This window comes from Propionispora sp. 2/2-37 (assembly GCF_001298735.1).
Classification (GTDB): Bacteria; Bacillota; Negativicutes; order Propionisporales; family Propionisporaceae; genus Propionispora.
Genome location: NZ_CYSP01000004.1, coordinates 57,672 through 173,014, shown reverse-complemented (window position 1 = coordinate 173,014; position 115,343 = coordinate 57,672). Strand labels below are relative to the sequence as shown.

106 protein-coding genes and 2 riboswitches (2 of these 108 cut by a window edge) are annotated in these 115,343 nt (G+C 45.7%); of the genes, 82 read left to right on the top strand and 24 right to left on the bottom strand.

Features of this window, described 5'->3' with window-relative positions:
* From P22_RS05620 to P22_RS05610, 3 genes are all read left to right on the top strand, one after another.
* Positions 1-216: the 3' end of an ABC transporter permease gene (locus P22_RS05620; protein WP_054259242.1), read on the top strand. It extends 1,500 nt beyond the left edge of the window; only the last 216 of its 1,716 coding nucleotides appear in the window; its start codon lies off the left edge, out of view; its stop codon occupies positions 214-216.
* The gene (locus P22_RS05615) at positions 189-1,265 is read left to right on the top strand and encodes an ABC transporter ATP-binding protein (protein ID WP_216598030.1); all 1,077 of its coding nucleotides are present in this window, start codon (positions 189-191) and stop codon (positions 1,263-1,265) included. Before P22_RS05620 ends, P22_RS05615 begins: the two co-directional genes overlap by 28 nt.
* Before the next feature lie 201 nt (positions 1,266-1,466).
* Positions 1,467-2,501 carry a hypothetical protein gene (locus tag P22_RS05610; protein WP_054259241.1) on the top strand — a complete coding sequence of 345 codons (1,035 nt, stop codon included), beginning with the start codon at positions 1,467-1,469 and terminating at the stop codon, positions 2,499-2,501.
* Between the two features lie 61 nt (positions 2,502-2,562).
* Here P22_RS05610 and P22_RS05605 read toward each other — a convergent pair whose 3' ends face one another.
* From P22_RS05605 to bioB (P22_RS05595), 3 genes are read right to left on the bottom strand one after another with little or no spacing between them, the layout of a single operon-like run.
* Positions 2,563-3,123, bottom strand: a complete 561-nt coding sequence (locus P22_RS05605) for a biotin transporter BioY (protein ID WP_054259240.1) — start codon at positions 3,121-3,123, stop codon at positions 2,563-2,565.
* Between the two features lie 33 nt (positions 3,124-3,156).
* A complete protein-coding gene (bioB, locus tag P22_RS05600; protein WP_054259239.1) occupies positions 3,157-4,158 on the bottom strand; it encodes a biotin synthase BioB in 1,002 nt (333 codons plus the stop codon).
* Position 4,159: 1 nt separating this feature from the next.
* A complete protein-coding gene (bioB, locus tag P22_RS05595; RefSeq protein WP_054259238.1) occupies positions 4,160-5,152 on the bottom strand; it encodes a biotin synthase BioB in 993 nt (330 codons plus the stop codon).
* A 211-nt stretch (positions 5,153-5,363) separates the two neighbouring features.
* On the opposite strand from bioB (P22_RS05595), the gene elbB reads away from it, so the two are divergent.
* The 7 genes from elbB (at position 5,364) to P22_RS05560 (ending at position 13,899) form a co-directional block, all read left to right on the top strand.
* The gene (gene elbB / locus P22_RS05590) at positions 5,364-6,026 is read left to right on the top strand and encodes an isoprenoid biosynthesis glyoxalase ElbB (protein ID WP_054259237.1); all 663 of its coding nucleotides are present in this window, start codon (positions 5,364-5,366) and stop codon (positions 6,024-6,026) included.
* A 257-nt stretch (positions 6,027-6,283) separates the two neighbouring features.
* Entirely contained in the window at positions 6,284-7,387 is a 1,104-nt protein-coding gene (gene nspC, locus P22_RS05585) for a carboxynorspermidine decarboxylase (RefSeq protein ID WP_054259236.1), read from the top strand.
* A 32-nt stretch (positions 7,388-7,419) separates the two neighbouring features.
* Positions 7,420-8,682: a saccharopine dehydrogenase family protein gene (locus tag P22_RS05580; protein WP_054259235.1), complete on the top strand. Its 1,263-nt coding sequence runs from the start codon at positions 7,420-7,422 to the stop codon at positions 8,680-8,682.
* Between the two features lie 128 nt (positions 8,683-8,810).
* Entirely contained in the window at positions 8,811-10,031 is a 1,221-nt protein-coding gene (locus P22_RS05575) for a multidrug effflux MFS transporter (protein WP_054259234.1), read from the top strand.
* A gap of 130 nt (positions 10,032-10,161) precedes the next feature.
* The gene (locus P22_RS05570) at positions 10,162-11,100 is read left to right on the top strand and encodes a carbohydrate kinase family protein (RefSeq protein WP_054259233.1); all 939 of its coding nucleotides are present in this window, start codon (positions 10,162-10,164) and stop codon (positions 11,098-11,100) included.
* 151 nt (positions 11,101-11,251) lie between these two features.
* Positions 11,252-11,338: riboswitch (cyclic di-GMP riboswitch) on the top strand.
* 155 nt (positions 11,339-11,493) lie between these two features.
* Positions 11,494-13,182, top strand: coding sequence for a methyl-accepting chemotaxis protein (locus P22_RS05565; RefSeq protein WP_054259232.1), 1,689 nt, complete (start codon positions 11,494-11,496; stop codon positions 13,180-13,182).
* Positions 13,183-13,257: 75 nt separating this feature from the next.
* A complete protein-coding gene (locus P22_RS05560; RefSeq protein ID WP_235814560.1) occupies positions 13,258-13,899 on the top strand; it encodes an ATP-dependent Clp protease proteolytic subunit in 642 nt (213 codons plus the stop codon).
* Between the two features lie 39 nt (positions 13,900-13,938).
* On the opposite strand, the gene P22_RS20405 is transcribed toward P22_RS05560, so the two are convergent.
* The gene (locus tag P22_RS20405) at positions 13,939-14,091 is read right to left on the bottom strand and encodes a hypothetical protein (RefSeq protein ID WP_156318863.1); all 153 of its coding nucleotides are present in this window, start codon (positions 14,089-14,091) and stop codon (positions 13,939-13,941) included.
* A gap of 565 nt (positions 14,092-14,656) precedes the next feature.
* On the bottom strand, positions 14,657-14,818 hold the full coding sequence (locus P22_RS20400) for a hypothetical protein (protein WP_156318862.1): 162 nt from the start codon (positions 14,816-14,818) through the stop codon (positions 14,657-14,659).
* 161 nt (positions 14,819-14,979) lie between these two features.
* Between P22_RS20400 and P22_RS05550 the strand changes: the two genes are divergently transcribed.
* Positions 14,980-15,159 (top strand): hypothetical protein, encoded by a 180-nt coding sequence (locus P22_RS05550; RefSeq protein WP_054259230.1) that lies wholly within the window; start codon positions 14,980-14,982, stop codon positions 15,157-15,159.
* A 187-nt stretch (positions 15,160-15,346) separates the two neighbouring features.
* Positions 15,347-16,723 (top strand): aminotransferase class V-fold PLP-dependent enzyme, encoded by a 1,377-nt coding sequence (locus P22_RS05545; RefSeq protein ID WP_054259229.1) that lies wholly within the window; start codon positions 15,347-15,349, stop codon positions 16,721-16,723.
* Between the two features lie 61 nt (positions 16,724-16,784).
* On the opposite strand, the gene P22_RS05540 is transcribed toward P22_RS05545, so the two are convergent.
* The 4 genes from P22_RS05540 to P22_RS05525 all read right to left on the bottom strand — a co-directional run bounded on the left by P22_RS05540 (position 16,785) and on the right by P22_RS05525 (position 20,147).
* On the bottom strand, positions 16,785-17,087 hold the full coding sequence (locus P22_RS05540; RefSeq protein ID WP_054259228.1) for a hypothetical protein: 303 nt from the start codon (positions 17,085-17,087) through the stop codon (positions 16,785-16,787).
* Between the two features lie 45 nt (positions 17,088-17,132).
* Entirely contained in the window at positions 17,133-17,903 is a 771-nt protein-coding gene (locus tag P22_RS20985; protein ID WP_054259227.1) for a hypothetical protein, read from the bottom strand.
* Between the two features lie 85 nt (positions 17,904-17,988).
* Positions 17,989-19,485, bottom strand: a complete 1,497-nt coding sequence (locus P22_RS05530) for a HAMP domain-containing sensor histidine kinase (protein WP_054259226.1) — start codon at positions 19,483-19,485, stop codon at positions 17,989-17,991.
* On the bottom strand, positions 19,482-20,147 hold the full coding sequence (locus tag P22_RS05525; RefSeq protein WP_072169779.1) for a response regulator transcription factor: 666 nt from the start codon (positions 20,145-20,147) through the stop codon (positions 19,482-19,484). Before P22_RS05525 ends, P22_RS05530 begins: the two co-directional genes overlap by 4 nt.
* Positions 20,148-20,550: 403 nt before the next feature.
* Between P22_RS05525 and P22_RS05520 the strand changes: the two genes are divergently transcribed.
* A complete protein-coding gene (locus P22_RS05520; RefSeq protein WP_054259225.1) occupies positions 20,551-20,886 on the top strand; it encodes a L,D-transpeptidase in 336 nt (111 codons plus the stop codon).
* Between the two features lie 298 nt (positions 20,887-21,184).
* Complete coding sequence (locus P22_RS05515) at positions 21,185-21,379, top strand: hypothetical protein (RefSeq protein WP_054259224.1); 195 nt, start codon at positions 21,185-21,187, stop codon at positions 21,377-21,379.
* A 104-nt stretch (positions 21,380-21,483) separates the two neighbouring features.
* On the opposite strand, the gene P22_RS05510 is transcribed toward P22_RS05515, so the two are convergent.
* Positions 21,484-22,797, bottom strand: coding sequence for a hemolysin family protein (locus P22_RS05510; protein ID WP_054259223.1), 1,314 nt, complete (start codon positions 22,795-22,797; stop codon positions 21,484-21,486).
* A gap of 162 nt (positions 22,798-22,959) precedes the next feature.
* On the opposite strand from P22_RS05510, the gene P22_RS05505 reads away from it, so the two are divergent.
* From P22_RS05505 to P22_RS05495, 3 genes are all read left to right on the top strand, one after another.
* Positions 22,960-23,331 (top strand): FlxA-like family protein, encoded by a 372-nt coding sequence (locus P22_RS05505; RefSeq protein ID WP_054259222.1) that lies wholly within the window; start codon positions 22,960-22,962, stop codon positions 23,329-23,331.
* Between the two features lie 178 nt (positions 23,332-23,509).
* On the top strand, positions 23,510-24,322 hold the full coding sequence (locus P22_RS05500; protein ID WP_054259221.1) for a Cof-type HAD-IIB family hydrolase: 813 nt from the start codon (positions 23,510-23,512) through the stop codon (positions 24,320-24,322).
* A gap of 330 nt (positions 24,323-24,652) precedes the next feature.
* Positions 24,653-24,741: riboswitch (cyclic di-GMP riboswitch) on the top strand.
* 109 nt (positions 24,742-24,850) lie between these two features.
* Complete coding sequence (locus tag P22_RS05495) at positions 24,851-27,070, top strand: bifunctional diguanylate cyclase/phosphodiesterase (RefSeq protein ID WP_054259220.1); 2,220 nt, start codon at positions 24,851-24,853, stop codon at positions 27,068-27,070.
* 157 nt (positions 27,071-27,227) lie between these two features.
* Here the strand turns inward: P22_RS05495 and htpG are convergent, their stop codons facing one another.
* Both htpG and P22_RS05485 read right to left on the bottom strand, forming a co-directional pair.
* Entirely contained in the window at positions 27,228-29,192 is a 1,965-nt protein-coding gene (gene htpG / locus P22_RS05490) for a molecular chaperone HtpG (protein WP_054259219.1), read from the bottom strand.
* A gap of 382 nt (positions 29,193-29,574) precedes the next feature.
* Positions 29,575-30,441, bottom strand: coding sequence for an SDR family oxidoreductase (locus tag P22_RS05485; RefSeq protein ID WP_054259218.1), 867 nt, complete (start codon positions 30,439-30,441; stop codon positions 29,575-29,577).
* Between the two features lie 144 nt (positions 30,442-30,585).
* On the opposite strand from P22_RS05485, the gene P22_RS05480 reads away from it, so the two are divergent.
* The gene (locus P22_RS05480; protein ID WP_054259217.1) at positions 30,586-30,954 is read left to right on the top strand and encodes a prenylated flavin chaperone LpdD; all 369 of its coding nucleotides are present in this window, start codon (positions 30,586-30,588) and stop codon (positions 30,952-30,954) included.
* Between the two features lie 108 nt (positions 30,955-31,062).
* Here P22_RS05480 and P22_RS05475 read toward each other — a convergent pair whose 3' ends face one another.
* Positions 31,063-32,502 (bottom strand): aminotransferase-like domain-containing protein, encoded by a 1,440-nt coding sequence (locus tag P22_RS05475; RefSeq protein ID WP_054259216.1) that lies wholly within the window; start codon positions 32,500-32,502, stop codon positions 31,063-31,065.
* A 139-nt stretch (positions 32,503-32,641) separates the two neighbouring features.
* Here P22_RS05475 and P22_RS05470 point away from each other — a divergent pair, with 139 nt between their 5' ends.
* The 26 genes from P22_RS05470 to P22_RS05350 all read left to right on the top strand — a co-directional run bounded on the left by P22_RS05470 (position 32,642) and on the right by P22_RS05350 (position 63,546).
* Positions 32,642-33,283 carry a LysE/ArgO family amino acid transporter gene (locus P22_RS05470; protein ID WP_054259215.1) on the top strand — a complete coding sequence of 214 codons (642 nt, stop codon included), beginning with the start codon at positions 32,642-32,644 and terminating at the stop codon, positions 33,281-33,283.
* A gap of 144 nt (positions 33,284-33,427) precedes the next feature.
* On the top strand, positions 33,428-33,697 hold the full coding sequence (locus P22_RS05465) for a metal-sensitive transcriptional regulator (protein WP_054259214.1): 270 nt from the start codon (positions 33,428-33,430) through the stop codon (positions 33,695-33,697).
* A gap of 60 nt (positions 33,698-33,757) precedes the next feature.
* Entirely contained in the window at positions 33,758-36,175 is a 2,418-nt protein-coding gene (locus P22_RS05460) for a heavy metal translocating P-type ATPase (protein ID WP_054259213.1), read from the top strand.
* A gap of 324 nt (positions 36,176-36,499) precedes the next feature.
* A complete protein-coding gene (locus P22_RS05455; RefSeq protein ID WP_054259212.1) occupies positions 36,500-37,783 on the top strand; it encodes a DUF2157 domain-containing protein in 1,284 nt (427 codons plus the stop codon).
* Positions 37,780-38,316: a GDYXXLXY domain-containing protein gene (locus P22_RS05450; protein ID WP_054259211.1), complete on the top strand. Its 537-nt coding sequence runs from the start codon at positions 37,780-37,782 to the stop codon at positions 38,314-38,316. Before P22_RS05455 ends, P22_RS05450 begins: the two co-directional genes overlap by 4 nt.
* A 102-nt stretch (positions 38,317-38,418) precedes the next feature.
* Positions 38,419-39,453, top strand: a complete 1,035-nt coding sequence (locus tag P22_RS05445) for a glycosyltransferase family 9 protein (RefSeq protein WP_054259210.1) — start codon at positions 38,419-38,421, stop codon at positions 39,451-39,453.
* Between the two features lie 506 nt (positions 39,454-39,959).
* Positions 39,960-40,106: a hypothetical protein gene (locus tag P22_RS20390; RefSeq protein ID WP_156318861.1), complete on the top strand. Its 147-nt coding sequence runs from the start codon at positions 39,960-39,962 to the stop codon at positions 40,104-40,106.
* A 70-nt stretch (positions 40,107-40,176) separates the two neighbouring features.
* Positions 40,177-40,563 carry a hypothetical protein gene (locus P22_RS05440; protein WP_054259209.1) on the top strand — a complete coding sequence of 129 codons (387 nt, stop codon included), beginning with the start codon at positions 40,177-40,179 and terminating at the stop codon, positions 40,561-40,563.
* Positions 40,564-40,926: 363 nt separating this feature from the next.
* A complete protein-coding gene (locus tag P22_RS05435) occupies positions 40,927-42,228 on the top strand; it encodes a TolC family protein (protein WP_054259208.1) in 1,302 nt (433 codons plus the stop codon).
* Positions 42,229-42,256: 28 nt separating this feature from the next.
* Positions 42,257-43,531 (top strand): efflux RND transporter periplasmic adaptor subunit, encoded by a 1,275-nt coding sequence (locus P22_RS05430; protein WP_054259207.1) that lies wholly within the window; start codon positions 42,257-42,259, stop codon positions 43,529-43,531.
* 11 nt (positions 43,532-43,542) lie between these two features.
* Complete coding sequence (locus P22_RS05425; RefSeq protein ID WP_054259206.1) at positions 43,543-46,728, top strand: efflux RND transporter permease subunit; 3,186 nt, start codon at positions 43,543-43,545, stop codon at positions 46,726-46,728.
* A gap of 108 nt (positions 46,729-46,836) precedes the next feature.
* Positions 46,837-47,295 carry a hypothetical protein gene (locus P22_RS05420; RefSeq protein ID WP_054259205.1) on the top strand — a complete coding sequence of 153 codons (459 nt, stop codon included), beginning with the start codon at positions 46,837-46,839 and terminating at the stop codon, positions 47,293-47,295.
* 26 nt (positions 47,296-47,321) lie between these two features.
* Positions 47,322-47,873 (top strand): C40 family peptidase, encoded by a 552-nt coding sequence (locus P22_RS05415; protein ID WP_054259204.1) that lies wholly within the window; start codon positions 47,322-47,324, stop codon positions 47,871-47,873.
* 514 nt (positions 47,874-48,387) lie between these two features.
* Complete coding sequence (locus P22_RS05410) at positions 48,388-49,485, top strand: mechanosensitive ion channel family protein (RefSeq protein WP_054259203.1); 1,098 nt, start codon at positions 48,388-48,390, stop codon at positions 49,483-49,485.
* Positions 49,486-49,664: 179 nt separating this feature from the next.
* Complete coding sequence (locus P22_RS05405) at positions 49,665-49,907, top strand: hypothetical protein (protein ID WP_054259202.1); 243 nt, start codon at positions 49,665-49,667, stop codon at positions 49,905-49,907.
* 224 nt (positions 49,908-50,131) lie between these two features.
* Complete coding sequence (locus tag P22_RS05400) at positions 50,132-50,752, top strand: GntR family transcriptional regulator (protein WP_054259201.1); 621 nt, start codon at positions 50,132-50,134, stop codon at positions 50,750-50,752.
* A 147-nt stretch (positions 50,753-50,899) separates the two neighbouring features.
* The gene (gene dapB / locus P22_RS05395) at positions 50,900-51,739 is read left to right on the top strand and encodes a 4-hydroxy-tetrahydrodipicolinate reductase (protein ID WP_054259200.1); all 840 of its coding nucleotides are present in this window, start codon (positions 50,900-50,902) and stop codon (positions 51,737-51,739) included.
* Between the two features lie 318 nt (positions 51,740-52,057).
* Complete coding sequence (locus tag P22_RS05390) at positions 52,058-53,107, top strand: galactitol-1-phosphate 5-dehydrogenase (protein WP_054259199.1); 1,050 nt, start codon at positions 52,058-52,060, stop codon at positions 53,105-53,107.
* A gap of 113 nt (positions 53,108-53,220) precedes the next feature.
* Complete coding sequence (locus P22_RS05385; RefSeq protein WP_054259198.1) at positions 53,221-53,910, top strand: TVP38/TMEM64 family protein; 690 nt, start codon at positions 53,221-53,223, stop codon at positions 53,908-53,910.
* Between the two features lie 159 nt (positions 53,911-54,069).
* Positions 54,070-55,197, top strand: a complete 1,128-nt coding sequence (locus tag P22_RS05380) for a YibE/F family protein (protein ID WP_054259197.1) — start codon at positions 54,070-54,072, stop codon at positions 55,195-55,197.
* Positions 55,198-55,609: 412 nt separating this feature from the next.
* Positions 55,610-58,615 carry a sigma 54-interacting transcriptional regulator gene (locus P22_RS05375; protein ID WP_054259196.1) on the top strand — a complete coding sequence of 1,002 codons (3,006 nt, stop codon included), beginning with the start codon at positions 55,610-55,612 and terminating at the stop codon, positions 58,613-58,615.
* Entirely contained in the window at positions 58,578-59,057 is a 480-nt protein-coding gene (locus tag P22_RS05370; RefSeq protein ID WP_054259195.1) for a PTS sugar transporter subunit IIA, read from the top strand. Before P22_RS05375 ends, P22_RS05370 begins: the two co-directional genes overlap by 38 nt.
* Before the next feature lie 84 nt (positions 59,058-59,141).
* Positions 59,142-59,426 (top strand): PTS galactitol transporter subunit IIB, encoded by a 285-nt coding sequence (gene gatB / locus P22_RS05365; protein ID WP_054259194.1) that lies wholly within the window; start codon positions 59,142-59,144, stop codon positions 59,424-59,426.
* Positions 59,427-59,661: 235 nt separating this feature from the next.
* Complete coding sequence (locus P22_RS05360; protein WP_054259193.1) at positions 59,662-61,029, top strand: PTS galactitol transporter subunit IIC; 1,368 nt, start codon at positions 59,662-59,664, stop codon at positions 61,027-61,029.
* A 127-nt stretch (positions 61,030-61,156) separates the two neighbouring features.
* Positions 61,157-62,509, top strand: a complete 1,353-nt coding sequence (locus P22_RS05355; protein ID WP_054259192.1) for a class II D-tagatose-bisphosphate aldolase, non-catalytic subunit — start codon at positions 61,157-61,159, stop codon at positions 62,507-62,509.
* A complete protein-coding gene (locus P22_RS05350) occupies positions 62,506-63,546 on the top strand; it encodes a galactitol-1-phosphate 5-dehydrogenase (protein WP_216598029.1) in 1,041 nt (346 codons plus the stop codon). Before P22_RS05355 ends, P22_RS05350 begins: the two co-directional genes overlap by 4 nt.
* 156 nt (positions 63,547-63,702) lie before the next feature.
* Here the strand turns inward: P22_RS05350 and P22_RS05345 are convergent, their stop codons facing one another.
* Positions 63,703-64,470: a MurR/RpiR family transcriptional regulator gene (locus P22_RS05345; RefSeq protein WP_054259191.1), complete on the bottom strand. Its 768-nt coding sequence runs from the start codon at positions 64,468-64,470 to the stop codon at positions 63,703-63,705.
* Between the two features lie 236 nt (positions 64,471-64,706).
* On the opposite strand from P22_RS05345, the gene P22_RS05340 reads away from it, so the two are divergent.
* The 9 genes from P22_RS05340 to P22_RS05300 all read left to right on the top strand — a co-directional run bounded on the left by P22_RS05340 (position 64,707) and on the right by P22_RS05300 (position 74,380).
* Entirely contained in the window at positions 64,707-65,126 is a 420-nt protein-coding gene (locus P22_RS05340; RefSeq protein WP_054259327.1) for an RpiB/LacA/LacB family sugar-phosphate isomerase, read from the top strand.
* Between the two features lie 14 nt (positions 65,127-65,140).
* A complete protein-coding gene (lacB, locus tag P22_RS05335; RefSeq protein ID WP_054259190.1) occupies positions 65,141-65,656 on the top strand; it encodes a galactose-6-phosphate isomerase subunit LacB in 516 nt (171 codons plus the stop codon).
* Positions 65,657-65,683: 27 nt separating this feature from the next.
* Positions 65,684-66,538 (top strand): tagatose-bisphosphate aldolase subunit GatY, encoded by an 855-nt coding sequence (gene gatY, locus P22_RS05330; RefSeq protein ID WP_054259189.1) that lies wholly within the window; start codon positions 65,684-65,686, stop codon positions 66,536-66,538.
* A 2-nt stretch (positions 66,539-66,540) separates the two neighbouring features.
* Positions 66,541-67,512: a 1-phosphofructokinase family hexose kinase gene (locus tag P22_RS05325; RefSeq protein WP_054259188.1), complete on the top strand. Its 972-nt coding sequence runs from the start codon at positions 66,541-66,543 to the stop codon at positions 67,510-67,512.
* Positions 67,513-67,534: 22 nt separating this feature from the next.
* Complete coding sequence (locus P22_RS05320; protein WP_304437559.1) at positions 67,535-67,840, top strand: PTS sugar transporter subunit IIA; 306 nt, start codon at positions 67,535-67,537, stop codon at positions 67,838-67,840.
* 23 nt (positions 67,841-67,863) lie between these two features.
* Positions 67,864-69,540, top strand: a complete 1,677-nt coding sequence (locus P22_RS05315) for a PTS lactose transporter subunit IIBC (RefSeq protein WP_054259187.1) — start codon at positions 67,864-67,866, stop codon at positions 69,538-69,540.
* A gap of 14 nt (positions 69,541-69,554) precedes the next feature.
* Complete coding sequence (gene lacG / locus P22_RS05310) at positions 69,555-70,985, top strand: 6-phospho-beta-galactosidase (protein WP_054259186.1); 1,431 nt, start codon at positions 69,555-69,557, stop codon at positions 70,983-70,985.
* 55 nt (positions 70,986-71,040) lie between these two features.
* Entirely contained in the window at positions 71,041-72,405 is a 1,365-nt protein-coding gene (locus P22_RS05305; protein WP_069972761.1) for an S-layer homology domain-containing protein, read from the top strand.
* Positions 72,406-72,493: 88 nt separating this feature from the next.
* Entirely contained in the window at positions 72,494-74,380 is a 1,887-nt protein-coding gene (locus P22_RS05300) for a glycosyl hydrolase 53 family protein (protein WP_054259185.1), read from the top strand.
* A gap of 116 nt (positions 74,381-74,496) precedes the next feature.
* Here the strand turns inward: P22_RS05300 and P22_RS05295 are convergent, their stop codons facing one another.
* Positions 74,497-75,276, bottom strand: coding sequence for a TIGR03943 family putative permease subunit (locus P22_RS05295; RefSeq protein WP_054259184.1), 780 nt, complete (start codon positions 75,274-75,276; stop codon positions 74,497-74,499).
* A 12-nt stretch (positions 75,277-75,288) separates the two neighbouring features.
* The gene (locus tag P22_RS05290) at positions 75,289-76,293 is read right to left on the bottom strand and encodes a permease (RefSeq protein WP_082378409.1); all 1,005 of its coding nucleotides are present in this window, start codon (positions 76,291-76,293) and stop codon (positions 75,289-75,291) included.
* A gap of 128 nt (positions 76,294-76,421) precedes the next feature.
* Between P22_RS05290 and P22_RS05285 the strand changes: the two genes are divergently transcribed.
* The 8 genes from P22_RS05285 (at position 76,422) to P22_RS05250 (ending at position 86,089) form a co-directional block, all read left to right on the top strand.
* Positions 76,422-76,946, top strand: coding sequence for a hypothetical protein (locus P22_RS05285; protein WP_156318859.1), 525 nt, complete (start codon positions 76,422-76,424; stop codon positions 76,944-76,946).
* 122 nt (positions 76,947-77,068) lie between these two features.
* Positions 77,069-78,133 carry a histidinol-phosphate transaminase gene (gene hisC / locus P22_RS05280; RefSeq protein ID WP_054259182.1) on the top strand — a complete coding sequence of 355 codons (1,065 nt, stop codon included), beginning with the start codon at positions 77,069-77,071 and terminating at the stop codon, positions 78,131-78,133.
* Positions 78,134-78,273: 140 nt separating this feature from the next.
* Entirely contained in the window at positions 78,274-78,771 is a 498-nt protein-coding gene (gene msrA / locus P22_RS05275; RefSeq protein ID WP_054259181.1) for a peptide-methionine (S)-S-oxide reductase MsrA, read from the top strand.
* A gap of 32 nt (positions 78,772-78,803) precedes the next feature.
* Positions 78,804-79,994, top strand: coding sequence for an HD domain-containing protein (locus P22_RS05270; protein WP_054259180.1), 1,191 nt, complete (start codon positions 78,804-78,806; stop codon positions 79,992-79,994).
* A gap of 94 nt (positions 79,995-80,088) precedes the next feature.
* Complete coding sequence (locus P22_RS05265) at positions 80,089-80,673, top strand: TetR/AcrR family transcriptional regulator (RefSeq protein WP_054259179.1); 585 nt, start codon at positions 80,089-80,091, stop codon at positions 80,671-80,673.
* A gap of 119 nt (positions 80,674-80,792) precedes the next feature.
* Positions 80,793-81,887, top strand: a complete 1,095-nt coding sequence (locus P22_RS05260) for an efflux RND transporter periplasmic adaptor subunit (RefSeq protein WP_054259178.1) — start codon at positions 80,793-80,795, stop codon at positions 81,885-81,887.
* A gap of 14 nt (positions 81,888-81,901) precedes the next feature.
* Positions 81,902-85,000: an efflux RND transporter permease subunit gene (locus P22_RS05255; RefSeq protein ID WP_054259177.1), complete on the top strand. Its 3,099-nt coding sequence runs from the start codon at positions 81,902-81,904 to the stop codon at positions 84,998-85,000.
* Between the two features lie 393 nt (positions 85,001-85,393).
* Entirely contained in the window at positions 85,394-86,089 is a 696-nt protein-coding gene (locus P22_RS05250; RefSeq protein WP_054259176.1) for a polysaccharide deacetylase family protein, read from the top strand.
* Positions 86,090-86,185: 96 nt separating this feature from the next.
* On the opposite strand, the gene P22_RS20020 is transcribed toward P22_RS05250, so the two are convergent.
* Positions 86,186-86,341 (bottom strand): DUF1540 domain-containing protein, encoded by a 156-nt coding sequence (locus tag P22_RS20020; RefSeq protein WP_072169778.1) that lies wholly within the window; start codon positions 86,339-86,341, stop codon positions 86,186-86,188.
* Between the two features lie 320 nt (positions 86,342-86,661).
* Between P22_RS20020 and P22_RS05245 the strand changes: the two genes are divergently transcribed.
* Genes P22_RS05245 through P22_RS05225 form a run of 5 tightly spaced genes read left to right on the top strand, consistent with a single transcriptional unit; the run spans position 86,662 to position 92,455 of the window.
* Positions 86,662-87,846 (top strand): galactokinase, encoded by a 1,185-nt coding sequence (locus tag P22_RS05245; RefSeq protein ID WP_216598028.1) that lies wholly within the window; start codon positions 86,662-86,664, stop codon positions 87,844-87,846.
* The gene (gene galE / locus P22_RS05240) at positions 87,843-88,841 is read left to right on the top strand and encodes a UDP-glucose 4-epimerase GalE (RefSeq protein ID WP_054259175.1); all 999 of its coding nucleotides are present in this window, start codon (positions 87,843-87,845) and stop codon (positions 88,839-88,841) included. Before P22_RS05245 ends, galE begins: the two co-directional genes overlap by 4 nt.
* Positions 88,786-90,351, top strand: coding sequence for a UDP-glucose--hexose-1-phosphate uridylyltransferase (gene galT / locus P22_RS05235; protein WP_054259174.1), 1,566 nt, complete (start codon positions 88,786-88,788; stop codon positions 90,349-90,351). Before galE ends, galT begins: the two co-directional genes overlap by 56 nt.
* Before the next feature lie 34 nt (positions 90,352-90,385).
* Positions 90,386-91,456, top strand: a complete 1,071-nt coding sequence (locus P22_RS05230; RefSeq protein WP_054259173.1) for an aldose epimerase family protein — start codon at positions 90,386-90,388, stop codon at positions 91,454-91,456.
* Positions 91,457-91,471: 15 nt separating this feature from the next.
* On the top strand, positions 91,472-92,455 hold the full coding sequence (locus P22_RS05225; RefSeq protein WP_054259172.1) for a LacI family DNA-binding transcriptional regulator: 984 nt from the start codon (positions 91,472-91,474) through the stop codon (positions 92,453-92,455).
* A 58-nt stretch (positions 92,456-92,513) separates the two neighbouring features.
* Here P22_RS05225 and metA read toward each other — a convergent pair whose 3' ends face one another.
* Positions 92,514-93,428 (bottom strand): homoserine O-acetyltransferase MetA, encoded by a 915-nt coding sequence (gene metA / locus P22_RS05220; protein WP_054259171.1) that lies wholly within the window; start codon positions 93,426-93,428, stop codon positions 92,514-92,516.
* A gap of 239 nt (positions 93,429-93,667) precedes the next feature.
* Between metA and P22_RS05215 the strand changes: the two genes are divergently transcribed.
* The 12 genes from P22_RS05215 (at position 93,668) to pdxS (ending at position 106,295) form a co-directional block, all read left to right on the top strand.
* Entirely contained in the window at positions 93,668-93,868 is a 201-nt protein-coding gene (locus tag P22_RS05215) for a hypothetical protein (RefSeq protein ID WP_054259170.1), read from the top strand.
* Positions 93,869-94,089: 221 nt separating this feature from the next.
* Positions 94,090-95,367, top strand: a complete 1,278-nt coding sequence (locus P22_RS05210; protein WP_054259169.1) for a globin-coupled sensor protein — start codon at positions 94,090-94,092, stop codon at positions 95,365-95,367.
* A gap of 70 nt (positions 95,368-95,437) precedes the next feature.
* A complete protein-coding gene (locus P22_RS05205; RefSeq protein ID WP_054259168.1) occupies positions 95,438-97,012 on the top strand; it encodes a ClC family H(+)/Cl(-) exchange transporter in 1,575 nt (524 codons plus the stop codon).
* Positions 97,013-97,152: 140 nt separating this feature from the next.
* Positions 97,153-98,274, top strand: coding sequence for an ABC transporter ATP-binding protein (locus P22_RS05200; protein ID WP_054259167.1), 1,122 nt, complete (start codon positions 97,153-97,155; stop codon positions 98,272-98,274).
* Positions 98,275-98,299: 25 nt separating this feature from the next.
* Positions 98,300-98,938: an ABC transporter permease gene (locus P22_RS05195; protein WP_054259166.1), complete on the top strand. Its 639-nt coding sequence runs from the start codon at positions 98,300-98,302 to the stop codon at positions 98,936-98,938.
* Between the two features lie 22 nt (positions 98,939-98,960).
* Positions 98,961-99,857: an ABC transporter substrate-binding protein gene (locus P22_RS05190; protein WP_054259165.1), complete on the top strand. Its 897-nt coding sequence runs from the start codon at positions 98,961-98,963 to the stop codon at positions 99,855-99,857.
* A gap of 243 nt (positions 99,858-100,100) precedes the next feature.
* Positions 100,101-101,969 carry a spore germination protein gene (locus P22_RS05185; protein WP_054259164.1) on the top strand — a complete coding sequence of 623 codons (1,869 nt, stop codon included), beginning with the start codon at positions 100,101-100,103 and terminating at the stop codon, positions 101,967-101,969.
* A complete protein-coding gene (locus tag P22_RS05180; RefSeq protein ID WP_054259163.1) occupies positions 101,966-103,078 on the top strand; it encodes a GerAB/ArcD/ProY family transporter in 1,113 nt (370 codons plus the stop codon). Before P22_RS05185 ends, P22_RS05180 begins: the two co-directional genes overlap by 4 nt.
* Entirely contained in the window at positions 103,063-104,310 is a 1,248-nt protein-coding gene (locus tag P22_RS05175; RefSeq protein ID WP_054259162.1) for a Ger(x)C family spore germination protein, read from the top strand. The genes P22_RS05180 and P22_RS05175 overlap by 16 nt, the downstream gene beginning before the upstream one ends.
* Positions 104,311-104,326: 16 nt before the next feature.
* Positions 104,327-104,488, top strand: a complete 162-nt coding sequence (locus P22_RS20385) for a hypothetical protein (RefSeq protein WP_156318858.1) — start codon at positions 104,327-104,329, stop codon at positions 104,486-104,488.
* Between the two features lie 104 nt (positions 104,489-104,592).
* Entirely contained in the window at positions 104,593-105,291 is a 699-nt protein-coding gene (locus tag P22_RS05170) for an NAD(P)-binding domain-containing protein (RefSeq protein WP_054259161.1), read from the top strand.
* Positions 105,292-105,413: 122 nt separating this feature from the next.
* A complete protein-coding gene (gene pdxS / locus P22_RS05165; protein WP_054259160.1) occupies positions 105,414-106,295 on the top strand; it encodes a pyridoxal 5'-phosphate synthase lyase subunit PdxS in 882 nt (293 codons plus the stop codon).
* 163 nt (positions 106,296-106,458) lie between these two features.
* On the opposite strand, the gene P22_RS05160 is transcribed toward pdxS, so the two are convergent.
* Both P22_RS05160 and P22_RS05155 read right to left on the bottom strand, forming a co-directional pair.
* Complete coding sequence (locus P22_RS05160) at positions 106,459-107,787, bottom strand: hexokinase family protein (protein WP_054259159.1); 1,329 nt, start codon at positions 107,785-107,787, stop codon at positions 106,459-106,461.
* A gap of 54 nt (positions 107,788-107,841) precedes the next feature.
* Complete coding sequence (locus P22_RS05155) at positions 107,842-109,206, bottom strand: NAD(P)-dependent oxidoreductase (RefSeq protein WP_054259322.1); 1,365 nt, start codon at positions 109,204-109,206, stop codon at positions 107,842-107,844.
* Between the two features lie 200 nt (positions 109,207-109,406).
* Between P22_RS05155 and P22_RS05150 the strand changes: the two genes are divergently transcribed.
* Entirely contained in the window at positions 109,407-110,015 is a 609-nt protein-coding gene (locus P22_RS05150; protein ID WP_054259158.1) for a DedA family protein, read from the top strand.
* 122 nt (positions 110,016-110,137) lie between these two features.
* Here P22_RS05150 and P22_RS21530 read toward each other — a convergent pair whose 3' ends face one another.
* Positions 110,138-110,347, bottom strand: a complete 210-nt coding sequence (locus tag P22_RS21530; RefSeq protein ID WP_373432667.1) for a hypothetical protein — start codon at positions 110,345-110,347, stop codon at positions 110,138-110,140.
* A 25-nt stretch (positions 110,348-110,372) separates the two neighbouring features.
* Positions 110,373-110,546 (bottom strand): hypothetical protein, encoded by a 174-nt coding sequence (locus P22_RS20980; RefSeq protein ID WP_216598026.1) that lies wholly within the window; start codon positions 110,544-110,546, stop codon positions 110,373-110,375.
* A gap of 264 nt (positions 110,547-110,810) precedes the next feature.
* On the opposite strand from P22_RS20980, the gene P22_RS05145 reads away from it, so the two are divergent.
* Complete coding sequence (locus P22_RS05145) at positions 110,811-111,218, top strand: CBS domain-containing protein (RefSeq protein ID WP_054259157.1); 408 nt, start codon at positions 110,811-110,813, stop codon at positions 111,216-111,218.
* A gap of 54 nt (positions 111,219-111,272) precedes the next feature.
* Here P22_RS05145 and P22_RS05140 read toward each other — a convergent pair whose 3' ends face one another.
* A complete protein-coding gene (locus tag P22_RS05140) occupies positions 111,273-111,884 on the bottom strand; it encodes an HAD family hydrolase (protein WP_054259156.1) in 612 nt (203 codons plus the stop codon).
* Positions 111,885-111,907: 23 nt separating this feature from the next.
* Complete coding sequence (locus P22_RS05135; protein ID WP_054259155.1) at positions 111,908-113,290, bottom strand: SGNH/GDSL hydrolase family protein; 1,383 nt, start codon at positions 113,288-113,290, stop codon at positions 111,908-111,910.
* Between the two features lie 211 nt (positions 113,291-113,501).
* Here P22_RS05135 and P22_RS05130 point away from each other — a divergent pair, with 211 nt between their 5' ends.
* Both P22_RS05130 and P22_RS05125 read left to right on the top strand, forming a co-directional pair.
* Positions 113,502-114,539, top strand: a complete 1,038-nt coding sequence (locus P22_RS05130) for a zinc-dependent dehydrogenase (protein WP_054259154.1) — start codon at positions 113,502-113,504, stop codon at positions 114,537-114,539.
* Between the two features lie 14 nt (positions 114,540-114,553).
* On the top strand, positions 114,554-115,343 hold the 5' portion of the coding sequence (locus P22_RS05125; protein ID WP_054259153.1) for a class II fructose-bisphosphate aldolase. The gene runs 116 nt beyond the window's last position; only the first 790 of its 906 coding nucleotides appear in the window; it begins with the start codon at positions 114,554-114,556; the stop codon falls past the right edge of the window.

Genomic DNA, 115,343 nt, shown 5'->3' with positions numbered 1-115,343 from the left:
GTTATGCTGACCGCCTTTACCGAGCTTACCGTTTCTTCCCTGCTGTTCTCCAGCGGCTCGGAAACCGTTGGTGTGGTCATGTTTAATTTTGAACAGGCTGGCTATACGACCTATTCGGCAGCCTTATCAGGCGTTATCGTGGCTGGCATTTCGCTGGGCATGGCAACTTTATACGGGGTGGAAATTCTATGGCAAAGAAAGGGCGTGACCGCATGAGCACACAGATAATGCAGGTAAGCAAGCATTATGGCGATGTGAAGGCCCTGCAGTCGGTTGATCTATCCATCCGGAAGGGGGAATTTATCGCTGTTCTCGGGCCTTCCGGCTGCGGCAAGACAACTTTGTTGCGTTTGATTGCCGGCTTTGATTCGCCTTCTGACGGACAAATATGCATTGACGGACAGGTAGTAGGTACACCACGGGCGATTTTGCCGCCGGAACAAAGAAATATCGGAATGGTTTTTCAGTCTTTTGCGCTTTGGCCGCATATGAAAGTTAAAGAACAGGTCCTGTTTCCGCTGCAGTATCATAAGGCGGCAGCCCGGGAAGCGAATCTGAATAAAGAAAAACGGGTAAGGGAAGTATTGGAGATGGTTGGTTTGCAGCATCTGGCCGAACGGCTTCCCCGGGAGTTGTCGGGCGGGCAGAAACAGCGCGTCGCCATTGCCCGGGCCATCAGTGCCAACCCTTCCCTGTTGCTGATGGATGAACCGTTGAGCAGTCTGGACATAGAACTGCGGATGGACCTGCGGCGTGAAATTCAGGCGCTGCACCGGCGTACGCAGGCCAGTATCATTTATGTTACCCATGACCAAGGGGAGGCTTTGGCCATGGCTGACCGTATTGTAGTCATGAAGGACGGGAAAATCGAACAAACCGGTACGCCGGAAGAGATTTATGAAAAACCGGCAACGCTATTTGTCGCTACGTTTGTGGGCAAAACCAACCTGATCAGGGGCAAATGGGAAAAGGGGGTTTTTCAGCCGGACCTGGCAGTCGGTGCTGTACAATGGCCGGACCGCGATTTCCCGCTTTGCTTTAAGGAAAAACAGGTATTTCCGGTCAGGCCGGAACAATTGCGGATCGTTTTGGCCGGACCGGGGATTGCCGGCCGTATTATCAACCGTCAGTATCTGGGCAAAGAGATACATTATACGGTTGGCGTGGGGCCGGATATAGTCGGGGTGCATGCCGGAAATCACTGTTCCTTTGAGGTTGGACAGGAAGTCTATCTCCAACTGGGGTATTTACCGGTAACTATATAAATTAAAGTCTGGTTTGGCATTGGTTTCTGTAGCAGGTATTAATTTTATTTTCTAAAACTTGCCGTACCAAACAGCCATTTGCTAATATAGATGCCTGTCATTTCAGTAGACAGTACTTTTTTATTTATCTTAGTATAGGCAGGAGAAATCAGGCCCTTTGTTAAACAACAGGGAGAAGGGCCGCCTAATTGACGGTTTTTATTGACAGGAGGGATTGTTATTACCATTTCACTGCAGCAATGTCAACAAATGGGGCCGCTGGAGATGGCCGCAGGTTCACCCCTTGTGGCAGAGAGTTATTCTTTTCTACTGGAAAGCGCGAATGAAATTACGGATTCTTTGCTGCGGGAGAAAGTGCTGCAGGTATTGGAAAATCCGGCTCCGAGCTTTATGCAGCAGGCAAAAGATCCCGCTGCAGCCGCCTTGTTGTGGGAGCGAATTGCCGTCAGGGCAGATAAGCAAGCTTCTTCTTTAGAGGATTTATTTGCTCCTTGCTCTGATCCTGCCGTATCACCACAGCCTTTTTGGTCGGCACCGGGCAGCAACTATGACCGCCACCATGCCTATCCCGGCGGGTTAGCTGTGCATACAGCCATGAACCTGAAGGTATCTTTGGCTTTAGCCCGCAGTTACTATGATATTTATCGCTGCCGGGCCAGCCGCAATGTGGTTATAGCCGCGCAAATTTTACACGACTCGCAAAAGCCCTGGGTTTTACAGTGGAATCAGGACGGAAGCTGCCGGCAGCAAAAAAGTATTGCCGGAGAACGGGTTCATCATGTGGCCGGCCTGGCCGAATCCGTTTACCGGGGCATTCCTTGCGAAGTAGTATTGGCACAAGCCAGTGCGCATGTATATCCCGGTAATGAAAATAATAACCGTAAACTTGCTTATTGTCTGGAAACGGCCTGCCTGCTGGCCAATACCGATCCTGCTGATTACGGTGTAACCGGCCATAAGCTGTCTGCAGCCTGGGCAGGGGTGGAACCTTTAATCATTCATATGGGGGACAGCAATTGGGTATTGTCCCTGCAGGCTGCCATGGCTACGGTTACGGCATTGAAACAATATGCTCTCACAGAGTTTGCTATGAGTGAAGAAGAGCTGGCTTCACCAGTCTTTTATTCTTTACGCAATTATGTTTTTTCCATGTGTACCATGATCAAACTGTATGAAATTTTATCCGGGAAGGGATATGACGGATTTCGTGCGGCAGTGCGGGAAATCATCCATTGAGTTTGCCGCTGGCGGAAATGTTGACTATTTTTATGTAGCCGTTTACTTTATTTTAATCAGCTTAACCAGCACGGTTTATTTTTCGCAGGATGGGCACAAGTTTTATTCCGGTATAGGCAATGATGACCGATAACAGGATATCCGGGAAAATATAGGGAGTGAATCCTACGGCAATGGCTTCGGCAAGGACCATTTCTTTACCCAGGTATAGCTTGACAATGGCATATAAGTATGGCACTCCTACCAGATATACGCTAAATAACCCCAGTAGTACACTAAGCAGCAGCCTGGAAAAGGTCAGCTTCCCGGCAGCATTTTCCGTTAGTTTCCCTATTATATAGGCGCAGAAGGCAAAGCCCAGCAAGTAGCCAAAAGTTGGCTGGAGAATGTAGGTCAGCCCGCCGCCGTTGACAAACACCGGCACACCGATTAGGCCGAGACCGATATATAAACCCTGGGAATACAGCCCTTTCCTGGCACCTAATAAAATACCGGCATAGGCACAGAATAAAAACTGCAGGGTGTAAGGTACCAGGGGGGTGGGAATTTTAATGAAAGCCCCTACTGCTGTCAGGGCGGCAAAGATGGCAATAAGTATCATATCGTGCAATGAAAGTTTCATAATGCTGTCCTCCCGCAAACAGATGTAAAGGTATTAACCCGGTAGGTTGCTTTTTCCGATAGGAGCTAACCCTAACTGGGTAATGGTATTCAAATCGGTTTCAGCGCCGCGTCCGCTGGTGGTGAGATAATTACCGATCAGCATGCCGTTGATCCCGGATAAAAATCCTAAAGGAACAAGCTCACCCAGGTTGCGTTCCCGTCCACCGGCATAGCGGATAATTTTGCCCGGCAGGATAAACCGGAAAATAGCAAAGGTCTGCAAGATTTCCATTGGTTTTAGGGGTGGCATATTTTCCACCGGTGTTCCTTTTATGGGATTTAAGACATTGATCGGTACCGAATCGACATCCAGTTCTTTTAAGGCAAAAGCAAGTTCAAGACGGTGCTCCCACGATTCCCCCAGTCCGATAATGCCGCCGGAACAGACCTCCAAGCCGGCTGCTTTTACTTTTTTTATGGTAGCTACCCGGTTTTCATAGCTATGGGTGGAACAAATCCGGCCGAAGAAACTTTTGCCGGCCTCCAGGTTATGATGATAACGGGTAATGCCGGCCTGTTTTAGTTCCGCAACATGCTGTTCATCCAATATACCGAGAGAACAGCATCTTTGTAAAGCTGTTTCTTGGCCAATACGCCGGATGGTTTGCGTTATGGAAGGAAAGTCTGCATCGTTTTTCATGCCGCAGCCGGATGTGACAATACAGAAGCGATAGGCACCGTCTGCTTCTGCCTGCTTAGCTGCCGCTAACATGGCTTGTTCGGACATCAGTGGATATACAGCCAGTTGTGTCTGGTGATGAGCGGACTGGGCGCAAAATTTACAGTCTTCCGAACAGTTGCCGGAACGGGCGTTAATAATTTCGCAGGTATCGACAATGGAACCTGTAAAATGGATACGAATTTTATTAGCCAGGCTTAAGAGGACAGGAATGTCGTCTTCGGCAAGACGGGTTAATGCCAGGGCATCATCAAAGGAAAGTTCCTTTCCATCAAGTACTGCTTGTGCCATAGTGAACAAATCGCATAATTTCATCTTAATTCTCCTTTACATAATCGGCAGGGATCAGTCCTGCATCATGAACCATCATAAAATCATCAGCAGCATGCCGGCCTTTAAAGGTCAGATAATTGCCTATTATAAGCCCGTTGGCCCCTGCCAGCATGATCAGGCCCTGCAGGTCGCGCAAATTGATTTCACGGCCTCCGGCAGGACGGATGACGCGATCCGGCAGGAGAAAACGAAAAATGGCAAACGTTTTCACAATATCCAAAGGCCGCAGGGGCGGGCTTCCCTCAAGGGCGGTTCCTGCTATCGGGTTTAGTATATTGATCGGAATGGAAGCAACCTTTAGTTTTTGTAGTTCTAAAGCCAGCATAATACGATCTTCCCAGCTTTCCCCCAGTCCAATGATACCGCCGGTGCACAACTCCATGCCGGCGGCTTGTGCCGCCTGAATGGTATCCAGCCGGTCCAGGTAGGAGTGGGTGGTGCATATCTCCGGATAAAACCGCCGGCTTGTTTCCAGATTGTGGGCATAACGGCGGACACCGGCAGCCGCCAGACAACGGGCCTGCAGTGGTGTGATGCTTCCCAGGTTGGCACAGACGGACAGTCTGGTTTTGCTATGGATAGTATGGATGGCTTCCACAATACGTTCAAAATCAGAGTCACCTACCATACCCCTGCCGCTGGTAACCAGGCTGATACGGGTAGCTCCGCTGTCTTCCGCTTCCCGGGCTTTTTTGAGCAGTTCTTCGCTGTCCAGCAAAGGATAAACCGCTGTATTAGTATGATGATAGCAGGATTGTGCACAAAATTTGCAGTCTTCGGAGCAAAGGCCCGACCGGGCATTAATTACAGCGCACATATCAACGGTGTTCCCGGCATATTGTTCGCGGATTTTATTGGCATAGGCCGCCAATAACAAAATATCGGACCTTTCTATGTACGTAAGCTGCAATGCCTCAGCACGGGTTAATGTACTGCCGCCGAGAACTTTGTCAGCAAGATTTTTAATGATATTCACCGTGGTCCTCCTGATTGGCAATTGTCAACCTAATAATGTAATGATGTTGACGAATATATCATACAATTGATTGGAGCGGATGTAAAGTCTCTGTTTTGGCTGTAAGGTTATAAAATAACGGAAGAGTGGAATAAATAAACCGGCAATAGCAGGAATACCGATATTTGTCGAGAATAGCTATCACATATATCGCAGTTAAAGGGGTGTTGGGATGAAAAACATAGGGGTGATATTATCTGGTTGTGGTGTGTTCGATGGTTCTGAGATTCACGAAGCGGTTTTAACTCTGTTATATCTGAGTCAGGAGAATGCCAGCGTTCATTTTTTTGCTCCGGATAGTAGGCAGCTTCATGTGGTGAATCATAATACCCAGCAGGTAAGGGAAGGGGAAACACGCAATATTTTGGTTGAATCGGCGCGTATTGCCCGCGGTGAAGTAACGCCGCTCTGTAATTTGGATATAGACGCCCTGGATGCCATTATTTTTCCGGGGGGATTTGGCGCGGCAAAAAACTTGTGCACCTTTGCCGTGGATGGCGAAGAAAGTGTTCTCCTTCCTGATGTGGAGCGCGTGCTGAAAGAGGCTCATGCCAAAGGCAAAGTCATCGGCGCTGTGTGCATAGCCCCTGTTTTGGTGGCCCAGGCTTTTAAAAAAACGGGCGTGCATCCCAGGCTGACAATTGGTTCCGATGCGGAAGTCAATCGTGTTTTGACGAACTGGCAGGCTGAGCCGGTTTGCGCCGGAGTAGACGAAATTGTGGTTGATGAACAGAATAAGATTGTGACGACTCCCGCCTATATGCTGGGGCAAAATATCGGGCAAATTGCGGTGGGAATTGAAAAACTGGTCAGGGAAGTTTTACGAATGGTTTAGACGGCAGAACCTTAGCAGTGTATCAGCTTAAACATACCGAAAAAAGAGGCTTACCGTAAAAAAACGTAAGCCTCTTTTTTATGGTGTTATATTTAGGAAAATGCACCATTTCGACATTAAATCAATTTTAAGCTGAATTTTCGATTATTTTTAAAGAATATCGACAGATGCGCTGGTTTTTGTTATTATTAATTTCGTGAGTCAGTTTCGTGGGACTCATTATCAGAATTTCGCGTATAAACAGGAGTTTAGTGAAAATGAAAATTGCCACTCCCTATTATCTGATCGATGAAAAAAAATTGCTGCGCAATATGGAGATTATCAAAGAGGTGCGTCAGCTTTCCGGCGCCAGATCGGTATTGGCGCTGAAATGCTTTTCCACGTGGTGTGTGTTTGATTTGATGAAGCAGTATATGGACGGCACTACCTCCAGTTCACTGTTCGAAGCCCGCCTGGGTTTTGAAAAATTTGGCGGAGAGACACATGCCTATTGTGTAGGCTATTCACCGGAAGATATGGAGCACGTTGTCCGGTTTGCCGATAAGATTATTTTCAATTCCGTTTCCCAGTTGGAACGGTATTATGATAAGGTCAAAACGGTAAAACTGGGTTTGCGGGTTAATCCGGGTATCAGTTATTCTCATTTTGATCTGGCTGATCCGGCGCGCCGTTATTCCAGACTGGGCGTAACGGATAAAGCGGTTTTGAGAGCGCAGTTATCCCGTCTTAGTGGTTTGATGTTTCACTATAATTGTGAAAACGATGATGTTGATGCTTTCTCGGCACAGCTGGATGTGATCGGGCGGGAGTATGGAGACCTGCTTAAGCATTTACAATGGGTAAGTCTGGGCGGCGGTTTGTATTTTACCAAGGAAGGCTACCCGGTGAAACAGTTCAGTCAAAAACTGGCGGATTTTGCCGAGCGGTATGATGTACAGATTTATCTGGAACCGGGTGAAAGTGCCATTACCGGCTGTGCTGAACTGGTTACCTCTGTGGTTGATCTGATACACAATGAACGGGATATTGCCATTGTGGATGCATCGGTGGAACCGCATATGCTGGATTTGTTAATTTATCGGCTGGAGGCTAAAATGCAAACCGGGGGAACGGGGAAACATCAATATATGATTGCCGGCCGTTCCTGTCTGGCCGGTGATGTATTCGGCACTTTCCGCCTGGCAGATAAGCTGGAAATCGGCAGCGAAATCCGGTTCGCCGATGCAGCCGGTTATACGATGGTTAAAAAGAACTGGTTTAACGGGCTGCAAATGCCCAGCATTGCCGTAAAACGGCTGAATGGTTCGGTAGAGCTGATCCGAAAATTTGACTACACAGATTTCTTAACTAGTTTATCATAAATACAATGTTAGCAAGACATAGGAGGAGAGAAATGAAAAGAAACGTTTTAATTGTAGGTGCTGGGGGAGTGGCGCATGTCGTTGCCCACAAATGTGCCATGAACAACGATGTACTGGGAGATATCTGCATTGCATCGCGTACCCAGCGAAAATGTGAGGCCATTATTGACAGTGTTTTACGGAAAAATCATCTGAAAGACACGTCGAAAAAACTGTATGCGCGCCGGGTCGATGCCTTAAACATTCCGGAGATGGTCAAGCTAATCCGGGAAACCGAATCAGAGATTGTCATTAATGTAGGACAAGCTTATATTAATATGTCGGTTTTAGAGGCTTGTATTGAGGCCGGTGCGGTGTATATGGATACAGCCATTCATGAGGAACCCGACAAGGTTTGTGAGAATCCGCCTTGGTATGCCAACTATGAGTGGAAACGCAAGGACCGCTGCGCGGAAAAAGGGATAACGGCCATTTTAGGTATTGGTTTTGATCCCGGGGTGGTGAATGCGTGGTGCTCTCTGGCTCAAAAAGAGTATTTTGATACCATCGATACCATTGATATTCTGGATGTTAATGCCGGGAATCATGGCAAGTATTTTGCGACAAATTTTGACCCGGAGATAAACTTCCGTGAATTTAAAAAAGTCTGGACCTGGGTTGACCGCCAGTGGGTGTTGCAGAAGGTCCATTCGATACGTGTCGATTATGATTTTCCGGTGGTAGGGAAGTGTCCGGTATACTTGACCGGGCACGATGAATTGCATTCCCTTTCGAAACATATTGATGCCAATTCCATTCGTTTTTGGATGGGTTTTGGCGATCATTATCTGAATGTTTTTTCTGTCCTGAAGAATATCGGACTTCTTTCGGAAAAACCGGTAAAAATTACAGAGGACATTGAGATTGCACCTCTTAAGGTACTCAAGGCGCTGCTGCCCGACCCGGCTTCGCTGGCGCCCGGTTATACCGGCAAAACCTGCATTGGCAATTTTATTTCCGGGACCAAAGAGGATAAACCGCGGAAGCTGTTCATTTATAATGTTTGCGACCATGAGCAGTGTTATCAGGAAGTGGAATCTCAAGCCATTAGCTATACGGCAGGGGTACCTCCTGTTGCGGCGGCTATTTTGGTTGCCCGTGGCGATTGGGATGTAAAAAAGATGGTTAATGTGGAAGAACTGGACGCAGTACCTTTTATCAAGCTTCTAGATACCATGGGCTTGCCTACCGAGATAGCGGAAAACCCGGCAGTGTTTGAGGCACCGGCAATCGAATCGTTAGAGTCTGTTGAATAATAAAAAGGGCTGCTCTTTCGCCAGGAGTGGCCCTTTGTCATTGTATGAATCTAAAGCCGGCTTGCATGAACTCAATCTGTGACATAAAATAAGAAATATGGTCGAATACCGGAAAGGATAGCTGACTTATGAATCATACCATACAAGAAGATACAGTGGCTGCACCGGACAAAAACCGGGCGGCTGTTTTAGTAACGGCGGTTATATTGGGCTGGCTGTCGGCGTTTGGGCCGTTATCCATTGACATGTACTTGCCGGCTATGCCCAATATAGCCACAGAGCTAGCTACTACTACCTCGCTGGCACAGAGCAGTTTAACTGCCTGCTTGCTGGGAATTGCGCTGGGCCAGGTGCTTGTGGGACCGCTGAGTGATCAATATGGGCGGAGAATCCCGCTGCTGGCCGGTTTGCTTGTCTATATTGCGGCCTCCGCAATGTGTGTGATGGCCCCGACCATTGAGATTTTTTTAGTTATGCGTTTTGTTCAGGGACTGGCAGGGTCGGCCGGTGTTGTAATTTCAAGGGCTACTGTCCGGGATTTATATACCGGTCCGGCTATGACCCGCTTTTTTGCTTTGTTAATGTTGATTAACGGCTTTGCTCCGATTCTTGCCCCCATCTTAGGCGGACAAATTTTACAGGTTACCTCCTGGCGTGGCATCTTTGTGGTTTTATGCGGTGTCGGCATGGCCATGTTTGCTGCCGTTTTTTTTGGACTTAGGGAAACATTGCCGCTTAAGCGGCGCTCTAAAGGCGGAATTGGCAATGCGCTGCGGGCGTACCGCCAACTGATCGGCAACCGGATTTTTATGGGGTATGCTTTAGGACAGGGTTTTGTTTCGGCTGCCATGTTTGCTTATATCGCAGGGGCGCCTTTTGTGCTTCAGGACATTTTTGGCGTATCACCGCAAATGTTCAGCCTGTTTTTTGCTGCTAACGGGCTGGGGATTATTATCGCCGGGCAAATTACGGGCAGGCTGGCCGGACAGGTCAGTGAGACACGGCTGCTGGTTGCCGGGCTTTCGCTTGCTTTTGTGGCCGGAGTATGTTTACTGGCTGTGATCGTTATGGGAGGAGGGCTGTACGGTGTTTTGCTGCCGCTGTTTTTTGTTGTTTCCAGTGTAGGCATTGTCGGTACCAGCAGTTTTTCACTGGCTATGCAGGATCAGGCTAAGTCGGCAGGCAGTGCAGCGGCACTGATGGGACTGTTTAATTTCGTTTTTGGCGGTTGTATGGCTCCCCTCGTCGGTATTGCCGGCAGTCATACTGCCGTCCCGATGGGAATAACTATTGCGGCTGCTGAAACGGCCGCGATTCTGTGCTATATCTTTTTGGTGCGATGGCGGTAAGATAATTCGCAGGTGTACTATAACGGTCTGCCGGTTTTATCGTGAAGATGTCGCTGGTTTCCCGGTGAAAGTTTGCTATAATGAAGGTACAATATTATAGAAGACAACTGAAGGTGTAGGTGACGCATAGATGCGAATGACTTCCGGCAAGAACTTTGATGTTGTAGGACTGGGCGTATCGACGCTGGATATGTTTACCGTTGTTGAGAAATTTCCTGCTACCAGGGAAGTACAAAAAGCCGTCGATATGATTCTGGACGGCGGCGGTCCTGTCGCGACAGCGCTGGTAGCCCTGGCCAGGCTGGGCGCCCAGACGGCTATGCTTGACCGTTTGGGTGACGACTGGGTTGGAAGCTTGATCCTGCGTGATTTCCACAAGAATCATGTGGGAACGGACAGCATGGACGTAGTGACCGGACATTCCTCCTCCGTGGCCAATATACTGGTGGAAAAGGGAACGGGTAATAGAGCCATACTTTATCACCCCGGATCGGTTCCGGAAATTGCCGATATCATGCCTTATGCTCCGTTCATCCGGTCGGCAAAAATTCTTCATCTGAACGGACGGCACCGGGAAGCTGTTTTACCGGCTATTGCCATTGCCCGTCAAGCCGGTGTGAAGATTTCTTTTGATGGTGGTGCCAATCGTTATCATCCGGGCATGCGGGAGATTGTTCCGCAGGTGGATATTTGTATTGTTGCCAGGGATTTTGCAGTTCAGTATACCGGAAAAAGTTCGGTGGAACAGGCTGGTCCGATATTCTTAGAAAGCGGACCGGAATTGGTCGTCATTACTGACGGAATTCGCGGCAGCTGGGTTTGGCATAAAGACAGCGGCTGTTTTCATCAGCCTGCTTTTGTAGTGGAAACCGTTGATACTACCGGGTGCGGCGACAGCTATCACGGAGCTTTTCTATACGGCCTGATTCAGGAGTTGCCATTAAAAAAATCAGCAGAATTAGCCAGTGCGGTTTCCGCTATCAATGCGCAGACCCTGGGGGGCCGGAATGGGTTACCCTTGTTAGGGCAAGTGACAAGTTTTTTGGCAGAACGGTCATGTAACAAATAGCATTTTCCATTGAGAAAAAGCTTGACTATTATGATAGTGAAAAAAGTGGGAATAGCACAGCCGGTATTTTCCAGATAAAAATATATAAAATTCCTTTAATTGACAAATTGTGCATTTTGGTATTTAATATAAATAAGGTGGTCAGTAGAAAGTGAATATTGGGCAAACCTATTGAAAAGTAGGGACGCAAAGCTAAGGGTCTAAGGATAAGATTATCTATGATTGCCACGCCGCCGTAATTTTTTATGTTAAAAGAAGACAGGCTGCGTCTGTCTTTTTTTTTGTAGGAACATTGTATGTGTGAAGATAGTATGCCAGGGAAGGGAGTCAGATGAAACAGGAAGATACAAAGTAACTTATACAATGTAACGATAAAATGGGGGAGACATTCGGATGAAGGTAAGTATAGGAAAACAGATTATCGGAGCTTTTTTAATTATCATTGCGGCTATGGTGCTGATGAGTGGTTATACCTTTTATAAAATCGGCCAGATTAATGAAGAGTACCAGGCTACAACTACAGTTAATGTTGAAAAATTGATACTGGTGGAAGAACTGGCAAGCAATATGATTGAAGAGGCTGCCGTAGTCCGTAAATTCAATTTAACCGGTGATTTGGCAGCAAAAGAGAAATTTCAGGCTCTGCGGGAGTCGTCCAATCAAAAAATTGAACGTATGGAACAAATTTTTGTAACAGAAAAGGCCAAGCAGATTATTGCCGACATTAAGCCGGCCAAGGCCGAGTATGAAAACTTGTCGGAGCAGGCTATGCAGGCGGCGCAAATCAATGATAAGGCAGCTTTGCAGTTTGCTATTCAGCAGGGTAATGTTCCCTATAATACGGCACAAGCTAAAACCGAAGAACTGGTATCCATGATTAAGGATTTTGTGCAAACCGAGCAGGGGAAAATCAGTGATAAAGCCGGAACCAATCAGATTTTCCTGCTGACTATTAATTTCATTGTTATTATTCTTGCCGCTGCCGTTAGTTTCAAGCTCAGCCGTTCTATATCCAGTGTTGTTCACCAATTTGTGGATGTGGCAACACAAATTGCCGACGGGCGTATTACGACGGAACAAATTCCGTCGCAGTCAACAGAAGAAATGGAACAGCTGGCTGCTGCTTTTAATAAAATGAAAACCAATATGCGAACGATGATTCAACAAATCGCCAAAGCTTCAGAACAACTGGCTGCTTCCTCGCAGCAGTTGACGGCCAGTGCTAATCAGTCGGCGCAGGCCAGCACTCAGGTGGCTGACTCGGTTAGTAATATTGCCGATGCTGCATCCAGCCAGCTGCGGGAAGTCGATAGTACGGCCGGGGTTATCTCGCAGATGTCAATTGATGTGCAGGAGGCAGCGCAGAATGCCAGTGATATTAACGAAAGATCCGGTGAGGCGGCTGAAACTGCGGAAATTGGAGGAGAATCCATTAGCAATGCAATAGCCTTTATGTCGCAGATTGCTGAAAATGTGAATCTCTCCACGGAAGTGGTTACCAAACTGGGAGAAAGATCCAAGGAGATCGGTCAAATTATTGACACCATTTCCGGAATTGCCGGGCAAACCAATTTGCTGGCGTTAAACGCTGCTATTGAAGCTGCCCGTGCCGGTGAACAGGGACGGGGCTTTGCCGTGGTGGCGGAAGAGGTCCGCAAATTGGCTGAGCAGTCACAGGATGCGGCTAAGCAAATTGCCGGACTGATTGGCGAAATTCAGGAAGAAACCGACCGGGCCGTTGCGGTAATGAACGAAGGGCCGCGTCTGGTGCAGAGCGGTTCGGAAGTGGTCAATGCCGCCGGTCTGGCTTTTAAGGATATTACCGAGCTGGTTCAGAACATCCATAATCAAATGCAGGATATTTCTACTGCCTTGCAGCAAACGGCGGATAACAGCCAACAGATAGTGCTTTCTGTCAATGAGATTGATCAGTTGAGCAAGCAGTCTGCCGGCCAGACGCAAACGGTTTTGTCATCTTCCGAAGAACAGTCGGCTTCTATAGAAGAAATTGCCGCTTCCAGTCAGGCATTAGCTACAATGGCAGAAGAACTTAGAGCAGTCGTAGCCCAGTTTCATATATAAGAAAAAAATAAATTATTTTTATAAAAACAGCTAACGGCAATAGCCGTTGGCTGTTTTTTTGCAGGAGGCAGGGAGGTGGATAAAGAATTATTTATACTGTTTGCTGAGAACGTTGTTGATCAAACGGAAACCGGAAGGAGAAGGTCTATGGAACAGGTGGAAAAAAAACGTTCAGAAAAAATGCAGGAAAAATTAATGAAGACACGTTCTATTATCGTGTCCGGCGAGATTACCCAAACTTTGGCTGAAAAGGTAGCAGCCCAGCTGCTGGTTCTGCAGGAAATGGGCGATGAGCCGATCAAATTGTATATCAATAGCCAAGGCGGGCATGTGGAAGCAGGCGATACCATTCATGATATGATTCAGTTTGTAAAACCAAGGGTCTTGGTTATTGGAACAGGCTGGGTGGCCAGTGCCGGCATTACGATTTACCTGGCTGCCGCCAGAGAAGACCGTTACTCCCTGCCTAATACCCGGTACATGATTCATCAGCCCCTTGGCGGTGTGCGTGGCCAGGCTACCGACATCCGGATTGAAGCGGAGGAAATCGTTAAAGTACGCAGCCGGATTAATAAGCTGATTAGTGAAAGTACCGGCCAGCCGCTGGCCAAGGTGGAAAAAGATACGTTGCGAAATTTCTGGCTTGATGCCGGGGAAGCAAGGGAATACGGAATTGTGCACAGCATTATTTCGAAATATGAGGAACTACCTGTTTAGGGGGAACATATAACAGCGGCTGCATTGCAGCTGCTGTTATTACGTTTGGGAGGGAAAATCTTCTTCGTTATATACATTTTGTGATTCGGTGATTGCCGGATCTTCATTTAATTTTGTTTCCTTTTTTATATTATGCAGAACCAGTTCGGCTTCGGAGACGCTGGAAAATACACCGTTTATCAGTCTTTTCATCGCGATCCCTCCTGTTTTTGCATATAATATCCCACAATATGTAGTATATGCGGACGCTATGCAAATATACACGGTATATATTAACTTTTACTATTTTTGTTATAAAAAAGAGCGAAAGCCGACTGCGGGTGACAGGCGGCTTTCGCTCTTGGGAGAGAAGAAGTATGCAACTACAATGTAAGTTTTACCAATAAAGCCACGATTTATACATAAATCATGGCTTTATTGGTATTAATTTATCCGGCATAAAAACCAAATGAGCGCTATGGTTGCTAACGGAATGATCATCAATAGCAATATGTTGCAGAAGAGCTCCACCATCAAATTTACTCCCCCGGTACCATAGGTATGCGAGGAAAGGTAAGGACAGAACGATTATGTATTCACAAAAAAAGGTGGCAGCTGCCACCCGGATTATTCCTCTTTTTGATTGCGTTTTTCATCATTGGTGCTATTTTTAGCTGTTGTTCCGGTTTGGTTTTTTGCTTTGGCATTCTGACGGCTTTTAAACTGATCATATGTCTTTCCGCCCATTCTTTTTCACCTCCTGCCGACAGTAGTTTTATCAGGGGAGCAATTTGTCACCTGCTATTTCTTCCAGGACCAGGTTGTTTTGGTATGTCAGTGCAAGTGTGCTGGCCGCATCAAAATATGCGTCTTCATAACTGCCGGCTACGATAATTTTACCCGTATCCGTGCCGTCAAGAATGACCCGGTAATTTGGCATGAGTATCAACGCTCCTCTTGTGGTGGGATAAAAAGCAAATACAGGTAAGCAGTTCTAGTGTTGCCAAAGCAGGGCATTGCTATTCAGTCTTTAAACTATTGAAAGTTAGCAAAAACCACTTGATTTACATAAGATATAATAAAAAGTGGGAGATGCTTTCGATGCGAATAAATTTATCCGTCCGAAATAGAGCTGACTGGATTTGCCCTTATTGTCACCGGCCTTATCCGGTGCGTATGTTCTACGGTAATCATCCCCGTGTTCAAATTATTTTTTTCCCGGAACTGGTATTACCCACCTCTTTTGCCGCCATGTTCCCGGAACTTAGCTTTTATCCGTAACGAGGGGGACAAGGAAGTGATTTTCCAATAAAGACAAGAAGAGAAGAAAGGGCTCTGAAAAAGCAGCGTTCTTCTCTTCTTCTTGTTACTCTGCAATTGTAGTTCGTCAATGTAACCAATATAATTTGTAATGAATACAGTGTAAGGAAAGGCTTTTTGATAAAATAAACGGTAATGAGGGATCAAGATGGCAAAGGATGGATTAACAGCTCATTTCAGGCGGTTGATTGCCGGAGTCAATGTGAAAGTACCTTTACTGAATGGAGACTATGTTACTTCCATTAATTTTGATAATGCGGCAACCACGCCACCTTTCCATGCTGTAATCAAGGAAATTCAGGATTTTTCTCCATGGTATTCATCCGTTCACCGGGGAACTGGATATAAGTCGGTTGTGACTTCTGACATGTATGAAGAAGGGCGGGAACAAATTAAACAATTTGTTCATGCTGATGCAAAACGTGATTTGGTTATCTATACCAAAGGTACAACAGAAGCCATCAATTTGTTATCCTACATATTGCAACAACAGGAAGGGCAGGCAGTGATTCTTTCCAGTGAAATGGAACATTTGGCCAATGATCTTCCCTGGAGAAATAAATTCAAACTGGATTATGTGAAAATAAACCAGGCCGGGGAGTTATCACTGGAAGATTTAGCGTGTAAATTGGAACGATATGGCGGTAAAGTTAAACTGGTTGCCGTAACCGGAGCTTCCAACGTTACCGGCTTTATCCCTCCGGTACACAAGATAGCCGGACTGGCCCATCACTATGGAGCCCGGATTTTAGTAGACGGTGCGCAATTGGTGCCGCATAGTGCCATTGACATGAAGCCCCACAGCAGTAAAGAACATATTGACTATCTTGTTTTTTCGGCACATAAGATGTATGCTCCCTTTGGGACAGGGGTGCTGATCGGACCGCGTGATACGTTTGACGGGTATGAACCGATGCTTAAAGGGGGAGGTGCGGTAAAGCTGGTTTCGCGAGAATTTGTTGACTGGGATGACTCTCCCTACAAAGAGGAAGCGGGTACTCCCAATCCGCTGGGGGTGCTGGCCCTGCTGACGGCCATCCGCATCATACAGCAGATCGGTATCGAGGTCATTTATCAATATGAAAAAACAGTGATTGATTATTTAATTGCCGGGTTAGCCTGTATGCCGGGCGTCAGTTTATATTGCCATTCCTCACCGGACGAAGACAGGGTAAGTATTATATCAATTCGTGTTGAAGGCATTGAGCACCGTCTGCTGGCTAAAATGCTGTCCTATGAAGCGGGGATTGCGGTGCGGAGCGGTCTTTTTTGTGCCCACCCTTATGTGGAGAAATTGCTCGGTTTCAGTAAACAGGATATAGAGTACTACCATAAGCATCATGAAAAGACCGTCCCGGGTTTAGTAAGAATCAGCCTGGGATTATATAATACCATCCAGGAAGCCGATCTGTTCCTGGATCAATTATGGCAGATTATTAATAATAAAAAACATTATAAAGAAAAATACAATAACCTGGCAGTTGAGGAAGAATCAATATTTTCCGTTAAAAGGCAATTGCCTTGAACTTCAAATGAAAACAAAGTGAACTCCTGCTGGCTTTCCCCTCAGGAGTTCACTTCATTGTTTATCTCGCAGCCCCTATTTGGCGCAGTTCATCTTGATGACGCTGAATCTCTTGTTTCTGACGTTTTTCCCATTCCCTGTCGCTCTCGTTAGGTCGCCGTTTCATTTCACGTTGATGACGTTCGTTTTCCAGACGCTCCCGTTCCTGCTGATTCGTTCCCTGGGGAGCGGCCTGATAAGACTGCTGCTGATCCAAGCGATTTGTCAGATGAAGCGGGGAAGCTTCCGCCGCAGAAGCGGCAAGCCCTAATTGAAACAGGCCAAGCAGGGAAAATACAATAACTTTTTGTAATGGTTTTTTCATAGTATATGCCACCTTTTATATTTTAGCTAAGATTGAAGTTTTTACTTATTGATTTCCAGCCGGGCGGTTGCAGTCCGCATGATGCGGCCCGTGTGGCGGGTGAAGCGCAGCGGCTACTGCTCTAACCTGTTTATCGGAAAGGCCGGCCGCGTTTTTCAGATCGTTGATGAAGTCAGGCTGCTGCGGCATTTTTCCCTTGAGGAACGCCTGCCGTTCTTCCGGGGTCATGTCCCTGGTTTTTTCAAATTCCGCTTTATGTTCGGCAGCTTTTTCTTTAAAGAATTGTACCAGCTCATCGGCCTGCTCCTGAGTAATGGTTCCCTGCTGTACCAGCTGGGCCAGGGTAGTATCGATTTGCTGGAGACGTTCCTGGGGCGGAAATGGCCGCGGCGGACGCAGGGTTTCAGCAACTACTTGCGCCTGTTCCTGTGAAAGGCCGGCCGCGCTTTTCAGATCATTAATCAGGTCGGAATGCCGGGGCGATTTCTTTTTAAGATATGCCTGACGTTGTTCGGGCGTCATCTTTTTCATTTTTTCAAAGGCAGCCTGACGTTCGGCAGCTTTTTCTTTAAAGAAAGTCTGTATTTTGTCGGCTTGCTCTTGAGTAATGGTTCCTTCTGTCACTAATTTGGTTAAACTGTCCGACAGCTGTTTTTCCCCTCCGGGGTGATTAGAGGCCCGGCAAGTTGCCTCATTCTCCGCTTGGGGCGGTGGACAGGTCTTCATTTCATCGGCAAAAGCCAGACTTCCAAGAGAAAGAGCCAGACAACCGATGATCAGACCGCTGACTAGTTTCTTTCTTGTTGATAGGTTCATAATGGATTCTCCTTTATATGGTAATCTCTCGCTTTAGTCTTATTATGCAGGAGAAATGTTACAAAAATGTTACAATCTTGTGTAATTATGGTGCTGTTTTATTTACTTCAAACCAGAAAGAAACACCTTCCGGCGTATTTTGGACACCATAACGGTTACCATGAAGTTCTTGGATGGCACGAACGATAGAAAGGCCCAGTCCATAGCCGCCATGCTCTCTGGAGCGGGATTTATCAACTTTGTAAAAACTTGTCCAAAGTTTATCGAAACTTTCCTCAGGAATGGGTTTGCCGGAGTTGAAGACAAAAATTCTGACTTTATCGTCTACATCCTGAATGGATATTTTGACTTGTTTGTTTGCGTCCGTATGATCAATGGCATTAGTGAGGAGATTCGTGAGAACTTGTTCGATTCGTAAGGAATCACCATGTACAATTCGGCTGTCCGGTAGGTTCATTTCCAGCGTAATGTTTTTTTCTTGGAAAAGTGTTTGATATTTAGAGGCGAAGTCGTTCAGGAGTGCTGAGAGATCAAAGTCTGTTTGCGTTAATGGAAAGAAGCCGGATTCAATCTGAGAAAGATTTAGCAGATCTTTTACCAGTTTATCCATTTTTCCGGCTTCGTCAATAATGACCGAAGAGTAAAAATTCCTGCTGTCTTCATCCTTGGCGACATTTTCTTTCAGTCCCTCCGCATAGCCTAAGATCAATGCCAGCGGTGTTTTTAATTCATGGGAAACGCTGGAAACAAAGTCTTTGCGCATTTTGTCGAGTTTACGTTCTTTTTCCACATCGGCCATCAGCTGTAAATTTTTCTGGTACAGTTCGGATATGGCGGTATCCAACTGGGTGGACAGCTGGTTTATGCTGCTGCCGAGTTCGCCGATTTCATCACTGCGGTTTATGGTGCACTTTTGAGAAAAATTAAGTTTGCTCATGCTTTGAGCAATGCGATTGAGTTCCAATATCGGAGCTGTAAACTTTTTGGCAAAAAGAAATGTCCAGACCGAGCCAAGCAGCAGTGCCAGAATACCGGTAATGCCAAGAAACTGTGCAGCTACAGTGGCACTTTCCTGCATGGGTGCCAGCGGTTGGTGGATAAGGAGAGTGTCGCCGTTATTTAATTGCCGTTCCATTGTTAAAAAATCAATCTTTAGCACCTGGTCTTGCTGAACTTCCAGGACCGTACGGCTGTCAAAGGACTCTCTTTCCTTGGAAATAGACAGCGGCCTGGGGGGCTGAGGGACGGCACTGACTGCATTAGAAGGCGGAGCTGGCGGCAGTTCATGAAATTTTTCATTAATGATGCGCCCAAAGGAACTGTATTTCACATAACCGTCCCTGGAGATGATGATACGAGCACCCAGTGTGTTTCCCAGACGTTCTAAATCAAGCGAAAGATCTTCGGGGTTTCCGAGATATACACTGTCAATTGTTTCACCGGCAGTTACCAGGACGTTTTTCTTTTGCCAGAAATAATACTTTTCCAGTCCAAGCAAAGTCAGACAAAGGGAGAGAAAAACGAAAAAAAGCAATAATGCGGTTAGATTGGTAAATAATCTTGTTCTGATAGAAAGTTTCATTTTTCGGCCTCAAAACGGTAGCCGTAACCTCTGATGGTTTGGATGGCAGAATTTTTATCCCCTAATTTTGTCCGGAGGCGATTGATATGCGTGTCGACCGTCCGGAGATCGCCAAAGTATTCATAACTCCAGACATGATTGAGGATTTGCTGGCGGCTAAGTGCTTTCCCTTGATTTTCAGTCAGATAAACCAGCAATTCATATTCCTTGGGACTTAAATCAAGAATCTGCCCGTCCAGGGATACCTGGCGGGCAGCGGCGTCAATAGCCAGTCCGTTATAAGAAACGGTCTTTTCCCGTTCTATCCGGCGGAAAATGGAATTAACCCGTGCGGTTAAAATTTTGGGACTGAAAGGTTTGGTAATATACTCGTCGGCCCCGATTTCAAAAGCAAACAACTGGTCAACTTCTTCACTTCGGGCAGTAAGCATAATGACAGGGATATTATTATCTTTTCTGATTTCACGGCAAACCGTCCAGCCATCATGTTCGGGCATCATGACATCCAGAATAACCAGATCCACTGTTTCCTGTTCCAATACCTGCAGCGCCGCTTTGCCGTCAGCAGCCTCAAGAATAGTATAGCCTTCACGGCTCAGAAAATCCGATACCAGTTTTCGCATACGCTGCTCATCGTCAACAATTAAAATGCTCTTATTCACCCTTGGTAGTCTCCTTAATTATGATGTGATTTGCCTCTACAATAATATAGTAATAGAAAAAAAGTCAATAGTGTTTATCCGGTAAAAAAAAACAGCCGCAAGCATGTGGCTGTTTTCGCGATAACATTTCCGGCAGGTTAATTTAACAAGTCGAATTGCAATCGTTGTTGTCAAAGCAGCAAAACAGAAGAAGCAATATAATAATGATGATAATGATGAACCAACTGCCGCGTCCGCAGCCGCCGCCAAATCCAAAGCCCATAAATAACCATCTCCTATCAATAGATTTGACTTGTATTTCGCTATATCATATGATATTAGTCGCTGATTTGTCCGTCAAAGGAGAAGCTTTCCGGAGGGCTTTTTTTACTTGTGCTGCATAAGATGAAGCAGAGGTGAAAATATGGCTTATTCTATTACTGTGAACTTAACGACAAGACGCTTGTCATTATATCGAAACGGGCAGAGTGTTGCCACATATCCGGTCGGCGTAGGAAAAATGGTCACACCGACTCCGACCGGAACTTATAGGATTGTTACCAAAAATCCTAATCCGGGCGGACCTTTCGGTGCGATGTGGCTGGGACTTAGTGTTGCGCATTACGGCATACATGGGACAAACAATCCTTCTTCAATCGGTCACTATGTTTCACATGGCTGTATCCGTATGCACAATAGTCATGTCCTGAATCTGGCACGAATTGTACCCGTTGGGACCCCGGTGGCCATTGTCAGGTAAGCTGATTTGTTTTGCCATGAAGGCAGGAAAAGTGGTATAATAAAAAAGGTTTATAGTAACATGCTGTTGAAGGGAGGTGTAATGTATGCTTATTCATTTGCCGTGCAGAGGTCAGGTTATTTTTGAACATGGTATTGGAAAATGCTCCAGCTGTGGTAAAGAAATTAAGGTTAAGATATCAAATAAATAAAAACCGCTTACCCTAGGGTAAACGGTTTTTATTTATTTGATATCTTGTCATAGTTTTGCCATATATTTGTACCATAATCAGGGATATGATCATAAGAGGAGTGGTAGTATGCATAATCATGTTCCGTTAGGATTTGTTTTCTTTAGTGTGTTTCACACTTTGCTGGCAATTGGCGTTGTATACCTGCTTTATAATATTTCCAGATCACTGCAGCGTATTGCCAGAGGTATGGAAAAGAAAGAAATCAAATTACAATTGTTGGCAGAAGAAGGCTTGCTTGAATCCGACAAAATAGACGGATAGAAATAAAGACTAAAAGAGCGCAGGAATTAACAGCATTCTCTTTTGGCCTGAAAAGTGTTTTTATAGAACCTGCTTTGGCGGCTTTGGCTCCGTATCAAAGACTGCTAACCGTCAGGGAGAGTTAGCTTAGTGACAATTACCTTATCGATTCTTAATCTGTCCATATCCACAATTTCAAATTTTAAATAATTCCATTCGAAAGTATCCCCGGTTTTAGGCATGCTGCCCAGATAAGAGATGATAAATCCGCCAAGAGTCTGGTAATGATCTTTGTCCTCGCCGGGCATTTCACCGAGATCAAATAATTCTTTAAATTCATCAATGGACAGCAGCCCATCCAGTAACCAGGAATCATCATCCCGCTGTACGATTTCCTGTTCATCCTCTTCTTCCTGTGGTAATTCGCCCACAAGGTGCTCCAGTATGTCGTATAGAGTCACCAAGCCGATCATGCCGCCAAATTCATCCATAACCAGGGCGATATGCGTCCCGGTTTGCTGGAATTGTTCTAATAATTTAAAGGCGCGAAGACTGCGGGGGACAAACAGTGGCTCCCGTGTATTTTCGGCTATAGGCAGTGTGGACTGATTGCGCATGGCCAGGATATCTTTGGCGTAAATAACACCGACGATATCGTCCAGGCTTCCTTTGGCTACAGGTAAACGGGAATGGTGGCTTTCCATAATGTCGCTCCAGATTTGTTCATCAATATCTTCCAGATCAATCCAGTCAATTTGTGTTCTGGGGGTCATCAGTGCCGATACCCGCATATCACCCAGGCGGAAAACCCTGTCTACAATATCTCTCTCTGTTTCTTCGAAGGTTCCCACGGCGGTCCCCTCAGCAATCATCAGTTTAATTTCTTCCTCCGTGACACCGGAGTCCACAGGTTCTTTGATGTTTAACATTTTGAGAGCGAATTCGGTAGAATAACTTAGCAGCCGGACCAGCGGCAGGAACATTTTGGAGAAAATATTCATAGGGATTGCGATCCACGCGGCAACACGTTCCGGATTGTTTAAAGCTATTTTTTTAGGAACCAATTCGCCGACAATTAACGATATATAAGTAATCGAAGCAACTACAATTACCATGCTGACGGCAACGCTATACTCGCCAATAAGGGGGACCGGTTTAAGAAAAACGGCCAGTGGCTGTGCCAGAGTTGCGCCGCCGTAGGCGCCTGTGACTACCCCAATGATGCTGATGCCGATCTGGACGGTCGATAAAAGCTGGGTGGGATCATTGGCTAATTCTAATGCGGTTTTTGCCCTGGCGCTTCCTTCCAAAGCCTGTTTCTCTAGACGTGCCTTACGGGATGAAACGATGGCGATTTCCGTCATAGCAAAAATGCCGTTGGCGATAATCAGAACAAATATGATGAAAATTTCCAAACCTATAGATGGGTCACCTTCCAATTGAAGTGCCAACTCCTTTAAAGTTAAGTTTAAATTACATTATAACAATAGTTTTGCCAAATTAAAAGCAGTCGATTAGGACTTTCAGAAGATTTGCATTTGCAATCCCAGTAAATTCCTGATATTATATATATAATAGGCAGTTTTTGGAGGTGTATTGCTATGGGTATGGCAATTGCTTCAAGTCAACAAAGCCAATCTACTGGTAGTGCTGCTTCTTCCGGTACTGCGTCGTTGGAAAAGCAGAAAGAAAAACTGGAAAAACAGATTAAGGAACTGGAAACAGAAGATGCGGTAGCCAATCAGAAAACTATAGCCAGTTTGAAAATGCAGGTACAGCAGATTGAGTTGCAGATTCAACAACAGTCGCAATCACAAAGCGTAAGCGGTACGCCGCAAAATGCTGTGCAGTCGACAGCGGTAAGCCGGGGGACCGGACCTGCCTACAGGGTAGAGCTTGGACAGCCTGCTCAAACAACAACGGCAGATATACAAGAGGATAATCCGGCGTATATTTTGGATATTAGTGAATAAAACAGGGGTGCCTGCCTGTATAGTTTTTCAATTAAAATAGTGTTCTATGATAAAAACGCAAGTTCTCTGGAGAACTTGCGTTTTTATCATAGAATGAAAAGAAGGAGATTGCCATAGTATACAGTACTGTATACTATGAAGAGTAGTCCACACGGGTATTGGTGAAAGGCGGGATAACATGGAGATTAAATGGTGCGTTTGTGATGTGGATGGTACGTTGATTGACTCCCAACGGCGTTTAACCAAGAAAACGATTCAGGCGATTGAGGACATGAGGCAGGCCGGGATTGACCTGATTTTGTCCACAGGCCGAAGTCCGCTCTTTATCAGGGAATTGACTGCCAGTCTGAAAATCAAAGGTCCGGTTATTTGTTGTAATGGCGGAATGATTCAGCATGCAGGTTCAGGGAAAACATTGTTCAGTAAAACGATTCATAAAGAGTTGATTCACGCTTTGGCGAAGGGTTTCCTTGCCAATCAGATAGATGCCCTTATGTACTCCCATGATCATATTTATTATAATTATGGCAGCAGGCGGGCGCAGCTTTACCATGATTTTAACGAACAAGCACTGCCGGAATTTCGTGTGCCGTTGACTGAGATCAGGAAAGCGGAAGAGCTTCCGGATACCATTATGAAGTTTTTTGTTTGGGATGTTGATCAGGCTGCAGTGAAAAATTTAGAGAAAACCTATAGCCGGGAAGGGCAGTTATATTTGGTGTCGTCGATGCGCGGTTCCGTCGATATTATGTCCAACGGAGTATCAAAAGGAGAGGCTCTGCGGTTTCTGGCGGAAACCCAGGGGATTGATCTGACGAAGACGGCGGTATTTGGAGATAACTATAACGATGTCAGTATGTTTCAGTTTGCCGCTTTGCCGATTGCCATGGAAAATGGAGAGGAAGTTGCCAAGCAGGCTGCCAAATATGTAACACTCTCTAATGATGAGGACGGAGTTGCCTATGGTATTCGCCGCTATATTTTAAAATAAAAAAGGTTTTACAGACAGCTAACAGGATCTTAACATCATACGGTGTCCTTTATATTACGATATAAACAAAAAAGAAAAGGGGGACACATAGCGGATGATGGAAGATGCTAATATGACGCCGGATGAATTAGCTCAGCTGCTGATAGAATTGCCTGCCATTTTAGACGCCTTACAATCCGAATATGAATCTCAACTACAGCAAAAATAGTACTTTTTTAAGTCATTCCTTCGGGAATGGCTTATCGTTTTATTTTGAGGAAATAAGAAGTATTTATTGACGAAATTAGGGAGAATATGTAATATATGTAATAGAGTAGTATATACGGTAATTGAATATTGGGGTAAACTTATCGAAAGGTAAGGACACAAAGCCATGGGTCTAAGGATGCAACTGCATCTATGATTGCCAGGTTGCCTGTTTTTTACATAAAACTGTTTAGGCCAGGCGCTGTGGAGTCCTGGTTTTTTATTTTGTGTATACCGTGTAGCAACCGATCATCAATATAGAAAGAAAGTGAGTACCAGGGAATGAAATCTTTTATAAAAAGTATGAAAGAAAAGCAAACTTTACTAATACTTATCTTTCTTTATATTACTTTATTTATCTTTTGGGATTTTTTTTGGCAGGATGATGACTGGACCAGAGCTTTAGGAAGTGTTGCTTTGGCAGTAAGCAGTTCGTTAATTACTTTATATTTCTTATTTCGCACGTATAAGGAAACCAGTTCAGGAAAGCTATTTTGGCTTTTCTTGTTTTTTGGCATTCTTTCCCTAGCTGCTGCCAAAACGATAAGCGGATATTACCGGTTTATTCTGGATGTTCAGTCTTCTTTTTTGGGGTGGGATGATTTCTTTTACGTGCTTTATCCGATTTTCATCCTTTCCGCATTTATTTCCATCGTATGGCGACAAAGAGGGGCTTATAACTGTTTCAAATTAATATTTGATATCATACTCTTTATGATTGTCCTATTTAGTATAACCTGGCGGTATGTAGGCAATCATTTTGTTTTTGATTCTGCTGTGGAAGTTGTTATCTACAGGTACTATTCGATCTACCCGGTATTGGATTTCGGGTTATTGTGCGGCATTATCAAATTTTACTCCCGTTCGCAGTGGTTTGGCCAGTCTGTGCTAAATCTGTTGATCCTTTGCTGGAGTTTATTTTTTATTGCGGATACGGCTTACTTATATCAAAAATTGCAGGGAATCGTTTACCCTGATGTCTGGTTTCATGCATTATGGGGGATTGGCAAGTTGGTGCTTGCTTTGTCCGGCATTCTTCACCGGGAAGATATTGTAAAACACCATAAGAAGCCTACACTGGCAGGCAAGCTGCAATCTTATGATCTTCAACTATTTGTAACGTATTCATTGGTAGTTATCTCCCTGCTCCTGCTGTTTACTGAACTGGATGAGATTAACAGCTTGGCGATAGGCGTGTTATGCTGTGTGATTCTGATGAGTATCCGGCAGATTTTTTCTTTTTTGGACCATAAAGAACTATTAAAGACTTTAAAGGAGAAAAATAACAAGCTGGAAGATATGGTGTATACGGACTATTTAACCTCCATGCCCAATCGTTTCCGGCTGCTGCAGGATTTGCGCCACCTCAAAAAACCATGTGTGGTCATTATTAATATTGAAAACTTCCGGGCAATTAACGAATTCTATGGTTATCAGGCGGGAGATCAGGTACTGAAGGATTTTGCACAATGCGTTGTGCGGGAGGCGCTGCCTTACGGATACAGTGTGTACCGGCTATCCGGTGATGAGTATGCGCTACTGGCCGATGGTTTGGAGGAAGAGGATTGTCAAAAGCGAATCCTTGCCATTTATGAAGAGCTTGAGAAAACCGGATTTGAAATTCATGGACAGGAGCACCACCTTTTTGCAACCTTCGGTATAGCGATGACGGCAGATAAGCCGATGGAAAAGGCGCAAATGGCTTTGCGGTACGCACGGCAATGTAATTTTCGCGTGCAAATGTATCGTGATGAACTGCCGATAAAGAACAGTCATTATGATAATTTGCATTGGGTCAAGGAAGTTCAGGAGGCTGTTCAGGAGGATCGAATTACACTTTATTATCAGCCTATTATGGATTTAAATACCGGTAAGGTAACGAAATATGAAGCTTTGATGCGCATGGTTTCCCGGACGGGGGAAATCATTGCGCCGGGCTGTTTTTTGCCTATTATTAAAAAGACAAAAATTTATCCGCGTTTAACCGAGGTTGTCCTGAAAAAATCATTTGCTTTTTTTGCGGACAAGGATGTGGAATTTTCTATTAACCTCAGCGCAGCCGACATATCCGATGGGCAAGTAACTGCCTTAATCATGCAGTTGTTACAGGGATCCGGACTGGCGGAACGCGTGACTTTTGAATTTGTTGAATCGGAAGAGTTTGAAGATATCCGGGAACTGGCTTCGTTTATTCAAAGTGTGAAAGCGTATCGTGCTAAAATTGCGATTGATGATTTTGGCAGCGGTTATTCAAATTTTGCGCATATTTTGACCATGGATACCGATTATATCAAACTGGATGGGTCGTTGATTAAGGAGATTGCTACGAATCCTTCAGTTTTGGCGATTGTGGAAAGTATTGTGTACCTTGCCCGCAAGCTTAATATTAAAGTGATTGCGGAGTTTGTCAGTTCAGAAGCTATTTTTTCCACTGCACAGAAAATCGGTCTGGATGAGGTACAAGGCTATTTCATTGGAGCGCCGAAACCGGATTTATTATAATCCGGCGGTTTTCCAACCCTAGGCAGACGGCTGAAATGGTATTTTTTCCCGTTGAAAAATAGATAGCGGGTATATAAGGAGATTCCTATGTCCGCCGTAGCCCAAATATAAAGGAAGTGTCTACGGTTTTTACGTATTCCGAGACACTTCCTTTTGCTTAATTTTTTTCGTTGCCGGCCATTAGTTTGGCCACTTTGTTGGCAAATGCGATGGGATCCTCCGGCGGTAATCCTTCAATTAACAAGGCCTGCGTATATAATAAATCGCAATAATCAGTGAAGGCGTCGGAATCCGGCGCGGTTTCATGCAGTTTTTTCAATGCGGCAAAAACTTCGTGATGCGGGTTCAATTCCAGTATGCGTTTGGCTTTAAATGAAGCCCTGTTCATTTCTGTTAAAATATGTTCCATGGAAAGACTAATGCCATTGTCGTCGCTGACCAGGCAAACTGCACTTGTTTTTAAACGGCTGCTGATTTTAACCTCGGCAATTTTGTCGCCCAACCGGTCTTTTACCGCTTTTACCAGGCTTTCATTGTCTTTGGCAAGGTTTTCGGCGTCTTGTTTCTCAGTCTCTGATTCGAAATCATCCAGCTGCAGGTCGCCCCGGCTGATGGATTGGAATTTCTTTTCTTTGAATTCCTGCAGAGCGTCAATGGCAAATTCATCGACCCGATCCAATAAATACAATACCTCAATGCCTTTTTCTTTAAGCAGTTCCATTTGCGGCAGCCGCTCTACAGAAGCGCGGTCCTTACCGGCAGCATAATAAATTACTTTTTGCTTTTCCGGCATCCGGCCGGTGTATTCTTCCAGGGAAGTTAACCCATCAGGGGATTGTGATGAAGGAAAAAGCAGCAACCCTTTTAATTTATCACGGCTTTGATAGTCGGAATAAATGCCGATCTTAAGGGCTTGGCCAAATTCTTTCCAGAAGGTTTCATATTTCGGACGATCTTTGGTCAACAGGTTCTCCAGTGTTTTCAATATGCTTTTTTCCAGGTTCTTGCCAATTAATTTCAGTTGTTTGCTGTGTTGCAGCAATTCACGGGAAATATTGAGCGAGAAATCAGGAGAATCCACTAAGCCACGGACAAATTTCAGATACTCAGGAAGTATTTCCCGGCATTTATCCATAATAAAAATATGTTTAGAGTAAAGGCGGATACCTGCTGTAGTGTCGCGGTCATAAAAATCAAAGGGAGCGCGGGAAGGGAGAAATAACAGAGTGGTGTATTCGACGGTGCCTTCTGCCTTGGAATGAATAATTTCCAGAGGATCTTCCCAGTCATGAAAGAGATCTTTGTAGAAAGAGAAGTACTCTTCTTTGGTTATTTCATTTTTATTTTTGACCCATAACGGAGTCATGGAATTCAGCGTACGGACTTCAACTGTTTGCTTAGCCGGCGCATCTTCAATAATTTTACCTTCAGCATCCTTAGGTTTTTCTTCGCTAATAAAATTCATGCGAATAGGGTAGCGGATATAATCGGAATATTTTTTAATCAGTGATTGAAGGGTATAACGGTTTAAAAAGTTCTCTTCTCCGTGTTCGGCAGAACGGAATTCTTCCTTTAGGGCAAGGACAATGGTAGTGCCGCGTTTTTCTTTTTCAATTTCTTCAATCGTATAAGTACCGTCTCCGGTTGATTTCCACTTAACCCCTTTAGCCTGTCCGGGTGCCCGGGTGATTAAGGTCACCTTTTCGGCAACCATGAAGGCTGAATAGAACCCTACACCGAACTGACCGATTAATTCTTGATCCGTGCTGGTTTCTCTTTCTTTCAGCTTCTCTAAAAATGCCCTTGTTCCGGATTTGGCGATAGTCCCGATATTTTCAATAACTTCATCATAGGTCATGCCCATGCCGTTATCGGAGATTGTTAGTGTGCGGCTGTTTTCATCAGGAATGAGAAAAATTTCAAATTGATCATCGCCTTCCAGCAAATCATGGTTAGTAAGCGAGTTAAAGCGAACCTTATCGATCGCATCAGATGCATTGGAAATTAATTCTCTTAAAAAGATTTCCCGGTTGGTATAGATAGAATGCACCATCAAATCAAGCAATTGTTTGGTTTCCGCCTGAAATTCCCGCGTTTTCTTCATAGTAGCCTCTTGGGTCATAGGTTAGACTCTCCTTTTTCTTAAGTCATTTATAAGCAAACAATATTGTTAGCACTCAAGCTTCATGAGTGCTAACTTTTGTTTCTATGATAACCGGATTGTGCGTCAAAATCAATCATTTTTACGATAAGATTTACTTTTTCTTAGGATTTTATTGGCAATTATGTGTCATTATCGGCATGAAGTGCAGTATAATTCGTTTTTAACAACAGTTTTATATACTTCGGCTTACGTAAAAAATCCCTTTGTTCTAAGGAAACGATTATGGATTTTTAATAAGCCGGCTGTTTTTTAAGTCTTATGAAAACATGCAGTTTTTCAATCCATAGGAAAGGGATGCCTCAAAAGGCATTCAACCTTTTGGGGCATCCCTCTACAGTTGTTAACCGTTTACAACGGTTCCTCCGTTAACGTGAAGAATCTGACCGGACATATAGGCCGAGTCTGCGGAGGCTAAGAATACGTAACAAGGAGCTACTTCTGCCGGCTGGCCTGCCCGATTCATAGGGGTATTTTGCCCAAACTGGGTCACCTTCTGTTCGGAAAAAGAAGCCGGAATAAGTGGTGTCCAAATAGGACCGGGCGCTACACCATTAACGCGGATGCCCTGTGGAAGCAGTGAAAGTGACAGAGAGCGGGTAAAAGCTACAATAGCGCCCTTGGTTGCGGAATAATCGATTAACTGTTCGTTTCCCTCATAGGCGGTAACGGAGGCAGTGTTGATAATAACACTGCCGTTTTTGAGATGAGGAAGGGCCACTTTACTCAGATAAAAGCAAGAAAATATGTTGGTGCGGAACGTCCTTTCTAGCTGAGCCGCAGTAATGTTCTGCAAACTGGTTTGTACGTGTTGTTCAGCAGCGTTATTTACCAGTATGTCGAGCTGTCCAAACTCCTTAACGGTTTGCGAGACTACTTGCCGGCAAAAGGCTTCGTTGCCGATGTCGCCGGCAATGCTTAGGCAGCGCCTGCCGGTCTCTTCGATTAATTTTTTCGTTTCGGCCGCATCGTCATGTTCATTTAGGTAGGCAATGGCAACGTCGGCGCCCTCTTTGGCAAAAGCCAGGGCTACTGCCCTCCCAATACCGCTGTCACCGCCGCTGATTAAGGCGGTTTTATTGGCGAGTTTATTAGCCGGGAGATAATTGCTACCGGTAAAAACCGGTCGCGGATTCATTTGAGATTCAATACCCGGCTGTTGGTTTTGGTGCTGGGGAGGAAAGGACGGCTGGGTGTTTTTTTGATTCATTTTTCATACCTCTTTTCCAAGTGATTACGTACCTATTTTACCCCCGGTTCAATTTCTGATACAGTTCCGTTGCTTGGCAGGGTTCGAACGCCGGCAGGTAGAATAGGATATAGCAATGCATAAAGTGCGGTGGGAGGTAGTGGAATGAAGACGATTGAACTGACGAAAGGCAGCGGACGGACAAAAGTAACATTAATCTGCGACCGGATGGGAACCGGGCTGGTTGTGCGTATTTTCAACGAGGCGGAACATATTGGTGCTGTGGCGGTTGGTGAGTATGACCATGCCCATGAGCGGGCTTCCTGTTCATTAATCAACCGGCTTGGTCATAAAGATGATGTGATTGCCCTGCCGGTAGCTCACCGGATTGCCCGGAAAACAAAAAATCCGGTCTGTGTTATTGCCGGAGTTCATTTAGATAATATTACTCCCTCAGAAATTTCAGTGCTTACGTATGGTTATGAGAAACTGGTCGATGAAATGCTGGGAATGTTGGAAGCTGGAGTAATCTAAAGATTTAAGCTGCCGGGTTAGTCTTAGGATACCCGCGCAAAAACGGTCGCTTTGCAGTCATCAGCCTGTCCGTGCATTATAATATTAGCCACTGACTGGGACGTTTTATCAGAAAGAATGTTTGAGTAAAAACGAGAGCCTGGACAGGCCTTCGGCAAGATCGGTTTCGCCGGCATAGGCAAAAGATAAACGGAGATAGTGGCTGGTCTGTTTATCGTATAAATTCCCCGGATTAAGCAACAGGCCGTTTTTTAGTGCCGTATGAAACAAGGCGTTCATAGCCAGCGGTGTGTTTAGTCTGAGCCACACGTAAAAACCGCCGCTGGGCATCTGCCAGGTGGCCAGGCCGGTAAAATGCTCCTCCAATGCCCTGCGGCAAATTTCCCGGCGCCATTTTAGTTTATCGCGCACGTCCTCCAAGTGCCGGTAGAAGGAACCGGAGGAGAGCAGCTGGTGTACTGCCCATTGTGACAGAGAACTGGAACCATAGTCAATCTGATTTTTTATATCGGCTAAGCGGCTGATCACAGGCTTGGGACCGGCAATCCAGCCGATTCTAAGCCCCGGGCTTAACGCTTTGGAAAAGCTGCCGATGTACAGAACCAGGCCCTGGGAGTCCAAAGCTTTGATAGGATTGGGCGGAGGAGCATCCAGCCAAAGCTCCCGGTAGACGTCATCCTCGATAATGGGCAGGCGTTCCTTGGCACACCAGTTGTAGACGGTCTGCCGGCGCTCTGCCGCCATAGTGACGCCGGTGGGGTTTTGAAAACAGGGAATGGTGTAGAGGCAGCGGGAGGTGTTGCCGGCAGGCCGGAAAGAATCAAGGGATAATCCTTCATCATCCATGGGAATTCCGTGCAGGCGGACTCCGGCTGATTGAAATAGATTGAGGGAAAAAAGATAAGAGGGACGCTCCAGATATAAGGTGGAGGTCCGGTTAAGCAGCCCCAGTGAAATAAGCTGCAAAGCCTGTAAGGCTCCCGAAACGATTAAAAGGCAGTCCGGCGCCGTAACAACCTGCAGGCGTTTTAAATACCGGCACAGTTCTTTTCTGAGCGGATACAAGCCAAGGGGTTCGGCATAACCCAACTGGCTGATTTCTTCCGCCAGAGCGTGGAGGGCTGAGCCCATGAACTCTTTGGGATAGAAATCCGGTGATAATTCGCCGGTACCCAGACGGATTATGTTTTGGTCAAATTCGTAGGTATTTATTTTTTGAATAGTGGCCAGATTGGGCTGTTGTTGCCCCCGGTTGGTAAAATGATTCCACATGGCGGTGGAAGAAGCAAGCAGCGACCAGGAATTATTGGCAACTTTGGTGCCGCTGCCGACAGACGTTTCCAGCAGGCCGTCGGCAATGAGTTCGTTGACGGCAGTATTGATGGTACTGCGATTGACTCCCAGTATTTCGGACATGGTACGCTGTGAAGGGATTTTACTGCCGGGCGGCCAATCTCCGGAAGAAATTTTAATTTTTATTTGCTCAATCACTTGCTGATACAAGGGGATTTTTTTTGTTTTGTCCAAATGCCAGTCGATAATCAACATGTGAAATCCTCCGCCGTTCTTGTTGCAGTTTTATACATAGTATAGCAAAGTGGTTGGTTATTTTTCAATTGGAATGGCTGGTTACAAATCTTATCTTTCTTTTTAAAATTAAAGAAAAAAGAGATAAGAGGTTAGAAGAATGGTTGGGTATTTTATTCAGGGATTTTTAATGGGTATTGCCTATTTGGCACCGATTGGTATGCAGAATTTGTACGTAATCAATTCCGCACTCCGGACGAACCTCAGCAGGGCATATCAGGTGGCCCTGCTGGTTACTTTATTTGACATCTCCCTGTCGCTGGCGGCTTTTTGGGGAACAGGCATGGTTTTGGAAACCGTTCCACTGCTAAAATGGGGCTTTTATCTTATGGGCAGTATCCTTATTCTGGTTATCGGTATCGGACTTTTACGTCTGCCGCCGGCAAGTTCATTAGAAGTAGAAATGGAAGAATCTTTTTATCGAACGGTTGTGTTTACGTTTAGTGTAACCTGGTTAAATCCGCAGGCGTTACTGGATAGTACATTCCTACTGGGCGGATACCGTGCCTCGCTTGATTCCGTTGCCGGCCTATGTTTTTTTGTGGGAGTGGTTGGGGCGTCTTTTGTCTGGTTTTTCGGACTGGTAACGCTGGTTGTGCGCTTTCGCAGTCAACTGACGGCGGCAATCCTGCGCAGGGTGAATATTGTCTGCGGGGTAACCATCATTGTATTCGGGCTTAATCTGGGTTATCGATTTTTTCATGATGCCTTTGGTTTTAGCTGGGAAAGTGTGTTACGCTGACATAACTTTTATATTAATGAAGAGTTTTACTCCGGTAAAATTCTTTTTTTGTTTTTTGGGAGATACTATCGATACTATTGACGTTTATCATTAAAAAAAGTATTATATACTATACAGGGGTATAGTATATAAGGAGGGCGTTTCATGTTAAATGAGCATGAACAGGCTAATATTAAAACAAGACTAAGAAAAATCAGCGGTCAAATAAACGGAATTGAAAAAATGGTGGATGAAAAACGGTATTGTGTAGATGTATTACAACAGGTTATGGCTGCCCGATCGGCCCTTAACCAAGTGGCACTGATTATACTGGAAAGCCATACCAAAAGTTGTGTGGTCACTGCCATACAGGAGAACCGGACCGAGGAATCGGTTAAAGAATTGGTGGATGTATTAGCAAGGTTTACCAAGTAATTGTAGTTGGGTTTATCCGGCAGTTCTCATCAGAGAACAGCCGGCGAAAGGGGTGAGAAAATGACGGACAGCAGGGACAAGGGAAGTGTATCCACGATAAAAATCGGCGGCATGTCATGCGCTGCCTGTGCCAACCGTGTGGAAAGAGGACTGGCGGCTTTGCCGGGAGTAAACCGTGCTGCAGTTAACTTTGCGACCGAAAAGGCGGCGATTGATTACGATGCTGCACAGGTTAGCCTGCCGGAATTGGTAAAAAAAATTGAGGATTTGGGATATCAGGCTATCAAAGAAAAAATTGAACTCAATATTACCGGAATGAGTTGTGCGGCCTGCTCCGCCAGGATTGAAAAGGGGCTTAACAGGCTTGCCGGTGTGTACAGTGCGGTGGTTAATCTGGCTGCGGAGAAGGCGGTAGTTGAATTTAATCCGGGAGATATCAGCAGCAATGAGATAAAAGCTAAGATTGACAAGATGGGTTATGGTGCCCGGATTATCAATCATGCTGCTGACGGCGATCAGGAAAAAACGGCCTGGCAGGACGAAGTCAGAAGACAGAAGCTGCGCCTTTGGCTGGCAGCGATTTTTTCCCTGCCTTTATTGGCGGCCATGGTATTGCATATGACCGGCAGTATGGGAATGCTGGCCGGAATTTTAATGAACCCTTACCTGCAGTGGGGGTTGGCCACACCGGTGCAGTTTATTGCCGGCCGGCAGTTTTACCGGAGTGCTTTTCTGGCGCTGAAAAACGGCAGTGCCAATATGGATGTGCTGGTAGCACTCGGCACCTCTGCCGCTTATATCTATAGTGTGGTAAATGTACTGCGTCAGGCGCCGGACTTATATTTTGAAACCTCCGCTATTCTCATTACCTTGATTATACTTGGCAAATTGTTAGAGGCCGCTGCCAAGGGGCGGACATCGGAAGCCATTAAGGCATTGATGGGACTTCAGGCCAAGACAGCCAGAGTGTTGCGGGAAGGACAGGAAAAAGATATTCCGGTAGCGGAAGTTCTGGCCGGTGATATTGTCATTGTACGGCCTGGTGAAAAAATCCCTGTTGACGGGGTGATCATCGAAGGCGTATCGGCAGTCGATGAATCCATGCTGACAGGAGAAAGCCTGCCTGTTGATAAAAAAACCGGCGATGAAGTCACCGGTGCTACCCTCAACAAGCTGGGAGCATTTAAGTTTAAGGCGACAAAAGTAGGCAGGGATACCGCTTTAGCCCAGATTGTAAGGATAGTGGAAGAAGCCCAGGGTTCTAAAGCGCCTATTCAGCGTTTTGCCGATGTGGTCTCCGGATACTTTGTGCCGGCGGTAATCGGTATTGCGGTACTGACGTTTGCCGTATGGTATTTTGTTCTTGATGCCGGCAATTTTTCACGGGCGCTGGTCAACTTTACGGCGGTACTGGTCATCGCCTGCCCCTGTGCCTTAGGTCTGGCCACCCCTACCTCGATTATGGTCGGAACGGGAAAAGGGGCTGAAAATGGAATACTGATCAAAGGTGCCGAACACCTGGAGCATGCCCACCGCTTAACAACTATTGTATTGGATAAGACGGGAACCATCACCAAGGGGCAGCCGGAAGTTACCGATATGCTCGTATTGTCCGACATGCCGGAGGAAACGGTGCTTGCTGCTGCGATGCAGGCAGAAAAAAATTCCGAACATCCGCTGGCTCAGGCTGTTGTTGCCTATGGAAAAGCGAAGCATATTGCGGCTGGTGAGCCGGAACAGTTTACTGCTGTTCCGGGACATGGGGTTGTTATTGTTAGTTCCGGTAAGAAAATACTGGTGGGGACTAGAAAATTAATGGAAGAAAACGGTGTGGAGTATGAACTGCACATACCGGCAATTGAGGCGCTAGAACAGCAGGGAAAAACAGTCATGCTGCTGGCTGTCGAAAACACGCTGGCAGGCCTGTTTGCCGTGGCGGATACCATTAAAGAAACCTCTGCGGCTGCAGTGAGCGAGCTTACTCGTCTGGGCCTTGAAGTATGGATGATTACCGGCGATAATGAACGGACTGCCAGAGCCATAGCGCAACGTGTCGGCATTAGCCGTGTTATGGCGGAAGTGCTGCCCGAAAATAAGGCAAAGCAGATTGAGGCTCTTAAAAAGGCAGGCCAGGTGGTTGCCATGGTGGGAGACGGTATTAACGACGCCCCGGCACTGGCTACTGCCGATGTGGGATTTGCCATCGGGACCGGTACGGATGTAGCCATGGAGGCAGCCGATATTACCTTAATGAGAGGCGATTTGACCGGAATTGTAGCCGCCATTAAATTAAGTAAGGCCACGATGCGCAATATTAAACAGAACTTGTTCTGGGCGCTTATCTATAACTCGTTAGGCATTCCTTTTGCTGCTGCCGGATATCTTTCGCCGGTACTGGCCGGTGCAGCTATGGCGTTCAGTTCGGTTTCCGTTGTGACCAACGCGTTGCGATTAAAGCAGGTTGATCCTTATAAATGATGACTCTGTGCTGGTTGGTGCCCCCGTGGGATAAATCCAAGAGTCGGTAGGTTCGGTGGGCTTGCAGCTAACGGCTGCCAATAAGGTTTTGGTATTAAGAGGAGCTTCATCAAGGTGTCGCCATGCAGGAATTTAATTAGATATACAAGGGCCGAAGATTTAATGCTGCCACTAAATCTTCGGCCCTTTGTTTCTTATTTTGCAGGATGACTAGATCTGCGTAGTTTTATAGATAACTGCTATCAGCCAAGTTAGGCTCAGGAGGAAAATTTCATAGTTTGGTAGAATCCCTCATAGAGATCACATGTGTAAACTGGAGGAAAGATGAACGGTAGAGAACAAATTGAGTGGCTGTATAAAGAGCTGCCGAAATGGGTTGCAAGCGGGATAGTGACGGAACAAAGCGCGGAGCGTATTAAAGACTATTACGGTCCGGTTGCCGGGCTGCCCCGGCGCAGTTTAGCCGTCACGCTGATTAATGTCTTTGGCATTGTGCTGGTCGGACTGGGAATTATTCTGCTTATCGCCCATAACTGGGAGAATCTGAGCAGAGGCTACCGGATGATGATTGCCATAAGTATGCTGCTCATTGCTCAGCTTATTGTCGGGTTTGTTATTTGGCGTAAAAAAGAACAGGCATCCTGGCGGGAAGGGGCGGCGACACTTCTAACGCTCATGCTGGGAGCTTCTATTGCATTAGTTGGGCAAACTTATCATATTGCGGACGACACAGGCAGATTCCTATTGACTTGGATGCTTTTGTCGCTGTCGCTTGTCTACTTGCTGCACGTGACTGTTCCGGCCGTTTTTTATCTTATTGGGATTACGACATGGGTTCTGAACGAGCCGATAGCCAGGCAGTATGTCTGGGGTTTGCTGGCTCTGATTGTGCCGCATTACCGGATGCTTTTTCAACATAACCGTTATGCGAACCGGGTCGCATGGCTTGGCTGGGTGTTGACCGTCTGTTTATATGTATCTTTTGGAATTGTTGTTGGTGACCGTTTGGAGCATCTGAACAGGCTTGTCTATATGGCGTTATTTGCAGGTACGTTTTTTCTAGGGATACTATGTTTTCCGGGAACGGAAAGTGTCTGGCGCAATCCTTTCAAGACGGTTGGGCTGGCGGGAGGGGCCGCTTTATCCTTTTGGCTGACGTTTATAGATGGCTGGGGTATCATGCAGTTGCCTGCGTCCTTTAGTCAGGAAGAAATTGTGTTGACCGCCGTATTGTATATAGCCCTGGTTAGCTTGGGAACAGCCGTCTGGCGTAAAACGGGTTGCCGGCATCTTTGGTTTGGCATGGCACCGGCTGTTGCAGCAGTGGGATATGTTCTGCAGTATCATGGTTTTACTTATAGCAGTGCCATCCTGTTTAATCTGTATATTCTGTGTATTGGGGGGCATAGCATCGGGATGGGGATTCGACAGTTCGATCTGGCAAGGGTAAATGCCGGGATGGCGGCTGTTATTCTACTCACTGCGGCCCGTTTTATGGATGCGGATTTTAGTTTTGTAGCGCGTGGCGTGGTCTTCGTGTTGCTGGGGGTTGCCTTTTTAGCAACCAACCTGGTATTACTGCGTAAAAAGGAGCGGGGTGAATCGTGAAAACAAGGACCCTGTTATTGCTTTTTTTACTGCTTGGTGTGCTGCAACTGGCAGTTCCGGTGTCGATGGTTTGGCGCTGGGAGGATGTATTAAAGAACGGAGAGCGCTATTATTGGCTGGCAGAACCGGTTGATCCCTATGAATTGATGAAAGGGAGGTATATTGATTTGTATTTTAAAGACAGGCAGGCCCCTGTTATAGGCAATGATCAGCTGCTTTTGGGGCAGTCTGCCTTTGGACTAATCAATATTGATCAGGATGGTTATGCTTCGGTAAGCGGTGTAACGGCGGTGCGGCCGGAAGGTAGACCTTATATAAAAATTAAAATATCCGGCCTGTCGGCAAATACTGTTTACTTTTCGTTGCCGTTTAAACGGTATTACATACCGGAAAATACGGCGTTGCCCATAGAAGAGGCCTACAGGAAACATGCCGGTAGGGATTATAAAGTGGCTGTGCGAATAAAGGACGGCTATGGTGTGATTGAGGATATTTTTCTTGGTGCTCAGCCGATGAAGGAAGTGATCAAGTAAAACCGGCAAGTGCGGTAAGTTTTTGCCGGCAGAATGATGTGATACAGTAAGGGGAACTACTAGTAAAGGTTATTACCTTATCAAGATCAAGGCGGTAGGTTTGTGGAAAAAGAGATTTTAATAATCAGACTTAGTTCAATAGGAGATGTGATTCATTGTACGCCTGTGGCCAGGACATTGAAGGCTGCATGGCCGCACTGCAGAATCACGTGGATGGTAGGGGAAACAGCTGCTGATTTGCTCAAAAACAGTCCATATGTTGATGAAGTGATCATGTGGTCAAGAGAACGGTTTGAACGCCATATACGGAAACTGGAATTTACTAAAGCGCTGAGAATGTGGCGGGAATTACAAAAAATCCTGGCAAACAGGGAATTTGATGCAGTTCTTGATATTCACGGCCTTTTTCTCAGCGGAATGATCGCCAGGCAGGCTAAAGCCAAACGGCGCATCGGCTTAGCAGGGGCGAGGGAGCTAAATCCTTTGTTTATGACTGAAACCGCGTTGCCCCTGGGTAAACAGGTTACGGAAAAGTATCTTGGAGTAGTAAAGGCTTTGGGAATTAACGAGTTCGATTTCAGGATGCATCTTGCGCTAACAGCTGAAAACCGGGAGTTCGCGAAACAGTATTTGGCTAAAGAGGGCATTTTGCCCCAGGAACGTTTCGCTGTAATCATACCGGGAACCACCTGGCAGTCGAAGAATTGGCCGATTGATTTTTTTTGTAAAACAATTAAACGGCTCCGGCGCGATTTTAAAATTGTATTAGGCGGCGGCAAAGCGGAAGCTGCTTTAGGTATGGAAATAGAAAAAAGCTGTGCCCCGGGGATTAGTAATGCCATAGGGAAAACCGGGCTTTTAGATATGGCCGGAATTATAGAACAGGCGGCTATTGTCGTTACCGGTGATACCGGCCCGCTGCATATTGCCGCTGCACTGGGAGTCCCCACGGTGTCTGTTTTTGGCCCTACCGATCCGGAAGTCTACGCACCGGTGGGGGGAGACAATATCGTGCTTTTTCATAAGCTGGGCTGTTCATTTTGCCATAAGATGGTTTGTCCCGACGGACACAATATGTGTATGTACAGTGTTGCGCCGGAAGACGTGATTGAGGCGGTCTATCGGTTAACCCGTTGAAAAAAGGCTGAATATTTTTACAGGTGTGTAAAGTGTGCTCGCATTTTGCACACTTTTTTGTTCTGCATATACTGTGAATTTGTTAATTTATGATGGAATATGGATATTGGCGGAAAAATTATAAGGTACGGTCCGGAAATTAATATAGCGGCAGGGAGATAATGCCGTCAGAGAAGACAAGAGGGCTTTGCGTAACCGCAAAGCCCTCTTGTCTTCTCCCTGTCCGGCTGCTGCAAGGCTTCTCTATGTAACCAGGCCGTAAAGAAAGCCTGATTATGTATGGACGGAAGGTTAAATGCGGGTGTTGTGCCTGCTTACCAGAACCGGAATGTCCGTTGACGGGTCGGCATAAAGCGATGTTAGAACCGCGTTCAGCATGGATATACCGGCGATACCGCTATATCCGGGTATAAAAACAGAAGTTCTTCAAAAGTTCTTCATAGCTTCTTCATAAAAGATTGCTATGATTAAGGCAGACTCGATCCCGTATTGCTAAAGGAGGTAATATGATGGAACCGGACGGACCGGCTGATAGGCCGGAAGAAGGCGGAGCAATCTATACGCCCGGACAGCGGGTTGTATTACAAATTCTGCAGTGGGGAGCATGGACAGCGGCATTTTCGGCCATGTTGTATGTCATGCACGTCGGATAGGAGATGAACCGGGGTGAAATGCTGCAGCGGCAAACAGTAAGGGTAACTATATTATGAGGAGGATGTTACTATGAATAATACCATAAAAGGTTGGATGATTGGCAGTTTGGTGGCTGTGTCGGCATTAGGGATGACTTTCGGGTCGGCAGCCGCTCAGAGTACGGAGCTGGCGGCTCCGTCGCCGGGAGTGATGCAAAACGGACATATGACAAATATGGGCCCGGACATGATGAAAAATTCACCGGACATGCAAAAACAGTGCGAAGTCATGCTTAAGGAGCACGATTCGAAGCGCGAGGGGGCGGCCGCAGGAACTGCTGAGATGAACTCACCCGAAATGCAGCGGCAGTGCCGAGCCATGATGAAAGAAACCGAAGAAGCTATCACTGATAAAGCTCCGGCTAATGATAGCACCGCGTCAGGGACGGCTGATCACAACTCCCATCATTTGTCATAGAACTTTTGCCTCCTAGTCCCCGATAGGCGGACTGTTTTGCTTATCCAGGGCTTGACATAGTTTGGGAGGCCTGGTATCCGTACGGTGCCAGGCCTCCGGTGTTTATCAGTCAGCCCGTGTTATAGAAAAATACGCAGAAAGCTGGTGCCGGACGAGTTGCTGGAAGCCGGTTTGGAGACAGGTAGAATCTGTTTCAGTCTTGAATAAACGAAAATTTTTATTAAATAAAAATTCATGAGTCCCTCAAAAGCTATTCATACTTATTCACAGGAAGTTTGTATCGTTGGTAGCAAGATAATGATCGGCTATGCCCAAACAAGAATTTATCCGCTGAATTTCTGAATGCAGAGAAAAGGAGGCACTATGGACACACGAAATTGGGTAACAGGGAAGAAGAAGCTAGTACTGGTAACCCTCATGGCCGTACTGGCAAATACTCCGGATTTGGCGGCGGAATCGCAGGAAATATTAACACTGCAGCAAATGGTGGATACGGCTGTCAAGAACAACCCGTCTGTTATTGAAAGTCAAAAGCGCTGGGAAGAAAAACAAGCCCGCATTCCGCTGGCAACCGCCTGGCCTAATCCGCAGCTTGGCATTATGAAAGATGACATACCGAAAAACAGTTTAAATCCCTTTGATGCCATGATGACTGAATATACGCTTACCCAGGAGATCATGAATCCGGCTAAATTAAAAGCAATGGGCAGAATGGCCGGCAGTGATGCGGAGATGGCTGAAGCTAATTACCGGGATAAGCAAATGGAGGTTTACACGGCAGCCAAAACAGCGTATTATGACCTGCTTTATGCCGATAAAGCGCTGGAAATCGGCAAAGAAAACCAACAATTGATGGGCCAATTGGTCCAGATTGCCCAGGTGAATTATTCCACCGGAATGGTGCCGTTGCAAGATACGCTACGGGCCCAGACCGAGTTTTCAAAAATGACCACCGATCTATTGAATATGGCGTCTATGGTGGCGGTAGCGAAAGCCAAAGTCAATAGTGTTCTTGGTCGTTCAACCGATACACCGTTTACCGTGAGAGAAGAGTTCAGTGCACCGCCGCCGAATTTTGATTTGGCTGTTATGCAAAAAGAGGCACAATCCGGTAAACCTGCTGTTGTGAGTATGGAACGGCAAGTAGATATGGCGAAAAATGGTATGGAACTGGCTAAAAAACAAGGGTTGCCGGACTATCAGTTCAGCATTGGCTATAAAGACAGAAAACAAACGATGATGGATACACAGCCTGATACCTGGAAAATGGAATTTATGGTCATGCTACCCCTGTGGCAGGGTAAAAACAAAGCCGAAGCCAAGTCAACTGCGGCTAGTTTGGATGCAGCCCAGGCTTCATTAAACAATATGAAAAACATGACTGATCTCGACTTGCAAATGGCGTTGACCGAGGCTCAGTCAGCCTGGCGCCAGATTGATCTGTACAAAAACACGGTCATCCCGCAGGCCGAGCAAACCTATCAGGCCGGAGTGGTGAGCTATACCAATGGCAAAGTCGATTTTATGGCGGTTCTTGACAGCCTGAATGCCCTCCGCAATGCGAAGCTGGATTACTATAAAGCTCGCGTGGACTATGAAAAGGCGGCAGCCAACCTGGAAAAAGCAGTGGGAAAACCAATGTTTACCAGTGGAGTACAGCCATGATGGGCAAAGTGAAAAAGGAGGGGACAGCATGATCGAAAAGCTAAGGTCCAAAAAGAAAATCATCATTGGCGTAACTGTCGGCATATTGGTTATTGGTGGAGCCAGCTATTATTATACCGTACAGCACAATAAACCGGCGGCAACGGACCATGCGGGCCGTCAAATGTCCGGCCCGGTCATGGCCATGGGCGATACGGTAACATTAGATGCCAAAGCCCGTCAACTGGCCGGGCTGCAAACTGCACAGGCCATTGTTAAGTCACTGAACAAAGAGATTAAGACCACCGGTAAGATTGCTATGAATGAAGATGGCAAAACCTACATTACTTCCCGGATCGAGGGCCGGGTCGACGAACTTTATGTAACTGCTGAAGGGGAATATATTGCTCCCGGCCAGGCGATTGCAGCCGTCTACAGTCCAACCTATATCGCCGCACAGGAAGAATATTTGCTGACTTTGGAGAATGTACAGAAACTGCAGAATGCCGGTAAAGACGTCGTTCAGATCAACAATCGCTTACGGGATGCAGCACGGCGCAAATTGCAACTCCTAAATGTTGCGGATGATGATATCGCACACCTTGAACACACCCGTCAGACCAAGGACCATATGACTATTTATGCCCAGTTCGGCGGTACCGTATTGGAAAAACAACTGCTGCCGGGCGCGTACATTATGCCTGGCGATAAACTGTACAGTCTCTCGGACTTATCTACTGTCTGGCTGTATGCCGACATTTACGAAAAAGACATCGCCGGCATTACTCCCGGTGAACAGGTGGCGGTAAGCAGCGGGGCCTATCCGGGAGAGACCTTTACCGGGCAGGTGACCTTTATTAATCCGGTGCTGGATGACGCCACCCGGACCGTTAAGGTACGAATCGAAATGGCCAATCCTGCAGGAAAATTAAAACCCAATATGTTTGTAAATACCACTGTGCAAGTCCCATTAGGGGAAAGCCTGGTGATACCGGAATCGGCCATTTTGGATACTGGTAGTAAGACCATCGTTTTTGTGGCCCAAAGTGAAGATACCTTTGTCAAACGGGAAGTAGTTACCGGTCAGTCAGCGGATGGCTATGTTCAAATATTGTCCGGGCTGCAACCAGGTGAAACCGTAGTTACTGCTGCTACCTTTCTAATTGATTCCCAGACGAAACTGGGTAGTTTTGGCAGTCATGCCGGTCACGGCGGTGGGGGAGCCGCCAGTACACCTGCCGCAGCAGGTGGTCAAGGCAGCGGCAGCGCACCGGTTGCGCCACCGGCTGCCGGGGGCGAACACAGCGGCCATAGCGGTCATTAAGGAGGATCAGCATGCTCAATAAACTAATCGAGTTTTCTCTGAAAAACCGCGTAATTATTTTAGTTTTAACCGCCCTGGTCATTGTCTGGGGAGTTTTTACGGTACGTGATACTCCCATTGACGCGTTCCCCGACTTGAGCGAAAATCAGGTGCTTGTTTCGGCCGACTGGATGGGACGGGGCCCGCAGGAAATTCAGGACCAGGTTACCTATCCGCTGGAAACGGCATTGCGCGGGCTGCCCAACGTAAAAGAAGTACGCTCGGCTTCTTCGTTCGGGATGTCGCTCATTACGGTTATTTTTGAGGATGGAGTAGAACCTTATTTTGCCCGTCAGGTAGTGAATGAAAAAGTGCAGCAGGCCATTCCGCAATTACCGCGTGGCGTGCAGCCCGCTCTGGGACCAGTCAGCACTCCGATGGGTCAGGTATTCATGTATACGGTAGAAAGTGACCGCCACAACCTGGCCGACTTGCGCACGGTGGAGGATTTTACCATCAAGCAGCAGCTAAGTGCTGTGCCGGGAGTGGCCGAAGTGGCCAGCATTGGCGGCTATGTAATGCAGTATCAGGTCAATCTTGATCCGCAGCTTATGCAAAGCTACCGGGTTACGTTTAACCAGGTATTCGAGGCGCTCGGAGCTAATAACGCTAACATTGGAGCCAAGGTTGTGGAGCAAAACGGCCAGGAATTTATTATTCGCGGTCTGGGTTTGATTGAATCCATTGATGATATTAAGAACATTGTGATTACCCAAAACAATAACGTGCCTATTTATATCAAAGATGTGGCCAGTGTGGCGGCCGGACCGGATTTTCGCCGGGGGGTGCTGACTAAATCCGGTTATGAGGCGGCCGGCGGCATTGTCATTCAGCGCATGGGTGAAAATACCCTCAATGTTATCGATCAGGTAAAAGCCAAAATCGCTGAAATTCAGCCAACCTTACCGGAAGGCATGAAGATTGTTCCTTTTTATGACCAAACCGATCTGGTAAAAAAGGCGGTCAATACACTGACCCGGGCACTCGTTGAAGAGTTTATTCTGGTTTCTATCATTGTAGTTCTCTTTTTAGGCAATGTCCGGTCCAGTTTGATTGTGACCAGTGCTATCCCGATCGGTATTCTAATCGCGCTAATTGCCATGAAGCAAATCCATCTGTCGGCCAATTTGATGTCCCTTGGCGGGATTGCCATCGGCATCGGTGTGATGACCGATGCGGCCATCGTCATGGTGGAAAATATCTTCCGGCATTTGGCCGAGGACCGCGGCCGGCGCAGTATTGTTGATGTTACCCTGGAGGCAGGCAAGGAAGTGGCCGCGCCTATCTTCTTTTCCATCCTGATTATTATTGTCACTTTCCTGCCGGTCTTTACCATGACCGGTACTGAAGGTAAAATGTACACGCCGATGGCCTGGGCAAAGTCCTTTGCCATGAGCGGATCGCTGCTGCTGGCCTTTACGCTGGTGCCGGTATTGTGTACCTTGCTGCTCAGGGGCCGGATTCAGGAGAAGGATACCTGGATTGTTGCTAAAATGCATCAGTGGTATGTGCCAATTTTGAAATCCGTGATGAAGTATCATAAAACTACCATTATTGTTGCTATTGTTGTCATGATTGCCGGATTTTCTTTGCTGCCTTTCTTAGGAACTACCTTTATGCCCGCTTTGGATGAAGGAACATTCCTGGTAATGCCGACCATGCTGCCCAGTGTCTCCCTGACAGAAGCAGTGGAAGCAGCCAAAACAATGGATAAGGTCATCATGGAGATTCCGGAAGTTGACATGTCGGTGGGGAAAGTCGGCCGGGCCGAATCAGCTATGGACCCGGCTCCTGTCAGCATGATTGAGACCATTGTCACTTTAAAACCAAAAGACCAATGGCGGGCCGGTGTGACCAAAGACGCCATTGAACAGGAAATGATGATCAGACTTGCTAATATTCCCGGGCTTAATTTGGCCTTTACCCAGCCGATTGCCGGCCGATTATCCATGCTGACTACCGGAGTGCGTACCGAACTGGGAATTAAGCTTTACGGGGAAGATCTTGCCGTATTGCAGCAGAAAGCTTTTGATATTGAAAAAGCATTGGCAACGGTGCCGGGAGTCAGCGACCTTTTGGCTGAACGGGTTTTTGGCGCTTCCTATCTGGAAATTCAGGTCAACCGGGAAAAAGCGGCCCGTTATGGTTTAAACATTGCCGATGTCGAAGATGCCGTGGAATTGGCGGTCGGCGGCAAAAACGCCACCACTACCATTGAAGGACGCAAGCGTTTTAACGTTCTGGTGCGTTACAACCGGGAAAACCGCGAAAGTATTGATGCCATGCAAAATATCCTTATTCCGGTAACCGGTGGTGCTGCCGGAGCGACAAATGCCGGCGGCGGTATGGGCGGTATGGGCGGTGGCGGCACGGCAGTTGCAGCAAAGCCGGCTACCGGGGCCTATGTACCGCTGGGTGAGGTTGCTCAATTTCAGGTGGTCGACGGACCATCAATGATCAGCAGTGAAAACGGGGTCTACCGGATGATTGTGCAAATGAACACCCGGGGCCGGGACGTAGTTAGTTTTGTGGATGAAGCAAACAAGGTTATCAGGGAAAAGGTGGATTTGCCGCCCGGTTATTCCCTGAAATGGACCGGCCAGTATGAAAATCAGCAACGGGCCAAAGAACGGTTGGCAATCGTCGTTCCGGCAGTTGTTGTGCTTACCTTCTTCCTGCTTTATATGAGCTTTAAGTCGGTCAGCGACGCTTTCCTTATTTTAATAAACATTCCGTTCTCTTTAGTAGGCGGCATTGTGGCAATGTATATAACCAATACCTATCTGACGGTAGCGGCGGCAGTCGGCTTTATTGCCCTCTTTGGGATTGCGGTGCAAAACGGGGTGATTATGGTGACGTATATAAAACATCTGCGGGATCACCGGTCCCTGGAAGAAGCAATTTTAGAGGGTGCCTTTACCCGTTTGCGCCCGGTTATGATTACCGCGCTGGTCGCCAGTTTGGGCTTATTCCCGCTGATCTTTGCCACAGGAACCGGCGCTGAGGTGCAGCGGCCTATGGCTACGGTTGTTGTAGGTGGTCTGGTTACCTCCACGATTTTGACACTAATCGTATTGCCCTGTATCTATCTGGTCTGGCATCAGTGGCTTGAGCGCAAGAACCCACCTGTATCGAGAAACTCCCATACGGCAGAGTAAACCTGTCCAATAAAATCGAATATTGAAAAACTGTGGTGGAGATTTTATCCCACCACAAAAATGGAAACTTGGAAATAAAAACTTAAATCTATTGGAGGTTATTCCATTATGAAAAAAAGTAAAGTATTGTTTGGCATTGTGGCCATTGTCGCAGCGATGTCCCTAATCGCAGGCTGTGGTTCTAGTGAAAAACCGGCAGCCCAGGCTCCTGCCTCTCAGGAGCAGGCAACCAGCCATCAAGGCCATAGCGCGACAATGCCTAAGGAAGATCCCATGCCCATGATGAAAGATCTGGACAAAGCGCTGCAAGACGTAGTCAAGCAAGTGAAGGCGGGCCAAACGATGGACGCCCAAAAGAGCGCGGCTCAACTAGTGAGCACCGTGGATAAAGTTGTTCCGCATATGATGGATGAAGGTTTGAAAGATAATTTACGGAAAGCAGCGACAGATATTAAAGACAGTGTAAATTCGGGTAAAACAGACCCGAATGCCCTCGATGGTAAAGTCAAAGTCATGCAGGATATTATAAAACAGACTACTACTCACCTACAAGGTATGAATCATTAATTGGAGTCCGATAGGAGGAGCGGCTGATGAAAAAGTGGTTGACAATTCTATTTGCCGGGATGCTATTTAGCAGTACTTCTGGCGCTCAGGCCGCTCCGGCCTCTGGGTACAATCAGTTTATAGCGTCCCTGGATTCTATTTTGGGGGCGTCTATGCCGGTAGCTGATGAGCAGCTTATCGCTGCCCGGCTACCATCTCAACCCAGTGGGCAGGCATCCACGATTCTGGCAGTTGCTAGCAATATGCTGGGGCAACCGGTGGTATGGGGGGGAGCTTCACCGTCCCAGGGCTTTGACTGTTCCGGTTTGGTCCAGTATGTATACCGGCAGGCAGGTATCGACCTGCCCCGTACCGCCGATTTACAGTTTCTCGTTGGTCGGACGGTATCACCGGCAGCGCTGCAGCCGGGCGATCTGGTCTATTTTACAACCTATGAGCCGGGAGCATCGCATGTGGGAATTTATATCGGTGGGAGTAAATTTATTCATACATCCTTTTCTAACGGTGTAGTGGCTATCGGTGACATGCAGGATAATTATTTCGTCCAACGGTATTACGGGGCTAAACGGGTGTGGTAGCGAAAAGTAAGCTTGCCGGCGGCAGGAAAATAGCTGCTTGTGTTATCAAAAATCATTCTCATTAACAGTTTGTTCTTTTTATGGAAATATCCGCGGGAAAATTTAGAAATAGCCAGAATATAAGTAATTTTTTTAAACAAAGAAATGGTAATGCACTTTTTAACGACTGTTTTGGTTCCTATGAACAATTTATGGAAGCCGGGCAGAAAGCGCTGGAGCAGGCGAAGTAATAGAGAAACTGCAGAAAAATAGCGTTATTAAAAAAGAAATAGCCCGTTGATTGGGAGAACAGAGACTATCTTGTAAGCTTTATTGACCTCCAGGCCGCTGTGAAACAAACAGCAGGCCTGGAGGTTATGTTTATAGGTGAAAAGAAGATCAGAATGGAGAAAAAGGAACGGGCGCGTAAGGTTAAATGGAACATGTGATATTTTTAAAAGAATAAGCGGTTTGAGTAATTTGCGATATTCGGTTACACTGTTCATAATTAAGAGGGATACTGGAGGAAGGAATATTGGAAATAAACTTTTTACAGGTCGCGTTTCAGACAAGCCACGTGCTGCAATATCTGTTTAGTTATGCCCATCTCTACTTATTAACCACGTCGCTTGCTATTTTTCTGGTTTTTGTGGTTTTAAAGAAGATTTTTGCCGAATATGTTTTTAAATTTTTCATTACGCTTTGTAATGGCACGGAAGGAAATACGGACGAACTTATTTTACTGGCTTTTAAAAGGCCGTTAACTAATTTGATTAGTAGTTTTGGTATATATTTGGCTTTGATCAATTACCTGCCGGATACCTATGAACTTTTGCTTAAAAATGTATTCAGTTCGGCTGTCATTATGTTTGTTGCCATTGGTTTGTATCATTTGATTGGTTTGTATGCTGCCAATGAGCAGGCATTGGGGCGTCTGCTCAATCTCAAAATTGACCGGATTTTGATACCGTTTTTTTCGAAAATGCTCCGTTTTATTGTTGTGGCTTTAGCGTTTGTCGTGATAGCCAGCGGCTGGGGTTATGATGTTAACGGCTTTGTAGCCGGTTTAGGTCTGGGAGGCTTGGCTTTTGCTTTAGCGGCTAAAGATCTTCTGGCTAATATTTTTTCCGGTATTGTCATCATTGCCGATAAACCTTTTAACATTGGTGATTGGATCAAAACGGACGATGTCGAAGGGACGGTCGAGGATATTAATTTCCGCAGCACGAAAATCCGAACCTTTGAGCAGGCCATGGTCACGCTACCGAACTCGAATTTAGTCAATGCCCCTATTATCAACTACACCAAAAGAAAAATGCGGCGAATTACTTTTAATCTGCAGTTGCGATATGACACCAGCAGTGAAAAACTGAAGCATTGCCTTAGCGGTATAGAAGCCATGCTGAGAAATCACCCGGGTGTTGATAAAAACACTATTTTTGTAAAATTTGATTCGCTGGGAGATAGTTCCTTAACTGTATTTTTGTATTTTTTTACTAATGGTATTATTTGGGAAGAATATCTAAATATTAAACAGGATATTAATTTTAAAATCATGGAAATATTGGCGGAAGCCGGAGTAAAAGTTGCTTTTCCCGGTACTAGTCTGTATATTGAACCGCCCGACCGTTAAGGCCATGTTTTCTGATATATAACTCGGGGCCTGGTCTCAACAAAAAAGTGAAATAAAGCTCAAAAATCATTTTTAAAAATATTTTAAAAACTCTGAATTATTTGCAGGAATTTGTACTGGCCATGCTGAAATAAAATATAGTATTAAGACGAAATCACAGCGAAGAGGAGATGATACCTATGCAGGTTGAGGTCAAATCTACCGAAGAAAAGGTGATTGACAAGACAATTTTTGAAATGCTGTGCGTGGAAAATGACGTGAAAATAGTTTGTAAAAGCTGCAAAGGTGAAATGGGATTGGCACAGATGACGCCAAACAATAGTGAAATGCGTTGGTATAGATGTGCGCAGTGCGGTAAATTGCGGCTGATTGGCAAGGAATTTGAAACCCATGAATTATCAAAAAAAGTGATAATGCTATAATCTTGCGTTCGAACTTCAGGCTGCTAACAGTTATGTTGGCAGCCTTTACATTTAACATGTGATATAGGGATAATCAATTGCGCTTGGCAAAGTCTGTAAGCTTCTATCTTGCTGAAAGTTGGTGTTTTTTGTAAAATAATATTGACAAGATACAATTTTTGATATAATATTAAAATATTTTGATATATATTGTTTTTGTAATATTATTGTTGTGAGGTGTATCTGTGAAACCTTCTGTGGCATCCTATCAGTCAATCGCACTTGATATAGCTAAACGGATTATTAATGAAGAGTTTTCTGTAGGGGCAAAGATATCCGGACGAACGCTGCTGGCCAGTCAGTACAGTGTTTCACCGGAAACGATCCGTAAAGCCATTGCTATTTTAAAGGAAGCGAATATTGTCTCGGTATCGCAGGGAAAAGAGATTATTGTGCTGTCGGCTCAACAAGCTTACCACTTCATTGAACACCATAAGGAAATGGTGTCTGCATACTCCTTACGTCAGGAACTTGAATTTCTTTTAGAAGAAAAGGAGGAAAATGATAAGCAGTTTAGAAAAATTGTAAATGAGATTATGCGTTATTCCGACCGGTTAAAAAATCTTGTACCTTATAATCCGGTGGACATACGGGTGACCGGTGGCTCTCCGATTATCGGCAGGCCGCTGCAGGAGCTTAGGTTATGGCACAATACAGGAGCAACCATTGTGGCAATCCGGCGAGGAACGGAACTGGTTATCTCTCCTGGACCAAATGCTGTCTTACAAGCAGACGACCGTATTGTGGTGGTAGGTTCAGGCGATGTTCTGCAAAAAGTTACGGATTTTGTGAATCATGGTAAATAGTACTGAACGTGATAAAACGTTGCAAGACAGAGAGCAGCAGGAGCCTTTGTTTTGCAACGTTTTTTTATAGAAAGAAGAATATATTGACATCTAACAACTTATATATTAAAATAGAATTGTTAGTTAAAAATTAGGAGGTGCAGAAGGATGAAAGTGGCCCTTGTAGGATTAGGAAGAACGGGGAAGATTGTTGCCGAGTATCTTTTACGGCAGCAAGTATTGCAAATGGTTTTTTGCAGACCTAATGGCCCAAAGGCCAACCAGGACTTAGGAACTTTTTTACATGGCAAACCAACAGGGATCATGATTCATACCAGCGATAATTTAGAAGAAAAACTGTTTCAGTTTCGTCCCGATGTACTGATTGATTTTTCAGGACCTCAGTTTTTAAGAGAAAACATTCATATTTTAGATAAATGTGCAGTCAGTGTTGTGACGGCTGTTACACAGTATGAAACAGCCGATTTGGAAAAATTTATGAGAGTTGCGGAAAAGGGGAGTATCGGTATTGTGGTGGCTCCCAATATTACTTATGGAGTTAATATATTAATGCTAATGACAGAAATTGCTTCCGTTTTACTGGAAGGGTATGATTTTGAAATTTTGGAAGAACACCATCGTTATAAAAAAGACAGTCCGTCGGGTACTGCAAAAAAAATCGCAGATAAGATTCTTCAGAATCTGCCGGACATTCAAGAAATACCGACCCACGCCGTCCGGGCCGGCAGTGTTGTGGGTAAGCATACGGTAATGATGTATGGTGAATACGATCAACTGGAGATATCTCATCAATCGTACTCCCGTGAAGCTTTTGCCCAGGGAGCTTATAAGGCAGCTCAGTTTATTCAGGGAAAAACAGGATATTATGAGATGAGCGATGTGTTTGCGTATGAAAGAAAACGCAAACAAGAGGAACTTTTCATGCGAAGAGCATTGGCTGAAGAAACCTATATGAAGTATCCGGAACCTAATTCTTTATTGGGATAATAGTATGAGGACTAATTGCGGCCCAACGCTGCGATTAGTTTTTTTTATCATGGTTAAAATAAAGTAAATCAGTTTTAAAATATGTGAACAATTGTAAAGATAATTTTTTTGATTCATTGACAGAAGATAATCACGGTGATAAAATGAGAAAAACTAAAAAGCTGGTAACATAAAACAATTATCTCTATAATAGTTTGAAAATACGAAAATGTGCAAAAAATGTAAATGGATATTAAAAAAAGTAATTGTTTACCTGCTTTAACAGCCACCTAGTGCTGTTGGTATTAAATATAGTAAATGGAAGGAGCAAGTATCGTTATGAAAGCATTAAACTTATATGGTGCAAGAGATTTACGTTTTGAAAATGCCGACAAACCGGTATTGAACAAGGAGACCGATGTAATTATCAAGGTAAAGGTCGTGGGCATTTGCGGGTCGGATATTCACAGATATGCAAAATTGGGACCTTATATTCCCGGAATGACATGGGGACATGAGTTTTCCGGTGAAATTGCGGAAGTTGGCAAAGCAGTTACCAATGTAAAAGTAGGTGACCGTGTTACGGGTTGCCCCGCGCTTTATTGCGGTAAATGTGAATCCTGCCATAAGGGGGAGTTTGCCCGTTGTGAACATTTAACGGTAATTGGAGCGTTACATCCCGGTGCTTTTGCGGAATATGTCAAATTGCCCGCTGAAAATGTTGTTAAAATTCCTGATGAAGTTTCCTATGATGTGGCAAGTCTTGTAGAACCAACCAGTGTTGCCATCCATGGCCTTTATAAAACCGGTATTGAAGCCGGTGATGATGTAGCTGTTATCGGCTGCGGCACTATAGGCCTTTTAGCCATTCAGTGGGCGAAGATTTTCGGTGCAAGGCATGTCTATGCTCTGGATATTGATGATACAAAATTGGAATTGGCCAAAAAACTGGGGGCTGATTTCGGTGTGAATACTAAAGATATTGAACCGCACGAAAAGATTTTTGAGATGACAGGCGACCGGGGGGTAGACATTGCCGTTGAATCGGCAGGGAGCCCGATCACTTCCGCTCAAGTCTTCTCTCTGCCTCGTAAAGGCGGCAAAGTGGTGTTTATGGGTATCCCTTATGGTGATGTCATGGTAAAACGTTTCTATTTTGAAAGAATTGTACGTAACGAGCTGTCGGTCTATGGATCATGGAATGCCATTTCTGCACCGTTCCCCGGAAAAGAGTGGCATACGACAGTACACTTTATGAAAGAAGGCAGTCTGAAAATTGAACCGATGATTACTCATCGTCTCAGTTTGGCAGAGGGACCGGCAATTTTTGAAAGGATTGTTAACCGTGAGGGGAATTTTGGCAAGGTGCTGTTTTATCCGGAAAAATAAATTGACATGTTTGGCGAAAACCTCTGATCAGTGCACTGATCAGAGGTTTTTCGGCATATACTGTTGAATGTTAAGAAGTAGCAGTAATTACATTAGTTAAAGGAGATTCGAGCGTGCAGAAGCTGTGGAACTGGTTTTTTATTTTTGCAGTCATTGGTTTAGTTTATCTATGGCAGCCGGACCTTTTTCAATATTCCTACTATTTGCTGCAGCAGGGTGATATTCTTGCCCTGGCAGACTATTTACGGTCTTTCGGGCTGTGGTCATTAGGGATTACGCTGTTGCTTTTTGTCGTCATGACATTTACCATTGTATTTCCTTTTATGATCTTATCCGGTGCCGCCGGACTCATGTATGGATTGTTTTGGGGAACCGTCATTTCCTGGACCGGTGAAGTCATCGGGGCTGTTGTGATGTTTGTGGTAGTTCGCTATTTTTTTCGCCATACGGTTGACGGCTGGATAACAAAAAGCCGTTATCTGGTGCAATTGGATGAATATAGTGCGACTAATGGATTTAAAGCATTGCTGCTGGCCAGGCTGCTGCCCCTGGCTCCTTCCGGCATCATTACGGCAATTGCCGCCGTAAGCCGGATGAGTTTCCGGGACTTTTTCTGGGCAAGTTTTCTAGGGAAATTGCCTCCGGTGATAATTAAGGTTTTGCTGGGGCATGATCTGGCCTTGGCAAATGATAATATGGTTCGGCTGCTGGTTATAACCGGTTTGGTGATAGGGATTTATACCGCCATATGGTATCGAAACCGTAAAGGGCGTAAGGCAGAAAACGGTCGGGAGGAAGAATAATTTTATATGGATAGAGTCACTGATGCTGCCGCCGGCATAACCTGTTGCCGGCGACTTTTTTTGTAAAGTTATTTGCAGCGGAAAAGGACAATGGCAAACTTTGGGGAAATAAAATAGGTGCTTGTAAAAGAGTTGTTGGAAACTGGGAGGATTTTTTGTATGAAAGGATGTACGGCTGTTAGGATTATCTGTCTGGTGGTTATTGGGTATTTGCTGTTTGGGGGAGTCGTAGCGGCGGCAGCAACCGGGGCGCCGGTACAGAATATTCCACATATCGATTATGTACAGGGTGTTATAGTGGATATCCAGCCAATGGATCAAATTAGGAAGGCTCAAAGTATCGGCAGTGCAGAATTGGTAGATATCCAGCTGACCTCCGGCGTGGACAGCGGGAAAACAATTAAAACCATCAATTATAAAATGAACAGACCGGGCTTTGACATACATCCCCAGGTGGGAGACAGGGTTATTGTTGCCGTTTCGGACGAAGCAACAGGAAAAACCTATAATCTTGCAGACTATGACAGAATGCCTTATGTGTATCTCTTGCTGGCAGTTATGGTGGTTACACTCATTGCCGTGGGCGGACGGGTTGGTTTGAAATCACTTTTTGTTGTTTGTTTTGCTATTTTTATTATAGTACAGGGCATGATTCCTTTAATTCTTGAATATCATGTCAATTTAATATTGATTACCCTGCTTATTAGTGCTGTTATAGCCGTAGTGACCCAAGTGACCGTCAGCGGTTGGAATCCTAAAACCTGGGGTGCTATTTTGGGTACGGTTGGCGGAGTCGCTGTTGCCGGTAGTTTATCGCTTATTTCCATCAAGTATATGCATTTGACCGGCTTGGATAATGAAGAAGCTATCATGTTAAAAGTGACTTATCTGGCGGCAGTGGATTTTCAGGAAGTCCTGTTTGCCGGCATCGTTGTCGGTTCTTTGGGAGCGGTGATGGATGTCGCCATATCCATTGCCTCGGCACAGTATGAAATTAAAAAATCCTGTCCACAGTACGGTTTTAGAGAACTTTATAAAGCCGGTATTAATGTGGGGCGCGATGTCATGGGGACAATGTCCAATACGCTGGTCTTGGCTTACCTGGGAAGCGCGTTACCACTGGTACTGCTGCTTTCGGCACAAGATCATGTACCTATGCTCAGGATTATGAATTTGAATTTGATTGCTACGGAAATTGCCCGGACTATCACCGGCAGTATCGGTCTTATTTGTTCTATTCCTCTGGCAGCGGTGGCAACAGCGTTCTTTTTGCGCCGCAGGGAGTAATATGTGCCATTCGCCAGGCCGCGTTGCCGGGCAGAAGGAGAAGCTGTCATTTTAGTGTGGAGCCGTGGTTGCGGCTTCTTTTTGTTTTATATGGAAAAAAACAACAGAAAATTAAATTTGTTTTTTACGATGAGAAGGAAGAGGTACAGCAGGAATATTTGTCCTTATACCTCTTCTTTTTATCGTGCCGTAACAATATATCACAGTTTATATAACAGATGATTACGATCAATAAGCCGGAAAAAGTAGCGATAAATGGAATTTTTTGTGTGATATAATGTGTCCTGAGTACAGGCATTACCTGCATTCAAGCAATAAATTCAAAGGGAGGACGGCTAATTTTTTCATAATAACAGAATGGAATGGAGGTTGGCACGGTACTTGCAATATAACTATATGCGGAGGGGTTAGCTTGCTAAAACAACTGCTCTCATTAATCGAAAAGGAAGATAAAAAGAATCCGATGACGGACGAGGAATTGGCAAAACGTTTGGGGGTGGGAAGGGAGAAAGTCAATGAATTAAGGCAGGCCGCCGATATTCCCAACTATTTGACTCGGCGGGAAGCAAGTTTACTGGAAGCCCTTAAAGCAATTATAACCAATGAGCAAAATATTTCCCGGCGGAAGCTGGTTATTGAGTTAAATAAACGGGGTTTTCAAATTTCATCATTTGGACTGAACCGCTATAAACAGCACATTAGCGCGGGCAAGAACCAAACCGTAAAAAAGATCGAGACGGAAAAACCTGTAAATTTGCGGCAGCCCGTTAAGGCTGAAAGCAGTGAACCTGAATTGTTTTCGAATATCATCGGCTGTAACGGCAGTCTTAGCCAGACGATAAAGCTGGCTAAGGCAGCGATACTCTATCCGCAGTATGGTTTACACACGTTAATATCCGGCAGCACCGGAGTGGGTAAGAGCCAGTTGGTGGAAGAAATGCACCGGTTCGCGCAACAAGTGCGGAAGAAGAAACTGCCTTTCATTGTATTTAATTGCGCGGACTACGGGGATAATCCGCAGTTGCTGGTAGCGCAGCTGTTTGGCTATGTGAAGGGCAGCTTTACCGGTGCCGATGCCAATAAAGCGGGCCTGGTGGAAAAAGCCAATGGCGGGATATTGTTTCTGGATGAAATCCACCGTTTGCCGCCGAAGGGGCAGGAGATTTTATTCCGTATTATGGATAAGGGGGAATTTTCAAGGCTGGGTGAGACAGAACATATTCATAAAGTCAATCTTATGATTATCGGAGCCACCACGGAAAATGTGGAATCCAGTCTCCTTAATACGTTTCGTCGCCGCATTCCGGTAACCATTCAAATTCCTCCGCTGGAAGGACGGCCCAATTCGGAACGGTTTCAGTTGATTAAACTTTTTTTTACTGTTGAGGCATCCCGAGTCAGCAAACGGATACAAGTACCGAAGGAAATCATGAAGCTCCTGATCTTATACAAGTGTACGGGTAATGTCGGCCAATTGCGGTCCGATATTCAGGTTATTTGCGCCAAGGCCTATGTAAATGTATTATCCGGCGGGTCTGCCGCTATGAAAATTAACATGAACGATTTACCGGTTCATATTAAAAATCAGTTGATGGATATCGTGGAACAAAAAATTGAATTGGATATTTTCGTTGATGAAGAAGTAGAAATCACCCCTCAGTCCGGACCTGTTTTATTGCCGGGTAAACAGGAGTTTTTAAAGTACAATATTTATCAGTTTATTGAGAAACGGATGACTGAATTGCTTAAGGGCAATGCTTCACCGCTGGAGGCCAGGGAAGTACTGGCGGCGGAGCTGGAAGCTGAAATACGCAGTACCACATTAAGTATTGAACATCAATATGCGGGCATCTCCACTGCGCTATTGCAGGATATTGTCGGAGAAGAATTGATGCGCGTTGTGGAAGACATAAAACAAATACTGGCGTCGGAAATGGGCACACAGGACTTTTCCATTATAAAAATCCTGTGCCTTCATCTCAGTGCCGCGCTGGAAAGAGTGCGTACCGGCAAGCCGATCATCAACCCGCAATATGAAAATATTAAGAGCAGCTATAAGAGAGAGTTTCGAATTGCCGGAAAAATTATCAGAATGCTCAATTTAAAACTAGGGATGAATTTCCCGGAAGAAGAAGCCGGATTTATCGCATTATATCTGAACCATTTTTTTGTTAAAAAGCAAATAACCAAATTCAGAGAAAATAAAGTCGGTTTGCTTCTGGTGACTCACGGCGAGGTCGCGCAGGCTCTGCTGGATATTGCGCAGCTCATTGTGGGAATACGCCATGGCATGGCGATAACCATGGGAATGGATGAAAATATTGACGGAGTGTTTGGCAGGGTAAAAGAAGCGGCAAAACTGGTTAATCAGGGCAGCGGCGTGCTTTTGCTGGTGGATATGGGGTCGTTGATTACGTTTGGCGAATTGATTACCGAGGAACTGGGGATACCCACCCGGGTAATTGCACGGGTGGATACCCTGCTGGTGATGGAAGCCATCCGGAAATCGGTATTGCCCACGTCTACCTTATACGGTGTTTATGAATCCTTGATTGAACTGGGGGATATGTTTCCCCGGGTGCCTGCAAGAAAAAACGGCGACATAAGCAGAAAGTCGAAGAAAACCATTATTACCACCTGTTTTACCGGAAGGGGAACAGCATTAAAAATAAAGCAGGTGATTGAAGAAAAACTGAGTTTGCTAAAGAGTAACGTAGAAGTGATTCCTCTAGGGCTTATGCAAAGTGAAACTGATATGGCAAAGGAAATTGTATATTTGCAGCAGGCCAACCGGGAGATTATTTTGATTACAGGTTTGATTAATCCTTGCTGTAAAAATATCCCTTTTTTGCCTTTTGAAGAAATACTGAACAGCCAGAAGCTGGAGACATTAATTGCCAACCTAAAGTTAAGAGACGAACTGTCAGATACGGCCAGGGAGCCGGAAAGCAGCATGCCGGTAACGCTGGAGCGATTATTTGATGTACGCCTGATCAGGATATTTCATTCCCTGGCCTCCAAAGAGGAAATAATCAAAATCATGACCGGCGTTATGTGTAAAGAACGGTATGTCAATGAAGCTTTTTATAATGATGTCATGGAGAGGGAAGCCTGGGCCACTTCCTATATTGGCGACGGGGTGGTTATTCCCCATACGGCTACAACCGTCAATATTATAAAGCCGGGGATCGCTATCGCGGTTATTAAAAATAAAATGGATTGGGATGATGCTGAGGTACGAATTGTATTTGTTTTAGCATTAAAAACAGAACATAAGGATTTATTTTTGCGGCTGTATAACGTAATTAAAGAGACGGATATGGTCGAAAAAGTATGCGGTCTATCAGATTCGAAACTAATGATTGCGGAGGTTTTAAATTATGTCGGAGCAGCAAGAAGCAGTGTCCAGGATAGATGAAAAGCTGGTAAAAGTGGGTGTGCAGGTCCCCAGCCGTGAGGCTTTGATTACTGCGATGGGAACTATGCTGGTAGAGCAGGGGTTTGTCAAACCGTCGTATATACCGGCGCTGCTTGCCAGGGAAAAGGAATTTCCAACCGGAATCGCGGCGGCAGCCGGAGTGGGAGTGGCAATACCGCATTCGGATGCCGGTCATGTACTGAAAACAGCTGCTTCGGTCTGGGTACTTGATAAAAGTATACCTTTTCATGTTATGGGCGGCGGTCAAGAGGATATTCTTGAGGTTAATATCGTGTTTATGCTGGCGGTGCACAATCCGCAGGAGCATTTAATGTTTTTACAGAAACTGCTGGGATTATTTTCCAAAGAAGATGTCATGCTGAAGCTGCGGAACGCAGCAAATGCCACCTGTATTGCCGAGACCATTAATCTGGAACTGTGAACGGACAGGGCGGACCGGTTGCAACAGCCTGGCAAGCTGTTCAGTATAAATATTGTTTTTTGAGTACGAAAGGAGGTGAACCGCATGAAAAAAAAGAGAGTGATTGTGGCCTGCGGGGGAGCGGTAGCCACATCAACGGTAGCTGCCAACCGGATTGTGGAATTATGCCAAAAAGAAGGCATTGATGTTGAAATTGTGCAATGCCGCGTATCCGAAATCAGTGCCAAATGTCAGAATGTCGATTTGATCGTTACTACATCGCGGGTAACGAAAAATTACGGCATTCCGCTGGAAACGGGAATGCCGTTTGTGTCCGGTATCGGAGCTGAGGAAGCCGGAAGGAAAATTTTAGCGCATTTACGCAGTTGAAGATGGTGACAGTTTGCCTGGCATAAAAATACTCCCGGTGGCACTGTAGCGGCTAAACTGACAGCATAATAACCAGGAGAAAAGCAACTTACTTATGAGAATACAATAATTGGCTGGGAAAGTCCAGCGTTTTTGTGACAGTTTTTAAGACAGAAAAAGAATGTTTGTTACAAAAAACAATATTTCAACAACAGCCGGATTGTTTCAACAGACAATAATGAGGAGGTTTTTGAGGATGGAATTTATTCAGTATATATTGAAACTGGGCCCTTCGGTTATGTTGCCAATCGTCATCTTTATTTTTGCCATAGTTTTGGGACAAAAGCCAGGCCGTGCTTTTCGGTCCGGGGTCATGATCGGTATCGGATTTATCGGAATCGGCTTGGTCATAGGACTGATGTTAAATAACTTAGGACCTGCGGCCAAACTGATGGCAGAACGTTTTGGTGTTCAACTGACAGTGGTTGATGTTGGTTGGCCGGGATCTTCGCCTATGACCTGGGCTTCCCAGGTCGGCGGTTTATGTATACCTGTCGCGGTAGCCGTCAATATTGCCATGCTGGTGTTTGGCATGACTAAAGTTGTTAATGTCGATATTTGGAATATTTGGCATATGGCTTTTACCGGGGCTTTGCTGCATATTGCAACAGGCAATTTAATGATCGGCCTGGCCGGAGTGGCCCTACATGCTGCCTTTGTTTTTAAGCTGGGCGACTGGTTTAGTCCTGTTATCGAAAAATACTACGATCTTAAAGGCGTGGCCATTCCCCATGGAACCTCCGCTTATTGCGGCCCTGTTGCCGTTCCGATTGAATGGCTGCTGGACAGGATACCCGTAATAAAAGACATTAATTTTAATTCGGAAATTATTGAAGAAAAGTTTGGCGTTATCGGCGAACCGATGATAATTGGTTTGATTTTAGGGGCGGTAATTGGTGCTATGGCCGGATATAGCGCTGACCTGGTTATGCAACTGGGCATGCAAATGGCTGCGGTTATGGTCCTCATGCCCAAGGTGGTTAAATGCATTATGGAAGGCCTGTTGCCGGTAGCCGATTCGGCAAGGGAGATACTGGAAAAAAAGTTTTCGGGAAAGAAATTTTATATCGGGCTGGACCCGGCCCTGTTATTAGGCGATTCGCAGGTTGTGGCAGCCAGCTTGTTGTTTGTACCGTTAACGTTAATTATTGCGGCTGTCGTTCCGGGCAATAAAGTTCTTCCCTTTGGTGATCTGGCAACGATTGGTTTTTTTGTGGCAATGGCTGTCGGCGTTCATAAGGGAAATTTATTTAGAACACTCATTTCGGGTTTTGTTATTATGGCCGGAACACTCTGGATATCCACGCAAACCATTGACCTGCATACCATATTGGCGCAACAGGCCGGAACCCAATTGGCGGCAGGTGTTACCCATGTAGCTTCCATGGACCAGGGCGGCAGTCCGGTAACCTATATTCTCTTACAGTTGTTTAGACCGGATAATATTGCGGGATTGCTGATGGTCGGTATTATTTATATTGCCTCCGTGCTGGCCACCATTAAGTACTATAAGGATGAAAGTAAAGCGCTGGAGGAATATTCCGGTAAAACCACCCAGGTCTGAGAAGTTAAATAGGAGCTGGAGTAAGCAACCTGCGCTGGCTCTTCCTTTCACCGGTTGATCATGGTATTCGATTTAGCATAGGCCGGGAGAAATTTTAAAAATCATGTCTTGATTGGAAGTGAGTTTTATGAATGGCATGCAGCATCCTCTGCAAACGTTGGTAAATGGCAGAAAAACAAATCACTGGCAGGGTATATATTCCGTTTGCAGCGCTAACGAATATGTGATTGAAGCTGCGTTGCAGCGGGGGCTGACGGATGATCAGTATATATTGATCGAAGCGACTGCCAACCAGGTTAATCAATTTGGCGGTTATACAGGTATGAAGCCGGCCGATTTTCGTAATTTTGTATACCGGATTGCCGGTAAGACCGGATTTCCCCTGGCAAAACTTATTTTAGGCGGTGACCATCTGGGACCGCTTACCTGGAAAAACGAACCGGCCCGCTGTGCGCTGAAAAAATCCCGGGAACTTATACGGGAGTATGTGTTGGCCGGTTTCACTAAAATTCATATTGATACCAGCATGCAGATGGGAGACGATGATCACAGCAAAACCTTGGATACCGGCATTATTGCCGAACGGGGAGCCATACTCTGCCGGGAAGCGGAAGAGGCCTTTCTGGAGCTTAAGACATCTTATCCGGAAAGTATTCATCCGGTATATGTGATTGGCAGTGAAGTGCCGGTTCCCGGGGGAAGCCGGGATGAAAAGGATGAGTTGCAAGTCACGAAAGCCCTGGATTTTAAAAATACAGTCGAAACATTTAAACAAGCCTTTTCCCGGCATGAACTTAGCCCCATATGGCAGTATGTGATTGCGGTTGTGGTTCAGCCGGGTGTGGAGTTTGGCGATGAAGGTATTCATGAATATAACCGCAGTGCCGCCAAAGAGCTGACTGCAGCCCTGCAGCAGTATCCCGGCATGGTATTTGAAGGCCATTCAACCGACTACCAGACACCGGAGGCTTTAAAAGCAATGGTTGAAGACGGTATAGCCATTTTGAAAGTGGGGCCGGCGTTAACCTTTGCCATGCGGGAGGCATTATTTGCCTTAAGCCGGATGGAACAGGAAATACTGCGTTTTAAACCGGAACTGGAGCCGTCTAATTTTATGGAAATCCTGGACTGGTTTATGGTTCGCAATCCCCAGTACTGGATTCATCATTACCACGGCAGCCCGGCTAAAGTCCGGTACGCGCGCAAATACAGTTTTTCCGACCGCTGCCGGTATTATTTGCCGGTTGCCGAAGTAAAATATGCACTCGATACGCTAATCAATAACCTGAAGTCGGTCGCTATACCGGTAACGCTGATCAGTCAGTTTATGCCGGTTCAGTGCAGTAAGATCAGAAGAGGCGTATTGCAAAACGAGCCGGAAAGCCTGCTGAAGGACCGGATTATCAACTGTCTGGACGATTATGTGTATGCGATAAAAAGGCAAGATAAATTGGACGGTAATATAGAGGGGATACTATGAGGAAAATGAAGGCATTGATAGCTTATGGCTCCCAAGATTTACGTTTGGAGACCATGGATATTCCGGCCTATGAAGACGATGAAGTATTAATTCGGGTAAAAGCCTGCGGCATATGCGGTTCAGATTTGCCAAGGGCACTGCAGGGAACGGCTCATAGCTATCCGATTATTCTGGGGCATGAATTTTCCGGCTATGTGGCCGCAGTCGGAAGTTCAGTCACAAATATACAGGCCGGTCAACGGGTAACGGCTGCGCCGCTGCTACCCTGCGGCTCATGCCAGTATTGCAAAATTGGCCGGCCGGCCATGTGTGAGTCCTATAATTTTGTCGGTTCGCGCAGACCGGGAGCATTCGCGGAATACGTTGCCATCAAAGCTATAAATGTCGTGCCCCTTGCCGATGAGGTGGATTATCCGGCGGGAGCCATGATTGAACCCATTTCGGTTGCCTTACATGGTGTAGGCAGGGTTTCATTTAACGCCGGGGCAACAGCGGCTGTATTTGGTGCCGGAACAATCGGTTTATTAACTTTACAGTGTTTAAAAGCGCAAGGTGCCGGCAAGGTTTATGTTGTAGATGTTATCGGAACAAAACTCCGCCTGGCGCAACAACTGGGTGCCGATGCGGTCATTAATGCCCTTGAAGATGATCCGGTGGACTACATGAAGCAGCAGGGGCAGCCGGCAGTTGTATTCGAAACTGCCGGGTCTCCGCTAACCCAGCGTCAGAGCATTGAAGTGGTTAGTAAATTGGGCAAGGTGGTATTTGTGGGGACAGCAACAAAGGAACTTGGATTACCGCCGCACAGTTTTGAAAAAATCTTAAGAGGAGAGATTGAAGTAACGGGGTCATGGATGTCGTACAGTGCTCCTTATCCGGGATATGAATGGCCGGCGGTTGCCTTATACATCAAGGAGGGGAAAATCAAGACCGATCCGTTGATTACCCATAAGTTTAAACTTGAAGACGGGATTAACGCATTCAGGACAATGGTGGATAAAGATGCCGATGCTATAAAAGTCATGTTTGTTATGTAAAAGGGGAGCCGTGTTGAAACATAAGAGTTTCAGCACGGCTCTTTTAGTAGCGTAGACACTCGGAAATACGGTCCATGGGTTTAAAAAATAGAGAATAACAGATTTGAATTACGATTGTATATAACTTGAAGATCTTGAAAGGGGGATCTTCTTTTTTTATAAAGATATTTTCTTTGGTTTTTCTTTTTCTAGGATTAAGTAGTCGATAAGGATTCTAGATAAGATGTATAAAGGAAAACGGGAGGTAGCATCTACTTTTTTTATAGAAATATGTTGATGCTTATAACCAATGAAGGGAATAGTCGCCATTTTAACCAGCGGCGTATTTGCGTCGCAGGTACAAGTAATAAGCTTTGCACCACAGGATACGGCATTTTCAGCAGAAACGATTAATTCTTCCGTTTTACCGGATAAGGAAAAAATAAATACCAATTCATCACGTTTAACATCAGCAGTTACCTTCTGCATGATGGCGGCATCGGAGATGGAAAAAACATTATAACCGAGCAATTGCAGCTTTAGAGAAAACTCATTAGCAACAAGCTCGGTCAGCCCTCTGGATAAAATGTAAATTCTAGGTGCTTTTTGGATAAGACTAATTACTTTTAAAGTATCGTTTACGGATAAATGGTCAACAGTATTCGTTGCCTCTAAAACGGATTTTTTCAAGATTTCATTGACCTGAATCAGGTCGCCAGATTCGGTATTTTTGGTGGAAAGCAGATATCTTAACTCAGCAAAGCCGCTAATACCGCATTTCCGGACAGTTCTTGAGACCGTTGCTGAAGAGGAAAAAGTCTCTTCGGCGACGGTGCTAATGGACATGTTAGATATTCTGCTTGCGTTTTCGTTAATGAAAGTAATGATCTGCTGCTCTGTCTCTGTTAATTTCCTATAAAAAGATTGGTCAATTTTAATTAACATTAGATTGCCCCCAGTTCAACAAAAAACACAATTCAATATTTAGTATATTTTCACTAAAAAAATAGTAATTTGTCAAGTTGAAAAAGAGAAAAAATTAATAATACTCTGCCTTTTGTATGAAAATGCTTTCAAAAAAAGAAAACAAAACCAATTTTCAACGCAGTATAATGGGTACAAGTTCACAGACAGAACTTAGCAAAAGAAGTTTTAATTTGATGATAAGTGAGGTTATGCAAATGAAATTGGCAATTGCCGCAGATAAAAGCGGCGAAAAACTTAAAGTGAAAATCGAAAAAATTATGGAAAACCATAATTATAGTGTTCAAGATGTTTCTGAGTCCGATATATTTGAGGCTACGATGAATGTTGTAAAAGCAATCGAAGATAAAGCGGCGGATAGGGGGATTGTTATCGACGCATACGGTGTGGCACCATTTATGATTGCCAATAAAAATTCAGAAATCATATGTGCGCCGGTTTACGAAGACTATACATCGAAAATGACCAGGATGCATAATCGTACGCAAATCATTACACTGGGTGCTAATATAACGGCGGAAGAGCTTTCCTGCTGCTTGGCTTTGAATTTTGCTACAGCGGAGTACGACGGCGGACGGCATCAAGTCCGTATTGATATGTTAAACAGGATGCTATAAGAGAGGGATAAGAAATGAAAATAGCTATTGGTTGTGATCATATTGTTACAGATATCAAAGATAAAGTGGTTGTGTTTTTGAAAAATAAAGGACATGAGGTGATGGACTGCGGCACTTATGATTGTGTTCGCACGCACTATCCGATTTATGGAAGAAAGGTGGGTGTTGCAGTCGCTAAAAATAAAGTGGATTTTGGAGTTTGTATTTGCGGTACCGGTGTTGGCATCAATGTAGCCGCCCAGAAAGTAAAAGGCGTCCGCGGTGCATTGGTTACAGACGTACAAAGCGCAGTTTACGCCAAAGAACAATTGAATGCCAACCTCATTGGCATGGGTGGCAGAGTGGTGGGAATCGGTACGATTGAATACATTCTGGAAGCATTTATTCAGGCTAAATACCAGCCGACACCGGAAAATAAGGAGCTAATCAAAAAAATTGATGCGATGATTGGTGAAAATGACACCATTACCAATGACCATATCTTTGACGAATTTCGAAAAAAGTGGGATGAAGGCTTCTATCACGACTAAAAATTCCGAAATGATGGAGTGAATGACATGAAACTGATGAATACCAGAAAACTGATATTAGAAGCACAAGACAAAGGATATGCTGTTCCGGCATTCAATATTCATAACCTTGAAACCATTCAGACGGTCTTAGAAACCTGTGAACGGCTGAAGTCACCGGTTATTCTAGCGGCAACGCCTTCTACTGTAAAATATGCGGATAAGGAATATTTGATTGCCATTATGGAAGCGGCAATGGAAAAAGTAACCATTCCATTTGCCTTTCATTTAGATCATTTTGAAAATGTTCGTGATATCAAGACCATTATTTCGGCAGGATGCCGTTCCGTTATGCTTGATGCTTCCAAACGTCCTTTTGAAGAAAATGTTGCCATTGTAAAAGAGGTAGTTGATTTTGCACATGCCTGCGGCGCTACCGTGGAAGCTGAGTTGGGGAAATTAGGTGGTCAGGAAGATGATTTGGTCGTTTGCGATGAAGATGCATGTTTCACTGATCCTGAAGAAGCCGTTGAATTTGTTACACGAACAGGGATTGACACGCTGGCTGTAGCGATTGGGACAGCGCACGGCTTGTATAAGAGGAACCCCGAACTTGATTTTGAGCGATTAGACCGAATCCGTAAAGTGGTTAATGTGCCTTTGGTGCTGCACGGTGCTTCCGGTGTTCCGGTTGAAGTCGTGCAAAAAGCAATTGATTTGGGTATTAGCAAAGTCAACATTGCAACCGAACTTAAAATCCCCTTCTCATCAGCAATCAGACAATATTTCAGCGAGCATCCGGATGCTTCCGACCCAAGGCAATATTTAGTTCCGGCCAAAGAACAAATGGCAAAAGTAGTTGAAGAAAAAGTCAAAATGTGCAAGAGCAGTCAGAGGGCTTAAGTATGATTACCGTACTTACATTAAATCCTTCGGTTGACAGGTCGTATGTACTGGAGGATTTTGCTTTAGGTAAAGTTCAGCGCGCAAAGAGTGTGACTGCAACGGCGGGAGGCAAAGGTCTTAATGTTTCGCGAGTAATCAGCACACTTGGCGGTACGGTTAGTTGTCTTGGCTTTCTGGGTGGATTTACCGGCGGTTTTATTAAGCAGGAACTAGCTGCCTGCAATCTAATCGATTGTTTTACCCCGATTCATGGGACCACTCGAATTTGCATGAATTTTCGGGATGATAAGGGGCTTTCGACTGAAGTCCTGGAAAGCGGGCCGGATATTTTACCGGAAGAACTGGAACGTTTTGAGCAGCAATTGCGGAGAAACATAAAAAGAACAAAGATTCTGGTTGGCTCGGGCAGTCTTGCAAAAGGTATCCCAACCGACTATTACGGGAAAATTGCCAGAATATGCAAAGCAGCCGAAGTGAGATTTATTTTAGATTCTTCGGGAGAAAGCCTGCGTATGGCGATTAAAGAACAGCCCTTTCTAGTCAAGCCTAATGAAGAGGAACTGGAATATATTACCGGAATGAAGATTAAGACGGTGGACGATGCGTTTACGAGTTCATCCTTGCTGTTGCAACTGGGAGCGGAAAATGTGTGTGTATCGATGGGGAGAAGCGGGATGATACTCAACGGTAGTTTGGGGCAGTTTGTTGTTCGGGTTCCCAATATCGCAGTAACCAATACGGTAGGCTGCGGTGATTCGTTAGTCAGCGGGCTGGCTTATGCTTTGTATAAAAATTATAAGGTTGCAGAAGTGCTGAAGTTTGCAAATGCTTGTGCTCTTTCTAATGCGGTGCATTCGGGAGTCGGACAGGTAAATGCTGAACAGGTTAAAAGGTTTACAAAAGAAGTCCATGTTCAGGCTTATGTTTCAAAAAAAACTAATCGAATTATGGTACAATGCCCACTCAAATAATAAACTCAGGGGGATCAGAATTGTGGATGAAGAATTGCAAATGATTACAGTGGAAATTGTGGCTTATGCGGGGGATGCCCGATCAAAGTATATGGAAGCTTTGGAAGCGGCAAGCCGGGGGGAGTATGGCAAGGTAGAAAGCTTGATTCAGGAGGGGAATGATTTGATTACCCAAGCTCATAATACCCAGACGGCTATGTTGCAGAAAGAAGCCGCGGGTGAAAAATTAGACATGAGCTTTTTGATGGTGCATGCCCAGGATCATTTAATGACGGTGATGCTGTTGAGAGACCTTGTTAAAAGCCTGGTTAATTTGTACAAAAAATGATAAAGAAAGAGAGTTGAAGTGACATGGAAAAAATAATTCAGTTGATCGAAACAATGAAGCCATTTTTTGAGCAGGTTTCAAATAATCCTTATTTAAGGGCGGTCAGGGATGGTTTTGTTAGTTGTATACCGGTTGTTTTATTTTCCAGCATGTTTATCCTGGTGGCCTGTGTACCGGATATTTTCGGTTACGTTTGGCCAGATCATATCAGTGCCGTACTGTGGCGGGCTTACAATTATTCCATGGGGATATTATCGGTTTTAATGGTTGCGACGATTGCCAAGAGCCTGACGGACAAATTTAATAATCTTTTACCGAAGTTGAGACAGATCAATCCGGTTTCGGTCATGATTGTAGCTATTTGTTGTTTCTTATTGTTGAGCGTTGATTCCATTAAGGGCGGATTTTCGAGCGAATACATGGGAACCAAGGGGTTGTTATCGGCCTTTTTTGTTGCTTTCATTATTCCGAATATTTATAAGTTTTGTGTAAAAAAGAATATTACGATTAAAATGCCGGAAGAAGTTCCGCATAACATATCGCAGACTTTTGCCGATTTGATTCCCCTGGCGGTTTCGGTTTTATTTTTCTGGCTGTTCAGCATTGTATTTAAAGGTATTACGGGAATGGTTTTCAGTGCTTGGATTCTAGAAATTTTCAAACCGTTGTTTACTGCCGCCGATGGGTATATTGGTTTAGCCGTTATATATGGTGCTATGGCTATGTTCTGGTTTACTGGTATCCATGGCCCATCTATTGTAGAGCCTGCTGTGACGGCAATTTATATTGCGAATATTGAAGCGAATTTGAAATTATTTCAAGCCGGCGAACATGCGTCCTATGCACTAACCCATGGGACCTCTTATTTCGTAGCAACGTTAGGCGGTACGGGTGCCACCTTAATGTTTGCAGCTATGTGCGCCTTTATGGCCAAGTCAAAACAGTTGAAAGCGGTGGGCAAGACTTCGATCGTACCGGTTACTTTTGCCGTCAATGAGCCCATTCTCTTTGGCGCTCCCATTGTGTTAAACCCGGTATTTTTTGTACCGTTCATTTTGACTCCGGTATTAAATGTGTGGTTGTTTAAATTTTTTATCGACAACTTAGGTATGAATGGTTTTGTTTACATTCTCCCGTGGACGACCCCCGGCACAATCGGCTTAATCTTAGGTACTGGTTTTGCCAAACTGTCGTTTGTATTGGCGCCGCTTTTACTGATTGTCGATGCAATCGTATATTATCCGTTTTTCAAAGTATACGACAGGCAACTAATAGCAAGAGAACTGGAATTGCATGATGAAGCAGTGCCGGCTGTCACTATTAAACAAGCCATTTTTGAAGAAGCAGTTGCAAACAAAGTAGAATTAGTAAAGCATGAAGGTAAGGAATTGTCGGTGCTGGTACTTTGTGCGAGCGGAGCCACCAGTAGTATGCTGGCAAAATCCATAACAAAAGGTGCAAAAGAAAAAAATGTGAACTTAGACTCGATTGCTATGGCCTACGGGCAGCATAAAGAGAAAATGACAGATTTTGATCTAATTGTATTGGCGCCGCAGATGGCATCCATGTATGAAGAGCTAAAACGTGACTGTGACGCGAAAGGGGTAAAATCTGCAACAACTTCCGGGGCGGAATATGTTAAATTGACGCGAGATCCGGAAGCCGCATTACATTTCGTTTTAAATTCAATCCATAATTAGAAAGGAAGCCGATCATGAAAAAGTTTGCCGATGATTTCATATTTGGAGGAGCGACAGCCGCTTATCAGGTGGAAGGAGGAGCGAAAGAGGATGGCCGTGGGCCTTGCTGCTGGGATGAATATCTCAGTCGGCCGGGCAGCAGATTTAACGGTGATGTTGCCAGTGATTTTTATCATAAATATAAAGACGATCTGCATGTAGCGAATCAGTTTGGTGTAAACGGTATTAGAATTTCGATTTCCTGGAGCAGAGTGATTTCCGATGGCAGTGGAGAGGTGAATCATCAGGGGCTTGCTTATTATAACGGTTTGATCGACGAGTGCTTGGCAAATGGTGTAGATCCATTTGTCACTTTACATCATTTTGATACGCCGCAGAGTTTATTTCAAAATGGAGATTGGCTAAATCGCGAAAATATTGACCATTTCGTTAGATATGCAAAAGTTTGCTTTGACCATTTTGGTGATCGCGTAAAGAAATGGGCCACCTTTAATGAACCTTGGGCTGTTGCCCAGAATGGCTATATTATCGGAAATTTCCCGCCAAGCATTCAATACGACATCCCGAAAGCAGTACAAATCATGCATAATATGATGATTGCCCATGCAAGAGTACTGTTGCTTTATAAAAGTATGAACCTGCCCGGGGAAATCGGCATTGTCCATACGTTGGAAGGAAAATGCCCCATCAGCGATAAGCCTGAGGACCAGCGTGCAGCTTATTTGGACGATATGCTGGCCAATCGTTTCATGCTCGACGCATGTTTTAAAGGCGGATATGAAGCCGAAACACTGGCGACGGTGCAGGATATATTAATGCAGAATCGTGGTTCATTCACGATGGAAAATGGTGATATGCAGATCCTCCGGGAAGCTGCGCAAAAGATTGATTTTCTTGGCATGAATTATTATTCCAGCCATTTTTTGCAAGCCTATGAAGGCGAAAGCCGCATTTATCATAACGGCACAGGTGAAAAAGGAACAAGCGTATTCGGGTTAAAAGGAATCGGCGCCCGTGTTGGCAATCCGGAAGTGGAAACAACGGATTGGGACTGGCCTATTTATCCGCAAGGTATGTATAACATGCTTCACCGGATCAAACGAGAATATCCGAACTATAAAAAAATCTATATTACAGAGAACGGCATGGGGTATAAAGACGATTTTATTGACGGGAAAATTGATGATACGCCGCGGATCGAATACATTTATAAACACCTGGAGGTGCTTTTGAAAGCGATTCAAGAGGGGGTAGTTGTTAAAGGGTATTATGTATGGTCGTTGCTGGATATGCTTTCCTGGTCAAATGGGTTTAATAAACGCTACGGTTTGTTTTATGTGGATTTTGCAACACAACAGCGTTATCCTAAAAAAAGTGCCTTTTGGTATAAAAAAATGTCGCAAACAAAGCGTCTGCTGAAAGGAGATGAAATTCAAGAATTCTAACTTCATCATAAACAAATCGTCCAGAAAAATTATATTGAGAGGAAGTTCGATTGCGATGAAAGCGAGAAGGAAGTTTCTTGCCGTTACTCTTGTTTTTAGTATTTTTAGTTTTTCAGGTATCGCGTTTGCTGCTACCAATCCGTTTTCCAGTGTGCCCAAAGATCATTGGGCCTATCCGGCGGTTGAAAAGTTAGTGCATGAAGGGCTGATTGACGGATATGGGGATGAGGATTTCCGCGGTGAAAAAGCAATCACCCGTTACGAAATGGCCGAGCTTGTAGCTAAGGCAATGTCGAATGAGGAAAAAGCAGACGCTGAAGATAAGGCGGCACTGGAGAAACTGGCGAATGAATTTTCGGACGAACTGAAAAACCTAGGTGTTCGTCTGACTAATGTGGAAAATAACATGTCCTCTTTTAAATGGTATGGTGACGCCAGGTTCCGTTATCAAAAAAATTATAATAATGATATAAGAGATGACAGTAAGTATGGAAATTCCAAGAGAATTCAGCAAAGGGTTCGTCTGGGCTTTTATGGAACCCCCGCAGAGAATGTCAGTGTCATCGGGCGGGTTAAAATGGAAAATACGACGAATCAGGATACCGGCTGGGGTGAGTATCATAATGCGCAAGGTCAGCACAATAGTGCCTATCTTGATTTGCTGGGCTTGAATTGGAATCATGATAATTTAAACGTGGCCGCCGGTCGAATTGCTGTCAGCCTGGGGCAGGGGGTTATCTGGTGGGACAACCCGGTTGACGGTATTTATGCGACTTATGATTTGGGCAAGGCCCAAATATCTGCAGGCTGGGGTGATTTGACGGCGGAAAACTGGCGGGACTATTCCATGAATGCCTTTTTAGCTAATATCAGCGTACCGGTCAATGACCGTACCACAGCCACGCTTGCCTATTTGAAAACCAGCAATTCGGATAATACGGTAAACCTTAACCGGGATGATTACGGCAATGGTACCTGGAAAGCACCGTTTATGTTAAAGCAATATGCTTACGGCTTTAAAACGCAATTGAGTGATAAATTAAATCTACTTGCTGAAGGTGTTACGAACCGGGCCGCCGGACTGCCGGATAATGCGCAAAAAAATGGCTGGTGGAGCCGGCTGACTTGGGGAAATCAGCAATGGAACAAAGCAAATACATATAATGTGTATTTAGAATACCTGAAGTTTGGCAATTGGGCAATAGACTCGACGGGCTGGGGGCATATATTAAATATAAGCGGAGGCGACGGACTGGGTAATGACGGTCAGAAGGGCTGGGGGGTTGGCGTAAGCTATATGCTGGCAGCCAATACCAATTTAGAAATTAACTATTATAAGCTTAAACCCTATGATTCAGGCCGTGCCGGGTTTGATTCTTATAAACCTTCATATAACGCATCTTTATCGTTTAGTTTCTAAATGCAGTAAAAACATATGTAATCGTGTCTTGAGGTCATAATGTAATGATAAAAGTACTTTGACAAGGAGAAAGTAAAGGAGTGAGAATATGAAAAGAAAAATTTTGCCTTCTCTAGTTTTAGCGGCCTTGGTATTTGGTTATACAATGTTATGCACTTTGAACGCTGCGGCAGAGAGTATTCAGGTTAATCCGATTGTTGGAATCAGTCCGGATTTCATTAAAGGTGCGGATATTTCCATGCTCAAACAACTTGAAATGACCGGAAGTAAATTTTATGATGATAACGGTGTCGCAAGAGATTGCATGGAGATACTAAAAGAGCACGGAATTAACTGGGTTCGCCTGAGAATCTGGAATAATCCTGAAGTCAACGGCTTGGAAGTTGGCGGCGGCAACACCGATGAGGCGAAAGCCCTGGAAATGGCGGCTCGTGCCAAAAAACTAGGTATGAAAGTCTTGATTGACTTCCATTATAGCGACTGGTGGGCAGATCCCGGTAAACAAAATAAACCGGCTGCATGGGCCAATCATAGCGGTAAACAGCTTGAAAAGGATGTTTATGAATTTACCAAAAAAGTAATGCAGGATTTTAAAGCCCGGGGAATTATGCCGGAAATGGTGCAGATTGGTAATGAACTGAATAACGGTATGCTCTGGCCTGAAGGTCAACTTACAGGCTCCAATGCCGGTGGCTACAAAGTTTTTGCCGGATTGGTGAAAGCCGGGTTAAGGGCAGTTAGAGATGTGGACAGTGAACACTATACCAAGCTCATGATTCATCTCGCCAACGGCGGCGATAACGGACTTTACCGCAGCTTTTTCGATGAAATGACGAAAAATCAAAAAGTTAATGACTTTGATATTATCGGCTTGTCGTATTATCCTGTTTGGCACGGTACGCTGGAACAACTGCAAAATAATATGAACGATATCAGTGCCCGTTACAATAAAGACGTTATTGTCGTGGAAACCGCCTATGGCTTTACGCTGGACAATGCGGATACACAAAAAAATGCTTTTGGTGCGCCGGAAGAAAAACTGAGCGGCTATAAAGCAAGCGTGCAGGGACAGGCAACCTGTATCCGTAATGTGATGGAGGCGGTAGTTAAAGTACCGGGCAAAAAGGGATTAGGGATTTTTTATTGGGAGCCTGACTGGATTCCGAATCCCCAAGCCCCATGGAAAACCGGGGAAGGCAATGAATGGGAAAACCAGGCCATGTTTGATTTCGACGGCAAGGTTTTGGAATCCATGGATGTATTTAACCGCGCAGCTGATCCGAACGGACGTTATGTGGAAGCGGTAATGGAAGAGGCATACCCGGTTGAGGTTAAAGCCAGTGTTAACCAGTCTTTGGATATGCCGAAAGTCGTCAGCGTACGTTATAGCGACGATTCAGTCAAAGCTGTTCCGGTTAGCTGGAATAACCCCGGCACCGTCTATGATAAAGTCGGTCACTACACTTTATACGGAACAGTCGCGAGGACTCCGCTAACTGCAACTGCCCGGATCACAGTAGATAATAAAGTCAATTTAGTTAGAAATTCGGGGTTTGAAATCAATAACTTTGATAACTGGGCAATCGAGGGTGATACCGGTGCTGTAAATATAAGCAGTTCATCTGGGGATGTCCGTGATAAATACGCGCTTCACTACTGGGCGGATAAAACGTTTAAATTCACAGTAAAGCAGACGATCACCGGTTTAAAGAAGGGCAAATATACTTTATCCGGTTGGACACAAGGCGGTGGCGGCGAAAAAAGCATGCAGTTGTTTGCCGCTGATTATGGCGGAGAAAAATTAACAGCGGAAATAAAAAACGACGGCTGGAACAAATGGCATCAGTGGACGATTAAAGGTATCCCTGTGACCAGCGGCAAAATTACTATCGGAATGTACAACGAAGCGAATGCTGGAAACTGGGGTTCACTGGATGATGTTACGTTGTATATTCAAGAAAACGCCATAGAATAACTTTCGTGGGTTGCCTTGGCATACCCTATTAAGCAGTGATATAATGTTTTCCCGGATGGCCTGAAGGTTAAGCAGATTGCAAACCCTTCAGGCCATCCGGTTTTGAATGAATTCTATTAATCATCATAGGGAAAGACGTACGGCTTTTCCGGCTCTTTTATTACCTGTATGGATGTCAATTTTAACACAGGGGTTGTTTGTCCTTTATAGTGACTCATTTCCAGGGTACCTTTCCCGGTCAACCAGGTACCGTCCGGATATTGTTTGGCATCATCTGTCTCGCACATAACGCCGTAAGGCAATGCATCGGCCACGCAGCAGACAATGACATAACGGACCAGCGACAACTGGTTTTCAGCCAGACCGGGACTGCGAAAAACAAAGCCGGTCAATGTCACCTGCTTGCCGGTATAGTCCTGGGGAAATTCATTGATTTCACTCATTACTTCCGTATAATTGCGGTCGGTAACCCGGATGAGCTCCGCCTGTTGCAGTTCTTGCTTGAGGGGACGGGGCATTTCAGTTTTAGGAGAAGCAGTATTCAGTACGGCTTTTTGCTGGTTTAGGCCCTTGCTGCTGACCAGAGAGGCATTTAACGTATTGTCAGGCAGGCAAACGGCCAATGTTAATATAATACAAAAAGGAATATACCTGCTGCAGCCGGACGGACGGATCCGGTCGTCCGGCAACAGCAAGTCAAAAAACTGAACCACAAGCAGAGGGAGCAGCAGCCAATAGGAATATTGGACCAATGTAATAAAGCGGGGATTGATATACAGGGAAAATTGTTCTGTCATATCCAACCAGACAAAGAGGCTAATGAACCCTAACAGCAGTGAAAAACGCAGCAGAGCATCGGCAGGGGAATTGCTTTTTTTGTGTTTCCTTGGTTCCAATTTAAGCTCCTCCTATAAGATATTAATTAGGTAGGATAATCCGGCACACAATACGGCTGCAACGGCAGTTAGGGTGACTACAAAGCGGGGCCGAAAAGCATGCAGCAGCATCAGGAGATTCTTGGCATCAATCATCGGTCCGAAAACCATAAAAGCAATAAGGGACCCTAGAGAAAAACTGTTGCTGAAGGAAGCGGCGATAAAGGCATCCGCGGAGGAACAGACGGAACTGCCAAAAGCAAACAGCATCATAAAAGCGATGGAAAATAGTGGATGGCTGCCTAAAGGCAGTAAGACTTCGCGGGGCAGCAGAATTTGAAATAAAGCACTTAACATGGCACCGAGAAGAAGATATTTTCCCATTTCAAAAAATTCGTCTCCGGCGTCGCGCAGTGTCTGGATCAGTTTGCCGGTAATGGAAAGACGCCTGCTTGCAGGCAGGGAATGACAACCGCAATGGCCAGGGTTGTCGGATGCATGATCCCCTTGCCTTAAGGCGTTCCGGCCCCAAAAACTGCCCAGCAAAATTCCTGTCAGGCAGGCGGTGAAAAAAGCGGCAGCTAGCCGGTATATAACAACGGTACTGTTACCGTTAAAAGCAAAACCTGTGGCTGCGCCCACGACCGGGTTGATAATGGGCACGGCCAGCATAAAAGTTACGGCGAAATAAAGAGGGACTCCTTTGGCAATTAAACGGCGCACAATGGGAACCATTCCGCAATCGCACACGGGGAAAAAGATGCCGATACCGGAAGCCAAGAAGAGGCCCAGCAGTTTGTTTTTTGGTGTGAATCGTTGCAGGATATCCTCGGATACAAAGTTATTGATCAGGGCGGATAGCAGCACACTAAGCAGAATGAACGGAAAGGCTTCGATGAGGATGCTGAACAGTATTATTTTAAAGTTGATCAGCTTACTCCAGTCTATGGAGTGCAGATAGTATGATGTAAAAAAGAACAAGTCATCCAGTGCGGTTCCCCTCCTGTAAAAAAGTGAACTAAATAAGGCTACTAGCATGTGTATGCGGCAGTATACGGAAATATGCCAAAAGGGAACAACGTGGGGAAAAGGAGGGTTTTTGGTGAATTTTGGTGAATAATATGCTGTAAGATACTATGTTATGATAAAGGACGGTGTGTGATGCAATGAGATGGAATAAACGGATGAGTCAGGTGGGGTTGCTGGCATTTGCTTTTTTGTTGTGCCTGCCTTTCTTCACAGCAGCTCAGACGACTGGCCGATTTGAGGATATACAGTCGGATGGGGCGACGATAGCCCAGTTTGATACGGAAACCATAAGCTATGAAAAAGATCCTTACAGCCGGGAAGTATGGATTAGTGTCTGGATTAAAACTTCTCCTGATGATTATGACCAGTCCTATAGCCTGAATCATTATCTCCTGCGTAAAGATAAACGGGAAATCCTGGTACTGGACAGGATTGGTTATACCGGCAGCGGACGGATACTTTACCAGACGGCTAATGTTTATGAACCGTCCCTGTGGGATCCGGTTATACCGGAAACGACCAATGAATATTACTATACAGCCGTTCTCCGATATGCGAAAGCCAATGATAAAAAGCTGCTTCAGGCCTATAATAAAGATAAGCCTCAAAATAAGCTGATTACGACAGCCCGGACTATCGGCGATTTCTTGCGCGTGTATTAATCCCCGGAATTTTTGAGATATTTCTCTGTCTATTTCCGGCAAGATCGTTGCGTCCTGCGGGGAATGTGATACAATAAGCTTACAATATGGGTATTATATCTGGCAGAGGAGACTGGAGTTTTATGAGCAAATATTGGAGCAAAGTGGTTCGGACTTTGGAGCCGTATGTGCCGGGCGAGCAGCCCCAAGATAAGCAATATATCAAGTTAAATACCAATGAAAATCCCTATCCGCCTTCACCAAAGGCTATGCTGGCCATGAAAGCGGCAGCTGGCGAAGATTTACGATTATATCCTACGCCAACTTGTGATGACCTCAGGCAATGCATCGCCAATTATCATGGGTTGACGAAAGAGCAGGTTTTTGTCGGCAATGGCTCGGATGAAGTACTGGCTTTTTGCTTCTTGGCTTATTTCAATCCCGGAGAACCGATCCTGTTTCCGGATATTACATACAGTTTTTACCCGGTTTACGCTTCGTTGTTTCATATTGATTACCGGACGGTTTCGTTAAACGACGATTTTTCCATCCCGGCAGAAAAGTTCTTGCAGAATAATGGCGGCATTATTTTTCCCAATCCCAATGCTCCTACGGGCCGCTACTTAGAATTGGAAGCCGTGGAGAAAATAATCCGGGAAAATAGCGAGCGTGTGGTCATTGTCGATGAAGCTTATATCGACTTCGGCGGAGAGTCGGCCGTACGTTTAATCAATCAATACGCTAATCTGCTCGTTGTTCAGACTTTTTCCAAATCCCGTTCACTGGCCGGTCTGCGCATAGGGTTTGCTCTCGGTCAGGGGGCGTTGATTGAGGCTTTGGACCGGGTAAAAAATTCCATCAACTCCTATACATTGGACCGGGTTGCTCTGGCCGGTGCCAGGGAATCTTTTCAGGACGAAGCTTATTTTCAAACAACCCGGGGAAAAATCATGGCGACCAGAGAGCGGGTAGTTGCCGTGTTACAGTCTGCCGGTTTTACCGTTGTGCCTTCTGCTGCCAATTTTATCTTTATCAGCCATCCTGAGATGGCCGCCGAAGTTATTTTTAGGCAGCTTCGGGATTATGGCGTTTTAGTGAGATACTTTAACAAGCCACGGATTAATAATTATTTACGGGTTAGTATTGGTTCTGATGAGGAGATGGATCAATTTGTAGCGGTGCTGCAGAAAATCGTACATAAATCTTGATTTGCCGTATTTGTAGTTATTTTGTGCCCTATAATTGCTGTACCAATGAATATAAAATGAATTTGTAGCTGCTATCAGCCTGTCACTTCTGTAGCGTTACGTTTTAATGCAACTTACCAATTACAAAGAAGGTGTCTGACATGAAGAAGCTTTGGCTGGCCGGGGGATGTTTCTGGGGTGTTGAGGCGTATTTTCAGCAGTTGAGAGGCGTACTGGATACAACGGTAGGCTATGGGCAGGGGCAGGCGGTCAACCCCAGTTACGAGCAGGTATGCTCCGGCACTACCGGACATGCTGAAATCTGTGAACTGACATATGATGAAAAAACGTTACCATTAACCAAAGTACTGGAACATTTTTTTCGAATTATTGATCCTACCAGTCTGAATTGTCAGGGAGCCGATTGTGGTACACAGTACCGTACCGGTATTTATTTTTTAGATAAGCAGGATAAACCGGTTATTGAAGAGTTTATCAAAACCAGGCAGACCGCGTATGAAGCACCGATTGTAGTGGAAATAGAGCCGCTTGCTTGTTTTTATCGGGCGGAAGATTATCACCAGGATTATCTAAAAAATACCCCGGGCGGTTATTGCCATGTTGACCTGACTAAAGCCATACCGGAAGAGAGAAGATAATCCGGCTTGGATTGTTGAGGGGAGGGGATAGTATGATTCGTAAGACGTTGCTGGAGTTTATTCATGAAAGTGCCCATATTCAACGCTGGAATGATCATATTCGGCCCAAGGGATTTACGGAACTGGACAAGCAGGCGCAGAAAATGGTTATTGCCTATTGCTTAGCCCGCTTTGAAGAAGGGGCGCGTGATGCAAGAATAAATTGGCGGGGAATTATAGAAGGCGGCTTTTTTGAGTTTTTGCACCGTATTGTTCTTACGGATATTAAACCGCCGGTTTACCATGAACTGATGGCCAGTCATGGCAAACAGCTCAATACCTGGGTGCTTGCCGAACTTGAGCCGCGTATTGAGTGCCTGGGGCAGGAATTTCGTGATCGTTTTGCCCAATATCTTACCGACCCCAATTGCTGGAGGCTGGAAAAGAAAATATTAAAAGCTGCGCATTATCTGGCGACTCACTGGGAGTTTCAAATTATTCGCAATCTAAATTCCAATATATACGGCCTGGATGAGACGCAAGCCAGAATTGAAAATGAAATTGAGGAACATTACGACCTGATTGGAGTGCAAAAAGTCAGTCTGGGGAAAAAAACCAATCATTTTATCAACTTAGTCGGCCAACTCCGGTTTCAGCAGCGCTGGGCACAGTCACCCAGGGTGCCGGAAACTTCGGTTATGGGCCATATGCTGATTGTGGCTATAATGTCCTACTTAATTTCACTGGAAGTAAAGGCCTGTGACCAAAGGGCTGTTAACAATTATTTTGCCGGGCTGTTTCATGATTTGCCGGAGGTTTTAACGCGCGATATAGTTTCACCGGTAAAAAGAGCGGTAGCCGGACTGGATGAACTGATTAAGCAGATTGAAAATCGTCAGGTACAGGAAAAAATATTTCCCTTAGTACCGGCTTCGTGGCAGAGTGAACTGAATTATTTTCTGCAAAATGAATTTACCAGTAAGATTATACTGAATGGCCAGGTAAAAGTGGTCAGTTCCGCAGATATTGGCCGGTTGTATAATCAGAACCGGTATTCGCCGATTGACGGGGAATTTATAAAAGCCTGTGACCATTTGGCGGCCTATATGGAAGCCAATTTGTCCAAAGCGCATGGCATTATGTCGCGCCATTTGCAGGACGGCATAGAGACGCTGTATCAGCTTTATCAGAACAAAGTAATTGCCGATGTTGATTTTGGACAACTATTTGATTATTTTAAGTAATTGTCATAAAATGGTAATTGACAGTGGGGCAAAGATATATGATAATAATTACATACCATCCGGTAGGTATGGCGGCTTAGGGGGAGCGATTTTTGTGACCAAAGATAACATAACCAGTATGGCGCTGCGCTTGTTTTTGCTGCGGGGGTACAAGTATGTTTCACTGGCTGATGTGGCTAAAGCCGCAGGCATGACCAAGGGAGCCATTTATCATTATTTCTCCGGCAAGGAGGAACTTTTAGCGGCTGCAGTATACTACTTATTTGACCGGATGGAGGAAAAGTGCCTTAGGCTATTTCAAAGTCCCGTGCCTTTAAAAGATACGCTATACGCCATTTTGGTGGAACAGGAGCTTGCGGTGTATGCCCGTCAGCTTCTTACACTTGGCGAGGGGGATTATCGTACTAACCATGCTAGTTTTATATTGGAAGTCATGAGTCATTATCCGAAATTGCAGGAAAGAATTGATCGCAACCATCTTACCGTCTGTTCTGCGATTGAGCAGAAACTGGAGCGGGCAATAGCGCAGGGAGAAATCCGCAAAGAGGCGAATACCCGTGCTTTAGCGGTTATGATTCTGGCTGTGATTAACGGGCAGGTCTCACTGGGGGAGAAACTGAACAGTTTAGCCATTCGCCGGCAGATGGCGGATAATTTTTGGAAGTTAATCAGTGCATAAAGGATCATATTACGTTGTGGTAGTGCGGGGGATACATACCTACCGGTAGGTATGTATCCCCGGGGAAATGTATGCGGTGAAACTGGTATCCGAATTAGATAAGGGAGGACATTCCGTAAATGAAGGGGTTTAGATTTAAATTTTGGATGATACCGGTTTTGTTGTTTATTATCCTGATGCTGATTTTTCGCAGCGGGGTATTTTCTGAAAAAAAATTACAAACACAAGAGGATAGCGGGGTAGCCGTACGCGTGGCAGCGGCACAGTATCAGGAGGTTGTGCCGGGTTTAGAGCTTAGCGGCACGATTGAAGGAAAAACCTCGGCGACCATTAGTGCTAAAATTTCCGGCAGGGTTGATGCGGTGCTGGTAGAGGAAGGACAACAGGTGAAAATCGGTGATCCGCTGGTTTCGCTGGAAAGCGTGGAACTAAAGAATGCGGTGCGTACTGCTCAGGATGCGGTAACGAAAGCGCAGGTAAATTATGATTTAGCGCTTGCCGATTATAACCGCTATCAAAAATTGTTCAGCCAGGGGGCTGTTTCTAAGCAGCAATTGGATACGGCAGAGGCAAAACGGAAAAGTGCGGAAGCTGATTTATCCAGTGCGGCCGCCAGCCTTAATAATGCAAAACAGCAATTAGGCTACGGGGTCGTAACGTCGCCGGTGGACGGAGTGGTGGCCAATAAAGCGGTTACTGTCGGTCAGGTTGTTTCGCCGGGGGCAGCCTTAATGGTAGTACAGGATATTAGTCAGATTCACGCTGTTGTTAATATTGAACAAAAAGATATCGGCCGGGTTAAAGTTGGTCAAACTGCTAAAGTGCGGGTTGACGCTTATGCCGATAAGGTGTTTGCCGGAACTGTGGAGGGCATGAATCCGGAGGCCGGATCGGGCAATCGGATGTTCCGCACTAAGATAAAAGTGGATAATGCTGACGGTGCGCTAAGGTCAGGCATGTTTGCCAAAATCCGGCTGGATACAGGCGATCCGGTACAAGTGCTGAGTATTCCGCAGGCAGCGGTTCTGCAAAAACAGGGTTTATATTATGTGTTTAGTGTGGAAGAAGGAAAAGCGGTCCGTCACCAAGTGGAAATTGGTGATGTGACTGACGATATGATTCAAATCAAAGATGGTCTGCAGGCGGGCGATCAGGTGATAATAAGTGGTGTTAACCAAATGAAAGACGGACAAATTGTCAAAGTAACGCCTTAAAGAAGGAGAAGGACATGAAAATTACTGATATAAGCTTAAAGCGTCCGGTATTTGCAACCGTTGTCATTCTTGCTCTTGTCGTTTTAGGCTTATTCAGCTATATCTCACTAGATGTAGATGAATACCCTGATGTGGAGATTCCGGTGGTTGCGGTAACCGTAAGTTATCCGGGGGCTTCACCAGAGCAAGTAAAGTCCAAGGTTACGCAAAAAGTGGAAGAAACGGTCAGCGTGGTCCCGGGAATTGACCATATCACATCTACCGTTCGTGAAGGAAATTCTACCACCGTTATCCAGTTTACTATGGAGACTTCGGCGGCCACGGCTGCTCAGGATGTACGCGATAAAGTGGGACGCCTGCAGGGAATTTTGCCGGATGATGCCGATGCGCCTATTGTGACTCGCTATGACCCGTCGGAAAGTCCGGTCGCATCCATAGCCTTAACCGGCAATGCCAGTCTCCGGGAATTGACTATCATTGCTCAGGATACGTTGCAGGAACGGCTGGAAGCCATCAACGGGGTTGCCGCAGTGAATGTGCAAGGTGGAGTGGACCGTGAGATTCAGATTTATATGGATAAGGATAAAGTGGCAGCCTATGGGCTGACCATTCCAGAGGTGATTAACAGCCTGCGCAATGAAAATATAGAGACCCCGGGCGGGAAGGTTACCGACGGTTCAAGAGAAACCACTTTACGGACTATGGGCAGTCTTAGTTCCCCTAAGGAAATTCTCGACCTTCCTATTGTGCGCCGGGACGGTGTGCAGCTATTTGTACACAATGTTGCTCAGGTTGAAGACACTACAAAAAGCATAACATCCATTACTACGGTAAACGGCAATCCGGCCGTCGGGTTGGATATTATGAAACAATCCGGCAGCAATACCGTTCAGGTTGTTGAGAAGGTGAAAAAAGAACTGGAGCAACTGAAAAAAGATTTGCCTGCCGGTGTTTCGATAGAGATGGTCAGGGATAATTCCAAAAACATTAGCGATTCCATTCATGATGTGTTATTTAACCTGATTTTTGGGGGAATTCTGGCCGTCGCAATTGTCTTTCTTTTCCTGGGGAATTGGCGGAGTACGATGATTTCCGCAATTGCGATTCCCACTTCGATTATTACCTCTTTTTTGGCGATGAAAGCCCTGGATTTTACATTGAACACCATGTCGCTGCTGGCGCTGTCATTGGCCGTTGGGTTATTGATTGATGATGCGATTGTCGTTATTGAAAACATCGTCCGGCATCTGGAGATGGGAAAAGATAAATATACGGCGGCTTCCGAAGGAACGGCGGAAATTGGACTGGCTGTTACAGCCACCACCTTGACCTTGGTAGCGGTATTTCTGCCGGTTGGTATGATGACTGGGATCGTCGGACAATTCTTCAAACAGTTTGGCATTACCGTGGCGGTCAGTGTGCTGGTATCACTGTTTGTTGCCTTCACCTTGACACCGCTTCTGTCGGCGAAATATCTGAATGAGGACCGTAAAGCGGCCGCAAACGGGCGTCTGGCGCGGCTTTGGGAAAAGTGGAACCAGAAATTCGACCATTGGACCGAACGGTATGGTGAATTTTTGAAATACGCTTTAGGTCACCGGGGGAAGGTAATGATGATTGCCGGGGTACTCTTCATTGGAAGCTTAGGTTTGATGCCGTTTTTAGGCTCGACCTTTATACCGGATTCAGACAGCGGAGAGATTACCGTGAGTGCCGAAGTGGACCCGGGCATGAGCCCGCAGGCAGTGGGGGCGATTGCTGACACCATGTCGGAAATGATTCGTACCCTGCCGGAAGTAACCATGACCTATAGTACTTCGGATGTGAATGGTATAACAATTTTTACCAAACTACAGGACAAGGCAGACCGGAAACTCAGCGATAACGATGTCGTTGTTAAGTTACGGCAAAAATTTGCCGATATGCCGGATGCCCGGGTAAGTGTTTCCAAAAAATCCGGTATGTCCGGCGGAAAACCGGTTTCGTTGGTTGTTCAGGGGCCTTCCCTGGATGTTTTGGCCGGAATTGCTGAGCAGGTAGAGCAAGTGGTGGCAAGCACACCGGGAGCCGTTGATGTTACCTCCAGTTATGAGGCCGGTAAACCGGATGTGCAGATCATTGTCGACCGTGACAAAGCATCGGACTTGGGGGTTTCTACCGCCAATGTTTCCAGTACGCTGCAAACCATGTTCAACGGTACGGTCGTTACTCAATACAAGGAAGCGGACGATGCTTATGACGTGCGTTTGATTCTGGCTCCGGACGACCGGAAAAGTCTGACCGATCTGGGCAATATCTATCTGTCAGGCAGCAGCCGGGACAGTACCGGACAAACAGTAATGGTCCCTTTATCACAGGTTACCGAAACAGTGTATTCCACCAGTCCCACGCAAATCAAACGTTATGACCGGCAGGATCAGGTAACCATCAGCGCCAATCTGCTGGACATGACGCTGGGTGATTTTAACACCGAGCTCAATAAACGGCTGGCACAAGTCGAACTGCCTGAGGGTTACCAGTTTGTAACTACCGGACAGTCGCAGCAGATGGCGGATGCTTTTACAGGCATCGTAATGGCTCTTTCTCTGGCCGTGCTTTTCATCTTTTTTGTTCTCGCCGCTCAGTTTGAAAGTTATATCGACCCATTGGCGATCATGCTGGCCTTGCCGCTGGCCATTATCGGAGCCGTGCTGGGGCTGCTGGTTGCCAGCAGTACAATTAGCATGATGTCACTGATCGGGGTGATCATGCTGATGGGGCTGGTTACTAAAAATGCCATTTTGCTGATTGACTTCGCCAAACAGTCTATGGAAAAAGGAACAGATCGCAATCAAGCGTTAGTTGACGCTGCTATTGTACGGATGCGTCCCATCATGATGACCACCCTGGCGATGATTTTCGGAATGCTTCCGCTGGCTCTGGGCATTGGGCCGGGGGCCGAAGTGCGGGCGCCAATGGCCCATGCCATTATCGGCGGGTTAATTACTTCGACCATTCTGACCCTGGTAGTGGTTCCGGTGGTATATACGCTTTTGGATGATGTGAAAAAAAGAAAAGTTCACATAAGGCTGCGGTGGCTCTGGAGGGGAAAAAGCGGGATGCAAAAAACGTAAATGCATAATCAAAACAAGGTGCAGCATGCGAAGGGCAGGTTGCACCTTGTTTTTGATTTTACTGCAGTAAAAAAGAGATGATAATGATTCTGGGGAAAGGTTTACCAACGTTAGCCTCTTAGCAGGTGGTATCTACGCAATCATTATCCCAGAAACAGAATAATAACAGAATAATAATGATAATCCATATCCAGCCACCATTATGACCGCCACAGCCAAAACCCATAATAAACCCTCCTTAAATCTAAAATGGATACCCATATATCCTATGTAGCGGCGAAAACTTTGGTGTGGCATATTCTTCTTTTTCCAACATATATACAGTAATGATAGCAAAAACAAATAATAAGTGGAGCTATTTGATATTGTAGTTTCGAATTACAGGGGGACGTCATGATTATCTTTCGTTGCTTTCAGGTAAGATGGCTGGCCTTTTTTCTTTGTGCCGGAATAGCAATGTTGGCATTGGCAGAAATGGTGCCGGGAGATAGCCAGCCAATAAAAAAGGTGATAACCGGGCAAAGGGTAATGGCACTTACTTTTGACGACGGGCCTGATCTGTCAACAACACAGGAATTGCTTAAGGTGCTTCGGGATAAAGATGTTAAGGCAACTTTTTTTATTTTAGGCTCCCAAGCAGAAAGGTATCCCCCCCTGCTGGCTGCAATCGTAGCTGAGGGACATGAAATCGGCAACCACGGTTATAGTCATGTTTTTTTACAGAAAGCGGGATCTGCGAATTTCCTGGATGACGTCCGGAGGGCAGGAAATATTATCGCGCCTATTGCCGGGCAGCCGGTTTTATTTCGTCCGCCCGGTGGAGGATATAATGATGCCTTGGTTAGCGATTTAAGCCGGCTGGGGTATACCACTATATTATGGTCGATCGATCCTCGCGACTGGGAGGGGAGGCCGGCGGACAGGACTGCGTCCATTGTTGCCAGGAGGGCTGCGCCCGGCAGCATTGTGTTGTTACATGAAGGAGGGAGAGCTACTCCGCAGGCAGTTGCCGCTATAATTGACCGCCTGCGGATGGATGGCTATTCTTTTGTTACAGTGGGGGAATTGCTGCAGCTGGGAGGAAAGTGAAGTTTGGATTGCGGATGTGGCCGCCCGGGAAAACAATTTCATTATGTCTGCCTCCCAAATGAAAACTCCGGGGTATTTCCCGGAGTTTTCATTTGATTATTTAGCTTGAAAGGTATGACAGTTTGTTTCTTTGGTATAATTAGCTTTTTGGCCACCGCCATCTACGTTCACTTCAATAGCTGAGGCCGCACATTCCCGCCCTTCACTCCAAAACTTGCAATTTTCCACCGTGCATTTTACATCACGTGCCATGTTTATCACCTCCCAGCAATATTATTACCAAAAGACTTTTGAATAATAGTGCTTGGTGCAAGGAAATATTGTTATTCAGAAAATTGATAAAAGTAGATGCGGTTTTAGTAAAAAAACATTTTTTTAATATTTTTTTTACTAAAAGGATACTGTTATCTTGACAAGTGGAAATAAGATATGTAGGCTATAAATAATAGGATTTCTTTTTGAGAATAGATTTTATTGAATAAACATAAAACGTATTTTTAGTAAAAAATTAAGAAAGTATTTTACTAAAAATACGTTGGAGTTACATAAAAAATTGGGGGAGGTACGATGTAATGAAGAAACTGGAAGAATGTATGAAGGTTTTCCGGGAGATGTTTCAGCAGACAGACGGCAGGGTATTTTTTGCTCCCGGACGAATTAATCTTATTGGTGAGCATACCGACTATAATGGTGGTCATGTATTTCCCTGTGCGTTAACCTTCGGAACGTATGCTGTTGCCTGCAAACGGGAAGACAATGCCATCCGGATGTATTCCATGAATTTTCCCGACAAGGGAATGGTTGCATTTTCCCTGCAGGAACTGGAGTATAGTAAAGAACATGATTGGGGCAACTACCCGAAAGGAATGATTGCCTATATGAAAGAAGCCGGCTATCCGATTGATCATGGCATGGATATCGCTTTTTATGGTGAAATACCTAATGGCGCAGGATTATCTTCCTCGGCTTCCATCGAAATGGTTACAGGTGTTCTGCTGGAAGGATTATTTGCATTGACTATTGACCGTATTGCCATGGTTGAGCTGGGGAAAAAGGTGGAAAACCAGTTTATTGGCGTCAACAGCGGTATTATGGACCAGTTTGCCATCGGCATGGGAAAAAACGGCTGCGGTATTTTGCTGGATTGTGAGTCGTTGGAATACTCGTATGCTCCGCTTGAACTTAAGGATTATCATATTATTGTTATGAATACCAATAAACGGCGGGAACTGACCGATTCTAAATACAATGAACGCCGGACTGAGTGTGAGGCAGGGCTGGCCAAGCTGAATGAAACCATCCCGGTCAAATCCTGGGGAGCGCTGTCCGAGGCGGAATTTGAACAGTACAAGCACAGGCTGGGCAATGAGATCTGGATTAAGCGGGCCAGGCATGCCGTATATGAAAATGCACGTACCGTCCATGCTTTGGAAGCTTTGAAAAGAGGCGATATACAGGAGTTTGGTGAACTGATGAATCAGTCGCATATTTCATTGCGCGATAATTATGAAGTAACGGGTAAGGAACTGGATACGCTGGTGCAAACCGCCTGGAAGCTTCCCGGAGTGATTGGAGCGCGGATGACCGGTGCCGGTTTTGGCGGCTGTGCAATTGCCATCGTGGCAAAGGACCGGACAGAAATGTTCATCAGGGAAGTTGGCAGGGAGTATAAAACAACCATCGGTTATGAGGCGTCTTTTTATGTTGCCAATATCGGTGACGGAGCACGGGAGATTACCAGGGAGGAACAATTATGAAAATAGTAGTATTGGGCGGTGCGGGCTATATTGGTTCTCACGCCGTATATCAGTTGATTGGCCGGGGATATGAAGTGGTTGTTATTGATAATTTGCAAACCGGTCATGCCGGAGCAGTGCCGGAAGGGGCGGTATTTTATCAGGGCGATATCCGCGATAAAGCGTTTTTGCAGCAGGTATTTGCCAAAGAGTCTGTCGATGCCGTTATGCATTTTGCTGCGCATTCAATTGTAGGGCAGTCGATGGTCGAGCCGCTCCGGTATTTTGACAATAATGTTTATGGAACACAGGTATTGCTGGAGGTAATGAATGAGTACGGTGTAAAGTGGATTGTATTTTCCTCTACGGCGGCCACTTACGGCGAACCGGAGCAGATCCCGATTACCGAGGACATGGCGACATGTCCAACCAATGCTTACGGCGAAACTAAACTGACGATGGAAAAAATGATGAAGTGGTGCGACCTTGCCTATGGCATAAAATATGTATCGCTTCGTTATTTCAATGTTGCCGGGGCACGTAAAACAGCAGAGATCGGTGAAGATCATGCAGCAGAGACGCATCTTATTCCCATCGTGCTGCAGGTAGCGCTGGGCAAACGGGAGCACATTACTATTTTTGGTGAAGATTATGACACCGATGACGGTACTTGTATCCGGGATTATATTCATGTGGAAGATTTAATCGAAGCCCATATCCTGGCGGTTCATTACTTACAGCAGGGGGGAGACAGCGAAATTTTTAATTTGGGCAGCAATCAGGGCTTTTCCGTCAGACAAATTATTGAGGCCGCCCGAAAAGTGACAGGGCATCCGATCCCGGTTCGGGCAGGGGGACGGCGGGCAGGCGATCCGAGCAAACTGGTTGCAGCCTCGGCCAAAGCCAAAGCCGTGCTGGGCTGGCAGCCACGGCATATCGATATTGTTGAGATTATAACCGATGCCTGGAACTGGCACCGTCAACATCCGCAAGGCTATCATGATCAAAGGGGATGAAAGCATGGGGGTCTATGAAGTGGTGCAGCAATTGATAAATGAAGCTTTGGCTGTCAAATTGCTGACGGCGGAAGATGAAATCTATGTGCGCAACCAAATCCTAACATTGCTTGGCATTAATGATTTTGTGCCGGCTGCGGGCAGTTCGGGCAAATCAGAGATTCCCCTTTTGCTGGAGCAGCTGACGGCATATGCATGTGAACAGGGAATTATTGAAGACGCCTTTGACGAGAAGGAAAAACTGTCAAGCCGCATTATGAATTGTTTTATTCCTCTTCCATCGGTTGTTAACGCCTGCTTTTATGAAAAATATACCCGGAATCCCCGGGAGGCTACCGATTATTTTTATGCGCTCAGCCGGAACAGCAACTATATTCAAACGCAGCGGATAGCAAAAAATATCAGCTATAAAGCTGCCACTGGTTATGGAGAACTGGATATTACCATCAATTTGTCCAAACCGGAGAAGAATCCCCGGGATATTGCCCGGGAAAAGCTCATCAAAAGCACGCATTATCCCCCCTGTTTACTGTGTGTGGAGAATGAAGGATATGCCGGCCGGCCGGGGCATCCTGCCCGTTCCAATCACCGGCTAATCCGTCTGAATTTATTGGGTGAACCCTGGTATTTACAATATTCACCCTATGTATACTATAATGAACATTGTATCATTCTCTCAGGAGAGCACCGGGAGATGAAAATTGATCGCAAAACGCTGGAGCGTTTACTGGCATTTGTTGAGTGCATGCCGCATTATTTTGTCGGATCAAATGCCGACCTGCCCATTGTCGGCGGTTCTATCCTGTCGCATGACCATTATCAGGGGGGACGTTATGAATTTGCCATGGCGCGGGCTAAAGATGAGTATTCCTTTGTTATGGGGGAGTACCCTGAAGTCCTGGGTACTATGTTAAAATGGCCGATGGCGGTCATCCGTCTGCGCAGTTCGGATACGGCGAAGCTGGTTGCAGCAGGGGATTATCTTGTAAGCAAGTGGCGGAAATACAGTGATCCGGCAGCCGGTATTTTGGCGTATACCGGGGCTGTCCCTCACAATACCGTTACCCCTATCGCCCGGCAATATCAGGGACTGAAGGAACTGGATCTGGTGCTGAGAAATAACCGTACCAGTGACGAACATCCTTTGGGAATTTTTCACCCCCATGCGGATGTGCAGCATATTAAAAAAGAAAATATCGGCTTGATTGAGGTGATGGGGCTGGCTGTATTGCCGGAGCGGCTGAAAACGGAATTGCAGGAAGTGGAAGCGTTCCTGCTCAACAATACCGTCAGCGTTGCTGATTACCATCTGGAGTGGGCGCGGGCTCTTCAAGAAAAATATAAATCGGAAATCACCGCGCAAAATGTCCGGGACATTGTCCGTAAAGAAACAGCTGCCAAGTTCCTGCGGGTTTTAGAAGATGCCGGTGTTTTTAAACGTGATGAAGCGGGGGTACAGGCTTTTCACCGGTTTATAGAATATGCCGGGGGTATTGTCCGGGCTTTGTGATATATACTTGTTGCGGGAAAGGAAGGTGCGGTAGATGGCAATACGTATGCAGCCATATGGTATGGTCGATGGCCAGGCGGTTTATGAATACACGCTTACCAACAAAAACGGTTTGGAAATAGCCTGCCTGAATTATGGATGCGCTGTCAGACGCGTGCTGACCCCGGACAGAGAGGGAAACTATGCCAATGTTGTGCTGGGATTTCCTGAACTTACACACTATCGGAGCAATCCGGTCTATTGTGGCGTTGTGGTTGGACGGGTGGCAGGCAGAATAAAAGATGCCTGCTTTGAATTGGGTGGAACGACCTATAGACTGGATAAAAATAACGGGAGACATCATTTGCATGGCGGTGTGCAGGGATTCAGCCATGCGGTCTGGCAGGCGGAAATGATTGACAGGGATACAGTCTGCGGCGTTCGTTTTTTCCACGTCAGCCCGGATGGGGAAGGCGGGTATCCCGGTGAAGTACAGACACAGATTACCTATACGCTTAATGAGAGTAATGAATTCTTGATACAATACCAGGCTCATTCGGAAGCGCCTACGCTGTTTTCACCAACCAACCATATGTACTTTAACTTGAGCGGGGGCTTGCAGCGGGATATTTTGCAGCATACGCTGAAAATAGACAGCGACAGGTTTCTGGAACTGGATGCGGATTTAATACCTACCGGCAAAATTCTGGATGTCGAAGGCACGGCTTTTGATTTTCGCTCCGGACGCAGCATCCATGACGGCGTTATTTCTGAACATCCGCAAAATCAACTGGTTAGGGGGTATGATCATGCATTTCTCCTTAATCACCATTATGCCGGTGAGATAGAACTTTATGATGAACTGAGCGGCCGGCATTTAATGGTAGAAACGGATGCTCCGGGAGTCGTATTATATACAGGAAATCAGTTGCCGGATGACCTGGATTTCGTTGGCGGCAGATCGCGCCGCTATTTAGGTTTATGTCTGGAAACCCAGGGGCTGCCGGATGCCGTTCACCATTCCCACTTTTTCTCCTGTATATTACAACGGGGAGCATGGTTCACTTCGGCAACCAAATATTCGTTTAACATCATGGCGGCGGGAAGCTCAAAAGGAAGAGGGTAGGTTGGTACGGCAACGATTAAAGATATAGCAGACAGGGCCGGAGTGTCAATAGCAACGGTTTCACGGGTGCTGAATTATGATGCGACACTATCAGTCAGTGACGAAACAAAAAGAAAAGTGTTTGAAGCGGCGGAAGATTTGGCTTATGAAAAACGTACGCCCCGTAAAAACGGAGGGACTCGGATTGCCCTGCTGCACTGGTATACGGAAGAAGAGGAACTGGACGATGTATACTATATGTCGATACGCCTGGGAATTGAACGGCGCTGCAAGCAATACAATCTGACACTGGTCAGGCTTTTACAAAATAATACGGCACAGTTGGCGAGAGAGAACATTCAGGGTATGATTGCGGTCGGCAAGTTTAGTCAACACGAAATTGCTTTATTGAAAGAAAAAACATCAAATCTTGTTTTTGTTGACTATCTGCCGGACGATGATTACTTTGATTCGGTTACGGTAGACTTTGTAAAAGCAACTCGCAAAGTGCTGGACTATTTTATCAGTCAGGGTCATCAAATGATTGGATATATTGGAGGAAGAGAAGTGTTTCGCGATGGAACCTCGGAAATACAAGACCCGCGGGAAGCCACCTTCAAGGCATATCTTAAGGAGAAAAAAATCTATCAGGAAAAGTATGTCTATGGCGGGAAATTTTCAGTAGACGACGGATACCGGCTGATGAAACAGGCGATTGCGGAGCATGGTGCAGCGTCATTGCCAACAGCTTTTTTTGTTGCCAATGATCCTATGGCTATTGGCTGCCTTAAAGCGCTGGAAGGGGCGGAAATTGCTGTTCCGGAGCGGGTTGGCATTATCGGTGTTAATGATATTTCGCTGGCGCAATATGTATCGCCCTCGCTAAGTACCGTGCGGATCGATACTGAATTAATGGGAGAAACGGCAGTGGATTTGCTGCTGGAACGGCTAAGCGGACGGCGGACATCAAAGCAGGTGACTCTATCAACCGAACTGATTCTTCGGCAGAGCAGCAAATAGAGAATTACATAAAAGTGGCCGGGGTACATTGTACCCCCGGCCACTTTTATGTAATTCTCTATTCCAGTGCGGATAAATCAAATGGAGTCTCTTGGTAAACATAATAATTCAGCCAGTTTGAAAATAAAAGATGCGCGGCACTGCGCCAAAGAACTATGGGCACTTGTGCCGGATCGTTATTTGGATAATAATTTAGTGGAATCTTGATCGGCAGCCCTTGGGAAATGTCGCGGTCATATTCTCCCTTAAGCGTTAGAGGGTCATACTCGGAATGACCGGTGATGAAGAACTGGCGCCCTTTTTGATCGCTTACGGCATAAATGCCGGAAATGTCCGACTCGGAGAGAATACGAAGTCCGGCAACTTTTTCGATGTCTTCCCTTCTGGATTCAGTGTGGCGCGAATGGGGGACATAAAAAATATCGTCAAACCCACGGAATAATTTATCCGAAATCACTTTCTTATGTGGAAAGACACCAAACATTTTTTCTGCTAAAGGATATTTGGGGATACCGTAGTGATAATATAAACCGGCCTGCGCTCCCCAACAGATATGCAAAGTGGAGTAGACGTGCGTTTTACTCCATTCCATAATTTTACACAATTCATCCCAGTAGGCCACTTCTTCAAAGGGAAGCTGCTCAATAGGGGCACCGGTAATAATCATTCCGTCGTATTTGCGGGTTTTGACGTCCTCAAAAGTTTCATAAAATTTAATTAGATGTTCCTGAGGCGTATTTTTGGGTTCATAGGTAGCCGTATAAATAAAGTCAATATCAACCTGCAGCGGTGAGTTTCCCAAAAGTCGCAGTAATTGGGTTTCAGTGACAATTTTGGTAGGCATTAAGTTTAGCAAAAGTATTTTTAAAGGGCGAATATCTTGTTGATAAGCGCGATTTTCATGCATGACAAACACGTTTTCACTTTCAAGAATACCGGTTGCCGGTAAATTGTTAGGAATTTTAATTGGCATGACCTGATTCCTCCACATTATGATTCAGATGAATAATTATTATAAACCATTTATCCGGACTGCGCAACGTACTGGTTCGAAATGAATCAAAAAATATCGAATGTACTCTATAAATTATTTTTACAAAATTTACTGTCTGATACATTTTTATAAAGGAATTTCTTTGTATTGGTAGGATTTGTAATTAAAGGATATAAAAAGCAGAAAATGATAAAAAAGACCGGGTAAGGGGGGCCTTTATGAGAAGGTTATCGGACGAAGCAGTTAATGAAATTCTCTGGATTTGCGAACGGATGGATAGTGCAGACATTCAGCCTGACGAAAGGGAACGTCTTTTTCAACGGCTGGAAACCATTTATGATCAATTTTTTAATGAAGCTTCAAATAATAAAGTGTTCCCGTCTAAGAAACCATATCGTTATTGTTGCGTTTCTGACTGAACAAACCTGCGATTTTGCTCATATCATTTGTATATAGAATGGTCGGTGCAACTATTCATTAGAAATATTATCTTTTTAGCCTCCTTCACAGGGGATTTCTTGTGCGGAAGACAGGACTTGCCGTTTCTTTATAGAATATGGAAGTATACGGGGAATTTTGTAGTTAAATCCATCACTTATGTAGATTCGAATGAGGTATATTGATACTAGGGGGAGAGAATATGTTCGGTAAAGGTAAAAAATTTTCCCAACCGACGGCCGGTTCCATTGAGGCTGAGGTACAAGTGGCCCGCTGTTTTTTGGCAATGGATAATCAATCCATTGCCTATTTAGGAAGTCTTAACCCGATTGTCGAAAAATACGGAGACACCATTACTACCAATTTTTATGCACGGCTGACCAAAATACCGGAAGTGGAACAGTTTATCCGGCAGCACTCCACTGTAGAACAACTGAAAAAAACCTTCCGGCAGTTTTTAAATTCACTCTGTGTAACCAGGATTGATGAGGCTTATCTGCTGGAAAAAGAACGGATCGGTCAGATCCATAATAAAATAAAATTGCCGGCAGAGTGGTTTATACTGGCAATGGGAGCCTTAAAGCAGGAATTGATTCCGTATATTTTTCGTGAATATGCCGCCGATCAGGAGCATTTGCAAAAAGTTCTGGTTGCTTTACTGCAGATTTTACAATTGGTTGAGGCGCGAACCAATCAGGCTTTTATTGCAGACTTTGCCAAAGAGGTTGACCGCAGGGAAGTTTTGAAAATGCTGATGGCAGAACAGACTGCGCTGGTTTCTCAGGTGCAGGAATCCAGCCAGACCCTGGCGGCAACAGCGGAAGAGACATCTGCTTCTGCGGCGCAAATGGCCCATGCTGCCGATAGTATTAAAGATGCTTCAGCCGTGGCTAAGGAAGAAGCGGAATCAGCCAAGGGGACAGCCGAAGAAGGGGAGACAGCGACCCGCGATATGTTGCATCAGGTTGCCGCCATGATCCGGACGAATCAGGAGGCCCAGACGAGAGTCAGATCGCTGGAAACCACCTCGGATTCGGTGGCTCAGATCGTTGAGACCATTACCGGCATAGCCAGTCAAACTAATCTTTTGGCTTTAAATGCCGCCATTGAAGCGGCCCGGGCCGGTGAAGCCGGGCGGGGATTTGCCGTAGTGGCCGATGAGGTGCGGAAGCTGGCTGAGCAAAGCCGGGCTGCCGCTAATGAGATTGTGCAGCTTATCAGCGATAATACAACTTCCACCAAAGAAGTGGTTATCAGTATGGATGAGCAGGCGGCTGTCTTAGATGCGGTAAGTAAGGCGGTCGAAGAAACTTCGTCACGCATGACGGTAATTTTAGAGGCGATTACCAGCAACTTTGAACAAGTTGACCATATTGCCGAAGCAGTAAGGAGCCTGGCGCTTACTTCGCAGGAGATTGAAAAAGCTTCCAATGAGGTTGCCCGCTCGGCTACCGATTTGTCGGCCATGGTGGAAAAATAGAAAGGATATAACGCTTCTACGAGTATAGAAGCGTTATTTTTATGTTTAATGAAGCACTGGGGAGATTTTGATGGAAAAACAAAAATTGAGCAAGGTATATTATTCGCTGCTGCATTGGCACGACTTTCGTATGAAGTTATTTGTCGAGGGAATTCTTAGCGGACTGTTTGCCGGAATCATTATTGTTGCATTTCGCTTTTTACTGGAAAAGGCGGAAAGTTTACGTGCTTTTGTTTACCTTTCCTTTCAGGCAGGAAAGGGCGAGTTGATGATCCTGTGGTTTCTTGGCCTTATGAGTGTAGCATATATCCTGCACTGGATCGTAACGATAGAGCCTATGGCCGGTGGCAGCGGTATCCCACAAGTCAAAGGTGCTATTTTAGGTATGATGAAGATGCAGTGGTTAAGGATTTTGGCAGCTAAATTCTTTGGCGGTGTACTGGCAATCGGGGCAGGATTATCTTTGGGAAGAGAGGGGCCTTCTATTCAATTGGGCGCCATGGTGGGACAGGGGATCAGCCGCCTTCTTGGCAGAACGAAGATGGAAGAGCGTTATTTGCTGACCAGCGGTGCCAGTGCAGGATTATCCGCTGCTTTTAATGCGCCGTTGTCTGGGGTCATTTTTTCATTAGAAGAATTACATAAAAATTTTTCCCCGGCCGTTTTAATGTCGGCGATTACAGCGGCAGTAACGGCTGATGTCGTTACGCAGCAATTCTTTGGTTATGCGCCGGTCTTCCGGTTTGCCAAACTGCCTGACTTGCCTGCGTATTATTTTGTTATCGTTTTGATGGTCGGTTTGACTATGGGGATTTTAGGTGCTGTGTTTAATGTGGGGTTGTTGAAAACGTTAAGTTTATATGAGAAACAGCAGAACTGGCTGAAGGGGCCGCGTAAAGCAGCACTGCCATTGTTTACTGCCGGGCTGATCGGTTTTGTTTTGCCGGATATTCTCGGCGGCGGGAATGATTTGGTTAATCAACTGGCCGGAACACAATTTAATTTTACAATTTTAGTTGTGCTGCTGTTGGGGAAGTTCTTCTTTACCATGCTAAGTTATGGCTCAGGTGTTCCGGGAGGCATCTTCCTGCCCATGCTTGTCTTAGGAGCCCTAGGAGGCGGCTTGTTTAGCCAGATAATGGTTTATTTTGGTCAGATGGATGCTATGTACATGATGAACATGATTGTTCTGTCCATGGCGGCTTGCTTTGCAGCTGTGGTCAAAGCACCGGTTACAGGCAGTGTGTTAATCATGGAGATGACCGGATCTTTTAATCATTTATTACCGTTGATTCTGGTATCCATGATTGCTTATCTTGTGGCCGATATCGGCAAAGTCAAACCTGTTTACGAAGCCCTTTTGAACCGATCCCTGCGTGCACAGGGGAAAGCCTATACCGGACTTAATCCTGGTAAACGGCAGGTGATTGAACTGGTTGTTTGCATGGGATCACAACTGGATAAAAAGAAGGTAAAGCAAATAAACTGGCCCCACCAGGCGCTGCTAATCAGTATAAAACGGGGAGAAGAGGAATTACTTCCCAGGGGTGATACCCGTTTGGCCACCGGGGATTATTTATATATTCTGGCGGAAGAAAATCAGCTGCAGGCACTGCGTGAATTAGCAGCCGAAGGACAATGGTAATTAGGTTAATTAAGAAAACAGCGACACCCTGTATATAATCTGCAGGGTGTCGCTGTTTTCTTAAGACTTTACAAACTTACTAACAATTTGTATAATATTATTAAGTTGTTAGTAAGTAAATGGAATAAAGGAGGAATAAGATGATCGAATTTAATGGGGTTGCTAAGACCTATGATACCGGGCAGCAGGTGCTGCATGACGTCAACCTGCAAATTCATCAGGGTGAACTCATTGTATTAATCGGTCCCAGCGGTTGTGGGAAAACGACCACAATGAAAATGATCAACCGGCTGGTTACGCCTACAAAAGGTACAATATATATCGATAATCAGGATATTAGCCAAAAAGATCCGGTAACACTTCGCCGCAATATCGGCTATGTTATACAAAATATAGGGCTTTTGCCGCATATGACTATCGAAGAAAATGTAGCCCTGGTACCGAAGCTGAAAAAGTGGGATGCGGACCGGTACCGCAGGCGGGTTCGTGACCTCATGCAGATGGTAAACCTTGATCCTGATCAGTACGCTCAACGTTATCCGGCAGAGCTAAGCGGCGGGCAGCAGCAGCGCATTGGTGTAATTCGCGCCATGGCAGCCGATCCGCCGATCATTTTAATGGATGAACCGTTTAGTGCCTTGGACCCGATTAGCCGGGAACAATTGCAGGATGAACTGGTGCGTTTGCAGGAAACGATCCGCAAAACCATTGTATTTGTTACTCATGATATTGATGAGGCCATCAAGATTGGCAATCGTATTTGTATCATGAATGAAGGCAGAATTATTCAATTTGATACGCCGGAACAGATTTTACGGCATCCGGTTAATGAATTTGTTCGCGGCTTTATCGGCGAAAATCGCTTACAGCTTACGGACAGCTATCCGGATATTGCCGACATTATGGTGAAGCCTATTATATCCGGACCGGATAGAGGATTGGCGGCCGCTATCCGGGTGATGCGCATGAAAAAAGTAGATACGCTGCTTATTGTTGACAGTGAAGGCAGGCTATTGGGAAAAGCGAGTGTCTGGGATATCCATAAGCATTATCAAGATGAAAATATCACGTTACAGGATGTGCTGCAACCGGCGAACTGCGTTGTGGAGGTGGCTCAGCCGCTAGCTGAGGCCATCCGGTTAATCAGCCAGCACAAGATCGCTTATTTACCGGTTGTGGATAAAGAGCGCAAATTGCTGGGCGTCATTACGCGTGCCAGTTTAGTAGATATTATGGCAGAGAATTTTGCTGAAGATGCATAAGTGGTTTTGAGAGGGGGAGGATGGTATGCTGGAAAATTTTTGGTTTATTTTGCAAGACCGGTGGCAGGATATTTTACTGGCGACAACACAGCATGTGGAATTAACGATGATCTCGCTGCTTTTGGCAAACCTCATAGCTGTCCCGGTAGGTATCGTACTGACCCGTTATAGGCGCTGGGCCGAATTGGTCATTGGTATTACAGCGGTTTTCCAGACTATACCTAGTCTGGCTTTGCTGGGGTTTATGATTCCGCTCCTGGGGATTGGACCGGTACCGGCGATTGTCGCGCTTACCATTTATGGCTTACTGCCGATTATGCGCAATACCTATACCGGTATTCTCGGAGTTTCCCCGGCAGCGGTTGAAGCCGGTATCGGCATGGGCATGACTTCGCTGCAGGTACTCTTTATGGTGGAGTTGCCCATGGCTTTGTCGGTGATTATGGCCGGTATCCGCACTGCTACCGTACTGTTGGTCGGTGTGGCAACGTTAGCGGCCCTGATTGGTGCCGGCGGGCTGGGGGATCTGATTTTCCGGGGAATTGCGATGGCGAATAGTGAATTGATTCTGGCCGGTGCCTTGCCCGCTGCCTTGCTGGCACTGCTATTTGATTATGTATTGAAAAAACTGGAAATCTGGGTGCGCCCCCGTGGTGTGAAATAAAAGCTAGAGAGGGAAGTGAAGTATGCGGAAAAAGATAGCTCTTTTCAGTTTATTACTGCTAACCATAGTTCTGGCAGGTTGTTCCTTATTCACTGGCAGTAAAGGCGACCGGGTCGTCATTGCCGGTAAGAATTTTACCGAACAGGATATTTTAGTTTATATGATGAAATACATGATCGAAGACAGAACCGATCTTACAGTAGAGACCAAGCCGTATTTGGGAGGTACCAACGTTGTGGTGCAGGCGCTGGAACGCGGTGATATTGATATCTATCCGGAGTATACGGGAACGGCTTTGATCAATGTATTAGGGCAACCTTTGATCAGTGATCCGCAGGCAGCTTATGATCAGGTTAAGGAAATCTACGAAAAGCAAAAAAATATTATCTGGTTACAGCCATTTGGTTTTAATAATACCTATACCCTAACCATGCGGGCAGACCAGGCAGAGAATCTGGGAATTCATACTTTCAGCGACCTCGTGGCTAAAGCCCCGGAGTTACAGCTTGGCTGCACCCAGGAGTTTGCAGAACGGGAAGACGGGTATCTGGGGCTGCAGAAAGTATACGGAATGAATTTTAAAAGCGTAAACGGCATGGATCCGGGATTGACTTATGCGGGCGTCCGCGACGGGAAGGTCGATGTGATTGACGGATTTTCCACCGATGGCCGTATTCCGGCGTTTAACTTGAAAATCCTGAAAGACGACAAACATTTCTTCCCGCCCTATTATGCCGCACCTATTGTCAGAAGGGAACTTCTTGACAAGCATCCTGAAGTTGCCGATGCATTAAATCTATTGGGCGGCAGACTGGACGATAAACAAATGGCAATATTAAATGCCAAGGTTGATTTGGATAAACAGGATGCTAAAGAGGTTGCTAAAAATTGGCTGAAGGAACAAGGGTTGATAAAATAAGAGTAATTAACGATAGCAGGGTTAAGGGTAGGGGAGTCCGGGAAGGAACTCCTTTACCCTGTTTTTTTTGCAGATGAAATATTTGTTGGCTGAGCTGGCGGGATGAATGTCCTGATGTGTAGCATTGTGAAGGCTAACGTGTGTTTGCTATTTTGTTACGCATCGTTGGCAGCAGACCGTTTGGCAAAGTGACTAAGGGTAGTGAAAGAGGGATATACTACCGGTAATACCGGGGGTGGTTATATGGATGATAATTCGCTGTTTAAAATTGTCCGTTTGTTGAAAAGGCTCCTTGTTTATCAGCCCCCACAACTGCCCGATCCCTTTGTACTTAAGGAAAAGCCCAATAAAGAGGAACCAGCGCAAACGGAGTTCACAGCCTCAGTTTTACAGTTAAATCGTTTGCTGGAGCATGCAAGACAGTTGGCGGCTGTTATGGAGAAAATCGTGCTTATTTTAAAACAAGGCAAGGCGGCACAAGAACAGGAAGCGATGATAGGGGCGGCCTCCCTGCTGGAAAAACAGCAGAATGAATTAATTCCTATTATGCTGTCGTATGATGCCAATATAGATCCGAAACAGCGGACGATTAGCACTAAGCTGCAGGAAAACCGGAATGTTCTAAGAGAGATATATTATTTACCGCAAAATAAAGATGCTGTTGTGCGGAATTTCATGATACCATCCGTTCCGCCTTTAAGAGCCATGTTAGTCTATATTGATGGATTAGTTGATAAAAAAATTATTAATGATTCCATTTTATGCCCTTTACTGAAACAGCAAAAAAAACTTAGCTATATCCGGGAAGAAGACCTGGCCCGGACAATTGCCGATACCTTGCTGCCCAGCAATCAGGTCCAAATTGCCGGCACCTTTCAGGAGTTAATCGATGCCATTAATAGTGGCGATACTGCTCTGCTATTGGAGGGAACGGCATCAGCTTTGCTGATGGATACCAAAGGATATGAACGGCGTAGTATTGACCGTCCGCAAATGGAACAGACGGTACGCGGCGGTCAGGCATCGTTTACTGAAAGCTTGCGGGTTAATACAGCCCAAATCCGGGTGACGATGCCGACTAATGATTTAATAACGGAAATGATTCTGGTAGGGGACCGTATTCCGCTAAAATGTGCTGTTATGTATTTGCAGTCGGTAGCCAACTCTGACCTGGTCACGGAAATTAAACGAAGAATCAAAGGAATATCGACCGATTATATTCCTTCTATGGCGATATTAGCGCAATTCATTGAAGATCATCCCGGGGTGGATTTTCCACAGTCTTTATCTACGGAAAGAGTGGACCGGGTTGCAGCCCATTTGGCGGAAGGACGGATCGCCGTGCTATTGGAAGGCAGTTCTTTTGTATATATGTTCCCCGTCAATTTTTTTACTTTTTTTCAAACCAGTGAAGATTTTAATTTATCAGTTGGTGTTGGGACTTTTATGCGCTTTTTGCGCTGGATTGGAACGGTCCTGGTCGTGCTTTTACCGGCTATATATATAGCGATTAATTATTATCATCAGGAGGCTCTGCCTACCGATCTGGCGCTGGCCATTGCCGGGGCCAGAGAACAGGTTCCCTTTCCTGCTTTATTTGAAATTTTGCTTATGGAATTATCCTTTGAACTCATCCGTGAAGCCGGATTAAGGGTTCCCGGCATCTTGGGGTCAACTATCGGTATTGTCGGCGCGATTATTTTAGGTCAGGCGGCAGTAAGCGCCAAGATTGTCAGCCCGATCATGGTAGTTCTCATTGCCTTAACAGGTGTGGCTTCATTTACCATTCCTGATTACCGTATGGCTTTTGCTTTGCGCATTTATCGCTTCGGGCTTCTTTTACTGGCTTCTTTTCTTGGCTTTGCCGGAATAGCCTTCGGCTTGGTTGTGCTGACAGGGATACTAACCAGCATGAAATCACTGGGTGTTCCCTATTTGACGCCGCTAGGTCCGAGAACATCCGCCGGAATGGATGTTGTTACCAGAGGTCCGGTATTCCGGCAGGAACAGCGCCCCGATGAACTGAATACCAAAAATCAAGATCGTCAGCCGAAAATCAGCCGCCAATGGAGAACGGAAAAGCCAACAGGAGAGGGAGCCCGGAAGGAATGAGTTTTCAGCATGGGTCTATGGGAAAGGCGGAAGCAATCGGGATTATATTTAGCACTACGATGGTCAGGATTTTTTTGTCCAATCCGGTATATCTTTTGGCTACGGTCGGTGAAATTGCCTGGATAGTATCTTTTTTAGGAGGCATTTTAGGCATCCTGGCATTTTACGGCTTCCTTTATGTTTATAAACGCATACCGGAGGATTTGTTCGATATGGCGAAGAATTTGTTGGGCCTAGGGAGCGCGCGTTTCATTGCCGTATTCTGCATCGGTGTTTTTGTCTTAAATGCGGTATTGCTTTTTCGCCAGTTTACTGAAAATACATTGCTTACTTCCCTGCCGAACACCGATTTTCAGATTGTTTCACTGGCTTATGCCGTCTGTATCGCGATTATGGTATATATTGGAATAGAAGGGATCGGCCGTTCCATGTATATCATCATTCCTTTTGGCGTAGCCGGTCTGGGGGCGGTATTATTAATGTTATATCCTTTCTATTGTGTATATAATTTAACTCCCTGGCGGGGGTATGGATTGTTGACGGCTGCCAAATCAGTTGTATTGGCAAGCGGCTATAATGTGGGAATTCTGGCTCTGTTTGCTATGGCAAGTTCCTTCCCAAATAGTAGAACTTTACAGGCTGCTGCCATCTTTGGGCTAGGCGGTTCCAGCTTGGTTAAAGGGACATCCCTGTTGGTATATACTCTGGTCTATGGTGTTCAGGTAGGACAAGAAAAGGTGCTGCCGTTTTTTGAGATGGCCCGGCTGGTTCATTTAAGCCGTTATTTGCAGCGAATCGAATCCTTATTTATCATTCTATGGGTTATTGCAGGAGTTATTGCCATTGCCGTAAGTGTGTATGCGGCCTTATTTATGCTATGCAAACTTTTGGATTTGCCGGCAATGCGCCCGATGGTTCCCCTGACCATGCTTCTTATTCTAGGTTTGGCGTCCCTGCCGAAGGATATTATAAGCGCCATCTCTATGGATAATTATTTATGTTCCAGTCTTTTCGCCGGAGCCGTATATGGAATTTCAGCTGTTTTACTAATTGCGCTGTGGGTTAAAGCGCTAAGAAAACGGAGGGGGCGGCGATGTACTTCCGGCTGATTGGGTGCATGCTCTTGGGACTGACCATGTTATTGAACGCGGGCTGTAGCGGAGCGAGGGAAACTGATGAGACAGGTTTTGTACTGGCCTTAGGAGTGGATAAAAGCAATGAGGACGGAATGGTGAAATATACGTGCCAGATTGCCGTGCCGCAAGCGGGAAGTCCGGAAGAAGGGAAAAGCGACGACAGCAAAGGGCAGGTTAGTGTCAGCGTGGAGGCCAGGTCACTGGCGGAGGCCCGTAATCTTTTCAATTCTTCGTTAGCCAGAACGCTTGATTTTTCTCATATGAAAGTGCTTATCATCGGCGAAGAACTGGCCCGGCAGGGTATTAACGATATTTTCGCCCCGCTTATGCGGTACCGGGATATGCGCGGCTCAACCTATATTGTTATTACTAATCAAATTACCGCCGAAGAGTATATACAGAAGAACAAACCGATTTTAGAGCAGGTGATGTCCCGGTATTATGAATCCATGATGTTTGCTGCCCGGGAGTCAGGTTATTATATGTCCACCAATTTGCATGAATTCTATATCCGGCTGAAGGATTTTAACGGAGCGCCGTATGCTACGCTGGTAGGAAGCCGGGAAGAGAAGCAAGAAGACAAGCCGGAGGGAAGCCTGTTCCCTGAAGAAATCTCTAAAGAATATACGGCAGGAAATTTATCCGGAATCAAGGGAAATCCGGATCAGGCCATGGGGCTTGCCGTTTTTTCCGGTGATCGGTTGGCCGGTAAACTTACTAATGAAGAAACACGCATGGTGGCTATTTTGCGGGGGGAGTTTCCTACCGGGTTTTATGTTCTTGCCGATCCCCTGGTGCCTGAGAAATTTATTAACTTAAGTATGCGCCTAAACGGTAAGCCGGATGTTAAGCTCAGGCGTATAGGAGAACAGATATTTATTGATATTAAAATCAAAATGGAAGGGGAAATAACAGCCATTCCCAGTGGTATAAATTATGAGGACGGAAAGTATCGGAATATACTGGAAAATAGCATTAATACCTTACTGGCAAAGCAAATGATGAAAATGATAGATAAAACACAGGGCTGGGGATGCGATGTTGCCGGATTTGGTGTGTATTTAAGGCCACAAGTGACAACGCAGCAGGAATTAATGGCCTTAGACTGGAAAACCATGTACCGGCAGGCTGAAGTAAACGTATCAGTAAATACAGTGCTCCGTCGTACGGGACTGATGCAACGGACTGTACCTGTCAGGAACTGAAGCATAAGGAGAGAGTATGGACTATTTACTTATTGTACTTACGTTGTTAGCTGCTGTACCGGCATATACTTACGGCTTCTGGCTAAAACAGAATGGCAATGCAGCGGGAGACATAGGGATGAAAGTGCTGATTGTTGTTTCCCTGGGATTAGCCTTTTATAATTTATTAAAACCATAACAAGCTGCCATGCTGTTATTATGGAGCAAAATAGCACCGCCCCGGTTTTTCCGAATATACTTACTATATACGACCAATTGAATTATGACATCTGGAGGGATATAATGCACATCGGTTTAGTCGGAGCAGGACGCATGGGGCAAGCTTTGGCCGGAAGACTTTCCCGGCAGGGCGGGTTTACGCTTCGTTTATTTGACCGGAATATGGATATTATGCAGCTGGCAGCAGAACGGTATGGTGCCGAGACGGCCACAAGTATAGAGGAAATGGCTAATCTCAGACTGGTTATTCTGGCGGTACCTGATAAAGAAATTATAAATTGTCTGGAGGTATTTAAAAACGTAAAAAAACCTCCTGTATTACTTAATATTGCAACCAACGTATCCCAGCAGAGACTGAATGCAGCAGTAGCAGAAAGTCACCTGACCTGCATCGGTGTTAAATTTGTAGGCCACGCCGGGGAAATCGCATTGGGAGAGCGCCCGATTATCATAGTTGATGAAAGTGGAAGCGATTTTTTTCCGGTAATCAAAGAAATTTTTCAGACCATTGGTGAAGTGATGATCGGTGATTCTGATATTGTGACAAAAATCAATACCATTGCGGCGGAAGAGGTTTTAATAGCCGGAGTGCATATTGAAAATCGGCTGCGGGAACAGAGTATCAGTGATCCGTTACTGATTAACAGCGCCATCCGGCAGGTTGCCGCCGGAACGCTAAAGGCCTTTGCTAATGGCGATTTAGGACCGTTTGCCCGCGAAATAGTAAACGAAGTACGTATCAGGATAAATCAGCGGATGTAGCAGGATTTAATTTCTTTCTGTCGTATAAACAAAACGACATACTATTGAATTTTTTATGTATTTTGGCCGAATTGCAAATATTAATAGTATGCTATGTTTTGCTACAGGAGGAATCAGGAGTCATGCAACAGGGAACCTTTCGTGTTAAGGCCGGCCTTGCGGAAATGTTAAAAGGCGGTGTCATCATGGATGTCACAACACCCGAGCAGGCTAAAATTGCCGAAGAGGCCGGTGCCTGCGCTATTATGGCCCTGGAACGGGTACCTGCGAATATCAGGGCGGCTGGCGGTGTTGCCCGAATGGCTGATCCGGCTATTATTACTAAGATTATGGATGTGGTCAGCATCCCGGTCATGGCCAAAGTGCGTATTGGTCATTTTGTAGAGGCGCAAATACTGGAATCTCTAGGTGTTGATTATATTGATGAAAGCGAAGTTCTTACACCGGCTGACGACAAATATCATATCAATAAACGTCCCTTTAAAGTTCCTTTTGTGTGCGGGGCCAAAAATCTTGGGGAAGCCTTGCGGCGCATCAGTGAAGGTGCAGCCATGATCAGAACCAAGGGGGAACCGGGGACCGGCAATGTTATAGAGGCGGTAAAGCACATTCGAATGGTGCTGAGTGAAATTCGGTTGTTGGAAAATCTGCCGGAAGATGAAGTAGCGGCCTTTGCCCAAAATATCGGTGCACCGCTGGAAATGGTGGTGGAAACCAGAAAGCAGGGCCGTCTGCCGGTGGTTAATTTTGCCGCCGGTGGCATTGCTACGCCTGCTGACGTGGCACTGATGATGCAGCTGGGCTGTGACGGCATCTTTGTTGGTTCCGGAATTTTCAAATCCGGTGATCCGGCACAGCGTGCCAAAGCCATCGTTGCGGCTACAACCTATTATAATGACCCGAAGGTGCTGGCGGAAATATCGAAAGACTTAGGCGAGCCCATGGTGGGTATTGAAATCTCCACAATTCCTGAACACGAACGTATGCAGGAACGCAGCTGGTAAATACAGAAAGAGGGAACTAGAGGGAAATATCTGGCGACGGCTTTTCATCCGGAATTAACGCAGGATACCGTATTCACAAGTATTTCATGCGGATGATAGCAGAATAGTCTAAATAGACAGGCCGCACAATTTGAGTTGTAGCGGCCTGTCTTATGTATGGCTGTTATTCCGGAGTGCTGGCCAGGGCTACCGCAATTGCGGCACCTAGGCCGGAACCGTCTTTGCTTAAAATGGTCGTAATTTGGTGCGCTTTGTTTTGGTATACTTCGGCTATAGCCCGGTGGATGGAATCGGCATAACCGGGAAGCTTTTCGTATAAAGAACCATCAATGGCAATGACATATTTTCGTTCGCGCTGCGGGTCAATACGGTGCAAAATGCCAATAAACGTAGCTGCAACCAGACGGGCGGAACGGGTAGCAATCAAAGAAGCGATGGTTTGCAAAGCCTCACGGTCCAGCCTGGTGGACTGAGTGACATCCAGACGTTTTTGCAGCCAAGCGGAAATTTTCTCTAAATCCGTAGTTTGGTCTTCTATTAAAAGGGATACATCGGCACCGGTAAATCGATTGGGTTTTGCGAGAAAATCGCTGACCTGTTTCGTATGATGTGGGAGCAGCCCTTTTGCCAGCATATACTGGATAACAATCTGTAACAGTTCGCCGATATAACGCCCCGAGATCATTTTCTCCAGCCGCTGGGCCCCCGGCTTTTCACTGGCACAATCCAGTTGCTCGTCATAAGAATTTACAGGCAGTTTATCAAAATTGCCGGATTCCAGGTTGATCACCATGGGACCGTTATTCCAGGGAGCATTCGGTTCAAGATAGGCTGTGTTGTGACCGGTGCCGCAAATGGAACCGATTGCGGTACCGGGATGGCTGTAAGCAGCAGTGAGCAGGGTTCCCACCGTGTCATTAAGAATGACTTTCGGTGTGACCTGAGGCAGTCCCCTGCGGGCCAAGGCAGCCTGCAGTAATTGATTGACGTCCTGACCTTCCACACCGGCAGTAGCGATTTCCTTAGTCCAGCAAATTAAAGTAGCCGAGTTAATCCCGGTTTGCTGCATAGGGAATGAAAAGGTATGTCCTAATTGATAGTTCGTGTCATCCGTGATAATTTCTGCAATTTGTTCCGCAATGAAATCGAATAACTCCTCCGCCGTGGCCTGGGCAGAAAGATAATCATAGGATCCGCCGGGATCTCTCAGCGGGCGCGAGACATGTTTTTTTATCTGGAGGGAGCCTTGTCCGTCAAGTTCGACAATCAATGTTCGCACGTTGGTGCCGCCGAAATCAACTGCCAGATAACGGCCATGTTCCCTGCCGGTCGGAGCAGCTAAAAAGGACGGCAGCATTTTTAAGGTCATATCGGTTCCGGACAAGCCGTCGGTCATGGCTGCTTCGAATTTTTCGGCAATGGTAAACAACTGCTCCGTTGAAACGGTAAAATCAAGGCTTAACTGCTGAAGCGCATTCCATAAGTTCTGCATTGCATCTCCTGCCTCTCTGCATACAATATTTACCTTTATTATAGCACAAAAGTGCTAACACTCTTCCAACAATTTTTTTGCTTCCACATACATAGCAATTCCGGCGGCCACCTTTTTCGCTTCTTTCATAGCGAGGACGACAGTGGCCGGCTGATGTACCACGTCGCCGCCGGCAAATACGCCGCGCCTTGTGGTCATGCCATAAGGACGTTCACGGGTTATAACATAGCCCTTGTCATTGACCTCAATGCCGGTGGTGGTGGAAACAATCCGGGCGGCAGGACGTTGTCCAATAGCTACGATCACTTTGTTGGCCGGTAGAATTTCTATCCTTCCCGTACCTTGCAACCCGTTATCCGTTCGTTCCTGTACTTCGCATTCCAGGCCGTTAACCATCCCGCTGCCAAGAAAAGAAAGGGGGGACAACAGCCATTGGAATTGAACTCCCTCTTGTTTGGCGTCTTCATATTCGGACTTTAAGGCGGTCATTTCGTTTTCTGTCTGGCGATAGACCACGGTTACCGATGCTGCGCCCAACCGCAGTGCGGTTCGTGCGGCATCCAGCGCCACGTTGCCCGCACCGATGACCAGTACGGTATCACCGGGATGAATGGGAATTTCCTGCCGGCTGAGCTTTTCGGCATTGGCTAAGGTTACCATACTTAGAAAGTAAGTGGCGGCCATGACTCCGGCCAGGTTTTTTCCAGGCAAGTTAAGCATGCGCGGAAGTGCTGTTCCTGTCCCCATAAAGATGGCATCAAAGCCCTGAGCGAACAATTCGTCAACAGTAATATCCTTGCCTACCAGAATATTGGTCTTAAAAGTTACACCCAAGCGTTTAATTTTTTTTACTTCACGCCGGATTACTTCCTTACTTAGTCTAAATTCCGGTATGCCATACAATAAAACACCGCCAGGTTCAGACTGGGCTTCGAATACGGTTACCCCGATGCCCAGTTTGGCCAAATCACCGGCAACGGTCAACCCGGCCGGACCGGAACCAATAACGGCGACCTGTCCCAGTTTTTCTACCGAAGGAGGTATAAAGGTGATATCCATTTCCGCATCAAAGTCGGCAATGAACCGTTCCAGTTTTCCAATACGAATGCCAGCCTGGCGTTTTTTTAAAATACAGGAGGCTTCGCATTGTTTTTCATGGGCGCATACCCGGCCGCAGACTGCCGGCAGATTGCTACGCCGGGCAATGATATCGCTGGCTTCACCGATATTGCCCTTAGCCAGGGCCTGAATGAATTGTGGGATTTCGTTGTTAATCGGACAGCCGGTGCGGCAGAGTGGGTTTTTGCAATTTAAACAGCGTTTAGCCTCCGCTATGGCTTCCCGCGTGCTAAAGCCTTCATCGATTTCATGGAAAGAGAGCTCCTTTCCATCAAAGTTACTTTTTTTATCAATACGCACAGTATCATCCTTTCCGGCAGGTAAATCCTCAGTATACAATATTCATTATACTGCTTGTTGCCATGGAACAGGAAGTATTAAATAATAATAATTTTTTCATTTTGTATGTTTTTTCTATCAGAAAAGTGTTTGTTGGACAAAAGTAGTGTACAATAAATAAGTAGTATTGGAGTTATTCTGTACTTGGGGAGGACTTTTCGTTGGAAGAATTTTTCGCAATGCTTATTGACTATATCAGTGCGTGGGGGTATACGGCCATTTTGATCGGTATGGCCATGGAAAGTGCCTGTCTGCCGGTACCCAGCGAAATTATTTTCGGCTTTGCCGGTTATTTGGTTTATCTCGGCCGCCTTGATTTTACTATGGCTGCAGCCGCAGGTATCGCCGGTGGTCTAACCGGTTCGGTTATGGCTTATGCCATAGGCTATTATGGTGGTCGGCCTTTTGTTGATAAATATGGTAAATATGTATTTTTATCCGGACGGCATGTTGTGGCGGCACAACGCTGGTTTGACCGCTATGGAATAAAAGCCACTTTCTATAGCCGCTTGCTGCCGGTTGTCCGCACGTTTATTTCCCTGCCTGCCGGTTTTGCCAGAGTAAATTTTTTTCAATTTGTTATCTATACGCTACTGGGGTCAGTCCCCTGGACCATTCTGCTTATCTATGCCGGTATGATGCTGGGGGAACAATGGCAAATACTTCATGCGGTCGGTCACCGGTTAAGCTTAGGGGTTGTGCTGATTATGGCAGTGCTGGTTTTGTATTATGTCAGAAAAAGGCACAAACATCTGAAGGAAGGAGAATAAAACGCTTTTACGGCAGGTGCTGTAAAGAGCTTTTTTCCGCTTTGATCGCAAGTGTCGAAAATGAGATAAGACGTTGCGGGCTGTTACCCTGCAACGTCTTATCAACTATTGGTTTTTCACTGTCATATGTTCGTAGGCTTCGTTGATACGGCTAAAAACAGACCGACACCCCGGCCGATTACCAGATCGCCTATTTGCCCAATCGGCACGAGACCAGTAGCTGCCGAGATAAAGGCTTCGTCAGCCTGCAGGTAAAAATCCGGCGTACAATATTCCTCACGGATGGGAATGCCTAACTGCCCGGCCAGTTGCAGTACGATATTTCGGGTAATGCCGGGTGAGAGTGATACCCAGCAATTAACAGCTTTTTTCCAACCGTTCCAGATGCTCCTGACGAAGAAAATGCTTCTTATTGATCACCATCCAGGTATCATAAACTCCGTCACCAAACTGGTAACCCCGGTCTTCTAGACAGATGACTGGCTGATTCTGATCTACGATCCGGCCATCATAAAAATATACCGGTTTCATTCACAACATCCTCCAATCGATAACTATTATGCTAGGTGGTATTGCGCTGTCGACGCTACTGTATTTAATTCCAAATGACCCGGATTGGTTCCTGCTGCCGGCAAAATCATTTTTGCCCGAATTCGGGCAGGATATAAAGTTAGGCGGAGAGAATACATAGCTATGCTATGGTTCGCAGTTAAACTATCCGGCTCGTCAGGGCTGGATTATTGCGGTCTATGGCGTGGTAGTACAGAGAGAACAGCAACGGTTGGAGGGCAGTTCATGAATATTGCTTTTTTCTTGATTCCTAAACATGAAGTTGTCTACTTAGCTGTGAATGGCACTATGCGGCAGGCATTGGAAAAAATGGAATTCCACCGTTATACCGCCGTTCCGCTTATTGATGAACAGGGGAAATATGCCGGAACCCTTACGGAGGGGGATCTATTATGGCAAATGAAAAATACCGGCCTGACTTTTGCCAATACGGCAAAAATCAGAATCAAGGACATTCCACGGCGTATGATTAACACTCCGGTACGCGTTAATGCCGAGATGGAAGATTTATTTTCGTTGGCCATTGTGCAGAATTTTGTTCCGGTGGTCGATGACAGCGATATTTTTATTGGAATCATCCGGCGCAGGGAGATTATCGAGTATTATGCCAAGCGATTTTGCGTTAATAAGTAATCATTTTAAAAGTCCTGTATCTTGTTTGAGAAGATACAGGACTTTTACCTAAGTTTATAATAAGGCTAAAAGGGATTCCGGTTTTTCCAGCTTGTACGTAGCTGCAGCTACAGGATTTTTATTGCCCCACATGGCCAGGCCAAAATCAATACCGGCCTGCTGGGCACACTGCTGATCATAAGGTGTATCGCCAATATAAATTGCATTTTGGGGAGTTTCACCGGATACTTCCAGGAACTTGAGGATTGGTTCCGGATGTGGTTTATGTTTTTTGGTATCATTGGCACAGATAATATAGGATAAATATTTCGTTAAACCAAAAGGAACAAAATCATTTTCAAATTCCTCCCTGGTTTTGGAGGTGACTACCCCTGTCTGTATATGCTTTTGTTCAAGGAGTTTCAAAAGTTCGGTGATACCGCTGAATATCCTGACGGTATGGTAGAAATCCCGCATATAGGTGTTCCAGCCTAATAAGGCCTGGGCGGTATTCTGTATACCTAATTTTGCTAATGTTACTTCACCCGGAAGTCCAAAGGAGAATTTTAATTCATCAAGTTCGTAATGCCTGCCGTAATCTTTCAGTAATTTTTGCAGAGAACATAAAATTGCCTGTTCGGTATCGATCAATGTGCCATCTACATCAAAAATGATTGTTTTATACATTAGTAACCACCTTTTTGCTTAATTTATCGGGTAACTCTGTCCCAATTGGCATTGATAATACTGGCGATAAGTTTTTTGGCCTCGATACCGGGATGCAACCCGTCGATGGAATACGAGAGAGGCAATTCGCCGTTTGTGTCGGTAAGATAAGGTGCTATATCTATATAATAAGGCTGCCGGCGGATAAAGTTATTGACCCGGGCGTACTCTTGCTGCCAGTTGGCGACGGTTTGTGCCTGAACAGTGCGCTGCATGGCATTAGGGTTAATGGGCGGTATGGTCAGGAAAATGGGGCGTATGCCGGCTGCCAATGCCTGTTCGGAAATGCTGGTTAGATCCTGAATCACCTCGTCGGCGGGAGTACCGGAGCGCAGGCTGTTTGTTCCGGCCAGAATAATCAGATACCGGGGATGATACGGAAGAACGTCCTGGCTGAAACGTTCGGCTATTTGCCGGGATGTATCGCCGCTTTTTCCCAGATTGACTGTCGGAAAGGCAAGGTAGGTCTGATAGTCATATTCCCAGTCCGCCGGGTGATGTGAAATATCACCGCCGCCATGGGTGATGCTGTCTCCCAGAGTGGCGGCATAGTTTCCTCTTTGCAAATCAACAACAAATTCAGCGGTATCGGAAAAGAAACCGGCCGGTTCATCTGTTGGCTTTATGCCTCTTACCCGCCAGTAATATTTTCCCGGGGTAATGCGCGGCTCATCATCGTAACAATCAAAACCTGTCACCCGCTTGCTCCAGATCCGGTGAGCGGACGGAGTTGCGCCGTTGGGGTTTTCCGGCGGTTGCCTTAGCAATTCCACTTCATATTCCGTTACTCCGGCAACTGGAATCCAGGCATAGACGGGATACAGCGGTGCGGGCATTCCCCTGTAATTCAGGTCGGCCGTAAGCAAAGGCTTAATTTGCTGTTGCTTGCGGGCAGAAATAAACATTTCCTGCGCATCGGAGAATACACCGAGAGGATTCCCATCGAAATCAAGTGCACGGACCCGCCAGTATATCCGGTTTTTGAAATAGGTCAACAAATCACAGTGATAACCGGGGGCATATATGTTTCGCGTTGCCATAATCTGATAGCGGGAATAATCCAGGCCGTTAGGATTTTCGGGCAGACGGCTTAACAGTTCAATTTCATAGGAAACGGCTCCGGGGACGGCTGTCCAGGTCAGCATGGGCCTTTTGCCGGCCGGATTTTGAGCAGGATAAAGGGAGGTGGGAACTGGTTTTCGTTTATTCAGATCATCAGACAGCTTTGCCGGTTGTGGGGCAATTTTTTCTGCGGCTGCCTGTGCCTGGCGTTGCTGAGGCCAGGAAAAGCCGGATATGTTCGTTGTATACGGGAAAATGGTGTAAGTAAGTGCTGCCACCACTACGATAAGTGTACGCTTTATCATTTCTTCAGCTCCTGTTATAGTTAAATCCACTATTCTAAAAAGTACCATAAATAACAGGAAGATGCAATCAGGGACGGTTCTTTTGCTGCTGGATAATTGCAGGTACAAGCGGGAATGAAAAGAGGCTTGACAAACTAGTAAATATTTTGTACAGTTAAACTATCACAAATGATATTTATTTGTCACAAATGTGAAATAGGAGGTTGTGAAAATGAAGGCAGCTGTATACTATGGTCCGAAAGACATTCGTATTGAAGAGCGGGAGATACCCCAAATCGGTGCAGGGGATGTGTTGGTGCGGGTGCAGTATTGTGCCATCTGCGGCACGGATGTCCGGATCTACAATTATGGGCAGGCTAATGTGGTTCCACCGAGAATTACCGGACACGAACTGACCGGCATTATTGAAAAAGTCGGCAGCCAGGTAAAAAACTATCAAACCGGTGATAAAATTGTGCTCGTACCCATCATGCCTTGCGGTACCTGTGAATTTTGTCTAAAAGGGAAAAGTAACCTGTGTGATCATGTTTCTACTTTTGGGTACACTTTAGACGGCGGTTTTGCAGAATATATCAAAATCCCTGAAAATGCGGTGAAACGGGGGAATGTTATTAAACTTACCGATGATGCCGATCTGTTGGGCACCAGTATTACGGAACCGTTATCCTGTGTCATCAATGGCCAGGAATACCTGGATATCGGTCTGGGCGACACGGTTTTGGTTATCGGTGCCGGAACGATTGGCGCCATGCATGTGTCGCTGGCCAAAGCCCGGGGAGCAGCCAAAGTCATTTTAGCGGATATTGAGCAGGCCAGACTGGAGTTATCCGGAAAATGTGGCGCCGACTATTTGGTTAACTCCAAGACCAGCGACCTGATTGCCGAAGTGATGCGCATAACGGAAGGCAAGGGGGTGGATATTGCCATCACCGCCTGCTCGGTACCTGTTGCACAGGAACAGGCTCTGCAGCTTGTCAGAAAAGCCGGTAAGGTCAGCTTTTTTGCCGGGTTGCCCAAGGGAAATTCCGTCAATGCATTGGATATGAATATTGTTCATTATAAAGAAATTTCGGTTTTTGGCGCTTATGGATCAACCATAGCGCAAAATATGAAGGCCTATCAGTTGCTTTCCAATAAGATTATTGATGCCGGCAAAATCATTACTCATGTTTTACCGTTGGAACAACTGACGGATGGTTTTGAAATGGTTAAAAAGGGTCAAGGCTTAAAAATAGCGATCAAGCTATAAAGGAGTGTTTGTTGATGTTGGTAAATACCAGTCAAATGCTGAAAATGGCTAAGAAATATAACTATGGCATCGCCCAGCCCAACGCCTGGGATTCGCATAGCCTGCGTGCCATTATCCGTGCCAGTCAGGAAAGTAACTGCCCGGTGATCATCGGATTGGCCGAGGTTCATTTTGGTTATTTAAGCCCCGAGGAAATGGCCCATATGGTCTCGTTTTATGCACAAAAGACGGATATCCCGATTGCCTTGCATTTAGATCATGGCAGCAGCTATGGGGCCCTTGTCCGGGCCATCCGGGCAGGTTTTACCTCGGTAATGATTGATGCATCGCAATTACCGTTTGCGGAGAACATAAAAACTGCCGCTGAAATTGTCAAAATGGCCCATGCCGTGGATGTGACGGTGGAAGCGGAGCTTGGCCATGTTGGTGCCGGTCTGGATTATGAGAATATTAATGCCAAGGCCAAAGATCTCTTTACCAACCCGGAGCAGGCTCAGGAATTTGTTGAAAAAACCGGCATTGACAGTTTGGCAGTTGCGATCGGTACGGCTCACGGTGAATATAAGGGAGAGCCGCATCTGGATATGGAACGGCTGGTGGAAATTGCCAGGACCGTTAAAGTGCCTTTGGTTCTCCACGGCGGATCGGGGACGGGTGATGAGCGGTTGGAACAGGCCATTCGTGCGGGTATCAGCAAAGTCAATATTTTTACTGATTTAACCAAAGCGGCTGCGGCTGAAGTCAACTACGCCACACCTATTACCAATTATCCTGACGCCGGTTTGCTGGGAGAACAGGCGATCA

What these genes read in the sequence shown, in the direction of transcription:
- P22_RS05615 (WP_216598030.1), top strand. Translation starts at nt 189, where the DNA reads ATGGCAAAGAAAGGGCGTGACCGCATGAGCACACAGATAATGCAGGTA.
- P22_RS05605 (WP_054259240.1), bottom strand. Translation starts at nt 3,123, where the DNA reads ATGAAACTTTCATTGCACGATATGATACTTATTGCCATCTTTGCCGCC.
- bioB (WP_054259239.1), bottom strand. Translation starts at nt 4,158, where the DNA reads ATGAAATTATGCGATTTGTTCACTATGGCACAAGCAGTACTTGATGGA.
- elbB (WP_054259237.1), top strand. Translation starts at nt 5,364, where the DNA reads ATGAAAAACATAGGGGTGATATTATCTGGTTGTGGTGTGTTCGATGGT.
- nspC (WP_054259236.1), top strand. Translation starts at nt 6,284, where the DNA reads ATGAAAATTGCCACTCCCTATTATCTGATCGATGAAAAAAAATTGCTG.
- P22_RS05580 (WP_054259235.1), top strand. Translation starts at nt 7,420, where the DNA reads ATGAAAAGAAACGTTTTAATTGTAGGTGCTGGGGGAGTGGCGCATGTC.
- P22_RS05575 (WP_054259234.1), top strand. Translation starts at nt 8,811, where the DNA reads ATGAATCATACCATACAAGAAGATACAGTGGCTGCACCGGACAAAAAC.
- P22_RS05570 (WP_054259233.1), top strand. Translation starts at nt 10,162, where the DNA reads ATGCGAATGACTTCCGGCAAGAACTTTGATGTTGTAGGACTGGGCGTA.
- P22_RS05565 (WP_054259232.1), top strand. Translation starts at nt 11,494, where the DNA reads ATGAAGGTAAGTATAGGAAAACAGATTATCGGAGCTTTTTTAATTATC.
- P22_RS20405 (WP_156318863.1), bottom strand. Translation starts at nt 14,091, where the DNA reads ATGAAAAGACTGATAAACGGTGTATTTTCCAGCGTCTCCGAAGCCGAA.
- P22_RS20400 (WP_156318862.1), bottom strand. Translation starts at nt 14,818, where the DNA reads ATGCCAAATTACCGGGTCATTCTTGACGGCACGGATACGGGTAAAATT.
- P22_RS05550 (WP_054259230.1), top strand. Translation starts at nt 14,980, where the DNA reads ATGCGAATAAATTTATCCGTCCGAAATAGAGCTGACTGGATTTGCCCT.
- P22_RS05545 (WP_054259229.1), top strand. Translation starts at nt 15,347, where the DNA reads ATGGCAAAGGATGGATTAACAGCTCATTTCAGGCGGTTGATTGCCGGA.
- P22_RS05540 (WP_054259228.1), bottom strand. Translation starts at nt 17,087, where the DNA reads ATGAAAAAACCATTACAAAAAGTTATTGTATTTTCCCTGCTTGGCCTG.
- P22_RS20985 (WP_054259227.1), bottom strand. Translation starts at nt 17,903, where the DNA reads ATGAACCTATCAACAAGAAAGAAACTAGTCAGCGGTCTGATCATCGGT.
- P22_RS05530 (WP_054259226.1), bottom strand. Translation starts at nt 19,485, where the DNA reads ATGAAACTTTCTATCAGAACAAGATTATTTACCAATCTAACCGCATTA.
- P22_RS05520 (WP_054259225.1), top strand. Translation starts at nt 20,551, where the DNA reads ATGGCTTATTCTATTACTGTGAACTTAACGACAAGACGCTTGTCATTA.
- P22_RS05515 (WP_054259224.1), top strand. Translation starts at nt 21,185, where the DNA reads ATGCATAATCATGTTCCGTTAGGATTTGTTTTCTTTAGTGTGTTTCAC.
- P22_RS05505 (WP_054259222.1), top strand. Translation starts at nt 22,960, where the DNA reads ATGGGTATGGCAATTGCTTCAAGTCAACAAAGCCAATCTACTGGTAGT.
- P22_RS05500 (WP_054259221.1), top strand. Translation starts at nt 23,510, where the DNA reads ATGGAGATTAAATGGTGCGTTTGTGATGTGGATGGTACGTTGATTGAC.
- P22_RS05495 (WP_054259220.1), top strand. Translation starts at nt 24,851, where the DNA reads ATGAAATCTTTTATAAAAAGTATGAAAGAAAAGCAAACTTTACTAATA.
- htpG (WP_054259219.1), bottom strand. Translation starts at nt 29,192, where the DNA reads ATGACCCAAGAGGCTACTATGAAGAAAACGCGGGAATTTCAGGCGGAA.
- P22_RS05485 (WP_054259218.1), bottom strand. Translation starts at nt 30,441, where the DNA reads ATGAATCAAAAAAACACCCAGCCGTCCTTTCCTCCCCAGCACCAAAAC.
- P22_RS05480 (WP_054259217.1), top strand. Translation starts at nt 30,586, where the DNA reads ATGAAGACGATTGAACTGACGAAAGGCAGCGGACGGACAAAAGTAACA.
- P22_RS05475 (WP_054259216.1), bottom strand. Translation starts at nt 32,502, where the DNA reads ATGTTGATTATCGACTGGCATTTGGACAAAACAAAAAAAATCCCCTTG.
- P22_RS05470 (WP_054259215.1), top strand. Translation starts at nt 32,642, where the DNA reads ATGGTTGGGTATTTTATTCAGGGATTTTTAATGGGTATTGCCTATTTG.
- P22_RS05465 (WP_054259214.1), top strand. Translation starts at nt 33,428, where the DNA reads ATGTTAAATGAGCATGAACAGGCTAATATTAAAACAAGACTAAGAAAA.
- P22_RS05460 (WP_054259213.1), top strand. Translation starts at nt 33,758, where the DNA reads ATGACGGACAGCAGGGACAAGGGAAGTGTATCCACGATAAAAATCGGC.
- P22_RS05455 (WP_054259212.1), top strand. Translation starts at nt 36,500, where the DNA reads ATGAACGGTAGAGAACAAATTGAGTGGCTGTATAAAGAGCTGCCGAAA.
- P22_RS20390 (WP_156318861.1), top strand. Translation starts at nt 39,960, where the DNA reads ATGATGGAACCGGACGGACCGGCTGATAGGCCGGAAGAAGGCGGAGCA.
- P22_RS05440 (WP_054259209.1), top strand. Translation starts at nt 40,177, where the DNA reads ATGAATAATACCATAAAAGGTTGGATGATTGGCAGTTTGGTGGCTGTG.
- P22_RS05435 (WP_054259208.1), top strand. Translation starts at nt 40,927, where the DNA reads ATGGACACACGAAATTGGGTAACAGGGAAGAAGAAGCTAGTACTGGTA.
- P22_RS05430 (WP_054259207.1), top strand. Translation starts at nt 42,257, where the DNA reads ATGATCGAAAAGCTAAGGTCCAAAAAGAAAATCATCATTGGCGTAACT.
- P22_RS05425 (WP_054259206.1), top strand. Translation starts at nt 43,543, where the DNA reads ATGCTCAATAAACTAATCGAGTTTTCTCTGAAAAACCGCGTAATTATT.
- P22_RS05420 (WP_054259205.1), top strand. Translation starts at nt 46,837, where the DNA reads ATGAAAAAAAGTAAAGTATTGTTTGGCATTGTGGCCATTGTCGCAGCG.
- P22_RS05415 (WP_054259204.1), top strand. Translation starts at nt 47,322, where the DNA reads ATGAAAAAGTGGTTGACAATTCTATTTGCCGGGATGCTATTTAGCAGT.
- P22_RS05405 (WP_054259202.1), top strand. Translation starts at nt 49,665, where the DNA reads ATGCAGGTTGAGGTCAAATCTACCGAAGAAAAGGTGATTGACAAGACA.
- dapB (WP_054259200.1), top strand. Translation starts at nt 50,900, where the DNA reads ATGAAAGTGGCCCTTGTAGGATTAGGAAGAACGGGGAAGATTGTTGCC.
- P22_RS05390 (WP_054259199.1), top strand. Translation starts at nt 52,058, where the DNA reads ATGAAAGCATTAAACTTATATGGTGCAAGAGATTTACGTTTTGAAAAT.
- P22_RS05380 (WP_054259197.1), top strand. Translation starts at nt 54,070, where the DNA reads ATGAAAGGATGTACGGCTGTTAGGATTATCTGTCTGGTGGTTATTGGG.
- P22_RS05370 (WP_054259195.1), top strand. Translation starts at nt 58,578, where the DNA reads ATGTCGGAGCAGCAAGAAGCAGTGTCCAGGATAGATGAAAAGCTGGTA.
- gatB (WP_054259194.1), top strand. Translation starts at nt 59,142, where the DNA reads ATGAAAAAAAAGAGAGTGATTGTGGCCTGCGGGGGAGCGGTAGCCACA.
- P22_RS05360 (WP_054259193.1), top strand. Translation starts at nt 59,662, where the DNA reads ATGGAATTTATTCAGTATATATTGAAACTGGGCCCTTCGGTTATGTTG.
- P22_RS05355 (WP_054259192.1), top strand. Translation starts at nt 61,157, where the DNA reads ATGAATGGCATGCAGCATCCTCTGCAAACGTTGGTAAATGGCAGAAAA.
- P22_RS05350 (WP_216598029.1), top strand. Translation starts at nt 62,506, where the DNA reads ATGAGGAAAATGAAGGCATTGATAGCTTATGGCTCCCAAGATTTACGT.
- P22_RS05345 (WP_054259191.1), bottom strand. Translation starts at nt 64,470, where the DNA reads ATGTTAATTAAAATTGACCAATCTTTTTATAGGAAATTAACAGAGACA.
- P22_RS05340 (WP_054259327.1), top strand. Translation starts at nt 64,707, where the DNA reads ATGAAATTGGCAATTGCCGCAGATAAAAGCGGCGAAAAACTTAAAGTG.
- lacB (WP_054259190.1), top strand. Translation starts at nt 65,141, where the DNA reads ATGAAAATAGCTATTGGTTGTGATCATATTGTTACAGATATCAAAGAT.
- gatY (WP_054259189.1), top strand. Translation starts at nt 65,684, where the DNA reads ATGAAACTGATGAATACCAGAAAACTGATATTAGAAGCACAAGACAAA.
- P22_RS05325 (WP_054259188.1), top strand. Translation starts at nt 66,541, where the DNA reads ATGATTACCGTACTTACATTAAATCCTTCGGTTGACAGGTCGTATGTA.
- P22_RS05315 (WP_054259187.1), top strand. Translation starts at nt 67,864, where the DNA reads ATGGAAAAAATAATTCAGTTGATCGAAACAATGAAGCCATTTTTTGAG.
- lacG (WP_054259186.1), top strand. Translation starts at nt 69,555, where the DNA reads ATGAAAAAGTTTGCCGATGATTTCATATTTGGAGGAGCGACAGCCGCT.
- P22_RS05305 (WP_069972761.1), top strand. Translation starts at nt 71,041, where the DNA reads ATGAAAGCGAGAAGGAAGTTTCTTGCCGTTACTCTTGTTTTTAGTATT.
- P22_RS05300 (WP_054259185.1), top strand. Translation starts at nt 72,494, where the DNA reads ATGAAAAGAAAAATTTTGCCTTCTCTAGTTTTAGCGGCCTTGGTATTT.
- P22_RS05290 (WP_082378409.1), bottom strand. Translation starts at nt 76,293, where the DNA reads ATGCTAGTAGCCTTATTTAGTTCACTTTTTTACAGGAGGGGAACCGCA.
- P22_RS05285 (WP_156318859.1), top strand. Translation starts at nt 76,422, where the DNA reads ATGAGATGGAATAAACGGATGAGTCAGGTGGGGTTGCTGGCATTTGCT.
- hisC (WP_054259182.1), top strand. Translation starts at nt 77,069, where the DNA reads ATGAGCAAATATTGGAGCAAAGTGGTTCGGACTTTGGAGCCGTATGTG.
- msrA (WP_054259181.1), top strand. Translation starts at nt 78,274, where the DNA reads ATGAAGAAGCTTTGGCTGGCCGGGGGATGTTTCTGGGGTGTTGAGGCG.
- P22_RS05270 (WP_054259180.1), top strand. Translation starts at nt 78,804, where the DNA reads ATGATTCGTAAGACGTTGCTGGAGTTTATTCATGAAAGTGCCCATATT.
- P22_RS05260 (WP_054259178.1), top strand. Translation starts at nt 80,793, where the DNA reads ATGAAGGGGTTTAGATTTAAATTTTGGATGATACCGGTTTTGTTGTTT.
- P22_RS05255 (WP_054259177.1), top strand. Translation starts at nt 81,902, where the DNA reads ATGAAAATTACTGATATAAGCTTAAAGCGTCCGGTATTTGCAACCGTT.
- P22_RS05250 (WP_054259176.1), top strand. Translation starts at nt 85,394, where the DNA reads ATGATTATCTTTCGTTGCTTTCAGGTAAGATGGCTGGCCTTTTTTCTT.
- P22_RS20020 (WP_072169778.1), bottom strand. Translation starts at nt 86,341, where the DNA reads ATGGCACGTGATGTAAAATGCACGGTGGAAAATTGCAAGTTTTGGAGT.
- P22_RS05245 (WP_216598028.1), top strand. Translation starts at nt 86,662, where the DNA reads ATGAAGAAACTGGAAGAATGTATGAAGGTTTTCCGGGAGATGTTTCAG.
- galE (WP_054259175.1), top strand. Translation starts at nt 87,843, where the DNA reads ATGAAAATAGTAGTATTGGGCGGTGCGGGCTATATTGGTTCTCACGCC.
- galT (WP_054259174.1), top strand. Translation starts at nt 88,786, where the DNA reads ATGCCTGGAACTGGCACCGTCAACATCCGCAAGGCTATCATGATCAAA.
- P22_RS05230 (WP_054259173.1), top strand. Translation starts at nt 90,386, where the DNA reads ATGGCAATACGTATGCAGCCATATGGTATGGTCGATGGCCAGGCGGTT.
- metA (WP_054259171.1), bottom strand. Translation starts at nt 93,428, where the DNA reads ATGCCAATTAAAATTCCTAACAATTTACCGGCAACCGGTATTCTTGAA.
- P22_RS05215 (WP_054259170.1), top strand. Translation starts at nt 93,668, where the DNA reads ATGAGAAGGTTATCGGACGAAGCAGTTAATGAAATTCTCTGGATTTGC.
- P22_RS05210 (WP_054259169.1), top strand. Translation starts at nt 94,090, where the DNA reads ATGTTCGGTAAAGGTAAAAAATTTTCCCAACCGACGGCCGGTTCCATT.
- P22_RS05205 (WP_054259168.1), top strand. Translation starts at nt 95,438, where the DNA reads ATGGAAAAACAAAAATTGAGCAAGGTATATTATTCGCTGCTGCATTGG.
- P22_RS05200 (WP_054259167.1), top strand. Translation starts at nt 97,153, where the DNA reads ATGATCGAATTTAATGGGGTTGCTAAGACCTATGATACCGGGCAGCAG.
- P22_RS05195 (WP_054259166.1), top strand. Translation starts at nt 98,300, where the DNA reads ATGCTGGAAAATTTTTGGTTTATTTTGCAAGACCGGTGGCAGGATATT.
- P22_RS05190 (WP_054259165.1), top strand. Translation starts at nt 98,961, where the DNA reads ATGCGGAAAAAGATAGCTCTTTTCAGTTTATTACTGCTAACCATAGTT.
- P22_RS05185 (WP_054259164.1), top strand. Translation starts at nt 100,101, where the DNA reads ATGGATGATAATTCGCTGTTTAAAATTGTCCGTTTGTTGAAAAGGCTC.
- P22_RS05180 (WP_054259163.1), top strand. Translation starts at nt 101,966, where the DNA reads ATGAGTTTTCAGCATGGGTCTATGGGAAAGGCGGAAGCAATCGGGATT.
- P22_RS05175 (WP_054259162.1), top strand. Translation starts at nt 103,063, where the DNA reads ATGTACTTCCGGCTGATTGGGTGCATGCTCTTGGGACTGACCATGTTA.
- P22_RS20385 (WP_156318858.1), top strand. Translation starts at nt 104,327, where the DNA reads ATGGACTATTTACTTATTGTACTTACGTTGTTAGCTGCTGTACCGGCA.
- P22_RS05170 (WP_054259161.1), top strand. Translation starts at nt 104,593, where the DNA reads ATGCACATCGGTTTAGTCGGAGCAGGACGCATGGGGCAAGCTTTGGCC.
- pdxS (WP_054259160.1), top strand. Translation starts at nt 105,414, where the DNA reads ATGCAACAGGGAACCTTTCGTGTTAAGGCCGGCCTTGCGGAAATGTTA.
- P22_RS05160 (WP_054259159.1), bottom strand. Translation starts at nt 107,787, where the DNA reads ATGCAGAACTTATGGAATGCGCTTCAGCAGTTAAGCCTTGATTTTACC.
- P22_RS20980 (WP_216598026.1), bottom strand. Translation starts at nt 110,546, where the DNA reads ATGAAACCGGTATATTTTTATGATGGCCGGATCGTAGATCAGAATCAG.
- P22_RS05145 (WP_054259157.1), top strand. Translation starts at nt 110,811, where the DNA reads ATGAATATTGCTTTTTTCTTGATTCCTAAACATGAAGTTGTCTACTTA.
- P22_RS05140 (WP_054259156.1), bottom strand. Translation starts at nt 111,884, where the DNA reads ATGTATAAAACAATCATTTTTGATGTAGATGGCACATTGATCGATACC.
- P22_RS05135 (WP_054259155.1), bottom strand. Translation starts at nt 113,290, where the DNA reads ATGATAAAGCGTACACTTATCGTAGTGGTGGCAGCACTTACTTACACC.
- P22_RS05130 (WP_054259154.1), top strand. Translation starts at nt 113,502, where the DNA reads ATGAAGGCAGCTGTATACTATGGTCCGAAAGACATTCGTATTGAAGAG.